Here is a 111,473-nt window from a genome sequence, read left to right on the forward strand (position 1 = left end):
GGGCGGGTGGTCTACGTCGGCAGCTTTTCAAAGCTGCTGTCGCCCACCCTGCGGCTGGGCTACGTGGTGCTGCCCGCCGCACTGGTCGACCACGCCGCAAAGATCCGTGCGCAGCATCCGGGGTCGGCGTCGCTGGTCGCCCAGCCCGCGCTGGCGCGGTTCATGGAGACGGGCGATTTCGCGATCCACCTTCGGCGGATGCGGCGGCTTTACGGGCAGCGGCAACGCCACCTTCTGCAGCTGTTGCGCAGCCGTCTGGACGGTTGGCTGGTGCCGCAGGACGCGGGCTCGGGCATGCATCTCGTCTGCCGGCCCGGGGAAAGGCTGGACGGCCGCAGCGACCGCGACATCGCCGCGGCGGCGCAGGAGGCCGGTATCGACTGCCGGGCGCTGTCCTCCTATCCGCTGGCGCCTGAGGGCCTGAACGGCCTGGTATTGGGCTTTTCCGCCTTCGACGAGGCGCAGCTGACACGCGGAGTGGAGATCCTGACCCAAGTCCTCACCGAAGGCTGAGGCGCATCTGCCGAAGCCTGCCGTCGCAGGCCTTTGCCTGTCGCAGGCTCTGGCCCCGGCGCGGGGCTGACCGCCGCGCCCGCAGCGCCCGACGGCCCGGGCGGCGTTGTCGTCGACTGCGCGGTCCGGTCGCTGAACGCCGCGACCTCGCCCCGTGGGGGCGCGCGGTGGGCTCAGGAGCGCGGGTCCAGAAGCGCCCGACCTTCGGCAGGCGGGGCTCAGTCCCCGGGCTCATCCGCGCGGCTGGGGGGGACGGGCATGCCCATGTCCTCAAGCTCGGCGGCGAGGCGTTCGAAGCGGCGCAGGTATCGCGTCCGCCCGGTGCGCTGCGCGATGTTGCGCACGACCAGCGCCTCGAGCCAGGGGCGGTCGTCCTCGATCAGGCGGGCGACGATGCGGCGCAAGTAGGCGGAATCGTCGCGCCGCGTCCGCAGCGCGGTATAGAAGCCGGGACCATCCAGATCACCCGTCATCGCCGCCGCGACGATATCGTCAAGCTTGCCCATCTCGGTCAGCCGATCCTCCAGCCGCGGTCCCATCCGGCGGCAGCGCAGCTCCAGCGTCGTGGGGCCGGAGAGAAGCGCGGCGTGGCGCGCGTCCTCTTCCTGCAGCGGATCGAAGGCCACATAGACCTGTTCGGACGCGGCAAGATTGCCGGGCGAAGGCAGGTAGCGGGACGCGAAATCGATATCCTCGGCCGAGCGGAACCGCGTGTCCCAGGACGCCATGCGGGGGTCGAGCGTGGCCTGGGGCGCCAGCGCCAGCACCCGGCTCATCGGCGCGGTCAGGGCGTAGGACAGCGCGGCGTGCCCGCCCGACCCCGCGCCGTAGAACAGCACGTCGTCGAACTGGTCCAGCAGCGTGCCGTCCACCAAGGCGTCGAAGAAGGTCACGATCTCGGGCGCGCGAAACCAGGTGTTGCCCTGGCTGGTCAGCGACAGCACCGACCAGTCGTGGTCGTGGGCAAGTGGGTCGAGCCGGGCGCGCCGGTCCTTCAGCGGGGCGTCGCGGTCGTAGACCACGTCGAACGACACCAGAAGCTGCGGCCCGCGCCGCTCGAACCGGACGAAATGCGCGGGATTGAGGCCGTAGGCAAAGTCGTGCAGATCCGCGGCGTCGACTTCGTCATCGTCGTCCTCATCGTCGAACTCGTCATCAAAGGAGTTGTCGAGAATCGTCATCTGCCGAAATCGCCCCGGATCAACCTTGTATTCGTGACTGAATAGTTGCCGAACCGGTCGGCGGTATGCCTAGAATAGGCCATTTTTGGACATTCTCCAAAGCGCGGGACGCAAACGGGGCGGATGCGCGCCTAGATCCAGTCAAGATTGACCCGGGGCGGGGGGTACTTTTCGCCAAGTGCCGCGCGCAGGGCGCGAAACCGCGGGCGCAGGGCCTTGAACTTGTTCTCGTGGGTTTCGGCGACAAGGCAATCGACATGGTCGAAGAGGTCACGGTCGTCCATGGTTTCCAGGATCTCCAGCTCGGCGCCCTCGATATCCATCTTGACGAAGCGAACGCGGCCGTAGCGGGCGCAGGCATCTGCCAGGATCTGCGTGAAATCCAGCAGCGGCACGTCGATGCCGCCGTCGTCATCCATCGACCGCCCCCCCTGCAGGATCGTGGACTTGACCGATGCGCCCTCGGGGTTGGCGTCGAAATTATCCGCGCGCTTGAGACTGACGCTGCCCGCACGCGCGCCCACCGCGGCGTTGAAAAGCGTCACGTTGGCCCGGTCGCCGAAGCGGTCGCTCAGGCGCGCAAAACTCCACGGATCGGGCTCGAAAGCCCAGACATCGGCACCGGTATCGGCCAGGACATGGGTGATTTCGCCCATGTTCGCGCCCAGGTCCAGCGCGAGGTCGCCGGGACGCAGCATCGCCAAGATCCCGTCGAGGAACCCCTCGGCGCGGGCCTTGCGCAGGTTGCGTTCGTGCCGCTTGATCAGCTTTTGCGCCTGGGCTTCGGTTTGGGCGCTTGCCGGGGCGGTATCGTCCGTGTCGGGCATGTCGGGGCCTTAATGTTGGACGTGAAGCCATCCGGACCCGCGGCCGGGACGGCATGAAGGACCCGGGCCGCCGGCCTAGGAGGCGGCGGTGCCCGCGGTCTCGGTTGTGTTCTCGGCGGTGTCTTCGGCGGCATCCTCGGTCAGGCGCCGGACGTAGCTGACGCCGGTATGGGTTTTCAGGTAGGTCTTGGCGGGCTTGTGCAGCCCGGTTTCACGCAGGATGCCGCGGCTGCGGTAGTGCACGGTGTAGATTTCGCGATCCTCGGGCAGCGGTTCGCCGCGCAGGCGGCCGCCGAGGATATAGTGCTGCTCTTCCGGCAGTTCGTTCCAGGCAAGCCCGGCGCGGCGGATGGCGGCGGGCAGGGTCATCTGGTCCAGATAGGGGCGGCGGTTCTCCAGCGTCTCGATCCGGTCGACGATCCGTGCGGTGTCGTACCAGACGTCGGGGAACCGCGACGTCCCGTCCTGCCGCGATCCGGTCTCGGGAAACACCACCAGGCCGGATGAGAAATAGGGCACGACGGGGTCTGCCGAGCGGCGCATCAGGTGGATGCGCTCTTCCGGTACGGGCATGTCGAGCGCGCCGTAGATCTCGTCCCAGATCTCCTGCCCGGCCCAGACCATCGAGGCCGCCACCGAGCACGAGACATGGCCGTCGCGGCAGAGCGCCGCGGTCGAGTTCGGCCGCAGGAACAGCACGTCGCTGTCCACGAAGGCCGAGAATTCGCTGTCGCGCGGCTGCAGTGCGGCAATGATCTTGTTGCCGTGGGGGTAGGGGCTGTCCCACATCCCCTCGGTCCGCATCGGGCGCAGCTCGCCCCCCATCATCTCGTGCGCCTTGAAGACCGCCGGGTGCAGGTCGTCCCAGCGGTGCTCGGGGCAATAGCCCACGGCGCCCACCTCTGGCCCGAACTGTTCGCGGATCGAGGCCAGCAGCGTGCAGGCCATGATCTGATAATCCTCGGGCTCGGCGATGTAGAAAAACGTCAGACGGGGGGCCATGCGCCTACTCCAGCGCCTGCGCCGGATCGATCCCCACCTGCCGGCACATCCGCCAGGCGTAGGAGTTCTCCAGCGGCGGGTTCTTGCGCCACCACGGTTTCGTGCCGTTGGTATAGAGGTGGACTGACAGCGTCTTGTCGGTGAACCAGCCCTCGACCCGGCCATGCGGATCGTAGAAGATGTCGTTCAGCTGGAACGGCACGGGGTAAAGCACCTCGGGCGCCATCGCGCGGTCGTAGTCGCCCGTCTGCTGGGTGAAGTAGGTGAAGGCCTGCGGGCCGAAGGACGTCCTCTCGGCCTTGTAGATCTTCACCGGGTGCGGCAGGTCGGGCTCTTTCTTGTGTAGCCTGTCCATCTTCTTGCGCTGGTTCTTGTTCCACCAGGCCGGGTAGTCGGGCAGGTTGTCGTAGTAGTCCAGCAGCCGGTCCATCAGCTCGCCCTTCTGGGGGATCTTCACGACACCGCAGTTCAGCGCGCCGCGAAATCCGTGGCCGGCATAGATATGATCGCCCTCGTCGGGGAAGGGGCGGTGACAGAAGGCATCGCAGTCGATCCAGATCGCGTCGGTCTTCTGGATCATCTTGTAGCGGAAGACGTTCGACAGGAAGCTGGCCGAGGTCTCTTCGACGATGTCGAGCGGGATCTCCATGATCTCGGACGCGGGACGGACGGTCACGCCCTCGGGCACGTTCGATACCTCGTGGGTGCAGTAAAGCGTCGTGGGGTGCCCTTGCTGCACGTGGCTGACCAGACAGATCTGGTTGAGGTATTGTAGTCTGTCGCCGATCCACAGGGATGCGACCGGGCGCCGTTCCGGGGGTGTCATGCTGTGCCTCATGTCTCGTCGCGGGCCCGGGGATCGGACGGCCGCGCGTTTGGTGCCACTATGTCCCGAATGCCCCCGTCGCGTCCAGTTTCGCGAGGGGGCGGGCGGGACAGTTGTCTGTCCGCATGGGCTGCGGTTATGGTTGCCGAAAATGGAAAAACCACGGCGGCCCGCCGATATTTCGCGGGCAGCGAGGGCCTGATTTGGACAGCAGCACGACGACATCCCCCGAAGCCCAGGACGGACAGGACGGGCAGGCGGCCCGGGAACCGCGGCTTCCCAGGCGGCATGTCAGCCCGCATGGCAAGGTCACCGCCGTGTCGATGATGAAGGACGAAGGCCCCTACGTCCTGGAATGGGTGGCCCATCACATGGCGGTGGGGTTCACCGACCTCGTGGTCTTCACCAACGACTGTACCGACGGCACCGACCTGATGCTGATGCGGCTGGAGGAACTCGGGCTTGCCCGGCACCGCGTCAACACCATCCCCGACGGGATCAAGCCGCAGCCCTCGGCGCTGAAACACGCGCAGGTCGACCCCGAGGTCGGGGACAGCGACTGGCTTCTGGTCTTCGACGCCGACGAGTTTCTCTGCATCCGCCACGGCGACGGCACGCTCGACGACCTGATCGGCGCGATCGAGGCCGAGGGCGGCAACGGCATGGTCATCACCTGGCGGATCTTCGGGTCGGGCGGGGTGCGCGACTGGTCGCGGGACTTCGTGACCGAGCAGTACCTGATGGCCGCGCCGCCGATGTGGAACAAGGGCTGGGGCGTCAAGACGCTGTTCCGCTTCGATCCAGAGGTCTGGAAACTTGGGATCCACCGTCCCAGCATGAAGAACAAGGTGCTCGACACCGATTTCCCGCACGGGGTCAAATGGCTGAATGGGTCTGGCCGGCCGATGGAGGACTATTTCAAGTTCCGCGGCTGGCGGTCGATCGTGCGGACCGTGGGCTATGACTGGGCGCAGATGAACCATTACGCGGTCAAGTCCGCCGACGCCTACGCGATGCGCAAGTTCCGCGGCAACGTGAACAACAAGAAGGACAAGTACAACGCCGACTACTGGGCGCTGCAGGACCGCAACGAGGTGCGCGACGACACGATGCTGCGCTATTCCGCCCGCAGGCGGGAGATTTTCGAGGGGCTTCTGACCGACCCCGAGCTGAACCGCCTGCACCACGCGGCGCTGGCCCGGGCCGAGGCGCGTCTGGCCGAGGTCAAGGCAACGCCCGACTATGCCGCCTTTCTCGCAGGGCTCGAAGAGGCCAGCGCGGTGCCGATCACCCAGGTCTCGGCCAAGCCGCCCAAGGAACGCGACCCCGAGAAGATCGCCGCCAAGATGTCGGATGTCGAGAAACGGGTCGAGACGAAGCGCGCCGAGGAAAAGCGCAAGCCGCCCGAGGCGCGCGAGGTGCAGCCCCTCGACAGCTACGTGCAGGGCCCCGTCGACATGTCGGCCGAGCCGCCGATGGAATGGGCGCAGAACCATACCGTGCGGCTGCCCGCCGATCCGCGCGTCTTCACGCCGCCCGCGCTGTTGTCGATCATCGAGGGCAAGTTCGAGCGCAACCTTGCCCGCAACCTGCCCAAGCTGATCACCGAGTTCGGCACCTATGTCGAGCTTGGCGCGGGCTCGGGCTTTCTGGCCGCGCACCTGGCGCAGGACCGGCCCGACCTGCGCATCCACGTGCAGCAGTCCGATCCGGGCGGACGGCTCTTCATCGACCGGCTCTTCGCCGCCAACGGGCTGGAGCAGGGCGAACGGCTGGTGCTGTCGGATGCTCCCGCCGCCGAGGATCCGCAGGCGCTGGGCGCCTTGCTCGCCACCGCCGCACCGGCCTGCCTGGTACTGGGCGACGATGCCCTGTCGCCTGATACGCTGGCGCAGGCGCTCAAGACCTCGGGCCGCGACGCGCCGCCGCTTCTGGCGCTGACGGGGCGGCTCTGGGCCGCGCGGGCAGCGCAGCTTCCCGCCTTCGAACGGGTGTTGAAGGCCGCGGGCTATGTCGCCCGGCTGCCGCTCGATCCGCTCGTGGTCGCGGCCTATCGCACCGCCGCCGCGGACATGCCCGAATGACCTCCGCTCCCGTGTCCGGTGAGGGCAGCGCGGGCGGCGCGGATGCGGGCGATCCCGGCGGCGCCAGTCTCGCCGCGATCTTCGTGGTCGAGGGCGACAAGCTCGCCGCGCAATCGATGCTGTTCGTCAGCGCCTTTCGCCGCCATGCCGGGGCGGAGATCCGGCTGATCGCCTACCTGCCCCGCGCGGCGGGGGCGCCGCCGCCCGAGCTGCCTGACGACCTGCTTGGTCTTTACGCCGACCTGGGCGTCGAGACGCGCGAGCTTCCCCAGCCCGACGGGTTCTGGGACAAGCCCTATCCGCACGGCAACAAGATCTTCGCCGCCGCCGCCCCGCGCGAGGTCGAGGCGACGTTCTTTTTCGACACCGACACGATTCTCTGTCGCGATCCCGGCCTGCCGGGGCTGATGAAACCCGGCAAGATCAGCGCGGTGCCCGAGGGCGTGCCAAGCTGGGGCCATGACAGCGACCGCTGGCCGCGCGCCTACGACCATTTCGGCCTGCCGGTGCCCGACACGCGGGTGACGCTGACACGCGGCAGGCGTATCGACTACGTGCCCTATTTCAACGCGGGGTTCCTGGGCTTCTGGGACGGGGCCGTGGCGGGCCCCCGGCTGGCCGACATCTGGCGCGACACCGCGCAGGAGATCGACCGCAACCTGCGGATCGGGCAGAAGCGTCCGTGGCTCGACCAGATCGCGCTTCCCATTGCCTGCGAACGCGCGGGCATCGGCTATAACGTGCTGCGGCAGAACTACAATTACTCGGTCTCGGACAGGCCGGTGAAGGACCGTGGCGACCGCACCATCGTGATGCATTACCACGAGTTGAAGCACGGCGCGCCTTGGCCCGAGTTCCGGCAGGCGCAGCGGCATCTGGACGCGCAGCTCCCTCCCTCGGCCCGGACGCGGCTGGCGCAGAGGTTCGGTGAATACTGGTGCGGCACGCCGGCATGACGGCGCCGCGCATCCTTGTGATCTCGGCGATGCGGGACGAGGGGCCGCACCTGCTGGAATGGATCGCCCATCACCGCGCATTGGGCGTGAGCGATTTCCTGATCTTTTCCAACGGGTGCGACGACGGCACCGATGTCCTTCTCGATCACCTGCACGCGGCGGGGATCGTCACCCATGTCCGCAACGAGGTTGCGCCCGGCAAGACGCCCCAGTGGAGCGCGCTGAAGACCGCCGCCCGCCATCCCCTGACACAGGCAGCGGACTGGATCGCGGTGCTGGATTGCGACGAGTTCGTGCACCTGAAGCCCCCGCTGTCGGGGCTGCCGGACCTGATCGCAGCGGTCGGCGAGGCGGACGCGATCGCCCTGCGCTGGCGGCTCTTCGGGCATGACGGACATGCCCGCCGCCCGCAGGCCCCGACGCTTCGGGCCTATACGCGGGCGATCGTGCCGGACGCGCTCTATCCCGCGCTTTCGGGGTTCTTCAAGACGCTCTACCGCGTCGCGGGGCCGTTCCAGAAGCCCGGCGTCCACCGTCCCCGGCAAAAGCCGCAGGCCCGGCCGCGCTTTGTCGACGGCAGCGGGCGGGCGCTGCCCGACGACTTTGTCGCCGACCCGGGGCGCATCCTTCTGTGGGACGAAGGGCAGGGCGCGGATCTGGCGGCGCTCAACCATTACTCGGTCCGCTCGGCCGAGGATTTCCTGATCAAGGCGCGGCGCGGCCTGCCCAACCGTACGGCCAAGCCGATCGACCTGACCTACTGGGTCGAGCGCAATTTCAACATGGTCGAGGAAACCGGCATCCAGCGCCACTGGCCCGCGACCGGGGCCGAACTTGCGCGCCTGCGCGCGCTGCCGGGGGTCGCCGTGGCCGAGACGTCTTCGCGCGCGTGGCAGGCGGCGTGCTTCGACGATCTGCTGCGCGATCCGGCGATGGCCAAGCTTTACGGGCGGCTGCTTCTGGCCGCCGGCAGCACCGCCCCGGGGGCGGAGGCCGCGCGCGCGCTGGTCGCGCTCTACCGCCGCGCCGCGGGGACGGGCTAGGCGGGGACGGGGCCAGCGGCACGGGTCGGCCAAGCCCCGCCACTCTTGCGGAGCCGTGGGGAACCGGCTGCGCCCGACCGTCGTTCTTTCTGCCAACCACCCGTATGATGCGAGGCATATCGAGATGACGAGTTTCCGCACCACCACCGCGCTGCTGGCCAGTCTGGCGCTTGCGCTGCCGACCACCGCGCCGCTGAGCGCACAGGAAGCAGGCGACGAGGATCCGCGCTGCGAAACGCTGCGCGCGCAGGCCGCGAACGGCGAAGCAGGCGCGGCGCTCGAGCAGGCCATCGCGGATATTTGCGGTGACACCGAGGGTGAAGCCGCCGCGGAGGGCGAAGCCGCCCCGGCCACCACCACCGAGGATGCCGACGTGTCGGAAACCGAGGCTGGCGCAGCTGGCGGAGCCGACGCAGACACCCAGCAGGCCTCGCCCGCCGAAGAGGCGATCGCCGAGGACGCCGCCCCCGCAGAGGGCGCCGAGCCCGCACCGTCGGTCGAGCCCGCCGACCCCGCGGCGACGGACACCGGGTCGCAGACGGAAACTGAGGCTGACCCCGACGGCAAGCCAGGCACAACCTCGGGCGTGGCCGAGGATCAGGACGGCGCCGATATGTCCGAGGACATGCCCGGCGAGGCCGTTGAACCGATTACCGGCGATGACGCGGATAACGAGGTCGAGGCGACAACGACGGCTGACGTGGACGCCTCCACCGACGCGAGCGATGCCGAGGTCGACGCCACCACGGAGACCGGGATCGATACCCCGGCGCCCGAAGAGCAGGTGGAGGATCCGGCGGATCCCGCCACGCCGAACGCGACTGACCCGGCGACCGACACAACCATGACCGACACCGAAGCCTCGGGCGATACCGAGGTCGACACCGAAGTCGAGACGACCTCGGAACAGCCCGAGGCGACCGATCAGGTGCAGGAGCTTGAGCGTGCGCTGGGCGAGGCGGCTGACGATGCCGGAACCGCGGCCGAATCCGCTGCGGGCGCCGCTGCCGGCGCGATCCTCGGCACCGAGGATGGCGACGACACGGACGGGACTGAGCAAGCCACCGAAGACCAGCCCGCGGCCCCCGCCGCTGCGGCCGCCGATGATGCCGAGGCGACCGAGGTCGAAACCGAGGTCGTGACCGAAGAGAACTCGCGGTCGAGCGACGAGGACTTCGACACCGAATTCTCGTCCGAGGAAAGCCCCGAGGCCACTGCCGAGGCCGAGGCGCGCGCCGAGAATGACGACGACGACGAAGGCGGGCTTTCGACGCTTGAAAAGGCGCTGATCGCCGGCGCTGGCGTGGTCGCCGTTGGGTCGCTTCTGCGCGGCAACCGCGAAGTCGTGACGAAATCGGACGACCGTGTGGTCGTGCAGCGTCAGGACGGTACCTACGAGGTCATCAAGGACGACAACGCGCTGCTTCGTCAGCCCGGGAACGAGGTGCAGACCGAAACCTTCGACGACGGCTCGACCCGCACCACGGTCCTGCGTCCCGACGGCTCGCGCATCGTCACCATCCGCGACGCCGAGCTTCGCGTCGTCCGCCGTGTCCGCGTGACCCCCGAGGGCGAGCAATACACGCTGATCGACGATACCGAGACCTTCGAACCGGTCGACGTGTCCACGCTGCAGCCCGCCCAGCAGCAGGCGACGACGCTCAACACCCAGGATGCGACCGAGGAATCGCTGCGTCAGGCGCTGCAGGGGCAGGCGGACTACGGCCGCAGCTTCTCGCTCAGCCAGGTGCGCAACATCTCCGAGGTGCGGTCGCTGGTCCCGGCCATCGATCTCAACAACATCACGTTCGAAACCGGCTCGGCCGCGATTCAGCCCGACCAAGCACGTGACCTGACGCAGCTTGGCCGCACCCTGACCGACCTGATCGACGAGAACCCCAGCGAGGTGTTCCTGATCGAAGGCCATACCGATGCCGTGGGGGGCGCAAGCTACAACCTTGCCCTGTCCGACCGGCGTGCGGAATCGGTGGCGCTGGCGCTCAGCGAATATTTCGACGTGCCGACCGAGAACCTCGTCGTGCAGGGCTATGGCGAGCAGTATCTGAAGGTGCAGACCGAAGCTGCCGAGCGGGAGAACCGCCGCGCCACGGTGCGCCGGATCACGCCGCTGCTGCGGACCGCCGCCTCGCAGAACTGATCTGTCCGGCTCCGGGCCCGCGAAGGCCCGTAGAGTCCGATGATGCAGACCGCGAAACGCCCCGCCCTGACGGCGGGGCGTTTCCATGTGGGGCCGGGACGACGGGTGGCTCGCATCGGGCTATGGACAGCCCGCGCCGCCTGCCGCAGCATTCGTGCCCGAAGCTCCCGATGCGCCCGAAAAGCCCGATGGAAGGAAGGCCGAGAATGACTGCCGCACATGACGCCATCCCCGAAACCGCGCGCGACTGGCATGCCGCCGGGCAGGGCGCGGCGCTCGCGACCGTGGTCGAAACCTGGGGCTCGGCGCCGCGCCCGGTGGGCAGCCAACTTGCCATTTCCGGCGAGGGTGAGATCGCGGGATCGGTTTCGGGCGGCTGTGTCGAAGGCGCGGTGGTGGTCGAGGCGCTTGAGGCGATCGCCGACGGTGCGCCGCGACTGCTCGACTTCGGCGTCTCGGACGACGAGGCCTTTGCCGTGGGCCTTGCCTGCGGCGGGCGCATTAGGGTCCTGGTCGAACCCGTGGGTGCCGCGCTGTCGCCCGACGTGCTGGAGCGCATCGTCGCGGCGCGGGCCGCGCGGCAGCCGCTGGCCTATGTCGTCGATACCGACAGCTTTGCCCGCCGCACAGAGGTGCCCGCCGTCTTTCCCGACAGGTTCCGCATGGATCGTTCGGGGTTCGAGGAGGATGGCCGCACCTTCGTCGCCATCCACAACCCGCCGCTGCGGCTGGCGGTGGTGGGCGCCGTACATATCGCGCAGGCGCTGCTTCCGATGGCCGAGCTTGCGGGCTACGACGTCACGCTGATCGACCCGCGCGGCGCCTTTGCGTCGGAAAGCCGCTTTCCCGGCCGGGCCGTGCTGGACGACTGGCCGGACGAGGCTTTGGCCGCTCACGGGCTGGACGCGCGCACCGCCGTCGTGACGCTGACCCACGATCCCAAGCTTGACGATCCCGCGATCATGGCCGCGCTGAGGTCCGAGGTCTTCTACCTCGGTTGTCTCGGGTCCACGCGGACCCATGCCAAGCGCGTCGCGCGGCTGGAGGAGGCAGGCTTCCCGGCCGAGCGCATCGCGCGCATCCACGCGCCGGTGGGGCTGGATATCGGCGCGCGGTCCCCGGCCGAAATCGCGGTGTCGATCATGGCCGAACTGACCCAGCGGCTACGCCGGGGATGAGGTTCGGACCGTTCCCGCTGGAGGACGCGCCCGGCGCGATCCTCGCCCATTCGCAGGCCGTTCCAGGCGGCCGGCTGCGCAAGGGCCGTGTGCTGGACCGCGACGATATCGCGGCGCTGCGGGCTGCGGGCCTCGCGCAGGTCATCGCCGCAAGGCTGGACCCCGGCGAGGTGGGCGAGGACGCCGCTGCCGCCCGGCTGGCCGCCGCGCTGGTCCCAGATCCCGCCACCGCTGGCCTGCGCGTGACCGACGCCACGACGGGGCGCGTGAACCTCTACGCCACGGGTCCGGGTGTCCTGCGGCTGGACGCAGGGGCGGTCAACGCGCTGAATCGCATCGATCCCATGCTGACCGTGGCGACGCTGCCGCCCTTTGCCCGGGTCGCCGCCGGCACCATGGTCGCGACGATCAAGGTGATCTCTTACGGCGTGGATGGGGACGCACTGCAGCGGGCCGAGGCGGCGGGTCAGGGAGCGGGCCAAGGAGTGGGCCAGGGGGCGATGGCCATCGCGCCGGTACGCCTGCGCAGCGCGGGGCTGATCCTGACCGAGATGCCGGGGCAGGGTCCGTCGCCGCAGAAGGGCGAGACGGCGATCGCGCTGCGGCTGGACGCCCTGGGAATGGAGCTGACCGAAACCCGGGTGGTGGCGCATGACGCGGAGGCGATCCGTCAGGCCCTGCGGGATCTGCCGGGCGAGCTGGTGCTGATCCTGACCGCCTCGGCCACGTCGGACGTGCATGACGTGGCGCCCGCCGCGGTGGTGGGCGCGGGCGGGCGGCTGACACGCTACGGCATGCCGGTCGATCCCGGCAACCTGTTGTTTCTGGCCGAGCTGGACGACCGTCCGGTCATCGGTCTGCCGGGCTGTGCGCGCTCGCCCGCGCTGAACGGCGCGGACTGGGTGCTTGAGCGCATCGCCTGTGGCATCCCGGTCGACGACGACGCCATCGCCGCGATGGGCGTGGGCGGCCTGCTGAAGGAAAGCCCCGCCCGCCCGCACCCCCGAGAGGGCTAGAGCGCGCGGTCGGAGATTGTCCTCGGGCCGACGCAAGCTCGCACTTATGCGCCGGACGGTCGTGTGGCACGTCGCCGAGCGGATGCTTCGACCGAGGTGCGGCGCACCCGGGGCGCCATGATAGAAGTGCCCGGCGGTAATGCCCTTTCGTGACGCAGGCCCTTGCGCACTAAGGAGCCATTCGCCCGACAATCGTACAAGCACGACCCGCACAAACGAAAAGACCTGCCGCGGGGCGGCAGGTCCGGTCGTCTGCGGTTCTGCAGGGCGCGATGGGCGATCCCCGCGGTCCCGATATCGGCCCCGTCAGCGTGTGGGGCCGATCATCATCACCATCTGGCGGCCTTCCATCTTCGGCATGTTCTCGACCTTGCCGATCTCCTTCACGTCGTCCGCCACGCGTTCCAGCAGTTCGCGACCGAGGTTCTGGTGCGCCATCTCGCGGCCACGGAAGCGCAGGGTCACCTTAACCTTGTCCCCTTTTTCAAGGAACTTGACCACGTTGCGCATTTTGACGTCGTAGTCGTGGGTGTCGGTGTTGGGCCGGAACTTGACTTCCTTGACCTCGATGATCTTCTGCTTCTTCCGCGCTTCGCTTTCCCGCTTCTGCGTTTCGTACTTGAACTTGCCGAAGTCCATGATCTTGCAAACCGGGGGCGACGCGTTGGGCGAGATCTCGACCAGGTCGAGCCCGACCTGCTGGGCGAGGTCCAGTGCACGCTGCGGCGTGACGACGCCGACGTTTTCGCCCTCGGGGCCGATCAGACGAATTTCTGTTGCCCGGATGCGATCGTTGACGCGAGGTCCGGTGTCGCGCACCGGCGGGGCGTTGTGGGGTCTGCGAGCGATGGGTGTATTCCTTTTCTAGCAACCTTGTGACCAGTAAAATAGCTTTCGCACCGCCCCGGTTCAACTGGCATTCGCCAGAACCGGGGCGGTTTGCGGGAAAATCCGCCTGCGGGCCCCGGTTTAGCCCACGAAAGCCTTTTCGACGACGTATTCCTTGGGATCGCTGTTGGCGCCTTCGCGCAGGCCGAAATCTTCCAGCAGGCCCTTGATCTCGACATTGAAATCGAGCGAGCCGCAGACCATGGCACGGTCGGTTTCGGGGGCGATACGGTCGATCCCGAGGTCGGCGAACACGGTGCCGTCCTTCAGCAGGCCGGTAATCCGGCCCATCTTGGGGCTCTGTTCGCGCGTCGTGGTGGGATAGTAGACGAGCTTGTCCAGCCCGTCGCCGATCAGTTCGCGCAGCATCTCGTCCGAGCGGACCTCCTCGACAAGCTGTCGGCCGTATTCCAGGTCGGCCACCTCGCGGCAGGTGTGGGTCAGGATGACCTGGTCGTAGTCCTCGAAGGTTTGCGGATCGCGGATCAGCGACGCGAAGGGCGCAAGCCCCGTGCCGGTCGAGAAGAACCACAGCCGCTTGCCGGGCAGAAGCGCGTCATGCACCAGCGTGCCCACCGGCTTGGGCCGCAGGATGATCTGGTCGCCCGGCTGGATGTGCTGCAGGCGCGAGGTCAGCGGCCCGTCCTGCACCTTGATCGAGTAGAACTCGAGCTCTTCGTCCCAGGACGGCGAGGCGATGGAATAGGCCCGCAGCAGCGGTTTCTGCCGCCCGGTCGCCGGGTCGGGGTCGCCCATCAGGCCGATCATCACGAATTCGCCGGAGCGGAAGCGCAGGCTGGCGGGGCGTGTGACCTTGAAGGAAAACAGCCGGTCGGTCCAGTGCCGGACCTCGGTCACGGTCTGGGCGTCGGGCAGGGTCTTCTGGGCGGGGGCTTTGGTGTCGAGCTGGGGCATGGCGGTCTGCTGGTTCATGGCGCATCTCGGACCGCGGCGGCCGGTCCGTCCTCTTCAATCCTATCGGTATGACGTGTTCTGTGCCCTGCGGCGCGCAGCCGCAAGGGCTCAGGCGCGCAGGCGGGCCTGATAGTTATGAGACCTCCAGTCGGCGCGGCGCAGCCACTGGTCCTGCGGCTGCCGGGCGGCAAGGTCGTCCGCGATCTCGATCTCGTCGAACCCTGCGCGCCGCGCCATGGCATACTGATCGGCGATCACGTGCCCCCGGGCGCGCAGGCGGCCCGCGAAGCCCATCAGCCGCAAGCGCCGCGCGATGGTGAAGCCGCGACCGTCGGCAGAGCTGGGGAAATCGACGCGGATCATCCCGATCGCGTCCAGCCTGTCGGCCAGCGCCGCGGGATCGGTGTCCGAGGGCAGGTCGAGCGCCAGGTCGGGCGCCGGATCGGGCCGGCCTTCCGAGGCGCCCAGCGTCTCGAGGTCGGTGAACCCGCCCTCCCAGGTTTCGGGGCCGAAGCCCGTGTCGGTGACGATGACGCTCATTTCCGCGTCCTCCTTTGGGTGTCGGGGCAGGGCCGGCCTGCCGTCATGTCGGGGGCACTTGCGTGCGTCGGTACGTTCGGGCGGCGGGCGAGCAGGGGTTCAGGCCGCCGATCCGCGCACCATGCGGCCGTTGACGAAGTGGATGCCGCATTCTTCCTTTTCGCTGTCGCGCCAGCGGCCGGCCCGCTCATCCTCGCCCGCCGCCACGCGGCTGGTGCAGGGGGCGCAGCCGATAGAGGGGTAGCCCTTCGCGACCAGCGGATGCCGGGGCAGGCGGTTGTTCACCATGTACTCCTGCACGTCCTCCTTGGCCCAGTGCGCCAGCGGATTGACCTTGAGCCGCCCGTCGGTGCCCGCCTCGAAGAAGTCGAGCGTCGCGCGGGTGGCGCCCTGGAACCGCTTGCGGCCGGTAATCCAGCCGTCAAAGCCCGACAGCGCGCGCTCCAGCGGCACGGTCTTGCGCAGGGTGCAGCAGGCGTCCGGCAGCGTCTGGTGCAGCGTATTGTCGGGGTCCTGCGCGGCCAGCTCGGCCGGGTCGGGGCGGATGACGCGCAGGTCGGTCAGGCGCAGCTTTTCGGCGACTTCTGCCTGGTACTTCAACGTTTCCTCGAACAGCATCTGCGTGTCGAGGAAGATCACCGGCACCGTGCGGTCGACGACCGACAGCATGTGCAACAGCACGACCGATTCCGCCCCGAAGGACGACACCAGCGCGATGTCGCCCGCCTGCGGGTCGGCCAGCGCATGGCCAAGCACCGCCGTTGCGCCGTGATGGGCGTAGCGGCGGTTGAGGTCGGCGGCACGCTCGTCGAGCGTGCCCAGTGCTGGATCAAGCGGCATTGGCCTTCTCCTGCGCCTCGGGGTAGAGCGCCGCCTTGAAGGGCGCCATGCCGAGCCGCTTGTAGGTCTGCAGGAAGGGCTCGTCCGCGCCCTCGCGATGCTCCAGATAGGCGCCGACGATGCGTTCGACGGCCGGAACGATGTCGTCCGCCGAGAAACCCGGGCCGGTGCGCGTGCCGATGGCCGCGTCCTCGGTCCCGTCGCCGCCCAGCGTGATCTGGTAGTTCTCGACGCCCGCGCGATCGAGGCCAAGGATGCCGATATGGCCCACGTGGTGGTGCCCGCAGGCATTGATGCAGCCCGAGATCTTGATCTTCAGCTGGCCGATGTCGTGCTCCAGCTTCAGCTCGTCGAAGCGCGTCGCGATCTCCTGCGCGATGGGGATCGACCGGGCGGTCGCCAGGGCGCAGTAATCCATCCCGGGGCAGGCGATGATGTCCGAGATCAGGCCGATATTCGCGGTGGCGAGCCCGGCCTCCTTCAACCCGGCATGGACCGCCGGCAGGTCGGCGCGGGCGACATGCGGCAGGATCACGTTCTGCTCGTGGCTGATGCGCAGCTCGCCATAGGCATAGCGTTCGGCGAGGTCGGCCATCGCGCGCATCTGCGCGGCGGTGGCGTCGCCGGGCGTCGCACCATGCGCCTTGAGCGAGATCGACACGATGGCATGGTCGTCCCGCTTGTGATTGGCGAGGTTCGTGTCGGCCCAGGCGCGGAACACCGGGTCGTCCGCCCGCGCGGCGACAAAGGGCGCCTCGTCCGCGTCGCGGAAGACGGGCGGCGCAAAGGCGTCCTGGATCTCGGCAAAGATCTGGCGGTCGCCGCCGCCGAAGGTCGGGCGCAGCAGGGCAAAGCGATCTTCGATCATCGCGCGGATCTCGTCGATGCCGGTCTCGTGCACGGTGATCTTGATGCGCGCCTTGTACTTGTTGTCGCGCCGGCCAAGCAGGTTGTAGACGCTGACGATCGCCTCGCAATAGGGCAGCAGGTCGGCCTCGGGCAGGAAGTCGCGGACCACCTTGCCGATCATCGGGGTCCGGCCAAGGCCACCGCCGATCAGGATACGGTAGCCGCGCTCGCCCTTGTCGTTCTCAACGATCTGGATGCCGATGTCATGGGCACGGATCACCGCGCGGTCATGTTCGGCGCCGGTGACGGCGATCTTGAACTTGCGGGGCAGGAACTGAAACTCGGGGTGGTCGGTCGACCATTGCCGCAGCAGTTCGGCCACCGGGCGGGGATCGGCGATCTCGTCCTTCGCGGCACCGGCAAAGTGGTCGGCGGTCACGTTGCGGATCGTGTTGCCCGAGGTCTGGATGCAGTGCATCTCGACATCCGCCAGCGCGCCCAGCATCGCGGGCACGTCGGTCAGCTGCGGCCAGTTGAACTGGATGTTCTGGCGCGTGGTGAAATGGCCATAGCCCTTGTCCCAGCGTTCGGCGATCATCGCCAGCTGGCGCATCTGGTCCGGGTTCAGCGTGCCGTAGGGAATCGCCACCCGCAGCATGTAGGCGTGCAGTTGCAGGTAGAGCCCGTTCATCAGGCGCAGCGGCTTGAATTCGTCCTCGGTCAGGGAGCCGTCGATGCGACGCTCGACCTGCTCGGTGAACTGGGCGACGCGTTCGCGCACGAAGGCTTCGTCGAAGTCGTTGTACTTATACATGGGCATCCTCCCCGGCCTGCTTGCCGAGCGGGTAGTTCGAAGGCCCGCGGGTGCGAAAGTCCTCGCGGAAATGGGTGGGTTCCGGACCGTCGGGACCGGCCTTGGCATCGGCGAGGTAGGCACCGACGACGCGCCCGGGCTGGCCCGTGGCCAGCGCCAGCCGCGCCTTGGCGTGTTCCTCGTCTTCCAGCAGCTCGGCCCGGGTCATGTCGCGGACCCAGCTGTCATCGGCGGCCAGCCAGACGGCGTCGCCTTCGAGCAGCGCGTTGGCCGTGACGACCTTCGGGGTGAAGCGGCGGCTCATCGGGCGGCCTCCATCAGATCTTGCGTGTGCAGGACCTCGGCTGCGGCGCGGGGGGCCAGGCCGAGGAAGGTGAGCGCCGGACCGGAAAGCGCCGCGCGGCTGAGCGCGGGTTCCAGGTCGGCCAGCGTGGTGGTCAGCACCCGCTGATCGGGGCGCGAGGCGTTTTCGACCACCGTGACGGGCGTTGACGCATCGGCGCCGTGCATCATCAGGCGGCCCTGCAGGAACCGCGCGGCGCGCTTGCCCATGTAGATCGCGGCGACGGCGCCGGGCGCGGCCAGCGCACGCCAGTCGTGGTCGGCAAATCCCGCGACGTCGTGGCCGGTCAGGAACCGCACCTCGGAGTTGCGGCCGCGCTTGGTCAGGCTTTGCCCGATGCCGGCGACGGCGGCCGAGGCGGCGGTGATGCCGGGCACGACCGTATACCCCACGCCCGCGGCTTCGCAGGCTTCGATCTCCTCGTCGAGGCGGCCAAAGACGGTGGGGTCGCCGGATTTCAGCCGCACCACCTGATGCCCCTCGCGGGCATGCTCCACGATCATCGCGTCGATGTCGCACTGCGCGACCGAGGGGCCGAAGCCCTCTTTCCCGGCGGCGACGAGCACCGCCTCGCGCCGGGCGAGTTCCAGGATCTCGGGCGTCACCAGCCGGTCGTGGATCACCACGTCGGCCTCGTGCAGCAGGCGCCGCGCCTTCATCGTCAGAAGCTCGGGGTCGCCGGGGCCTGCGCCGACGAAGGACACGTGGCCCGCCCGCGCCTCGGCCGCCAGGTGACGGTCGAGCAGGGTGTCGAGCGCGGCGCGCGCCGCCTCGGGCGTGTCGGGCCGGGGACCCGCACCGAAATAGTAATCGGACCAGAAATCGCGACGTGGGCGTCCGAAGGGCAGGCGGTCGGCCAGTGGGCGGAAGGCCTTGCCCACGCGCGCCAGCATCCCGAGGCTTGCGGGAAGCCGCTCTTCCAGATCACGCTTGATCGCGCGGGCCAGCACGGGGGCGGCGCCCTCGGTCCCGATCGCCACGGTCACCGGATCGCGGTCGACGATGGCGGGGGTGATGAACCGGCTGTCTTCGAGGTTGTCGACGATGTTGACCAGTGCGCCCTCGGCCTCGGCCAGCGCGGCGGTGCGGGCGTCTTCGCCCTCATCCTCGTCGGCGGCGTAGAACAGCACGGCATCGCCCACGTCGCCCGCCCGCAGGGCGCGGCGCGTCAGGTGCAGCCGGCCAGCCCCGGCCCATGCGACGATCTCCTCCGCCGGCTCGGTCGCGAAGACCTCGATCCGGGCTTCGGATTTCATCAGCAGGCGCAGTTTCGCCAGCGCGGCCTCGCCGCCGCCCGAAAGGACGATGCGACGGCCCTCGACGGCCAGAAAGATCGGAAAATGCTTCATGCGTCTCATTCCCGGTTGCTGGCCCTGATGTAGGACATTATTCCTGTTTTGCGCCAGTCAGGCGCGATGAAAAGGACATGCGTTCCAGTGCGCTTACTCAGGCGAACGATTGGACCGGTAATGCGGGAGTGGGGCGAATGACTGTCCGGGTGGACGAGACGGACCGGAAAATCCTCAAGGCGCTGCAGGAGGATGCAGCCCGGTCGCTGGACGAAATCGCGCGCGCGGTGGGCTCATCTAAGACGCCGGTGTGGAATCGCATCCGCAAGCTGCGCGAGGCGGGCGTGATCGGCCGCCAGACGGTCGAACTGGATGCCGAGGCGCTGGGGTTCGAGGCCTGCTTTTTCGTGCTGATCCGCACCAGCGAACATGATGCCGTCTGGCAGGGCCGGTTCCTCGAGGCTCTCCGCGCCCGGCCAGAGGTGCAGGAAGCGCACCGGCTGGCCGGAGATATCGACTACATCCTGAAGGTGCGCGTTCCCAACGCCCGCGCCTACGACGCCTTTTACCAGGCGCTCATCTCGGAGGTGAAGATCCACAACGTCACCGCGCTTCTGTCGATGGAAGAGCTGAAGTCGACGAAGATGCTGCCCCTGTGACCCCGCCCGCCCCGGCGCGGGGCGGTCTGCGCAGGCGCCGGGACATCCGCGCGCGGACCCGCATCCCCGTGGCGACGGACGCCCCGATCCCCGTCAGGGCCGCCGGGCAGGTGCACATCGCGCCCGTTGGGCCAGGCAAGTGGCCGTGCTTTTTATAAGGGAGTGGCAAGGTGGTAGCCCGCGGGGGCTCCGACCTTTCCGAGGCATTTCTCCTCGTCCGTTGCGGTGGCCAAGCGCCTGGCGAGGGGAAGAGCGGCGGGCTGGAGCGGCCAGAGCCCAACTGCGCCGTGTCGGCCGAGGACGAGGGCGAAACTGCGCGGACATGTCCGGCGTCGAGCGTCCAGCGAGGGTCGCGTATCCCTGGGATCTCCGCCTCGATGTCCTCAATGGGAAAGAGCCGCGGTTTGGGCGCACGCCCCACAGGCGCTGGAGGACGCCGTCGGCCAGAGCGCGCCGGCTGCGAGGATCGACCGGAAGCGGATTGGCGAGCGCATGACCGTGGCCGATAGCCCGGAGAAACTTCGGGCGGATTTGTCAGCCGTATGTCACGGAAACCAACCCGGAACCTGCTTTTCCCGAAGGGATACGAGTCTGCCGGCTTCGTGACCGGCAGCCGTTCCTATCGGCCAGGCAACGCGGCGTGGCGGCTTCCTCCGAAGGTCCGCTCTCCCCCATGGAAGGTCCTGCGGCAATCGTGACAACGGCCTCGGTCGCCCGCCCGTTCCGGTCAGTCGGGGTCTATATTCTGCAGCATGCGCTTCAGGATCGAGAGGAACACCCTCAGCTCGTCAGGTGGAATCTCCGACGTCAAAATGCCTTCGTGTCCGAGTGCGATATCGAGGATGCGACGATGCAGCTCCTGACCTTCTTCCGACAGCCACCAACGCCGCTTGCGCGGGTCGCCCCGCTCGGCCTCGAACCGTAACAGCCCCCGTCCTTCCAGCGTCGAGAGCGCCCGGCTGGCCGCAGACTTGTCCATGCGGATCACGCGGCAGATGCCATTCTGCGTGATGCCGGGCTCGATGTTGACCATCGAGAGAACCCGCCACTCGGTGATCCCCAGCCCGAAATGATGCCGGTAGTCCGCCGATGTGCGTCGCTGCCAGGCGTTGCTGAGCGCATTGAGGAGGAACGGCACGTAACCGTTGAGGTCGAGAACCTCCTCTCCCTCCCGCGACCGGGTCGGCGCTGGACGCTTTGATGGCGCGAGGTTCCTGGCCATCTTGGCCATGTCGTATTGCTCCGTCGATCACAGGGCGAGAAGGTCGTAACCTACGCTGGCCAGCCGGTCGCGGACAAGCCCGGCGCCCGGATCGGTCAGGGCCGCAGCCATCAGCCGCCGGGATTTCATGTGGGTTTTTGCATCATTGACCGTTTCGACGGCGCTCAGAACCTCGCCGTCGAACCGCAGGATCGCGCCATTCTCTGTCCGGACGCTGTCGTCCTGTGGTCGCCCAAACCCGGTGATCTGAAGTTTCCAGTCGGCTTGGTCCGACCAGAACCAGGGCACGGCCGCGTAGGGGTCCTCTGTCCCATGGACCAGCCGGCGTGCGACGGCGCGGGCATGGTCCGTCGCGGCCTGCACGCTTTCCAGCCGCACCATGCGCCCGGTGCGCGGGTCGGGAAAGGCGGCGCAATCCCCCAGTGCGGAGATCGCGGGATCCGCGGTCAGGAGCGTCGCGTCCACGACGATCCCGTTGTCACAGGCGAGCCCAGCCTCCCGCGCCAGATCGTCGTTGGGACGGACACCGGCGGCCAGAAGCACGAGGTCCGCAGGCATCTCCGTGCCGTCATCGAAGGCGATGCCGCCTGATGAGACCGAGGTAACCGTCCGGCCCAACGCCAGCTCGGTGCCGATCTCGCAGTGCTTGTCGGCGAAGCGCGCCGACATCTCGGGCGACACCACGCGCGCCATCAGCCGGTCGGACGCCTCGGCCACGATGACGCGTCGGCCGAGCCCCCGCGCAACGGCCGCGAACTCGAGCCCGATGAAGCCGCCGCCGATCACCGCGCAGCGTTCCGCATCCTCCATCGCGACCCGAAGCCGCTGTGCGTCCACGAGCGTCCGCAGGTCGAGCGCCCGATCGAGCCCCTCGATGGTCGGGCGCAGGTTCGACGTTCCAGTGGCCAGGATCAGGTGATCATAGGGGATTTCCGACCCGCCGGCCTGCACGCGCTGCGCGTCGCGGTCGATCGACGTGACCCGGGTCCCCGGTCGAAGCGTCACGTCGTTCTTCTCGAAGAAGGCGGCGGGCCGCAGGTTCAGCGCCTCGGCGTCGCCCGACTTGAGATAGGCCTTCGACAGGGGCGGGCGCTGGTAGGGCAGGCCCTCCTCTGCGCCGATCAGGAGGATCTCGCCCTCGAACTTCTCCTGCCGCAGGCTGGCGGCGGCCTGGAACCCGCCCTGTCCGGCCCCGACAATGACGACGCGGGCGGGCGGGGGTCCCCATGCCATCAGACCTGCTCCTCTGGCAGGCGCACGCGGAGCCCGTCGAGCTCAGGCGTCAGCTTGATCTGGCAGGAGAGGCGCGAGAACTCGTCGACGGGGCTGGCGGCGCTTTCCAGCATGTCCTCCTCGCCGTCCTTCCTGGCGCCGGTCCGGTCCGTCCAGTCGGGATCCACATGGCAATGGCAGGTGGCGCACATCATCGAGCCGCCGCACTCTGCGACGATGCCGTCCACGCCCTGTGCCAGGGCTGTCGACATGACGCTGTCGCCCTCGCGACCCTCGACCGTCTCCTCAGAGCCGTCGGGATGGATGTAAGTAACCTTGATCACTGGTCGTCTTCCTCGATTGCTATTTCGCGATCAGCCGCAGCGGCAGCCGGTCGAGCGCGTGGACGGCATTGTTGGGTCGCCAGATCGCGTCGCCGGCGGGCTCGATCCGGTCGACCCGCTCGATCATGGCGCCGAGGAGCGCCTCGAGCTCGGCGCGCGCGATGTTCTGGCCGACGCAGCCGTGGATGCCCGCCCCGAAGGCCAGATGCCCCATCGGTTTGCGGTCGATCCGGAAGGCCTCCGGGTCGTCCCACTTGTCGGGGTCCATATTGGCCGAGCCGAGGGCGCAGAGCACCTTGGCCCCTTCCTCGATGGGGTGGCCGGCCACCTCGGTGTCGCGGTCCGCGGTGCGGCAGAATGTATGGACCGGGGAGGTCAGGCGCAGGACCTCTTCGAAGGCGGGCCGGATGAGCTTCGGGTCGGCCTTCAGCGCCTCCCACTGGTCGGGGTTCCGCGAGAAGCACCAGAGCGCGTTGCCGATCCCGGTGACGGTGGTGTCGACCCCGGCCGACAGGAACGAGCGCACCAGCATGGCCGCTTCGCCCGCCTCGATCTCACCCTCATCGGCCGCGGCGTAGATCATGCCGCCAAGGCCGTCTTCGGTCAGCCTGTCCCGGGCGCAGGCCGCGTTGATCCAGGCCGCGACCTCGGGCGCGCGTTCCATCGCCGCCCGCCGGATAGCGTTGTCCGGCCCGAGCGCGTTGAAGACGATGGCCCCGTAGTCGACCAGGTGCCGCTTGTGCACGTCGGTCATGCCGACGGCGCGGGGAAAGACGGAGACGGGGAAGGCCTCGGCCACGTCGGACACGCCCTCGACCTCACCCCGCTCCAGAAGCGCGTCGACCAGTGTATCCGCCGCCGCGCGGAACTGCTCGCCCAGCCCCTTGGCGACCTTGGGCGACAGCGCGCGCGACATCACCTTGCGGGTCCTGGTGTGGGCGGGCGGATCGACCTCGAGGATGATCGAAGGCGGCCGCCACGGATCGCCCAGCTTGAAGTCGTTCAGCCCGACGCCGCGCGACGACACGAAGACCTCGTGGTCCGAAAAGGTCGTCTTCGTCACCTCGTAGCGGCCGACCGCGAAGGCGCTCCATTTCGGGATGTAGACGATCTCGCCCCGCTCGCGCAGCTCGGCCCACCACGGATAGGGATCGGCCAGCACCGCGGGGTCGTAGGGGTCAGTGTCCCAGACCGGAATGCTCTGGTCCGGGGTGACGGGACGGTGTCCTTCGATAAGGGTCATCACGCATCTCCTTTCGGGGTTTGGCCGACGCCGACATGGCGGTGCAGAAGGTCGGGCCGGTCGGCCAGTTCGGCGGCAGGTCCGCTGTGGACGATGGCGCCGTTCGACATCAAAATCGCCCGGTCCGCGAACGCGAGCGCCGCGCGGGCATGCTGCTCGACAAGGACGACGGACCGGGTTCCGTCCTTCGCCAGGTCCTCGAAGCTTTGCATCAGCATCGCGCAGATCACCGGGGCGAGGCCTTCGAGCGGTTCATCGAGCAGAATCACGTCGGGCCGCGTCATCAGCGTGCGGGCGATGGCCAGCATCTGCTGTTCGCCACCAGACAGCTGGACGCCACCGTTGCGCCGCCGCTCCTTCAGGCGCGGGAAGAGGGCGTATGCCTCCTCGAGCGTGGCATCGCCGCGCTGCGCGGCGATCAGGTTCTCCTCGACGCTGAGCGATGGAAAGATGTCGCGCGTCTGCGGCACCAGGCCGAGACCGAGCGCGTTTCGCCGGAAGGGCGCCAGGCGGGCGATGCCTCGCCCGCGCAACTCGATTTTCCCCGCGTGGAGCGTCGAGAGCCCCATGATCGTCGCCAGCAATGTCGTCTTGCCCGCGCCGTTGCGCCCGATCACGGCAAGCCGTTCGCCGCGGCCGAGATCGAGGTCGATGTCGCGCAGGACATGCGTGGGACCATACCCCGCCGTGACACCCCTGAGGCTCAGAACCGGATCAGCCATCCTCGCCTCCCAGGTACAGCCGGCGCACCTCGGGGTCCGCCGCGATCGTGTCGGGCGTGCCTTCGGTCAGGATGCGCCCGTTCACCAGAACGACGATCGAGGCCGCGACCCGGAACACGAGTTCCATGTCGTGCTCGATGATCAGCACGGCCAAGTCGCCCGGTAGGGCTTCGATCGCGTCGGTGATCAGGTGGGTCTCCGACGACGGGACGCCGGCGGCGGGCTCATCGAGGATCAGCACCCGCGGTCTCAGCGCCAGCGTCAGCGCCATCTCCACAAGCCGTTGCTGGCCGTAGGCCAGATCCGACACCGGGCGGTCGGCGAGCGGCTCGAGGTCGAACTGACGGATAAGAGCGTCCACCTCTGCCTCGACCTCCGGGTCGCCCTGGGCGGGGCGGAACATGCGCATGCAGCGTCCCTCCCGCTCGAGCACCGGAAGGCGCAGGTTCTCACGCACCGTGAGGCGGGTGAACAGGTTGGTGATCTGGAATGTCTTGGCGATCCCAAGGCTGACGCGCTGCCGCTCGCTCAGGCGGCCGATGTCGCGGCCGTCGAAACGGATCGTCCCGGCGCTCGGGCGCAGGATGCCGGTGACGAGGTTCGCGAAAGTGCTTTTTCCCGCCCCGTTCGGCCCGATCAGCGCCGTGCGCGCGCCGGGGGCGAGATCGAGATCGATGCCCTCGGCGACGACGAGGCCGCCGAACCGCTTCGATAGTCCACGCACTTCAAGTCCGGTCGGCATCGCGACCTCCCTTGTCCACGATCAGGCCGGTCAGCGCACGGGGCAGGGCGATCAGGCCCGCCGGCAGGAAGAACACCACCGCCAGCACCAGCGCGCCGATGACGAAGAGCCAGTTGAACGGATCATTGGCTGCGGCGATGTGCTCGACCGTCATGAAGAGCGTCGTCCCGATCACCGCCCCGGTCAGCCGCCCGGTACCGCCTAGGATCAGCATGATCACCGCCTCGGCCGACAGCGCGAAGGCGAAGACCTCGAGGCTGACGAGCTGGGTGATCTGTGCCGCGAGAGCTCCGGCGATCCCGGCGACGGCGCCGCCGATGACGTAGGCGGTGATCTGACGCCAGTAGACCGAGGCGCCGATGGCCGTCATCCGTGCCGGGCTTTCGTGGATGCCCCGAAGCGACAGGCCGAAGGGCGAGCGGACTATGACAGCGAGCAGCACGAAGACTGCGACCGCGACAGCGAGCGCATACCAGTAGCCCGTCCGCCCGATGAAATCGAACTCGAAGAGACCGAGGACGGGATCGACGCGGATGCCGCGCAACCCGTCCGCGCCGCCGGTCAGCCCGCGCGCACGGTTGGCCAGCTCGTGCAGGATCGCGGCCACGGCGATCGTCAGCATGATCAGGGTCAGCCCGCGCGCCCGCATCACGACGAGACCCGAGAGTGCGGCGATCGCCGCGCCGGCGAGGGCGCCCACCGCGAGGCCCGCAAGCGGGTCGCCCCAGACGTGGATCGAGAAGAGCCCCGCGGCGTAGGCGCCGCTGCCGTACATCGCTGCCTGCCCGAGCGTGGGGATGCCGGCGTAGCCGAGCACGAGGTCGATCGACAGCACGAAGACGATCATGATGACGATCCGCGTCAGGAAGGCGAGATCGTAGGGAAAGACGAAGAAGGCCGCGACGGCCGCCAGAAGGCAGGCGAGGGGAAGGATCAGGTTGCGCATCTCAGACCCTCCCCATCAGGCCCTGCGGCCGAGCCGCGAGAAGCGCGATGACGATGCCGTAGAAGGCGAGGGTGGCGAGGTCGGGGACGAGGTAGCGGGCCGCCGTTTCGATCACGCCAAGCCCGAGGGCGGCCGCGAAGGAGCCGGCTATCGAGCCCATGCCGCCTACCGCGACGACGATCAGGAACAGCACCATGTACCGAAGGGGGTAGTAGGCGTCGATCGGCAGAAGCTCGGCCCCGAAGATGCCACCGAGTGCCGCCAACGCGGCACCGAGAGCGAAGGTCACCATGTAGATCAGGCCGGTGTCGATCCCGTGCGCCGACGCGGTCGCGCGGTTGTCGACGGCCGCCCGCAGACGGATGCCGAAGCGCGTGCGCTCGAGCAGGAGCCAGAGCCCGGCGATCACCGCGAGCCCGAGGGCGATGACCGCCAGCCGGTGCGCGGGCAGGGTGCGGAAGCCGAGATCGACCGGCGCGCGGAGCGCGGGCGGCAGGTCGATCGCCAGAAGCGTCGAGCCCTGCCAGAGGTTGACGCTCGCGATCATGAGGAAGGTCAGTCCGATGGTCGCCAGCACCTGCTGCAATTCCCCGAACCCGTAGATCCGGCGATAGAGCACACGCTCGAGCGGCAGCGCGATGGCGACGGTCCCGGCGATGGCGAGGGTCGCCGCGATCCAGAACGGCAGGCCGACCTCGCGGCCCAGCCAGTGGGCGAGCGCGCCGCCGATCAGGGCGAACCCTCCGTGGGCGAGGTTGATGACGCGCATCAGGCCCATGGTCACCGACAGGCCGACGGCGATCATGAAGAGGATCATGCCGTAGGCAACGCCGTCGACGGCGATGTTCAGAAAAAGATCCATGTCCGCTCCGGATTGGCGGGTGGTCGAGCCGGCGGGCGGCCGGCCCGACAGGGGGTCAGCGGTCCCAGCCCAGGTCGCCGACGGTGGCGATCATGCCCTTCTCGGCGTTCTCGAGCATGCCGGTCTCGGCGTTGCGCTCGACCTCGCGGATATAGACGTTCTGCACGACCGTCCGTGTCTCCGGGTCCATCGTCAGCGGCCCGCGCGGGCTTTCCCATTCCAGCCCCAGCGCGGATTCGACCGCCGCCGGCCCGTCGCTGCCCGCAGCTTCGACCATGTGATAGATCAGGTGCACGCCGTCATAGGCGCCCACCATGGCCCAGTTGGCCACCGCGTCGGGGTGATCCTCGCGCAGCGCCGCCAGGAATTCGCGGTTGGCATCGGTATCGTGCGCCTCGGAATAGTGATAGGCCGTGGTCAGCCCGATCGCCTGATCGCCCAGGGCCTGGAGGTTCGACTCCTCGGTCTCGGCGGTGCCGAGAAAGCGGATGCCGGCGTCGCGCAGGCCGTTCTCGTTATAGGTCTTGGTATAGGTGAAGGTCGGGGGACCGCCCGGCAGGAAGGCGAAGACGGCATCAGGCGCGGCGTCGCGCACGCTTTGCAGAAACGGCGTGAAATCGGTCGTCGACAGCGGCATGCGGATGCTGTCCATCACCTCGCCGCCCTTCTCCTCAAAAGCCGCGCGAAAGGCGTTCTCGGCGTCGATACCGGGGCCGTAATCGGCGACCGTGGTGATCGCGGTGCGGATGCCCTGATCATAGGCCCAGTCGGCCAGCGGCTCGGACACCTGCCAAAGCGTGTAGCTGGTGCGCAGGAAGAACTCGCTCTCGCGGTTGATGGACGAGGTCGCGGCGTTGAAGATCACTGTCGGCGTCTGCGACTGTTCGATCAAGGGGGCGACGGCCAGCGCGTTCGGCGTGAAGGTGAAGCCGGCCAGGTAGTCGACCTTTTCACGGATCAGAAGCTCCTGCGCCAAGGCCCGCGCCTGGTCCGGGTTCGGCCCGCCGACATCCTTGAAGACGAACTCGATCTCGTGCTCGCCCACGCTGGTGCCGTGCTGAGCCTGGTAGGTCTCGATAGCTTGCTGGTACTGCGTTCCATAAAGCGCGAACGGCCCCGAGAAGGGCGCGATCACGCCCACACGGATCGTGTCGGCATGCGCCGTCGAGAACGCAAGTGCAGAGACCGCAGCGCCGAGCGCCAGGGTGCCTTTGATCTTCATGTGATCCTCCCTTGGAAGACGACCCCTCCCCGGGTCGCCAGTTGAATCATCAACTCATGGCAGTATTCGCATCAAGACTTGATATGTCAACTCATCTTCCTCCATTCTGGTTGGTGGGCACGCAGCCCCGGTTTTCGGGGCGGTGCCGGAGGAGGAGATCATGTCGGATATCCACGAAGGACGATGCCTTTGCGGCGAGCTCAGCTACAGCGTCACCGGTGAACCCGCGCGGGTGATCGTGTGCCACTGCCGCTTCTGCCAACGTGCGACGGGGTCGACCGGAATGGTCGACGCGATCTTCCCTGAGGCGACTTTCGTTCAGCGGACCGGCACGCCGCTCGTACACCGGCACCTGTCCCAGGGCAGTGGCAAAGAGGTGCGGGTCCACTTCTGCGGCAGGTGCGGCGGGCGCACGCATTTGACCTTTGACGCCATTCCGGGCGTCGTCGGCATCTATGCCGGCACGTTCGACGACCCACACTGGTTCGACCGCTCCGGGGCGCCGCACATCTTCGCGGACGAGGCCCCGCCTGGAACGTTTTTTCCTGCGGATACTGATATCTTCCCGAAGGGTCTTCGAGAGAGCGATGGAAGTCCGGCAACCGCACAGCGCTATGCGGCCCCGGTCCGGTCGTGACGACGTAGCAGGCGTGCAAGGAGCATTGGTCAACGTCCCGATTTCTCAACAGCGCGCGTGCCTTAGGTCTGCCAAGGCTCGGCATGATCCGCGTCGGGAAGCCGGTCCTTCAGGTTCACCCCCTCGTCGAAAAGCACGACGAGATGGCGTGCGGAGCTGCCGCGAAAAGTGTCCGGTCCTCGCGCTGCCCTAAGCTGACGCGCAGCCCGACTGGGTACGGGGCAGGGGCATGGCGCTCGGCATCGTCGTAAAGCTCCTCCTCGACCTGGAGGACAATCCCGGCGCGGCGGCGCGACTCAGCCGGATGCGGCAGGGGGTCCTGATCGGCACGCGCTACACCGCGCGCCTCTCGCTCGCCGAGATCCGCCTCGCGATCCTCGTCCGGCGGGGCCGATCGGGCGACCCGAGGATGCCCTTCAAGTCGGAGATGATTGACACCTTATCAGAGTGGTGCGTCACGACTCCTTGACGGCAATCTCCTCTCGTGTCGTGCCCCGCCAGGCGACCTCGAAGCCGATATCTTCGCATCCACCGCCAGCGACGCGACCCGCGTCTTTCAGTTCGATCAGGCGATCGACCGCAAGCCATCCCATCCTGTACCGGTCGATGCTAACGGTGCTGATTGGTGGGTTCATTTCCTGGAGAAGATCCATGCCGTTGAACCCGCAGATCCCGAAGGTGTCCGGCACCCTGATACCGCGGCGCTGGCATTCGAGCGCGGCGCCGAGCGCGATGTCGTCGTTGTTGGTGAAGACCGCGTCGGTCTCAGGGTGACGCGCGAGGAGGTCCGTCAGGAGGTCCGCTCCAATCCGCGCCGATGAAGGCTGGAGCGAGGTCGAAACGCGGTCGGCCTCCCCGACGTCTGCCACGGCGCGGCGATATCCTTCCATGCGCTTCTGCGAGCGTCTGTCCATTCGGGCGCCGAGAAATCCGACATGTCGATACCCTTGCCGATGCAGTCCCGAGACGGCTTCAGTCGCAGCCCGTTCGTGGTTGAGCCCGACCGCGAGGTCGATGACGTCGATGTCGATGTCCATGATCTGGACGACCCGGCACGCGGCCTCGCGCAGAAGATCGGCCGACGCCATCGTCTGCTCGCCCCCCGCCACGATAAGCCCCGTCGGGTTCTGCTGAAGAAAGACCCTGATCAGCTTTTCTTCCTCAAAAGGGCTGTAGCGATGGTTGCCGATCTGAAGGGTATGCGGCGTCCCGCTCACCCGGTCGAAGGCGCCATTGACCACGTCGAGATAGACGTTGTTGCTGAGCGACGGCAGCAAAAGACCGATGACGTCCGTGCGACGGGAGGCGAGGGCGGAGGCCGCGAGGTTCGGCACGTAGCCAAGACGCGTCACGGCCGTCATGACGCGTTCGCGAACGTCGTCGGACACGAGATCGGGGTGCCTGAAACAACGCGATACCGTGATCGCGCTAACACCCGATTCGCGCGCAACATCCTTGAGAGTTGGCGCTTTTGAATTTTTCTTTCCAGATTTATCATTGTCTTGTCTTCGCATCCTGCAACAATATCCATCTCTGGTTGTAAATGACAGCGCAATCATACACGCTGGGACGAAATCGAGTTTGAAATCAGCTTTCGCTCGAACGTCGAAACGATCTCGGGAGACGAGGCTCTGCAACAGCATAATGCGATCCTCGTCATGGGGCCGAGCGGTGCCGGAAAGAGCACGTTCGCTTCGGGTCTGGCGGTGGCGCTTGGCGCCCTCTTCATCGAGGGCGACGATCACCATCCTCCGGCAAATCGCGCTTCCATGGTCGCAGGGCGCCCTCTTGATGACGAGATGCGCAAGCCCTGGCTCGCGGCACTGGGCGCGGAAGTTCGATCGGCCCGGAGGGACAGGGACGTGGTGTTCGCCTGTTCCGCTCTGAAGCGGGCCTACCGTCGGATTTTGCATGATGCGGCGGGCCCGTTCGAGACCGTCTTCCTGACGTGTCCGACGACCGTGATCGCGGAGCGGATGACGAGGCGAGAGCACTTCATGCCGCCCGGCCTGCTTGAAAGCCAGATCGCGGCGCTCGAGCCGCCGACAGCGGACGAGGGGGCCCTGACGTTCGACGTCTCAGGCCCCAGGGAGGAAATCCTTTCGCGGATCGTCGCGGAGGTAGGGCAGCGCCTCGACGCAGGCTGCCTTCAGAAAACCCGGACGTCCTGACGACGTACCGGGGCCAAGCCAAGTTCCAGGGAGGAACACATGAAGACGACATCCATCGCCCTTACGGGTGCTATCCTCGTTGCCGCCGGCGCTGCCGGTGCGCAGGACTACACCGCGCGGCTTTCGCTCGACGTGCCTGAGGACAATCCGAAATACGCAGCCGCCGAGATCTTCGCCGACGCGGTCTCCGAAAAGACCGACGGCGCGGTCGAGATCCAGCTCTTCGCCAACTCGCTCCTCGGCGGCGAGGTGGAATCGGCCGAAGGCATCCGTCTCGGTTCGATCCAGGCCGGCATCATCACCTCGTCGGTGCTTGCCCAGTGGGTCCCCGAGGTTCAGGTCCTCGATCTGCCGTTCATCTTCAACAGCGACGAACACGCCATCGCGATGAACGAGCCGCTGACCGAAGCGCTTCAGGACGACTTCGCCGAAGCGGGCTTTCACCTTCTCGGCTTCACACCGAACGGTGCCCGCGCCGTGATCAGCAAGGAAGAAGTGCGCGTGCCCGCCGACGTCGAGGGCAAGAAGATGCGCGTCATCCAGAACGACCTGCACGTCGATCTCTGGGAGACGGCAGGCGCCAGCCCGACGCCGATCCCGCACCCCGAGATCTACAACTCGATGCAGACCGGCGTCGTTGACCTCTTCGACAACACCGCGTCGAACTACTACTCCGAGAGCTGGTACGAGGTCGCGCCCTACTACACCGAGCTGAACCACATCTACGCCATCGGCAGCTGGGTGTTCTCGGAAAGCTGGTGGCAGAACCTGCCGGAAGAGCACCGCGCGGCCATCGAGGAAGCGGCCGCCGAGGCGCAGTCGCAGCAGCCCGAGCTTCAGGCCAAGCAGGACGAGGAATCGCTCGCCCGGACCGAGGAAGCCGGCTCGACCATCATCACCGACGTGGACCGCGAGGCCTGGATCGAGGTGATGCAGCCGGTGCGTGACGAGTACGCCGAAAGCATCCCCGGCGCCGAAGAGCTGCTCGGCATCATCGCCGACGCCGACCCGGACGCCTGAGGCACGGGACGGCACGCGGACCGGGGGCGCACGCCCCCGGTCTTCGTCATGCGACAAGGGGGGAGGAGCGAGATGGCAGAGGAAAGCGGACAGGGGGAATTCCCCGAATCCGGGGGCGAGGCGCATGTCGATCCGCGCACCGGGCCGGCCTGGCTGGCCGCCCTCGGACGGCTGCACTTCGGTCTCGACTGGATCACGTCGACGGCCGTTTTCGTTATCCTTTGTGTCATGTCGCTGGTCGTCCTGACCGGGGTGATCACGCGCTATGTCTTCAACGACGCGCTGTCGTGGAGCGAGGAGTTCGCGCTCTGGTCCTTCACCTGGATCATCTTCCTCGGCGCCGCGGTCGGGATCGGACGGATCGGCCACGTCTCGATGTCGCTGCTCGCCGAGATGACGGAGGGAAGGACGCGCCATGCGCTCGACCTCCTGCGCGACGCGGCGATCTTTCTCAGCCTGATCGCCTTCGCGACGAAGGGCATGGTTCTCGTCGAAACCGTGGGCGGCACCAGTCCCAGCCTGCATTGGCCCAACCCGTTGCGATACTCCGTGATCCCGGCCTCCGGCGTGATCGGGGCGCTGCTGCTTCTGACGAACGACACGGAAGATGTCCGCGTCTTCATGCGCCGCATGGCTGCGCTGATCCTGGCGGGCATCACCTATGTCATCCTTGAAGCGGTCGCACCGCTGCCGGTGATCTCGGGGTGGTCGCAGAGCTCGGTCATGCTCGGGGCCTTCTTCGTGCTCATGCTGATCGGCACGCCGATCTCGTTCTGCCTGATCGGCAGCGTCCTTTTCACGACATGGACCGGCGGCCTTCTTCCCGCCCAGGCCGTGCTGCAGAATGCCGTGGCGGGGGCGGGCAAGTTCATCCTGCTTGCGATCCCCTTCTTCCTCTCGGCGGGATACCTTCTGAACCTCGGTGGGCTCTCGACGCGACTGATCGACTTTGCTGGCAGCCTCGTCGGGCACTTCCGGGGCGGGCTCGCGCACGTCAACGTTCTCAACAGTCTCATGCTGGGTGGTGTCTCGGGCTCGACCAGCGCCGACGCGGCGACGACGACGAAGATCATCGTGCCCGAGATGGTCAAACGCGGCTACTCGCCCGCCTTCTCTTGCGCGATCACCGCGGCCTCGGCTCTCCTGCCGAACGTGGTGCCCCCGGCGATCGCGATGCTGGTCTTCGCCTCCGTGGTCGACGTTTCGATCGCGCGGCTCTTTATCGGCGGCGTGGTGCCGGGACTTCTGCTCGCAGCCGCGCTTATGATCACCTCGTACATCATCGCTCGCGTGCGGGGGTATGAGGCCGCATCCAAGCGGGCCCCGGCATCGAAGATCTGGTCGAGCTTCCTCAGGGCGTTCCCGGTTCTGCTCGTCGTGGTGGTTGTCCTCGGCGGCATCCGCTTCGGTGTGACGACCGCGACGGAGGCGGGCGTGATGACGCTCTTCTACGTCTTCCTCCTCGGGAAATTCGTTTTCCGGGAATACTCGTGGAAGAGCTTCTTTCACAACTTCCGGGAATGCGGCGTGGAGGGAGCGACCGTGACCTTTCTGATCGCGGCCTCGGCCCCCTTCGCGTGGGTGCTTATCGCCGACCGGGTGCCGCAGGACCTCGTCGCGTGGCTGAGCGAGGGCGTCGAAGGGCGGATGGTGATCTTCCTTCTGATGACTGCTTTCCTCCTCGTCATCGGCATGTTCCTCGATCTCACGCCCGCAATGCTGATCACCGCGCCGCTCTTCATGCCGGTACTGTCGAGCTTCGGGGTCGACCCCGTCCAGGCCGGGATCGTGATGATCATCGCGCTGCAGCTCGGCGGGGTGACGCCGCCCGTCGGCATCCTCGTCTTCGTCTCTGCCCAGGTCGCCAGGGTCGAACCCGGGCCGATCTTCCGGGCGGCGATCCCGTTTATCATCGCCACCCTCGTGGTGATCCTGCTTCTGGAAGCGTTCCCGGTCCTGACGACGGGCCTCTGGGACCTCCTCGGCTGATCCCGCGATCCATCTGAAAGGACCCATCCACATGTCACCTCTCTTCGACCTCGCCGGCAAGCGCGCCCTCGTCACCGGATCGAGCCAGGGGATCGGCCTCGCGCTCGCCCGCGGCCTCGCCGAGCACGGCGCGCGCGTGATCCTGAACGGACGCACCGAGAGCAAGCTCGAGGCCGCCGCCGGTGATCTCCGGCGAGACGGCCTCGAGGTCGAGACCGCGTCGTTCGACGTGACCGACCCCGAGGCGGTCCGCGCAGCGGTGGCCGGGCTGGAGGAGGCCGGTCCAATCGACATCCTCGTCAACAACGCCGGCATGCAGTTCCGCACGCCGCTCGAGGACTTTCCCGACGAGGAGTGGTCGCGCCTGATGCGGACGAACGTCGACAGCCTGTTCTATGTCGGCAAGGCCGTGGCGAAGGGCATGATCGCACGGGGCACGGGCCGGATCGTCAACATTGCCTCGGTCCAGGCCGAACTCGCGCGTCCGGGCATCGCGCCCTACACCACGACCAAGGGCGCCGTGCGCAACCTCACGCGCGGCATGTCGACGGACTGGGCGCAGCACGGCCTCAGGGTCAACGCGCTTGCGCCGGGTTACTTCAAGACGCCCCTGAACCAGGCGCTCGTCGACGATCCGTCCTTCACGGATTGGCTCGAAAAGCGCACGCCGGCCGGGCGGTGGGGTAATGTTGAGGAGCTCGTGGGCGCGGCCGTCTTCCTGTCGAGCGAGGCCGCGTCCTTCGTGACGGGTCAGACGATCTTCGTCGACGGCGGCATGACCACCAGCATCTGAGAGGCGACGGCCTGCCGGTGCGCAACGGGCCTCGTCGGACGCTTTCGAAATCGTGCCTCGAAGCTCGTCGGTATCAGACCGGCAGTGCCGCGGGGTGGGCAGGACCGAGCGCCTGGCCTTTCAGCCACGTCTGGGAACTCGATGCCGCCTTGCAGGTGGGGGAGGGCTTCGGCCGTTAGACCGGGCTGCCCTCGCCCTCTCCGCCCACCGGACGAGATCCTTCCGCAGACCCGAAGTCCCTCGGCATCGGTCTGCGTATCCATTCCATCCAAGCCGTTCGGATCGAAACGTCAGCCGCGCGAGATCACTGCCGTCCTCGATTTCACCCCCTGGACGCATTCCGCCCTGACGCTTTCTTGTTCAGCTCGAAGGGCGAGCCGTTCGCGTCGAAGAACAGCCTCGGGTACAGGATCGCGAAATGGTGCGTCCAGGCGGGCCTGTCGAAACAGGTGGAGGTCGTCAGCAAGAAGACGGGAACCACGACGAAAAAGCGACGCTTCACGCGGTCGCAGGGTGGCGTGCGGAAGGCCACGGCGCACGAGCGTGCGGAGGCAGGGGCGAACGTCTACGGGATCGCGGCCCGGCTGTCGCACTCCGACTTCAAGTCGTCGGCGCCGTATGTCCGCTATATCGACCGCAAGTGCCTGGCGAAGGTCAGCCTTGACCGTGTCGAGGAGGCCAAGCTGGTGCAAGCTGTCCCAAAGAACCCGGAAAGTCGGGCGCCCGTAGTTCGGAAGCAAGGGTATTCGGGGAAAAGTGGTAGCCCGTAGGGGAATCGAACCCCTCTTTCCAGGTTGAAAACCTGGCGTCCTAACCGATAGACGAACGGGCCAGCCTTGGTGCGTGTCAGTGTCACGCTGCTTGCGTGGGGGCGTATCTAGAAAAACCATCAGGCGGGCGCAAGCGCTATTTTCACGTTTTTTCGTCCCGGGCCGGGTGCCCCGACGTCGCCGGGCCACTGCCGTGCCACGACCGCCATCCCGCAGCCACCATCCTGCAGCCACCGTCCCGCTGCCACCATTCCGCTGCCACCGTCCCTTGGCCCCCGCCCCGAAACCTCCGTCCCGTCCCGGCGTCCGCCCCCTGCGCAGACCCCCGCCGAATACCGGCCCTTCGCCATTTCTGCGCAAAGGGGGCTTTCCCCCCGCGGCGCGTCGGTGTTCAAAAGCCCCATGACACCACCCTCTCGCACCGACTGGCGGCTCGTGATCCTGCTGTGGCTTGCCGGACTTCTGGCCGCCGGGCAATTCGGCAAGGTCTCCCTGACGCTGACCGAACTGGGTGCACTTTATCCCGCGGCCGGGCTGGCGCTGCCATTCGCCGTCTCGGTGGTCGGGCTGGTGGGCATCGTGCTGGGCGCGGTCTCGGGCGGGCTGGTGGCGCGCGCGGGGCTGCGGCGGTCGGTGCTGGCGGCGCTGGTCGCAGGCGGGCTGCTGTCGCTGATCCAGGCCGCGGGGCTGCCGCTGTGGCTCCTGCTTCTGACCCGCGCGGCCGAGGGGATGTCGCACCTGGCGCTTGTCGTCGCGGCGCCGTCGCTGATGATTGAGGCGTCGCGCCCGCGCGATCACCCGGTCGTCATGGGGCTTTGGGGCACGTTCTTCGGGGTGGCCTTTGCGCTGATCACCGTGATCCTGCCGCCGCTTCTAGCGCGGGGCGGCCTGCCGCTGGTCTTTGCCGTGCACGGGGGCGCGATGCTGGCGGCGGCCGTGCTGCTGCTGCCGGTCCTGCCGGCACGGCGGGTGCGCGAGACGGGCGAATTCGAACTGGGGCGGGAACTGCGCGAGATCTATGCCGACCCGCGCGCGATGGCGCCGGGCCTGATCTTCCTCTGGCACACGCTGACCTACGTGGCGCTGCTGACATTCCTTCCCGACCGGCTGGGGGTGGCGGGGCTGGCCGTGGCGCTGCCTCTGGTGGCCCTCGCGGCGACGATGGGGGCCGGGGTCGCGGCAAAGCGGATAGCGCCGCTGTGGCTGGCGGTCGCGGGCTTTGCCGCGACGCTGGGGCTGGCGGCGGCAATGCTGGTGCTGCCCGACCTGCGCGGGCCTCTTGCCCCGGCGTTGTTCGTCGCCATCGGCGTGGTGCCGGGGGCGAGCTTTGCCGCGATCCCGTGGTTCAACACCGATCTGTCCGGGCGGGCCCGGGCCAATGGCGCGCTGGCGCAGATGGGCAATGTCGGCACCTTCTGCGGCACGCCGCTGTTCGCGCTGGCGCTGTCGGCGGGCGGGACGGCAGGTCTCTTTGCGCTGACGGGTCTTCTGGCCGCCGGCGGTCTGGCCATTGTGGCCGCTTTGCGCCTGCGACTCGGACGAATTCGCGCGCCACTTTAACTCGTTCGCCAAACGTTCCAATTTTGGGTTGGAGACTCGGCGCAAGGCGCCTATCTCTTGTCCGGTTCCGAAGAGGTGGGCGATGGCCGAGCTGAAGCATATCGAGGTTCGCGGCGCGCGCGAACATAATCTGAAGTCGATCGACGTGGATATTCCGCGCGACCAGCTGGTGGTGATCACCGGCCTGTCGGGCTCGGGCAAATCCAGTCTCGCCTTCGACACGATCTACGCCGAGGGCCAGCGCCGCTATGTCGAGTCGCTGTCTGCCTACGCGCGGCAATTCCTCGACATGATGGAGAAGCCCGACGTCGATCACATCAGCGGCCTGTCGCCCGCGATCTCGATCGAGCAGAAGACCACCAGCAAGAACCCCCGGTCCACCGTCGGCACGGTGACCGAGATCTACGACTACATGCGGCTTCTCTTCGCGCGGGTCGGCACCCCCTACAGCCCCGCCACCGGCCTGCCGATCGAGGCGCAGCAGGTGCAGGACATGGTCGACCGGGTCATGGGGCTGGAAGAGGGCACGCGCGGCTACCTGCTGGCGCCGATCATCCGCGACCGGAAGGGCGAGTACCGCAAGGAATTCCTCGAACTGCGCAAGCAGGGCTTCCAGCGCGTCAAGGTCGACGGGCAGTTCTACGAGCTGGACGAGCCGCCGACACTGGACAAGAAGTTCCGCCACGACATCGACGTCGTCGTCGACCGCATCGTCGTGCGCGAGGGGCTCGAGACGCGGCTGGCCGACAGCTTCCGCACCGCGCTGGACCTTGCCGACGGGATCGCCGTGCTGGAGACCGCGCCGAAGGAAGGCGAGGGCGAGCGCATCACCTTCTCCGAGAACTTCGCCTGTCCCGTCTCGGGCTTCACCATCCCCGAGATCGAGCCGCGGCTGTTTTCGTTCAACGCGCCCTTCGGTGCCTGCCCCGCCTGCGACGGTCTGGGGGTCGAGCTCTTTTTCGACGAACGCCTCGTCGTGCCGGACCAGAACCTCAAGGTCGGCGACGGCGCGATCGCGCCGTGGCGGAAAGGCAAGTCGCCCTATTTCACCCAGACCATCCAGGCGATGGCCAAGCACTACGGGTTCAAGACCTCGACCGTCTGGAAAGATCTGCCCGAAGAGGTGCAGCGCGTCTTCCTGCGCGGGTCGGACAAGACCGAGATCAAGTTCCGCTATGACGAGGGCGGCCGCGTCTACGAGGTGTCGCGTCCCTTCGAAGGCGTGATCCCCAACATGGAGCGGCGCTACCGCGAAACCGACAGTGCCTGGGTGCGCGAGGAATTCGAGCGCTACCAGAACAACCGGCCCTGCGGCGTCTGCCACGGCTACCGGCTGAAGCCCGAGGCGCTGGCGGTCAAGATCGCCGGCCTGCACATCGGGCAGGTTGTCGAGAAATCGATCAAGGAAGCCTATGACTGGTGCGAAAGCGTCCCGGCCGAGCTGAGCAAGCAGAAGAACGAAATCGCCCGCGCCATCCTCAAGGAGATCCGCGAGCGTCTGGGTTTCCTCAACAACGTCGGGCTGGAGTATCTGACCCTGTCGCGCAATTCGGGCACGCTGTCGGGCGGCGAAAGCCAGCGGATCCGGCTGGCCAGCCAGATCGGATCGGGCCTGACGGGCGTGCTCTACGTGCTGGACGAACCCTCGATCGGGCTGCACCAGCGCGACAACGACAGGCTTTTGACCACGCTGAAGAACCTGCGCGACCAGGGCAACACCGTCATCGTTGTGGAACACGACGAAGAGGCGATCCGCGAGGCCGATTACGTCTTCGACATCGGGCCCGGGGCGGGCGTGCATGGCGGGCAGGTCGTGGCGCATGGCACGCCGGGCGAAATCGCATCGAACCCCGACTCGGTCACAGGCGACTACCTGTCGGGCAAGCGCGAGATTGCGGTGCCGACCGACCGGCGCAAGGGCAACAAGAAGGCGATCACCGTCGTCGGCGCCACCGGCAACAACCTGCAGAATGTCACGGCCGAGTTTCCGTTGGGCAAGTTCGTCTGCGTCGCGGGCGTGTCGGGCGGGGGCAAGTCGACGCTGACGATCGAGACGTTGTTCAAGACGGCCTCGATGCGGCTGAACGGTGCGCGGCAGACGCCCGCGCCCTGCGAGACGATCAAGGGGCTCGAACATCTCGACAAGGTCATCGACATCGACCAGCGGCCCATCGGCCGCACGCCGCGGTCGAACCCCGCGACCTATACCGGCGCCTTCACCCCGATCCGCGACTGGTTCGCGGGCCTGCCCGAGGCCAAGGCGCGCGGCTACAAGCCCGGGCGCTTCAGCTTCAACGTCAAGGGCGGCCGCTGCGAGGCCTGCCAGGGCGATGGCGTCATCAAGATCGAGATGCACTTCCTACCGGATGTCTACGTGACCTGCGAGACCTGCGGCGGCGCGCGCTATAACCGAGAGACGCTGGAAATTCAGTTCAAGGGCAAGAGCATAGCCGACGTTCTTGATATGACGGTTGAAGACGCGCAAGAGTTCTTCAAGGCCGTGCCCAGCATCCGCGAGAAGATGGACGCGCTGTGTCACGTGGGGCTGGGCTACATCAAGGTGGGCCAGCAGGCGACGACGCTGTCAGGCGGCGAGGCGCAGCGCGTCAAGCTGTCGAAAGAGCTGGCGCGTCGGTCCACGGGCCGCACCCTCTATATCCTCGACGAGCCGACGACAGGCCTGCATTTCGAGGATGTCAAAAAGCTTCTCGAGGTGCTGCACGAGCTGGTCGAGCAGGGCAACACCGTGGTGGTGATCGAACACAATCTCGACGTCATCAAGACCGCGGACTGGATCATCGACATCGGTCCCGAGGGCGGAGATGGCGGCGGCACCGTGGTCGCCACCGGCACGCCCGAGGACGTGGCCGAGGTCGAGGCCAGCCATACCGGCCGCTATCTGGGACCGATGCTGAAGCCCCGCAAGGTCGCGGCGGAATAGGCCTAGCGCGGCCGGCGTTCGAGGATCTCCATCGTGCGCCGGTCGACCCGAAGGTAATCGTAGCCCACGCTGTACCACAGCCAGTCCGCCGTGGCGGGCGGCAGACCGTGGTAGGCCGTGTTCAGCACGACGTTGAACTCTCCCCGCGGCAGCGTGCCGCCGACGTCGTGTTCTACCACCCGCTCGGGCGCCTTCAGCCACTTTCCCGCGCCGCCGCCCAGCCCAGTGCCATCTCCGACGCTGGCGCATTTCGCTCCGGTCGAGGCTGTCGCGCAGGCGCCCGCGGGGTTGGCGAGGGCCATCGCCACAAGGACGAGGGCAGGGCGCAGGATCATGTTGCAGCCTTAAGCATCGGATGATCGGCCCCTAGTCGATGATGATCGAGATAAGGGCGATCAACTCGATCAGTTCCCGAGTTTCGGGATCGATCCGCGCGGCGGTGTCGCCGATCCGCAGGTATCTGTCCGACCCGACAAGCGGCGGCAGGTCGAAGGCGGCGGGCCGGTCGATCACGCGATACTCATCGCTCCAGTCCCGGTTCAATCGGTCGCCGATGCGATAGATGTGCCCGTCCGGCGCGGTGATTTCGGTGAGCTGCCGCGTGCGCGTCGTCCCGTCGGCATAGACCTCAGGGTCTGTCGTGGGCCGAGCGGGCTGCGGGGCGGTGGTGATGACCCGCAAACCGGCGTCGTCAGAACCGCCGCCCCGTGCCTGTCCGGGCGGCACGCAGGCCGGGGATTTCCCGGCCAGGCCGGGCGGACATGCGGCGGCAGAGGTGGTGCTGTGCACCTTGCCGCCACCACGACCGCCCCCGCCGCCCGCGACTGCCGCCGCGCTGACACACAGGGCAAACCCGAGGGTCCCGACCATCGCCGCTTGTCGCATCACTCGTCACATCCGTTCCGGTTTCCGTTACGATAGGGCGAACGCGGACCGGATGCGACGGGTTTCCTGCGGGCCTGTCTTACTCGGCAGGTTCCAGGATACGCTGCAGTTCGGGCATCACCTCGGGCATGGTGGTCTGCACGTAGTTCATGATCTGGGGCTGCTGGCGGGCCATGATCTCGGGCATCTTGCGCATCACGCTGCGGCCTTCGTCGGTGGCGTAGAAATCGCGCAGGGCCACGATTTCCTCGTAGCTCAGCAGGTCGGCCATGACCTCGTCCTGCTCTTCCATGATGTCGCGCAGGCCGGGCATCATCTTTTCGCTGTAAAGCGCCTTGACCTCTTCGCGCTGTTCGTCGGTGACCTCGCCGCCACCCGCTTCGACCTGGGCGAAGATCGGCTCGTACATCTGCGCCAGCAGCGCGTCGAGATCCATGTCCTCGAGCGTCAGCTCGACATAGTCCGACGCGACCTCCAGCCGCTCTTCGCGGGTCTCGGCGAAGGCGGGAAGGGCAAGGGCGGCGATAAGGGGCAGGGCGATAACGGGGCTACGCATGGGTGTCTCTCCTTGGGACAGGGTGGGTCAGGCGTCGAGGTCGAGCCAGAGCGGAACGTGGTCCGAGGGCTTGTCGCGCCCCCGCACCTGCGCCTCGATCCAGCAGTCGTTCATGAGGTCCGCGGCCTGCGGGGTCAGCAGGGCGTGGTCGATGCGGATGCCGTCGTTACGGTTCCATGCGCCGGCCTGGTAATCCCAGAAGGTATAGTGCCCCGGGCCTTGGGCGCGGGCGCGGAACGCCTCGGTCAACCCGAGGTTCAGCAGGCGGCGAAAGGCATCGCGGCTTTGCGGCAGGGCCAGCGCGTCGGTGCGCCACGCGTCGGGGCGGGCGGCATCCTCGTCCTGCGGGATGACGTTGTAGTCGCCCGCCATGATCGTGGGCTCTTCGCTGGCCAGCAGGTCGCGCGCGCGCGCTTCGAGCCGGGCCATCCAGCCCAGCTTGTAATCGTATTTCGGCCCCGGCGCGGGGTTGCCGTTGGGCAGGTAGAGACAGCACAGGCGCAGGCTGCGGGTGCCGGTCACGGTCGCCTCGATCCAGCGGGCCTGATCGTCGTCGTCGTCACCGGGCAGGCCGCGCGTCACATCCTCGAGCGGGAGTTTCGACAGGATCGCGACGCCGTTGAACCCCTTCTGCCCGTGGGTCGCGACCTCGTAGCCGAGATCCTCGAACACGTCGCGGGGGAAGCCTTCGTCGACCGACTTGATCTCTTGCAGAAGCGCCACGTCGGGGGCGCTTTCGCCCAGCCAGTCGGTCAGGGCGGGGATCCGCGCCTTGACGCCGTTGATGTTGAAGGTGGCGATCTTCATGAAACTCCTCCGGCTGTGATCCGCTTCTGGCCCAAGCGGCAGGGCGGCACAAGGCCCGCGCGCGCCGGAGGGGCGCGGCTTACCGCCGAGTGTCCGGGGGGGACCCGGGATCACGCCCGGCGCCGGTGCGCGGGGCGGAACGACGTCTGGACGGGCCCCGGCTGGATGGCCAAAGCCGCGATCCGGGGCGGTCACCGATCCCGGAGGCCAGAGGGCGTCCCCCCGGTGGACCGTCCCGATGGTGGCGGCGTCGGGCCCGCGCCGCGGTCGCCCGCGCCGTCCCTGCGGCCTAGCGCAGACCGTTGCGGGCGATTTCGCCGGCCAGTTGCGACACCGCGGCGGCGCGGGCCGCGGCGATGGCGCGGGCGTCTGGGTCGGCCACCAGCGGCACGGTGATGTCGAAGAACCCCGACCGGTCGCGGCCCAGCCCGGCCTCGGCGGCGACGACGTATTGGCCCGAGATGTGGAAGCTGCCGGTGGTGCGGGCGACCATTTCCTCGACATTCACCTCGAGCCGCGCGTCGGCGAGCTGTTCATAGGGCCAGGGGCCGGGCGCGATGCGGGCGCCGGTGATCTCGGACAGGTTGCGCACCAGCGTGAGCGTCACCGCGCGCGACGGCTCGTCCGCCCAGAGGAGGTCGTTCGAGGCGGTCAGCGCACCGGTGGCGTCCTGGATGTAGATCTCCTCGACCGCGGCATAGGTCGGCAGCGTGACCTCGGCCACCTCGACCGTCGCGTGCGGGATGCGCACGCGATCGGTGTTGGCCACGGGGGCCGAGGGGTAGCGGACGATGTCGCCCGAGCAGGCGGCGAGGGGCAGCGCGGCGAGCGCGAGGAGGGTGAGGCGGCGAAGCGGCATGTCAGCGTCCCAGAATGATCGAGTTCGGTCTGCGCTCGATGGCGCGGGCGAGAGAGGTCACCGCCTCGGCAGCGCGCTGCACGTCGTTCAGCGCGGCCCGGATCTGGCGGTTGGTTTCAGAGGTTTCGGAATAGCCGCCGAGCGTCGTGCCGGCCTGTGCGAGAAGCGTGTTGATCTGCGAGATCAGCCCGGGAACCGAGGCGGCGCCGTCCTCGATGGCGCGGGCCGCGGCCTCGGCCGAGGTGAGAGCCGAGTTCACGTTGTTGATCGCCCCGCCGTCACGCAGTTCGGTCAGCGTCGCCTCGACCTCGCTCAGCACGCCGTTCAGACGTTCGGGCAGGCGGCCGGTTTCCTCGGAGCCGGCCAGTTCGTTGAACTTGTCGATCAGGTCGGTGGTCCGCGCCACGAGATCCGTCAGCGGCAGATTGCGCGCCTCGGCGGCGACGCCCTGAAGCTCGGCGATCAGGTCCGGCACGCCGGCTGTGGCGCCCGAGATGTCGCGCGCCGTGGCCTCGGCCGCCTCCAGCGTTTCGGTCAGGCGCGTGGCGAGGCCGGCGGCCTGCACCTCGGCCACGACGCCGCGCAGGTCGCCCACCGTGCCCTGAAGCTCGGCCAGAAGCGCCGAGACATCGCCCGGGATCGCCTGAAGCTCGTCCGAGGCCACGAAATCCGTGGTTTGGTTCAGCAGCCGCCGCAGGTCGGCCAGCGCGGCATTAAGCTCGGTCGGCAGGGCGCGCGTCGCTTCCGACCCGAGCACGCTGTCGGCGGTCGCCAGAAGCGCGCTGGCCCGGTTCGTCAGCTCTTCGAGAGGCAGCTCGTTGGCCGAAGCGGCGACCGATTCCAGCTCGGCCACCAGCGCCGGCACGCCCTCGATCGAGGTCGAGACGTCCTCGGCCGCCAGGTCCACCGCGTCGATCGCGGTCAGCAGCCGCTCGACGCCCTGCGCCTCGTTGACCTGCGCCACGGTGCTGCGCAGTTCGGCGACGGTGCCCTGCAATTCGTCCAGAAGCGCGGTGACCGCGCCGGGCACCTCCTGCACCTGCGGCGAGGTGACGAGGCCGCGCGTGTCGTTCACCAGCCCGCGCAGATCCGCCAGCGCGGCCGAAACGTCGGCGGGCAGGGCCTGCGTCCCCTCGGAGGCCACGAAGCCCTCGACGGTGTTGAGCGCCATGGTGGCGCGGGTGATCAGCGCCTCGAGCGGGAGGGCCCGCGCATCGGCGGCGAGGCCCTCGAACTCGGTCAGCAGCGACGGCACGCCCTCGGTCGTCTCGGCCAGCGTCTCTTCGGCCCGTTCGACCGCGGCGACGATACGTTCGACGGCCTGCGCCTCGTTCACCTGGGCGATGGTGGCGCGCAGGTCGACCACGGTGGCCTGCAGTTCGGCCACGAGGCCCGAGACGTCGCCCGGCAGGTTCTGCACCTCGTCCGATGCCACGACGCCACGCATGTCGCCCAGAAGCGCCCGCAGGTCGCCCGGGGTCGCCTGGATGTCGTCGTTGCCGACAAGTGCCGTCGCCGTGTCGAGGAAGGTGACCGCGCTGTCCAGCAGCTCTTCGACGGGCAGCGCGTTGATACGGTCGAAGACGCCTTCGGCGGTGGCCGATACGTCACGGATGTCGCCGGGCGCGGTGGGAAGCTGCGGATAGGGATCGGCGTCGAGATCCAGCTGCGCCGGGGTGGCGTCGTCGACCTCGGCCAGTTCGACCTTGAGGCCGCCGGTCAGTATGCTGGCATTGGCCAGCCGAGCCCGCAGCCCGTTCTGCACCCGGTCGGCGAGGTAGTCGAGCGCATCGCGCGTCGAGGGACGGTCGCCCAGGCCCAGCCGCCCGATCTGGATGTCGAGCACGGCCTGAAGCCGCGCCCGCCGGTCGCCGAAGCGGTCGGCGTCGATGTATCCGCCGACATTGGCGACCCGGCCCACCCGGATGCCGCCCAGTTCGACATTGGCGCCCGAACTCAGGCCCGCGACGTTTTCGTCGAACACCACCGACAGCGACACGGTGCGCCCGTCGGGATTGTCGAAGACGCTGTTCCGCGCGGTGGGTTCGTCGGGATAGACGAAGAACGTCAGCCCGTCGCGCACCGGATCGCCGCCCGACACCAGCGTGTCGAAGGTGATCCCGCCCGCGACGAGGCTGGCGATCGAGTTGAAGTCGATCTCGGCCCCGTTGGGGCCCAGCGAAAAGCGGAAGCCCGAGGTGTCCCAGAACCGCGTCGCGGTGGTGACCAGCCGGTCATGCGGGGCAAAGATGATCGCGTCGGAAAAGACCGCGCTGCCGTCCTGCGTGATCTGGGCGGGACCGATGCGGCCGACCTCGATACCCTTGAACAGGATCGGCGTGTTCTCGGTGAACCCGTCCTCGCGGTTCGACCGCAGCGTCAGGCGCAGGCCATCGCGTCCCAGCTCGCCCAGCGGCGCCGAGGCCAGGCCGTCCTGGTCGCGTTCCAGTCCGTTGGGGTCGCCATCCCATTGCCCTTGGATGAAGACGCCCGACAGCACGGTGTCGAGCCCCGTGACCCCCCGCGTCGTGACCTCGGGCCGGACGACCCAGAACTGTGCGCTTTCGTCGACGTAAGGGGCGACGTCGGGTTCCAGCCGGACCGACACCACGACGTGGTCGAGGCTTTCGGAAAAGCCGACCTCTTCGACCAGGCCCACCGCCACATCGCGGAACCGCAGCTCGGTCTCGCCCGCCGAGACGCCCGAGGCGTTGTCGAAGGAGATGTGGATCAGCGGCCCGCGCTCGGCCAGCGAGCGGTAGCCGACCCAGAGCGCGGTGCCGAGCGCGACGACAGGCACCAGCCACACCACCGAGGCGCCGCGCAGGAACGGCTTGCGACGGGGTTTCATGTCGGGTGTCGGGGGGGTGTCGGTCAACCGGCGGGTCCTTGGACTGGGGCGTTGGCAGAGGTGACGCGCGGCGGCTGATCCTCGTTCACGCCCGGTTCGGGCGCGTCGAGATCCCAGATCAGCCGCGGGTCGAAGGCCTGTGCGGACAGCATTGTGAAGATCACCGACAGGGCAAAGGCGATGGCCGCCGGACCGGGGGTGATCGAGGCGACCGAGTGCAGTTGCACCAGCGCGGTCAGAATAGCCACGACGAAGACGTCGATCATCGACCAGCGGCCGATATATTCGACCAGTTCATAAAGCACGTGGCGACGCCCGGGGCCGATCCGGGTCTGCCGTCCGACGCCCAGCGCCAGCAGCGCGATGGCCCCGAACTTGGCCAGCGGGATCAGGACCGAGGCGATCAGGATGATGATGGCGATGAAGACCGACCCGTGATGCGCCAGTTCAAGCGCACCGGCGATGATCGTGGCATCGGTGACGTCGAACAGCATCCGGGTCTTCAGCATCGGGTAGAGGTTGGCGGGGATGTAGCAGATGAAGCCCGCGATCCACCACGCCCAGACCTGGCTGAGCGATCCGGGCTTGCGCGAATGCAGGTGGCTTCCGCAGCGGCCGCACCTTTCCGTCCCCGCTGGCCAGACCTTGGCGCAGCGGCGGCAGGCGAGCAGTCCCGAGGACCGCGCGGTCACGACTTTCGGCTGTCCTCCAGCGCTTTCCATATCGACCATCTACACATCATACCGTCCTGCACCAGAATAATGCCGACGAGCACCAGAAACATCCAGAACGCGGGGCCGAAATCAATCCGTGCCAAATCCGCCACTTTCACCAGCGCGACCGCGCAGCCGATCACGAAGATTTCGGCCATCGACCACGGTCGCAGGCTTTCGGCCAGCCGGAACGCCCCGGTCGCGCCGCGGGCCGGCGGCTTCTGCCGGACGAGCGGGATCATCACGTAGAGGATCAGCAGGAGCCGCACCAGCGGCACGATCACGATCATCGCGGTGACGGCCAGCGACAGCAGCAGAAGCGGCCCGCCGGTAAAGGCCAGCGCTGTCTCGAAGATCGTGGCCGAATTCGACATCCCCGCGACGTTGATCTGCAAAAACGGCGCCAGGCTGGCCCCGATCAGCAGGATCACCGCGGCCGAGGACAGGGCGATGACCCGAAGCCCGGCATTCCGGCGCGGTGAGATCAGCACGGTATGGCAGCGCGTACACACCGCGCGCGTATGTGCATCGGGTTCGGCCACGGTATAAAGCGCATCGCAGTTCGGACAGGCGATGAGGGTGTCGAGATCGGTCATCGGGGGGGTCCCGCTGCAGTTCGGGCAAGCCACGCGACTGTGACGTTTTTTCGGGAAGAGGCAACCCCGCCCACGATCACATGCGCGGGGGCGGACGCGGTCAGGTGCAAGCCCAAGGCCGCCCTTTCGGTGCCTCTCCGTTCCCCTTGCGTCAGATCCGCGGGCGGGGGGCAAGGCGGCGCGCTCTGTCGCCCGGCGCACTATACCCCAGGTGAGGGGCCGGCACGCTTGCTGTCAGGGACACCCCCGAACACAGGACAAACCGGAAGGTTCGGAGCGGCCCGTGTCTTCGCGGACTGCGCCCCTGTTTGGCGACCCCGGCATGGCCCCCAAGGGCGTGGGCCGATGGGGCAGGGTGCGGGCCGGGCAGGATGCCGGCCCGCACCGGCGGTCCTAGCTGCGCACGCCGGCGAAGCGGGCCTGCCAGTCCTCGCGCTCCTCGTCGGTGATCTTGCGGAACAGCATCTCGGGCACCTCGAAGGCGTGGCCGGCGGGCAGGGTCTGCAGCGCGCCCGCGATGTCGTCGGGCCAGTCCGTGGCCTCGGTCTTCATCGCCGCCAGCATCGTCGCGCTGGCTTCGGGGATGAAGGGTGCCGACAGGATCGCGTAAAGCCGCACGAGGTTCAGCGACAGCCGTACGGTCACCGCGGCGCGCGCCGGATCCTCCTTGAACGCGGCCCAGGGCGCGGCGGATTGCAGGTACTCGTTCCCCGCGACCCAGATCGCCCGCAGCTCGGCCGCGGCCTTGCGCACCTCGATCGCCTCCATGTGGTCCTGGTAGCGGGCGATGCGCGCGGTCAGGTCGTCGATCAGCGCGGTCTCCATCGGGCCGAGCTCGCCGCCCGCCGGGACCTCTTCGCCGAATTTCGACCGGCAGAACTTGGTCACCCGGCTGACGAAGTTGCCCAGCACGTCGGCCAGGTCCTTGTTCACCGACATCTGGAAGTTTTCCCAGGTGAACTCGGCATCCCCCGACTCGGGCGCGTGGGACAGAAGCCACCAGCGCCAGTAATCCGCGGGCAGGATTTCCAGCGCCTGGTCCATGAAGACCCCGCGCCCCTGGCTGGTCGAGAACTGGCCGCCCTGATAGTTCAGGTAGTTGAACGACTTGATGTAGTCGACCAGCTTCCAGTCCTCGCCCGATCCCATGATCGTGGCCGGGAAGGACAGCGTATGGAACGGCACGTTGTCCTTGCCCATGAACTGCACGTAGCGCACGTCGTCGGCGCCTCGGTCCGTCCGCCACCAGCGTTCCCACGCGCTGTCGTCGAGGCCCTGCTCGTCGGCCCATTCGCGCGCCGCGGCGATGTATTCGATGGGCGCATCGAACCAGACGTAGAAGACCTTGCCCTCCATCCCCGGCCAATCGGCGTCGCCCTTCTTGACCGGCACGCCCCAGTGCAGGTCGCGGGTGATCCCGCGGTCCTGCAGCCCGTCGCCGTCGTTCAGCCACTTCTTGGCGATCGAGGTCGTCAGGATCGGCCAGTCGGTCTTGCTGTCGATCCAGGCCTCCAGCTTGCCGCGCATCTGGCTTTGCTTGAGGTAGAGGTGCTTGGTCTCGCGCACCTCAAGGTCGGTCGAGCCCGAGATCGCCGAGCGCGGGTCGATCAGGTCGGTGGGGTCCAGCTGCTTGGTGCAGTTCTCGCACTGGTCGCCGCGCGCCTTTTCGTAGCCGCAGTTGGGGCAGGTGCCCTCGATATACCGATCGGGCAGGAACCGGCCGTCGGCGTGGGAATAGACCTGCTTTTCGCTGACCTCGCCGATCAGCCCGGCATCGGCCAGCCGCCCCGCGAAATGCTGGGTCAGCACGTGGTTCTGCGGGCTCGAGGAGCGGCCGAACTTGTCGAAGGACAGCGCGAAGCCGTCCGAAAGCTCCTTTTGCACGCCGTGCATGCGGGCGCAGTAGACGTCCACCGGCTCGCCCGTCTTGGCGGCGGCCAGCTCGGCCGGGGTGCCGTGTTCGTCGGTGGCGCAGAGGAACATCACCTCGTGCCCGCGGCCGCGCATGTAACGGGCGTAAAGGTCGGCGGGCAGCTGACTGCCCACCAAGTTGCCCAGATGCTTGATACCGTTGATGTATGGAATCGCCGAGGTGATCAGCACCCGTGCCATGTGTCAGCCCTTCTTGTCGTCATGTCCCCGCCATCTAGCGGCGATCCGGGGCTTTTGCCAGCCTCGGACCGCGCCTGCCGGGACTGCGGGCCTACTGGGCCGTGTAGCCGCCGTCGACAAGGTGGTAGCTGCCGGTGATGAAGCCCGCGGCGTCCGACAGAAGGAAGCAGGTCAGGGCCGAGACCTCCTCGGACGTGCCAAGCCGTCCGACGGGGTGCTGGCCCGCCAGCGCGTCGTATTGTTCGCGGGGCAGGTTCGCCAGAAGCGGGGTCTCGATAAAGCCCGGGCCCACGGCGTTGATGCGGATGCCCTTCTGCGCGTATTCGATCGCGGCGCTTTTCGTCAGGCCGACCAGCGCATGCTTGGCCGCGACATAGGCCGAGGACTGCGCGATGCCGACGCTGCCCAGGATCGAGGCCATGTTGACGATGGCCCCGCCGCCCGCGGCTTCGATCTTCGGGATCGCGAAGCGCATGCCGTAGAAGACGCCGTTGAGGTTGACGTCGATCACCGATTTCCAGCCGTCCAGCGGGTAGTCGCCCACCGGCGCCTGCGGCCCGCCGATGCCCGCGTTGTTGACGAGGTAATGCAGCGCGCCGGTTTCCGACACGGCGGTGTCGCACAGCGCCTCGACCGCCTGCGCGTCGCCCATGTCGGCCTCGGCCGCGATGCCGCCGATTTCGTCCGCGATCTTCTGCGCGGCGTCCAGCTTGATGTCCGCGACCACCACGCGGGCGCCGCCGGCCGCAAGCTCGCGCGCGACGGCGGCCCCGATGCCCGAGGCGGCGCCGGTGACGATGGCGGTCTTGCCTGCGAATCTGTCGGTCATGTCGATCTCCCTTTCTCGTGTGGGGGCAAGGGTAGGGCCTACGCGTGACGACGCCATGATCCGTGTCAAACCGTCGCGATGGGCAGGGGACATGCCGGGCCGCAGGGCGCTACAGGCAATGCGAGGTGACGGCCACCGGCAGGAGGGTCCAGATGCTGGCGACCAGCGCCGTCGCGGCCAGGATCAGCGTGGCCTTGCGGATCACCGGATCGTCGCCGCCCCGGTGTGGCCTTCGCAGGGCGGCAAGCAGGGCGCCCTGTGCCGCGACGGCCGCCAGCGCGGCGACGATCAGCAGCGCCCGCCCCGTCCCGGGCGCGACCAGCGCCCCCCAGCGCGACGAACACAGCAGTCCGTGCAGCCCGTAGACCGCGCAGAACCCCGCCAGCCACAGGGTGATCGGCCCCGACAGACGAAGGATCGCGGTCATGGCGCGCCCCCGACCGAAAGGCTGCCCAGCACCCCGGGCAGCCCCGCGGCAAGCCCCGAGACCACGGTGACGAGCGTGCCGTAATCGACCCACAGCCGCACGATCCGCGCCTCGCCCCCCGCAAGGGCCGAGACGAAGCCCGCGCGGCGCCGGGCGGCCAGGAACAGCGTCATCAACAGCGCCACCGCCAGATGCAAAAGGCCATAGCCCATCAGAACCCAGAGCGTGGCGTCGTAGGCGTGCCGGGTCGGGTCCGGCGCCAGGCGCAGCACGCCCGCCGCGGCGATGCCCAGCGCCAGCAGGCCCAGCACGCTCGCCCCCACGCCCGCGGGTACGTTCAGCCGCTGCCCGAGCGGGGCGAAAATCGCGCCCGCCGCCGCCAGCGCGGCCAGCCAGATCCCCGGCTCGGCATAGGCGGGGGGCGGCCAGTTCGGCGCGATGGTCCAGAGGAAGGCATAGCCGAAGAGCAGCGACCCGTAGAAGGTCCCGTCGGCGACCAGCAGGAACAGCGACCCCCACCATCCCGGCGGATCGGCCACCTCGGACGCGGTCGGCAGCGAAACGCCCCGGCCCACGGGCAGCGCGCCCTCGGGCCTCCGCGTGCCCAACGTCCAGGCCCAGCGCAGCGCACAGGCGACGACGCCCGCGGCGGCCAGCGGCACCAGCCAGTAGATCTTGGTCAGCAGGCCGAGGAAGAACAGCCCCGTGATCGCGGCCATCCCCATCGGAAAGGCGGTGTTCGCGGGAAACACCACGATATAGCGGGGCGCCCCGGTCGCGGGCTCGACCGTCAGCGTCTCGCGCCTTTGCCGGGCCGGGTCGCCCAGGTACCCCTCGCCCCGGGCGAGCGCGGCTGGCAGGCTAGGGTCGTCCCACAGCGGCTCGCGCGAGGTGACGTGCGGCAGGCTGGCGAAGTTGTAGGCGGCGGCCGGGGTCGGCATCGCCCAGTCCAGCGTGCCCGCCCGCCACGGGTTGCGCGACCCGCGCACCGCGATCACGGCGTTCAGGATCACGTCGATCAGCACCAGCGCGAAGCCGATCGCCATAACGAAGCTCATCACCGAGGCGATGATGTTGATGACCTCCCAGCCCTGTCCGGCCTCGAAGGTGTCGATCCGCCGCCGCATCCCCAGAAGCCCGGCGACATGCAGCAGAAGGAAGGTGCCGTGAAACCCGGTGAAGATCAGCCAGAAGGCCGTCGTGCCCAGCTTGAAGTAGGGTTTGCGGCCGATGAAATGCGGCATCCAGTAGTAAAGCGCCGCGAGCATCGGGAAGACGAAGCCGCCGACCAGCACGTAATGCAGGTGCGCCACGATGAAGTAGGTATCATGTGCCTGCCAGTCGAAGGGCACGACGGCGACCATCACCCCCGTCAGCCCGCCGATCACGAAGGTGGCGAAGAAGGCGAGGATCCAGAGCATCGGCAGGTGCAGCCTCGGACGTCCGCGCCAGAGCGTGCCGATCCAGGCGAAGATCTGCACCGCCGTGGGCACCGCCACCAGCGTCGAGGCGGCCGAGAAGAACGCCAGTCCCATGTGCGGGATGCCGGTGGTGAACATGTGGTGCACCCACAGCCCGAAGCTCAGCACGCCCAGGCTGACCGACGCCGCGACGATCCAGCCGTAGCCCATCAGCCGGGTCCGCGCCATCACCGGCAGGATGGTCGAGATCGCGCCCGCCGCGGGCAGGAAGATGATGTAGACCTCGGGGTGGCCGAACAGCCAGAAAAGGTGCTGCCAGAGCAGCGCGTCGCCCCCCTGCGCCACCTGGAAGAAGGGCATGCCGAAGGCGCGCTCCAGCTCCAGCAGGACCGAGCCCAGGATCAGCGGCGGAAATCCCGTCAGGATCATCACCGCGGTGACCAGCACGTACCACGCGAAGATCGGCATGTTCGACAGCGTCATCCCCGGCGCGCGGTAGCGCAGCACGGTGACGGTCAGCTCGACCGCCGCCGAGATCGCCGAGATCTCGACGAAGGTGATGCCGATCAGCCAGAAGTCCGAGTTGATGCCCGGCGCGCCCAGCGTCGAGGAGAGCGGCGGATACATGAACCAGCCGCTGTCGGGCGCGATGCCCGCCAGCAGCGAGAAGATCATCATCGCTCCGCCGAAGACGTAGCACCAGAAGCCGTAGGCGGTGAGCCGCGGAAAGGCGAGGTCCCGGGTGCCCAGCATCTTGGGCAGAAGATAGATCGCCAGCCCCTCGAAAAGAGGGATGGCGAAAAGGAACATCATCAGCACGCCGTGCATGGTGAAGAGCTGGTTGTAGACGTCCGGCCCCACGAAGGCCGAGCGCGGGCTTGCCAGCTGCGCCCGGATCAGCATGGCGAGGATGCCGCCGGTGACGAAGAAGAACACCGCGACGGTCAGGAACATCCGGCCGAGGTCGGTATGGCTGACCGTGGTGCACCAGCCGCGCCAGCCGGGGTCGGAGGCCCAGACGCGGGTCAGCGCGCGGTGGCGGCGCAATGCGGTCACGGGCGGTCTCCTTGACGGGGGCTGTCCTGCGGCCCGGTCGCGGGGGCGGTGGCGGCGGCGCTGCCGGGGGCGCTGGCAGGGGCGGCGGGGGCAGGCACGGCCGCGGCATCCCCCGTGGTGCCGCGGGGGCTGGTTCCGGCACTGTTGCCGGGCGCGGCCCCGGCGGCCGATGGGCTAGAGCGCGCTCCCTCGGGGGTGGCCGTTTCGTTGGCCTCGGTCGGGGAGGGGGCCTTTGCCGTGGTCTGCGCCCCGCTCCCACCGCCCGCCTCCGTCCCGGTACCCACCTCCGCGTCGCGGCGGTCAGTCTTGGCGGTGTCCGCAGCGACGCCCTCGGTGATGTCGCCGCGCAAGAAGGCTTGCCAATCGGCGGGGCCATGGGCGATCACGGTGAAATCGTGGCCCAGATAGCCGGGGCCGTTGTATTCCGCGCCCAGCCCGGCATAGCGTCCGGGGGCATCGGCCTCGATCCGCAGGACGTTGGTATGGCCCGGCACGGCGTCGAGCTTGCCTGCGAGACGCGGCACCCAGAAGCTGTGCACCACGTCGACGGTCGTGATCCGCACGTCGACCGGCGTGGCGGCGGGGATGTGCAGCACGTCGCGCGTTTCGATCCCCGGGGCATCGGCATAACCGAACCGCCAGTCCCACTGCCGCCCCTCGGCGCTCACGGTCACGGTATCGGGCCCGGCCCGCGGCATCAGGCGTTCGCCGACGACCAGCCCGTAGGCGAGAAGGGCGGCCAGCACCGCCAGCGGAAAGGCCAGCCCCAGCCCGATGACGAACCGCCCCTCGGGGGTCTCACGCCGCGCCGCGTCTCGGGCGATGCCAGACCCTGCGTTCGGCGCCCCGTCAGACAGCCCGTCTGACACCCCGTGCGGCGCTGTCCCGGTGCCCACGTCGCGGGCCCCGTCCGGGGTGGTGTCGGGCGGTGTGTCGGGCGGGCGGCGCCAGGCCAGCGCGATCAGGCCCATCACGAAGACGAAGATCAGGCTGGACCCCGCCAGCATCACCCACCACAACCGGGATATCACCTCGGCCGCCGGGCCTGCGGGATGCAGCGCCGACAGCGCGTCTTCGCAACCCGACAGCAGACCGAGCGTTGGGACGGCGGCAAGCGGACGCAGGAAGGACCCCCGATGACAGATCCGATGGTGCAAAAGCCCGAGGAACCCCTTGTCGATCCGATCGCCGAGCATCCGGGCTATGACAGCACCGAGACGCTTGTCGGCATATGGGGCCACCCCTTCCACGCCATGAGCGTCGCCTTCCCGGTGGCGCTGACCTTCTGCGCCTTCGGGGCGGACATGCTGTACTGGTTGTCGGGCGAGCTGTTCTGGGCGCGGGCCGGGGTGTGGGCCGCGGGCACCGCGTTCCTCTTCGGCCTGACCGCCGGGGTCACCGGCACGGCCGAGCTGCTTCTGGTGCCCGGCATCCGCATCCGCGCCCCGGCCTGGACGCATTTCGTGCTGGCGGTGCTGCTGCTGTCGCTGCTGGGCGCCAACTGGGGCTACCGGCTGCAGGGCTACGAATCCGCGGTGCTGCCCTACGGGCTGCTCCTGTCGGCGTTCAACGTGCTGATCGTGATGATCACGGGATGGCATGGCGGCAAGCTCGTCTTCGATTATCGGCTGGGCACGTCGAAGGGCAAGCTGTAGCCCCGCGGTTCGCTCAGCCAGCCGGGCACCGGGATCTCGGTCAGATCGGGCTTGGCCAGCACCATCACCAGGATGCCCAGCACCGGCACCAAAAGCGCCGTCAGGGTAATCCGCGGGTCCGGGGCGCGATGCGTGCCCTCGGTCTCGGCAACCGCGACGATGGCGTAGCCGACCCAGACATGGACAGCGACCAGCAGCGCGACGAAGACGAGCTTTGCGAACATCCACGTCACGAAGACCTCGCGCAGGAACATGAGGCCCGTGCCGCTGGCGATGGCCAGCACCGCGCAGGGCGTGACGACGTAGGTATAGGTGTAATGCGTGGCGCGGCGGATGCGGGTGTAATCGCCCTGGCCGATCGCTGGCGCATGATGGGCCAGCATCAGCGGCAGCGCGAACAGCCCGCCGCACCACAGAAGCAGCATCACCACGTGCAGCGCCTTCACGTGCGGGACCAGGTCGAAGAGCCACGCCATCATGCGGCCCGCGGCGCGGTCGCGTCCCAGCTGCGGCGCGCGGCCAGCGCGATGATCGCCAGATAGGGCAGGGCGGCGGGCACCCACATGATCAGCCCGCCCAGCTGCTGGTCGCCCAGGGGCGTCAGGCCCCAGGCCAGCGGCGCGACCTCGTGCGCGGAATAGAGGGCGCGCGGCGTAAAGGTCAGGATCGCGCCCAGGAACCCCATCTGCATGAGACCGGCCAGCGCCCAGAGCACCGCCTCGGGCAGGCGCTGCGAACCGCGCACGGCGTGCCAGAACCACGTGGCCGACCCCAGAAGCGTCAGCTGCATCGCCCAGTAGACGGCGATGTCGGACAGCGCGAGGTCATAGGCCGCCGGCAGGTGCCAGCCCCAGAGCAGCGCGGTCGAGATCACGAAGGGCAGCGCCGCGCCGCCCCGTGGCCTGTGCCCCCCTCGGGCCAATCCGGTGCGGATCTGGTCCCCGGACTGGCGTTCTCCCTGTGTCACGCGCGGCTGCATCCCCGCCATCGCCGCCGCCAGAAGCGGCGCGGCCACGGCCACCAGCAGGACGTGATGCACCACGCGGGCCGAAAACAGCGCCGCAGACAGCGCGCAAAGCGGCGAGACGAAGGCGAGGGTCAGCACGCCCACGGCGCCCAGGCCCGCGGGCGATCGGCGCAGCACCAGAGCCATCAGCGCCAGCGCGGCCAGAAGCGGCGGGTCGAGGTTCCACGCGCCCCACAACCCGCCCGGCGCGGGGGCGGGGCCGCAATAGGTGCCCTGCAAGATCCAGCCCGTCATCGCCGCCTCATTCCGCCTGCCGGACCGCACGGCGCGGTCCTGATGGGTGCGGGGCCGGTCGCCCGCCGCCCGCTCTCCGTCATGGATCTAGGGGCCCGGGTCAACTGCGCAAGCCGAAAGGGGGCAAGCGGCGGCGCCGCCGGGGCGAAGAGGGCCCATGCCGCCCGCGCGCGCCGCCCGGCAGCGCGGGGTGCCCGCCCTGGACGGCGCCTCATTCCACCGCCTGCAGATCGATGGGGCGCCCTTCGATGATCGCCTCCATCGCGAAGAACCCGGTTACCGCGGCCAGGTCGAAATCGGTGATCAGGCGCTGGTAGAACCGGTCGTAGTGGCCCACCCCCCGTGTGACGACCCGGGCCAGATAATCCCAGTCGCCGCCGATGCGGTAGAAGTCGCGCACCTCGGGCAGCGCCTCGACATGGGCACGGAACGCATCGGCCCAGTCCTTCGAGTGATGCCGGGTCCGGATCATCACGAAGACGGTCAGGTCGTATCCCAGTGCGGCAAGGTCGATCTGCGCCTGCGTGCCACGGATCAGCCCCGCGCCGTTCAGCCGTTTCAGCCGCCGCCAGCAGGCGTTCTGCGACAGGCCCGCCCTCTCGGCCAGCTCGCGCTGCGGCAGAGACCCATCCTGTTGCAGCAGGCTGAGCAGTTTCAGATCAATCCTGTCGACTTGCGCCATTTATCCGATCACCTGACCCAATTTTGGGCCAATCTTGCACAACTCCTGTGATGCTTCAACGCGGCAGAGGGGGTAATCTTCCGGCCATTCCTCACCCGTCATCCCCCGGATCGCCAGCATGACCGACCCCCTGCCCATCCCCGCCACCTCGGCCCTGTCCCGGTTCCGCGACGCGCTTGCCGCGGCGGGCGGCGCCACGGCGCTGGCGCAGGGGCTGATCGGCAAGGACGTGCTGGTCGATGGTCCCTTCGGCCCCCGACGCCTGGTCTATGCCGACTACGTCGCCTCGGGGCGGGCGCTGCGACAGGTCGAGGGCTTCGTGATGGACGAGGTGCTGCCCTACTACGCCAACAGCCATACCGAGGCGTCCTATTGCGGTGCGCGGATGACGACGCTGCGGCGCGAGGCGCGCGCCGTCGTGGCGGCGGGCTGCGGCGCTGGGCCCGAGCACGCGGTGATCTTCGCGGGGTCGGGCGCCACGGCGGGGATCAACCGGCTGGTCGCGCTTTTCGGTCTGCGCGACGCGGTCGCGGCAGGACAGCGGGTGCGGGTGCTGATCGGCCCCTACGAGCACCACTCGAACATCCTGCCCTGGCGCGAAAGCGGGGCCGAGGTGCTGGAGGTGCCCGAGGGCGCCGATGGCGGCGCCTGTCCCGCCGCGCTGGCGCGGATGCTGGACGAGGCCGCACAATGCGACCACGTGATCTTCAGCTTCTCGGCGATGTCGAACGTCACGGGCATCACCTGCGACGTGGCGGGGCTGGCGGGCATGGCAAAGGCCGCCGGGGCGATGGTGGTCTGCGATTATGCCGGCGGCGCGCCCTACCTGCCGGTCGCAATCACGCCCACGCCGGACGCGGCGCTGGATGCGCTGGTGCTGTCGCCGCACAAGTTCTTGGGCGGGCCCGGCGCATCGGGCATCCTGGTCGTGCGCCGCGATGCGGTCCGGGGTGCGCGCCCGACCTGGCCGGGCGGCGGCACCGTGCGCTTTGTCTCGCCCGAGGGGCAGGATTACAGCCCGGCGCTGGAAGCGCGCGAAGAGGCGGGGACCCCGAATGTCATCGGCGACATCCGCGCGGCGCTGGCGTTCCTGGTCAAGGAGGCGATCGGGCCCGGGCTGATGGCCGACCGCAACGCCGCGCTGGCCTCCCGCGCGCTGGCGGCGTGGCGCGACCACCCGCGGATCGAGCTTCTGGGCCATCCCACCGCGCCGCGGGTCCCGGTCTTTTCCTTCCGCATCCGCGACGGGCAGGGCGGGGTCGTGCATCAACAGCTGATCACCCGGATGCTGAGCGATTGCCACGGCATCCAGGCCCGTGGCGGCTGCGCCTGCGCGGGGCCCTACGTGCACCGCCTTCTGGGCATAGACCCCGAGACATCGGACCGGATGCGCGCCGCGATCCTTGCCGGGCAGGAGGTTGAGAAACCCGGCTTTACCCGGCTGAACCTTTCGGTGCTGATGAGCGACGAGACGGTCGCCTTCATCCTAGACGCCGTTGTCCGGCTGGCGGAGAAGGCCGCGGACCTCGCTCCCCGCTACGACGTGGATGCCGGGCGCGCGATCTTCTCGCCCCGCGCCGCCTGAGCCTGCCGCCTGAGCCAGCCCTCCGGCCCGCCTGTGCGGGCGAGGGGGCCGCGGTCCCGCGCGTCTTGCCCGAGCCGTCTCTCCACCCGGGGCGCTGCGCAGGGGGGGCGCCTGGCGCGTGTTGATCCTGCGCGGTCCGTCTACGGCCCGAAGTTCGGACCGGCGCGTATCACGCAATGCCGACCCCTACCTGCCCTAGCCGACCTAATCGCGCTGACCTAATCGCCCGACCGGCCCTAGCCGACCTACCCGGTCCGACCTACACGCCCGGGCCGACCCGCCCGGGCCGACCCGCCCGAGCCGACCGGCCAGCGTGTTCCCACGTTTTGTCCGTTCTCCGTCCCCCCTCCGTCGGCGTGACGCCAAGATCGACCCCGGATCCGGCTCCGGCGCCGTGCCGCAGGGTGGCGCGCGCCCCGGCCTCCGCTGACCCGCGTCGGACGGCGCTCGCGATGCCGTGCGGCGTCACCCCGTCACGCTTGCGTCGGGCGGGGGTGCGTGACAGGACCGCTGTCGACACTCCCTAGCGCGGTGGCGGGGCCGGGCGTCGGACAGGGCCTGCGTCCGGCGCGCCGGGACGCACCGACAGGGTTTGTATCCCCCGCCGCGCCGTGCTTCGATGGGACCAGACGTTCCTGCCCGCCGCACCGCCGTCGCGGGCGCCACCAAGTTCAACCGGGATAGACCCATGACATCCAAGTTTTCCCCCCTCCGCCCGGCGTGGTCGGCGCTGACCACCACCTCCGCAATCATCACCCCCGCGATCGTCACCACGGCGATCGCCGTCTCCACCCTCGCCGCCCCCTCGGGTGCGCTGGCGCAAGAGGCCGATCCGCAGGCGGTCATCACCATCGGGTCGCTCTACGAGCCGCAGAACCTCGACAACACCGCGGGCGCGGGGCAGGGCATCAACGAGGCGTTCAACGGCAACGTCTACGAAGGCCTTTTCGTGCTGACCGACGAGGGTGACGTCGAACCCCGGCTGGTCGAGGACTACGAGATCTCGGAGGACGGGCTGACCTATACCTTCACCCTGAAGGACGGCGTCACCTTCCACTCGGGCGACCCCCTGACCGCGGCCGACGTCAAATCCTCGATCGAGCGGGTGACGGCGGAGGCTTCGGCCAGTTCGCGTAAGCGCACGCTGGCGACGATCGAAAGCGTCGAGACGCCCGACGACCGCACCGTGGTGGTGACGCTGTCCGAGCCGTCGATTTCGCTGCCCTACAACCTCAGCTACGTCTGGATCGTCAACGACGCGGCCAGCGACATCAGCAATTCCGAGGACGGCACTGGCCCCTACGAGCTGCAGGAATGGCGCCGCGGCTCGGCCCTGTCGATGGTCCCGTTCGAGGAGTACTGGGGCGAGGCGCCCGACAACGGCGGCGTGATGTTCCGCTACTTCACCGACGCCACCGCCCAGAACAACGCGCTGCTGACGGGCGGCGTGGACATCATCACCTCGATCCAGAGCCCGGACGCCCTGTCGCAGTTCACCGACAATCCCGATTTCACGGTGTCCGAGGGGGCCTCGACCACCAAGGAGCTGATGGCCTTTAACGACCGGGTCGAACCCTTCGACGATCCGCAGGTGCGTGCGGCGCTGGCCCGCGCGGTCGACAACGGCCGCCTTCTGAACGCGATCTGGGGCGACTATGGTACGCTGATCGGTTCCTTCGTGCCGCCGACCGACCCGTGGTATGTGGACCTGACCCACGTCAACGCCTACGACCCCGACAGCGCGCGCGAGATGCTGGCCGAGGCAGGCTATCCCGACGGGTTCTCCTTCACGCTGGACACGCCCGACTACGACCCGCACCCGATCGTGGCGCAGTTCCTGCAAAACGAGCTGTCGAAGGTCGGCGTGGACGTGCAGATCAACATCATCACCGCCAACGAGTGGTACACCAAGATCTACCAGCAGCACGATTTCCAGGCCACGCTGCAGGAGCACGTGAACCACCGCGACATCGTGTTCTACGGCAACCCGGACTTCTACTGGGGCTACGACAACCCCGAGGTCACGCAGCTGATCGCCGACTCCGAGCGCGCCGAAAGCACCGAGCAGCAGACCGAGATGCTGACCGAAGCCAACCGCATTATCGCCGAGGACGCGGCCAGCATGTGGCTGTACCTCTACCCGCAGATCGTGGTGTCGGCGGCGAACGTCACGGGCTATCCAGTGAACGGGCTCAATTCGCAGTTCTTCGTGGCCGACATCGAAAAGACGCAGTGATCTGAACGACATGGATCGCGGGACGGGCGCCTGCGACCGGACCGGGGCCGCGCCCTTGGCAGCGGCCCCGGTCTTCTGGACAACGGGACATCTCATGCTGGGTTACGTGGCCAGACGGCTGGCGATCTTGCTGCTGTCACTCTTCATCGCGGCGGTGGTGCTGTTCGTGCTGCTGCGGCTTCTGCCCGGCGATCCCGCCGGGGCGCTGGTCGGCGTCGGTGCGACGCCCGAACAGATCGAGGCCGCGCGCGCCCAGATCGGGTCGGACCAGCCGCTGGGCGTGCAGTTCCTGGCCTACCTGGGCGATCTTGCGCGCTTCGACCTGGGCCGGTCCTTCGTATCGCGCGCGCCCGTGATCGAAGAGATCGCGGCCCGACTCAGCGTCACCGTCCCGCTGACGCTGGCGGCCTTCGTGCTGGCACTGGTGCTGGCCGTGCCACTGGGCACCTTCGCCGCCTTGCGCGCGCGCCGCTGGTCGGGGTTGCTCCTGTCGGTCGTGGCGCAGGTCGGCATCGCGGTGCCGGTCTTCTGGCTGGGCATCCTGCTGGTCTACCAGTTCGCGCTGACCTGGCGCTGGCTGCCCTCGGGTGGGTTTCCCCTGCGCGGGTACGAGGATCCGTGGCGCGCGGTTCAGGCGATGGTGCTGCCGGTGCTGACCATCGCGCTGGTGATGGCGGCATCGCTGATGCGCTACGTGCGCGCCTCGATGCTGGAGGTGCTGGGCAGCGACTACCTGCGCACCGCCCGCGCGCTGGGCGAAAGCCATACCGGCGCGCTGATGCGCCATGGCCTGCGCAATGCCGCCGTGCCGGTGGTATCGGTGCTGGCGATCGAGCTGTCGACCGCGTTCCTGGGGGCTGTGGTGATCGAACAGGTGTTTTCGCTGCCCGGCATGGGGTCGATGCTGCTTCTGGGAATCCAGCAACGCGATTATCCCAATATCCAGGGCGTGCTGCTGGTCACCACCCTGCTGGTGCTTCTGACCGGGTTCCTGGCCGACATCCTGCAACGCGCGCTCGATCCGCGCCTGCGGCAGGAGGGCGGGCAATGACCGACCGGCCCGACGCCCCCCGGCCTGACGCTCCCTGGCCCGACGCCCACCGGAATGACCCGCGCGCCGAGGCGCACGACGGACCGCACGTGTCCGCCCCCGCGGAGGGACCGCGTTCCGCCGAACCAACCGAGACATCCGAGATCCCGGCCGCCCCGCCGTCGCCGCGGCGTCGAAGCAGGCCCGCCGCCGTCCACTGGCTGGGATATGCGCTTGTCGCGGTGATCCTTCTCACCGGCCTTCTGTCGCTGGTCTGGACGCCCTACGCGCTGTCGGACATGGCCGGCAGCCGGCTTGAGCCGCCCAGCCTGCGCCACTGGGCGGGCACCGACCAGCTGGGGCGGGATCTTTTCACCCAGCTAATGATCGGCGCCCGCATCGCGCTGATCGTGGGGACCGGCGCCGTGGCGATCGGGGCCGCGATCGGCATCGTCGCCGGCGTGCTGGCGGCCTTCGCGACGCGGTTCCTCGACGATGCGCTGGCGGCGGTGTTCGACATCCTCATCGCCTTTCCGACACTGCTGATCGCGATGCTCGTCGTGGCAGCGCGGGAAAGCGCGTCCCTCGGGACCGCGATCCTCGCCCTCGGGATCGGGCTGTCGCCCATCGTCGGGCGGGTCACGAGGATCCTGACAAAGCGGGTGCTGGCCAAGGACTACATCACCGCCGCGCGGATCTCGGGCACCGGCTGGCCGATGGTGGTGGCGGACCACGTCCTGCCCAACATCGCGCCCTTTCTCGGTGTGAACCTGGCGCTGCAGTTCGGGCTGGCGGTGATGGCCGAGGCGTCGCTCAGCTATCTGGGGCTGGGGGCGCCGCCGCCCAACGCCTCCTGGGGCCGGATGCTGCAGGAGGCGCAGGGCACCGTCTACTCGGCCCCCTGGGCCGCGGTGCTGCCCGGGCTTGCGCTCTTCGCGCTGGTGATCGGGGTGAACCTGACGGCCGACGGCCTGCGCGACCGTTTCGACCCCGCGGGGAGGGAAGGCTGATGCTGCTCGACATCGCCGACCTGACGCTCGGCACCCGGGACACGACGCTGGTGCAGGGTCTGTCCTTTTCCATCGCGCCCGGCGAACGCTTCGGCCTGATCGGCGAAAGCGGGTCGGGCAAGTCGCTGACCGCGCTGGCCGCGACCGGCCTTCTGCCGCCCGCGATCCGCGCCACCGGCACCATCACCCTGGGCGGCGAGCCTGTGCTGGGCGCGTCCGAGCGGCGGCTGTCGCGGCTGCGCGGCGCCGCGGTCGCGACGGTGTTCCAGGAGCCTCTGACCGCGCTCGATCCGCTGATGCCGCTGGGCCGCCAGATCGCGCTGCCGGTCCGCCGCAGGCTGGCGCGCGAGGGAGGCGACACCTCGCGCCCGGCCGTGGCGCGCGAGGTGCGCGCGCTGGTCGAGCAGGTGCGCCTGCCCGACCCCGACCGCCTGATCCGCGCCTTCCCGCACGAGGTCTCGGGCGGGCAGCGCCAGCGCGTGGCGATCGCCATGGCGCTGGCCTGCAAGCCGCGCCTGCTGATCGCGGACGAACCGACCACCGCGCTCGACGTGACGACGCAGGCCGAGATCGTGGCGCTGCTGACCGGCCTCGTCCGCGACGAGGGGATCGCGCTGTTGTTCATCAGCCACGACCTTGCCGTGGTCGGGCAGGTGGCCGAGCGGGTTCTGGTGATGCGCGCGGGCCGCGCCGTCGAAACCGGCCCCGCGGCCCGGGTTCTGACGGCACCCGAAGAGGGCTATACCCGGTCGCTCGTCGCCGCCGCGCGCCGCTTCGATACCGCGCTGGAGGGTGGGGCATGACGTTGCTTTCGGTCGAAAACGTGGGCTTTGCCTATGGCGCCGGGCGGCACGTGCTCGACGATGTCTCCTTCACCGTTCCGCGCGGCGCGAACGTGGGTCTGGTGGGGGAAAGCGGCTCGGGCAAGTCGACGCTTCTGCGCCTGCTTCTGGGGCTCGACCGGCCGCAGCAGGGGCGGATCCTCTTCGACGGGCAGCCGCTTGAGACGCGGCGCGCCACCTACATGCGCGACTATCGCAGGCGGGTGCAGGCGGTGTTCCAGGATCCCTATTCCTCGCTCGACCCCGCCCACCGCGTCCAGCGCATCGTGACCGAGCCCTTGCGGTCTCTGCGCCTTCCCGGCGATCACGCGGCGATGGCGCGGCAGGCCATGACCGACGTGGGGATGGACCCCGCGGCCCTGTCACGCTTTCCGCACCAGTTCTCGGGCGGGCAGCGGCAGCGCATCGCCATCGCCCGCGCCATCGTCGCCCGGCCCGAACTGGTGCTGGCGGACGAGGCGGTGAGCGCGCTCGACCTGTCGACCCGGGTGCGCATCGTCGATCTGTTCCGCCAGATCTCGACCCGGATGACGATGGTCTTCGTCTCGCACGACATGGGCGTGGTCGCGGCGCTCTGCGACCGGCTCGTGGTGCTGGACCGCGGGCGCATCGTCGAGGCGGGGCCGACAAGCCGGATCCTGCGCGACCCGCAAGAGCCCTATACCCGAAGCCTGCTGGCCAGCATCCCGCGGATGCCGGCGGCGTCCCAACCCGAAGGCCAGAGCACATGACCGCATCCCCCGATTTCACCGCCGCACACGCCGACTGGGTGCAGTCGCGGATGGCCAAGCTGAAGGCCGCCGACGGCTGGCTGAACATCGTCGGCCGCTGGTGGCTGACCCCCGGCGCGCCCGTGACGCTGGGCCGCGGCGCGGGCCACGACGTGACGCTCGACGCCGGGCCCGAGGACCTGGGCCGGCTGACGCTCAACCCCGACGACACCGCCAGTTTCGAACCCGCCGCGGGCGGCGCGCCGGTGGCGCTGGACCTCAAGGCCGGGCAGTCGCGCTGGCATGCCGACCGGTTCCTGCTCGAGATCACGTCGATCAACGACCTGCGGTCGCTGCGCATCCGCGATACCGAATCGGACGCGGCGGCCGGGCTGGCCGCGATCCCGCGCTTTCCGCTCGACCCTGCCCTGCGGATCCGCGCGCGGTGGGAGGCTTTGCCGCAGCCGATCAGCCTGACGCTCGACACGATCGTCGGGATTCCGACCCAGGTGCCGGTCACCCATGTCGCGCATCTGCAATTGGGAGGTCACGACATGTCGCTGCTGCCCACCTACGGCAGCGCCGACCGTCCGCAATTCGTGCTGCGCGACCTGACCTCGCTTGACGACACCTACGCCAAGGCGCGGTTCGTCTTCGGCGAAGAGGTGACCGCCGACAGCGTGGTGATCGACTTCAACCGGGCGATCAACCCGCCCTGCGCCTTCACGCCCTATGCCATCTGCCCCCTGCCGCCGCGCGAGAACCTGTTTCCCGTCCGGATCGAGGCCGGCGAGCGCAGGGTCGCCTAGGCGCGGGTCACGCCGGCACCCGGCCGGCACGCCCCGGCTGGGGCGCCCGGCGGCATCGCCATGGCTGAGGGGCAGGAAGCTGCGTGCAGACCGGCCCGCTTGGCTTGCGCAGGGCAGACGGGCCCGGCGACGGGGTCGGGCGCATAGCCTTGCCCCACCGCCTTGCCCCGCGACCGCTGCGTGACGGAAGGAGCGGCGCCCGAATGCCCGGGCCCCGCCCTCAGGCGCTGCGAAACTGCTTCGACAGTTTCAGCCCCTGGCCCTGGTAGTTCGAGCTGAGGCCCGCGCCGTATAGCGTCCGGGGCGGTTCGGCCATGCGTTCGTAAAGCAGCCGCCCCACGACCTGTCCATGCTCCAGCGCAAAGGGTGCCTCGTGGCAGCGGACCTCGAGCACGCCGCGCGATCCCGCGCCGCCCGCGTCGGCCCAGCCGAAGCCCGGGTCGAAGAACCCCGCGTAATGCACCCGGAATTCGCCCGCGACCGCGAGATAGGGCGCCATTTCGGCGGCATGGTCAGGCGGGATCGACACCGATTCGCGGCTGACGAGGATGTAGAACGCCCCGGGGTCGAGGATGATCCGTCCCGAGGTGGTGCGGATCTCGTCCCAGAAATCGCCCGGGTCGTAGGCGCCGATGCGGTCGAGGTCGATGAGCCCGGTATGCGGCTTGGCGCGGTAGCCCACCAGGTCGCCCGACCCGGGCGCCAGGTCGACGGAAAAGCCCAGGCCCCCCTCGATCACCGTCGCCATGTCGACAAGCGGGGTGGTCGCATGCAGCGCGGTCAGCGCCGCGTCGTCCAGCCGCGCGTCGCCTCGGCTGAAGCGGATCTGGTTCAACCGCATGCCCGGTCGCACCAGAACCGAGAAGGAGCGTGGACAGATCTCGGCGAAAAGCGGACCCCGATAGCCGTCGGCAACGCGGTCGAACTCGGTCCCGCCATCGGTGACGCAGCGGGTCAGAAGGTCCAGCCGCCCGGTCGAGCTTTTGGCGTTGGTGACCGCGCGGATGCCGGGGGGAAGGTGCAGACCCTCCTGCAGCTCGGCCACGTAGACACAGCCCTTCTCAAGCACCGCGCCGCCCTCGGGGTCGGCAGACAGGTCGATGGGATGCATGGCGAAATCGTCGAGCCGGTCCATGACCCGCGCGCCGGATCCAGCAAGGAACGACGCGCGCACCCGCCAGATGCGCGTGCCCAGCCGCAGGTCGAGAGAGGCGGGCTGGATCTGCACCGGCACCACGGGGGCCTGTGCACGGACGGCGCCGTCCCGGATAAGCTCGGAAATGGCTTGCGCGGGCAGAACGCCGGTCATGCCGCGACCGCGTGGTGCCACCGCAGGCCGCGGGGCTGCGCCCCCGCAGGGGCGGTGTGGTCGGTAGCGATGTGATAAATGGTCGGGCTAGCAGGACTCGAACCTGCGACCTTCCGTCCCCCAGACGGACGCGCTACCAGGCTGCGCCATAGCCCGACTGCCGGTGCTTTTACCCGATGCGCGGGCAGAGGCAAGGGGCGAATTCCGATGAAATCGCAGACCGCCCCGACGTTAGCTGCGGAAGACGCCATTTACCGGCCGTCCAACGCATCCGGGCGGCTGGCCATGGACTCGCGCAGCGCCCTCAGGCGGCGATAGAGCGGGATGACCTGCGCCGCGTCTTCCAGCACCGCGCTGCGCGGAAGCTGCCGCAGGCGCGCGGCCGACGGCGCCGGCAGGCCGAGATCGGCGTCGTCCGTCGGATCGGGCGCAAGCTCGGGGAGCGTGATCGCCGTTCCGGGCCGGTCGCCGGCGGCGGCCTGCTGCCCGTGCCGGGGGGCGTCCCGATCCGTGCCGTCCGAAACGGCGGGTTCCGCCGCGGGCCCGGGGTCGGGCGCGGGGTCGAGCGCGTCATCGGGCAGGTCCTCGGCGTGCAGATCCTCGGGCGTGGGCGATGTGGCGGCGGGATGGCCCGCCGCGTCCGCGACCGCGTCCTGCGCCATCTCGTCGGGCAGGATGGCGTCGGGAAGGGTGGCGTCGGGCTGGGCAGCGTCGTGCAGGGCGACGTCCGCCGCAGGCTCTTCGGTCTCGGCACCGTCCTGCGCGTCCTCGTCCTGCGCGGGGGCGGGCGTCTCGGTCGGGGCCGCTGGCGAGTGCCGGGCGCTGTCCGGGGAACCGGCGCCGTCCGCCGCCCACATGTCGGGGGTCTCGGTGTCGGGCGTTTCCTCGTCCGCGTCGTCTTCGAGAAGCGAATCCTCGTCCTCGGCGGCCCTGCGGCGCGGGGTCGAGGGCAGGGGCTCGGGGAAGGGCAGCAGCGTGGCGGTTGCCGGTGCCGCGCCCTCGGCGGCCAGTCGGGCAGCCTCGGCATCAGTGTCGATATAGGGCGCCTCTTCCCCGTCGTCGGCCACCCCGACGTCAGAGTAGGACCAGCGACCGGCGCTGGCCTGGCCGTCGCGTGCGGCGGCGGGGGTGAGGGTGTCCTCGGGCGCGGTGATGCGGCCCGCCTGTCTGCCCGTGCCCGAGGATGTGCCCGAGCCAGTGCCCGCCTGGGATCCGCTGCGTGCCTGCGGATCAAGCGGCGGCGACAGCGAGATCACGTGCCGCACGCCCTGTTCGCGCAGGATCTTCTGCACGCCGCGGATCGTCATCCCGTCATCGTGCAACAGCCGCTTGATCCCGCCCAGAAGCTCCATGTCGGCGGGGCGGTAATAGCGCCGCCCGCCGGCTCGCTTGACCGGTTTGACCTGGGTGAACCGGCTTTCCCAGAACCGCAGCACATGGGTAGGCACGTCCAGCCACTCGGCCACTTCGCTGATCGTGCGGAAGGCGTCGGGAGATTTTTCCATGGGTCTCAGGACTTGTTGCCGGACGCAACGCGGTCCTTCATCAGGTGGGAGGGGCGGAAGGTTAGGACCCGCCGCGGGTGGATCGGCACCTCTTCGCCGGTCTTGGGATTGCGCCCCATCCGCGCGGCCTTGGCCCGCACGCTGAACGTGCCGAAGGACGAGATTTTCACCTGCTCGCCCTCGACCAGCGCATCCGACATGTAGGCCAGCACGGATTCGACAAGCTGCGCCGATTCGTTCCGGCTTAGCCCGACCTCGCGAAACACTGCTTCGCTGAGATCCATTCTTGTCAGCGTCTTTTCACCCATCCGGTAAACCCCCCAAAGGTTTGACGAAGAATGAGGGCGCCGCAACCTCTAGTCAATATCAATGGCTTGCCGGATTGTCTTTCGGGGGCGGATTACCTGCCTCCCGCGTGGTCACCAGCGCAGAACGACCGACCCCCAGGCCAGCCCGCCGCCGATCGCCTCGGTCACCACAAGGTCGCCGGGCTTGATCTGCCCGCGGGACTTGCCCACCGACAGGGCAAGGGGAATCGACGCGGCCGAGGTGTTGCCGTGGTCCTGCACGGTCACGACGACCTTTTCCATCGGCAGGCCCATGCGCTGCGCGGTGGCCTTGATGATCCGCAGGTTGGCCTGATGCGGCACGATCCAGTCGACGTCCTCGGGCCCCAGGCCCGCGCGATCCAGCGCGCGGTGCGCGGTCTGGGCCAGCTTTTCGACGGCGTGGCGGAACACCTCCTTGCCCTGCATCCGCAGATGCCCGGTGGAGTTCGTCGACACGCCGCCGTCGACATAGAGGATCTCGCGGTGGCGCCCGTCGGAATTGAGGTCGGCAGCCAGGATGCCGCGGTCCTCGGTCGTGCCGGCGCCCTCGGCCGCCTCGAGCACCAGCGCCCCGGCGCCGTCGCCGAACAGCACGCAGGTCGAGCGGTCGGACCAGTCCATGATGCGCGAAAACGTCTCGGACCCGATCACGAGGATGCGGTCGGCCTGTCCCGACAGGATCATCGCCTGCGCGTTGGTCAGTGCATAGACGAAGCCCGCGCAGACGGCCTGCACGTCGTAGGCAAAGCCGTGCTGCATCCCCAGCGCCTCCTGCACCATGGTGGCGGCGGCGGGGAAGGTCAGGTCGGGGGTCGAGGTGGCCAGGATGATCGCGTCGATGTCGTCGGGGTTCAGGCCCGCGTCGTCCAGCGCCGCGCGGGCGGCGCGGGTGCCCAGATCCGAGGTCGTCTGACCCTCGGCCGCGAAGTGGCGGCGTTCGATCCCGGTGCGGGCCCGGATCCATTCGTCCGAAGTGTCGAGCGTCGCTTCGAAGTCCGAGTTCGGGACCACACGCTCGGGAAGGTAATGTCCGATTCCACGGACCACGGCACGGCGGATCACGATGCAGCCTCGCCCTTTTCGTCTGCGGCCGCGCCTGCGGACGGCAATCCGACCGTCGCCACGCGTTCGGCCAGTTTCTCGTTAAAGCCCGTCTGCGCCAGCCGGAACGCCAGCTTGATCGCCGCCGAGACGCCGGTCGCATCCGCCGAACCGTGGCTTTTGACCACCGTGCCGTTCAGCCCCAGGAACACCCCGCCGTTGACGCGCCGCGGGTCGATGCGCTTTTGCAGGCGTTTCAGAGAGGTCAGCGCGAGCAGCGCCGCCATCCGCGACAGCGGCGAAAAGCGGAACGCCTCGCCCAGCAGATCACGGATCAGCGACGCGGTGCCTTCGCCGGTCTTCAGCGCGACATTGCCGGTAAAGCCGTCGGTCACGATCACGTCGGCGCGGTCCGAGGGGATATCGCCGCCCTCGACGAATCCCACGAAGTCGTAGCGCCCCGTGGTCGCCGCCTGGCCGATCATCTCATGCGCGAGCTTCAGTTCCGCGCGGCCCTTGTGCTCTTCGGTGCCGACGTTCAGCAGGCCCACCCGCGGGGTGTCGAGCCCGAGGCCCGAGCGCGCATAGGCCGCGCCCATCAGCGCATATTGCCGCAGATCGTCCTGGTCGGCGCGGATATCGGCGCCGACGTCGAGGACCACGTTGAAACCTTGCGGATTGCGCGAGGGCCAGAGGCAGGCGATGGCGGGGCGGTTGACGCCTTCGAGCTTGCGCAGGCGCATCATCGACAGCGCCATCAGCGCGCCGGTATTGCCGCAGGACACGGCAACGGCGGCCTCGCCGTTGCGGACCGCCTCGATCGTCGACCACATCGACGTGTCGCGCCCGTGGCGGACGACGTGACTGGGCTTGTCGCCCATCTGCACGATGCCGCTGACGTCGCGGATCTCGCAGCGGTCGCCCAGCTTGCGCTTGTCGACCAGCGGCCCAAGCTCGGACCTGGGGCCGTGCAGGATGAAGCCGATGTCGGGGTTCTTGCGGGCCGAATCCGCAATGCCGCCGACAACCGCGGAGGGTCCGCGGTCGCCGCCCATCGCGTCGACCGAAATTACGATCCGGCCGGGGACGCCTGTCGCCGGGCCCGATCCGGAGGATGCCGGAGCGGGTCGGACCGGGGGGCCGGACGTCACCGTCGCGGGCTCCGTTTCGGGGCCCGTCCGGTGCGTGACCCGGCCGTCGGATGCATCCTCGGAATCAGCCATCGCGCGGGATGTTGAGCCGCGGCTCAGGCCGCGTCTTCGTCGAGATCGATCTCGTCGGCCTGCGCCACGACCTCACGCTCGGCATAGTGGCCGCAGGAGGGGCACACGTGGTGCGGGCGCTTCAGCTCGCCGCAGTTGGGGCATTCCGCGGGGTTCGCGGCGGTCAGCGAGTCGTGCGCACGGCGCATGCCGCGGCGGGATTTCGTGACTTTATTCTGAGGGACAGCCATGTCTCAACCTCAATTGTTCAAGGGGCGCATGGCCCAAGTGTCTGGTCAATCGTGTCGGGTCTGCGGCGCTTTACGCCGAAGCGGCGCGCCGTTCAAGCCCGCGTCGGGTGACCCGTCGGGCGAGCGGCGCAAAATACTCAGAATCGTCCGTCGTGCAAGGGCAAAGCTGCGGCGGGTCCGCGGGAGACCCCGGGACCCGCGGTCACACCACCCTGTCCCTTTCGTCTTGCCCCCCGTCTCACCCCGGCGCCCGGCGGGTCACTCCTCGTCCTTCATCCGGTCGCGCAGAGCCTGCAGGCCCGCGAAGGGGCGCACCTCGGCGTCGGTCACGGGATCGGTGCCCGGCGGGGCGGCCTGCGCCACGTCGAAATCGGCGTCCGGCGCGCGGGGGAAGGCGGGCAGGGCCAGCGACAGCGCCTCGACCGTGACGCGACCCAGGTCCGCCGTCGCCGCCAGGGGTTCCAGCGTGTCGTCCTCGGGCATCTCGACCTCGGCGCCGGCGCCGAGGTCGACGCGGGGCATATCCTCGACCCAGCGGCGGGTCACGGGTTCGTCGATTCGCGTCGTGACGGGGGCGAGGGTGACCGAGCATGGCTGCACCACCGTCGCGCCCAGCCGCCCCTCGAACCGCCAGTCGGCCCGGCCCTCGGGCATCAGCCGCCCTTCGAGCCGCAGCTTGCGCAGGCCCAGCAGGTCAAGCTCTTCGGCGATGGCGGCCCGGATCTCGGGGCCGGGTTCGATCAGGATGTCGCGCTCCTGCCGCTGACCGGCGCCGGTCAGGCGGACGGGATCGCGGAAGCTGTCGCTGGGCATGGGCGTCTCCGGCGTTTTCTGCATTCTTGAACCGTCACCCGTCCTTCTGTATCCCCCGGGGCAGAGATGCAAAAGCCGGGTCGAGGGGCAGACATGGGGCAGTGGTGGACAGGTGCAAGGCGCATGGCGCTGGTTGTCGCGCTTTCGGCGGCTGCCGCGTGCACGCCAGTGTTCCGCAATCACGGCTACGTGCCGACCGAGCAGGACCTGTCGCAGATCGAGGTCGGGCGCTCGACCCGCGAGACGGTCGCCGACACGGTGGGCCGGCCCGGATCGGTCGGCGTGCTGGATGCGGGCGGCTGGTACTACGTGCAAAGCCGCTTCCGGCACTATGGCTACCGCGCCCCGCAGGAGATCGACCGCGAAATCGTGGCGATTTCGTTCAACGACGCGGGCGTGGTCGAGAATGTCGAGCGCTTCGGGCTTGAGGATGGCCGCGTGGTGGCCCTGTCGCGTCGCGTGACCGACAGCAACATCAAGGGCATCACCTTCCTGCGTCAGCTCTTCGGCAACCTCGGGCGTATCTCGGCGGCGGACCTCGAGAACTGATCGCGGCAAGGACGCCGATCCCGCGGTAACGATTCCGATGTGAAACCGCCCTCCACGTCATGCGGGGGGAGGCGGGGCCCGGCTGCGGGCTACGGAATGGGCAGCCGGGGTCATCAAGTCGGGGGGGGGCGATCTGCGGTTCGCAGGCGCGGTCCAGTCACCGCCCGCGCCACAGGTGTAGGGAAGAGATCATTCGCCGCGCAGGCGGCGCGCGACCCCGTGGGGGGGCGGGCGGCACGGCGCTGCCACGCCGCCGCCCGGCCGTCCGGCGATCAGGCCGCCGAGCCGTCGAGCCCGTCCTGGCCTTCGCCCTCGCTCTCCGACTGGAAATCCAGCGCGACGCCGTTCAGGCAGTAGCGCAGGCCGGTGGGTTCGGGCCCGTCGGGAAAGACGTGGCCCAGGTGCGCGTCGCAGCGTTTGCAGTGCACCTCGGTGCGGCGCATGAACCAGCTGCGATCTTCGGTTTCGCCCACGAGGTCGGGGTTGGCCGGCTGCCAGAAGGATGGCCACCCCGTGCCGCTGTCGAACTTGTGCGCCGAATCGAACAGGGCCGCGCCGCAGCAGGTGCAGCGGAAAAGGCCCGGCTCCTTCGGGAAGTCATCATGGGTAAAGGCGCGTTCGGTGCCGTGCTTGCGCGTCACCTTGTAGGCGAGACTGGAGAGCTCGCTTTGCCATTCGGCGTCGGACTTGACGACCTTGTCCATATCGGGGCCTCCTTGCGGGGTAGTTGTTGCGGGGCGCGCTGATGCGAATTCCATCCCTATCTAGGCGCTCGGACCGCAACGCCAAGCCCGCCGCCGGCGCGCGCGGCCGCCGATGCCCGGCCTGAGCCGCGGCCGCTACGTCGCCCGGCAGGTCCGCGGCGCCCTGGTCCCGGCGTGGCCCGCTGTGGGCGCGGGGGACGCGGGGGGCGGGCCCCGAATGGCCGTTCTGGACACCGCCACCGCCGGCACTGCGGGCGGCGAGCCGATCCCCGGGGCAGACGCTGGCGCGGACAGGGGGGCAGAGCCTGAAGCAGGCCCGGTCCCCGACGACGTCGCAGTCACGGGGGCCGACATCGCCGCGGCCCAGCGGCTGCGTCATCTGGTCTTTGTCGAGCGTGGCGGCGCCGTGGCCCGGGACGACGGGCGCGAGCGCGACGCCTTCGACGCGCGGTGCCTGCATGTCCTGATCGAGGACCGTGCCTCGGGCGCGCTGGTATGCTGTTTCCGCCTGCTGCCGCTGGCCCGTGGCGGGGAGATCGGGCGCAGCTACGCGGCGCAGTTCTACGACCTGTCGGGCCTTGCCGCCTTTGGCGGGCCGATGGTCGAGATGGGGCGCTTCTGCCTTCATCCCGACTGGCACGACCCCGATATCCTGCGCGTCGCCTGGGCCGAGGTGACGCGGATCGTCGATGCCATGGGGGTCGAGATGCTGTTCGGCTGCTCGTCGTTCCGGGGCACAGATGCCGCCGCCTATGCGGATGCGTTCGAGATGCTGCGCCGCCGGCACCTGGCGCCGGACCCCTGGCGACCCCGGGTCAAGGCACCGCAGATCATCCACTTTGCCCCCGGCGGGCGGCCCGCGCCCGACGGCCCCAAGCCCGACGGCCCCACGCCCGACCGCCCCGCGCCCGACCGCCATGCGCCTGACCGCCGCCGCGCGCTCTTGTCGATGCCGCCGCTGCTTAGGACCTACCTGGCGATGGGGGGCTGGGTGTCGGATCATGCCGTGGTCGACACCCGGATGAACACCCTGCACGTCTTCACCGGGGTCGAGATTTCCGCCATCCCGCCCGCCCGTGCCCGGGCGCTGCGCGCGGTGGCAGGCTGAGACGGTCCCCCCGGTCGCCGTCCCTTGCTGGTGCGGCAGGGCGTTCTGGTGCGCGGCGGGCGCGGTAAGGGGCAGGCGCGCAATCTCGGGATCGGCCCGGGGCTCGTGACGCGTCTGCGAGCCACCCCATGGGGGGGCGCCCGTGCTGCTGGGACGGCAGACACGGGGCGCGCTCTCCCACGCTCTCCCGCGCGCGTTCCCCCGCGTCTCCGCCTTCGCTGTGACCATCCGGCCCCCACCTCCGGCACTCAGGACCGACCGCAGGGCCACCCATCTCGGCGCGTCGGCGGAGCAAGGGGCATTGACGTTGCGCGGGGGGCGGCATAGCTCGCGCCCATGGCACGCGCACCCCTCCTTCAGCTCTCCGACATCTCGCTCACCTTCGGCGGGGATCCCGTCTTCGACGGCCTCGATGCCGTCGTGCAAGAGGGGGACAGGATGGCGCTGGTCGGCCGCAACGGCTCGGGCAAGTCCACCCTGATGAAGGTGATGGCCGGTCTGGTCGAACCGGACCGCGGCGCGCGCTCTGTCCCCAGCGGCGTGCGCGCGGGCTACATGGAGCAAGAGCCCGAGATGGCGGGCTTTGCCACGCTGGGCGACTTCGCGACCTCGGGCCTTGATATCGGCGAGGAATACCGCGTCGAGATGGCCGCCGAGGGGCTGGCCTTCGATCCCGCCCGCGCGGTCGAAACCGCCTCGGGCGGCGAGCGGCGGCGCGCGGCGCTGGCCAAGCTGCTGGCCGAGGCGCCGGAGCTCATGCTGCTGGACGAGCCGACCAACCACCTCGACATCCGGGCCATCGCCTGGCTGGAGGATCAGCTGAAATCCAGCCGCGCCGCCTTTGTCGTGATCTCGCACGACCGCGCGTTCCTGCGGGCGCTGACCCGCGGCACGCTGTGGATCGACCGGGGTGCGGTGCGACGTCAGGAGGCCGGGTTCGACGCCTTCGAGGACTGGCGCGACAAGGTCTGGGAAGAAGAGGACGTGGCGCGCCACAAGCTTGACCGCAAGATCAAGGCCGAGGCCCGCTGGGCCGTCGAGGGCATCAGTGCCCGGCGCAAGCGCAACCAGGGCCGGGTGCGCGCGCTGGCCGACCTGCGGGCCGAACGCTCGTCGATGATCCGCCGCGCGGGCACCGCCGACATGGCGCTGGAGGCCGGCCCCAAGAGCGGCAAGAAGGTGATCGAGGCGCGCGGCATCGCCAAGAGCTTCGGCGACCGCGAGATCCTGGCGCCCTTCGACCTGCGCGTGGCGCGTGGCGACCGGGTGGCCTTTGTCGGCCCCAACGGCGCGGGCAAGACCACGCTTCTCAAGATGCTGACGGGCGAAATCGCGCCCGACGCGGGCGAGGTGTCGCTGGGCACCAACCTCGACATCGCCGTCTTCGACCAGAACCGCGCGGCGCTGGACCCGGACATGAGCCTTTGGGAAAGCCTGACCGGCGATGTTGATATGCGCGTCTCGGGCCAGGCCGACCAGGTGATGGTGCGCGGCCAGCCGCGCCACGTGGTCGGATACCTCAAGGATTTCCTGTTCACCGACGCGCAGGCGCGGGCGCCGGTCCGGTCGCTGTCGGGCGGCGAAAAGGCGCGGCTGCTGCTGGCCAAGATCATGGCCCGCGAATCGAACCTCCTCGTGCTCGACGAACCGACCAACGATCTCGACCTCGAAACGCTCGACCTGCTGCAGGATCTGCTGGGCGAGTACGACGGTACCGTGCTGCTGGTCAGCCACGACCGCGATTTCCTCGACCGGGTCGCGACGCTGACCGTGGCGATGGAGGGGGACGGCAAGGCGACCGTCTATGCCGGCGGCTGGACCGATTACCAAAGCCAGCGCCCCGAGGATGCGCCGGAGGTCGCGCCGGCCGGGCAGGTCAGCGCCGGGGGCAAGGGTGGTGGCTCGCAGTCTGAGCCAGCCGCAGCCGCGCCGGCGGCCAAGCCGAAGATGAGCTTTACCGAGCAGCACCGCCTGAAGGCCCTGCCGGACGAGATCGCGCGGATCGAATCCGAGATCGGCAAGCTCGAAACGCTTCTGGCCGATCCCGAGCTCTTTACCCGCGAGCCCGTGAAGTTCCGCAAGGCGACCGAGGCCCTGACCGCCCGGCAGGAGGCGCTGGCCTCGGCCGAGGAGGAATGGCTGACGCTGGAGGAAAAGGCCGGCGGCTAGGCACCGGATGCTGACCCCGGCGCCTTCGGCATGAGAGGGCGCGGGGGCTGCGCGGCACGGACGACGCTGCACGGGCGACGCCCTAGAATGACGGCGCGACGCGGGCAGGGCACATGGGCCGTGCCGGCAAAGGGTGGTACGTGACCCCGATCCCGCGGCCCGTTTCGGGGTTCGGAGGGCGGTAACCGCGACGACGGCGGCCAAAGGGAGCGGAGGCATGGAAATGGACAGCGACGTGCAGATCGCCAGGCTTGTGGCCGCGGATCTGGCCCTGTTCCAGGCGATCCGCCTGGAATCACTGCGGCGCGCGCCCGCGGACTTCGCCAATACCGAGGCCGACTGGACCGCGCTGTCCCGCGACGACTGGCTGGCCCGGCTGAAAACGCCGGTCTTCGCCGCGCTGCGGGGCGGGGATCCGGTGGGCGTCATGGGGCTCTTGCCGCAAACGGGCGAGAAGCGGGCCCATCGCGCCAAGCTCGTCATGGTCTACCTGCGCGACACCGAGCGGGGGCGCGGCTTGGCCGATGCGCTGCTGGCCAGGGTCATGGAGTTCGCTGCCGATACCGGCATTCGCCAGCTCGAACTGTCGGTCAATGCCACCAACGCGCGCGCCGTCCGGTTCTACGAACGGCACGGCTTTGCCACGGTGGGCCGCATTCCCCGGGCGCTGATCGATGCGGGGCGCGATGTCGACGAGCTGATCATGATCCGGGCCGCGCCCTAGCCGGGCGTCGAGCCCGGCGCCGCAGAGCTTCGGCGCCGATCCGCGCCACAGTCCCTCGCCGCAGTCCCATGCCTCTGGCATATGCCCCTATCCGCCGATCCTGTCAGGCAGCCGGAAAGCAGGCAGAGGGGGCGAACCGCCCTCCTGCGCTCCATCCGGCCTCTCGCAACCGGGGGCGGCTTTGGGCCTGCAAGCCGGGCTGCTGCCGGGCGCTCAGGACACCAGCAGGCGGCGGCAGTCGACGCCATAGACGGGCCTGTAGGTCTCGAACCCCAGCGCGGCGTAGTAGGCGATGCCCTCCGCGTTGGTCGCGGCGATGAAGGCTTCGATCGCGGGCACGCCCGCGGTCCGGGCGGCCTCCAGCGTCGCAGCGAAAAGGCGGCGGCCCACGCCGCGGCGGGCGCTTGTGGGGCGGATATGCGTGCCGATGATCCCCCAGCCCGACGGAGTGCCGTAGGGATTGCCCTCGGACGCGCGTCTCAGCGACTGAAACCCCATGACCTCGCCGGCCTCGTCGATGGCGAGCGAACAGCGAATCTCGTCGGGATGCGTGATGTAGTTCGCCCGCGCGAAGTCGGGATCGCTGGCTTTCTGTCGCTTCCCGGCAGCGACAAGGTCGCGCAGCACAAGGCTTACGGCATCGGCATCGTCCGACGTGGCGGGGCGTATCAGCATGTCCGGGCTCCGGGGTGTGGTGCGGATCCCGGGCGATATCGCATGGCGCGGGCCATCCCGGCAACCGGGGCCAGCCGGGTGCGTCCCACGTGGGGGCGCGGGGCGCGCCGGTCAGTGGACCCCGACCGCAAGGGCACCTGTCGGATACATCTGGCAGGGGCGTTTCGGGGCCGTCAAAGGCGGCCGGTGGCCGACATCATCACCGCGATGGGCCGGGTCGGCGCGACCTCGGCCAGCACCAGCACCAGGCTCGCCGTCATCGGCACCGCCAGGAACGCGCCGGGCAAGCCCCAGAGCGCGCTCCACACCGCGAGGGACAGAAGCACGACGAAGGGGCTGAGGTTGAACGCCCGTCCCATCATTCGCGGTTCGAGATAGGCGCCCACCACGATCTGCGCCGCGCTGAGCGCCACCAGCACCAGCACCGCCATGCCCAGCGATCCGAACTGCGCCAGCGCCAGAAGGACCGGCGCCACCACGCCAGCCAGCGACCCAAGATAGGGGATGTAGTTGAAGAACCCGATCAGCACCGCCCAGAACAGCGCGAACTCGATCCCGATAAGCAGCATCAGCGCATAGGACGCGACGGCGAGGATCACGTTCACGGTCGTCTTGACGAAGAGATAGCCGCCGATCCGGTCGTTGATCCGCATCAGCAGCGACAGCGCGCGGCGGCCATTCTCCTCGCCCCCGGCGGCAATGACCAGCTTGCGCGCCAGCATGCCCCGCTCGGCCATGAAGAACGAGGCGTAGAGCACCACGAGGAACAGGGTCGAGCCCACGCCCTGCAGCGACAGCAGCGCGGGCGCGATCAGCGCGCGGGTGTCGACCTGGTCGAAGGTCGCGCGGCGCAGCGTCTCCCACGTCGGTTCGTTCTCGATCCCCAGCATCGCGGCCACGCGGTTCACGATCAGGTCGAGGTTCGATTCGTAGCGGGGCAGGGCGGCGGCCACCTGTCCGAGGTTGGTCAGCACCAGCACGAACAGAAGTACCACCGCGACGGTAAAGCCCAGCAGGACGAGCGCCCGCCGCCCCCAGGCCGGCAGGTAGCCCAGAAGCGGCACGCGCCGCATCGTTTCGGCCGCCGAGGACAGCACGTAGACCGAGATCAGCGCGGCCAGCACGGGAATCAGGATCGGCCGCCCGATCCAGAGCAGCCAGCCCAGCATCAGGATCAGGGCGATCCCGTAGGTAAGGCGACGGATACGCAAGGAGGCTCCTTTCCCATGGGCGGCGCCCGCGCGGGGCCGATGCGACAGTCTTGCCCCACTCCCGCGGCGCCGCCAATGGGGTCCGGTGCCGCGCCCGGGGGGTGCCTTTGGGGGGCAAGCGGGGGGCCCTGTAGGGCGCCGGGACGGGTCGTCCGGCTCCGCGGGTGGCCGCGGGCCCGGCGCCGCCTCGGGGGCGCTATTCCGGGGGCGCTACTCCGGTGCCTCGGCGTAGATGCCGTTGTAGAACAGAAGTGGCGTGCCCTCGCGCCAGCTGGCCGAGACGACCCGGCCCACGACGATGGCGTGGTCGCCACCCTCGTGCACCGCGTGGGCAGTGCAGTCGAATCGCGCGAGGCAATCCAGAAGCGGCGTGCCGCCGGCACCCTCCCCGACGTCGAAGCCGTCGAAGGTCCGGCCGTCGCGGGCGAAGTTGGCGCAAAGATCGTACTGGTCCGCCGCCATGACGTGGATCGCGAAATGCCGTGCCTCGACGAAGGAGGTGAAGCGCTTCGACGATCGCGCGGGCGACCACAGCACCAGCGGCGGGTCGATCGACAGGCTGGCGAAGCTGTTGGCCGTGATGCCCAAGGGGCCGGTCGCGTCGCGGGTCGTGATCACCGTCACCCCGGTCGCGAAGCGACCTAGCGCCGCGCGGAAATCGCGGGCGGTGTCGGGGCCGGGCGTGATGCTTTTGTCCATGCGCTCTCTGTTCTCTGCCATCAGGGCACCTCGTTTCCGAGGGCTCGGGTATAGAGGTCGAACCACGTCTGGCGGTCGATCTCCACCGAAAACGCGGCGGCCATCTCGGCGATCCGCTCGGGGCGTGTGCTGCCGATCACCGGCAATATGCCCGCCGGGTGCGCCAGAAGCCAGCCAAGCGCCACCGCCGCGGGCGTGACGCCGCGGTGCCGCGCCAGGGTGTCCAGGGCCGCGCGCAGCCGCGGCGGCGCCGTTTCCCCCAGAAGCGCCCCGCCGCCCAGCGGGGACCACGCCATCGGCAGAAGTCGCCGTTCGTGCAGAAAGGCTAGGTCGCCGTTGGTCAGCGCCCCCGGCGTGGCAAGGCCAAGCTCGATCTGGTTGGCGCAAAGCGGCACCTGCATCCGCGATTGCAGCAGCGTCAGGTCGTGCGGCCGGAAATTCGACACGCCGACCGCCGCGACCTTGCCCTGCGCCACCAGCCGGTCCAGCGCGGCGCCCGTCGCGTCGGGGTCGAGGAAGGGATCGGGCCGGTGGATCAGCAGAAGGTCGATCCGCTCGATCCCCATCAGCCGCAGCGATGCCTCGACGCTGCGCGCGATGTGGTCGGGCGAGGTGTCGTAGTGCTTCAGCCGCGCGGCGGCATGGCGGCCCATCGGCGCGACGATGCCGCACTTGGTGACGATCTCGACCCGGTCGCGAAGCTCCGGCGCCTGCGCGAGGGCCGCGCCCAGCAGCTCTTCGCTGCGATAGCCGCCATAGATATCGGCCTGGTCCAGCGTGGTGATCCCGTGATCGAGACAGGTCCCGATCCGCTTCAGGATGGCCCCGGGCGACGTGTCGCAGGCCTCCGCAAGCCCCGCCATGCCGCAGGCAATACGGCTGAAGCTGAGCCCGGGGGCGACGGATCTGCGGGTGTGGGACATGCAAAACGGGCTTTCTGTCGAACGTTGTCGCGGCGGCGCGGGCGGGCCCGGCCGCGGCCCAGCCTGCCACAGACCGCCACGCCCGAACAGGCCACCCGCGTGCGGGGGGCGGCGCCGGGGGGCGAGGGGAGCGGCCCGGCTGGCTTCGGTCGGCTTCCGTCGGCGGGATGCGGCGGGGACCTGCCGCATCACGGCCCGTGCGTGCCGCGACAGGGCGGACACAAGGCGCGGGGATCGCCTCACGTCACTGGCGCGGCCCCGCGACGCGGCACGGCTGGTCGGGCCGGACGACCGCCCTAGATGACGCCACATGCGCATGATCACATCCCTCCTCGCCGCCGCCGTCCTGGGGCTTTTCGCTTGGATCAGACTCGCCCCCAGCGACCCGCAGGACTGGCACACCGATCCCGCCGACGCCGTTAGCCCCGACGGCAACGGCTGGCTGCTGCGGGCCGAGGGCGGCAACGCCCCGCCGCCGCGTTTCGCGGTGACGCCCGAGGTGCTGCTGAAAGAGGCCGACCGCGTCGCCCGTGGCACGCCACGCACGCGGGTGCTGGCCGGCGGCGTCGGATCGGGACGGATCACCTATGTCACCCGGTCGCTGCTGATGGGTTATCCCGACTATACCACCATCACCGCCCGCGCCGCGCCCGAGGGCGCGTGGCTGCTGGTTCATGCCCGCCAGAGGTTCGGGCAGAAGGACATGGGGGTGAACCGCGCCCGGGTCGAGAATTGGGTGGGGCGGCTGTCGTCTCGCCTGCCGCGCCTGGGCGACTGACGCCCGCGCGGGCGGGGTGCTGCCGGGCCACTGCGACAGGCCTTGGTCGCGCGTCGGCCCCGGCTCCGGCGGCGCTTCCCCAAGGTGCCCTGGCCTAGGGAGCGGCAATCCCGCCCTGCAAAGTACGAGGACCGGATGGACCCGACCCCGCAACAAGACCCCGCAGCGCCGCAGGCGCCGGACCGGCCAGCGCCGCCGCGCGTCTCGGAACGTTTCGTCATCACCGGCGCCGTCGAGGCCGCGGATTTCCCGGGCTGGATCGGGGCCCACGGGCGCAAGCTGGGGCTGGAGCTGGGCCCGATGGAGCGGCAGGGCGCCGCGCTGGCCTTTCGCGCCGCGGGCGCGCCCGAGATGCTCGACGCGCTGGAGATGGGATGCAGCCTCGGGCCGCGCTCGGTGACGGTGCAGCGCGTCGACCGACAGGCCCTGAGCAACGAGGGCCCTGCCGTTGGTTTCAACAGTGCCCGGTAAACGTGCAATCCGACTAATAAGTGATCAAAGTATCGCGTTTCGGAGGGCGCGCCACGGGGCTGTCCGGCGCCTGTTTGACCGGCCTGCGCGCCACCCCTAGGGCTTGCGGCTAACGGTTCCCGGCCTGCGGGGACGCCTGCCCGGAGGTCCGCCAGCCATGCCCGATCCGATCCTTTGGCATCCTGCTGCGCTGTCCCGCGATCTGCCGGCGGCGACGGTGATGCCAACGGCCTGCGGGGATGTCGAGGTCGCGCTGTGGCGCAGCGCAGGGGGGCGGGTCTCGGCGTGGTACGACCGTTGCCCGCACCGCGGCATGCGTCTGTCGCACGGCTTCGTCCGGGGCGAGATGCTCAGCTGCATCTACCACGGCTGGCGCTTCGATACCGAAGCCGTCTGCCGCAAGATCCCGGCCCATCCCGACCTGACGCCGCCCGAAACCATCACCGTACCGCGGTTTCGCGCCGCCGAACGCCACGGCGTGATCTGGATCGCCCCGCGAAGCGATGCAGCAGGTCAGGGGCAGGAGGCCGGCCAAGGCCAGGGACGTGGGCAGGGCCGGGGGACGCTGGACGACGGCGATCCGGCGCCGGACGCCTTGCCGCCACTGCCGGGGGACCTCGGGCCGCTGCGCAGCCTGCAGGTCGCGCGCGACGGGGCCGCGGTCGCCGATGCCCTGGGCGGCTGGCACGCCCGGGTGGCGGGGGGCGTTCACGTGCTGGTGCAGGCCCTTCCCGGGGGGCACGCGGCGCTGCATAGTCTGATCGACCCCGAAGGCGACGCGATCGCCGCCAGCCGCCGGCTGGAGGCGCTGCGCCGCGATCTGGAAAGCGAGGCTGCCGCATGACCGACCCCAAGACCGACCCCATGAAGGATCAATGGCTTCCCGTCTCGATGTCGGCCGACCTGGGTCCCGCGCGCCGCGACACCGTGGTGATGGGCGTCCCGGTGACGATCTGGCGTGCCTCCGACGGCACCGCCCGGGCCGAGGCCGAGGGGCGGACGCTCGCGGTCACCGAGGATTACGACCACCTGTGGATCTGCCTCGGTACCCCGGCGCTGCCGCTCTTCGACATTCCCGAGGCGCGCCAGCCCGGGCGCCGCTTCGTGCCCTGCGGCCGGGTGCGGGTGGCCTGCTCGCCGCTGCGCGCGATCGAGAACTTTCTCGACATCGCGCATTTCCCCTTCGTCCATACCGATATCCTGGGGGCCGAGCCGCAGACCGAGGTGACGCGCTACAAGGTCGACCTGCGCGAGAACGACACCGAGGTCTGGGCGACGAAGGTCGAATTCTACCAGCCGCAGGCCTCGAAATCGGCCACCGGCGGGGTGCTGACCGAGTATTCCTACCGCGTGCCCGCGCCCACCGTGTCGGTGCTCTACAAGACCTGTCCGCCGCGGCCGGGCGAACGGGACGTGATCGCGATCTTCGTGCAGCCCGTGTCGGAAACGGTCTGCGACGTCTGGCCGTGGATGGCGCTGTTCGACGATGAAAGCGCGCAGGCCGACCTGGTGGGCTTTCAGCAGATGATCTTCGTGCAGGACCGCTCGATCCTGGAAAACCAGGTACCGGCGCTCCTGCCGCTGGACCCGGGCCGGGAGATCCCGACACGCGCCGACCTGACCTCGGTCGCCTATCGCCGCTATCTCAAGGCGCACGGCTTCACCTATGGCGCGGAACTGGTGCCGGCATGATCCTGCACGACTGGATCCTGTCGCCCAACTGCTACAAGGTGCGGCTGCTGGCGGCGCTGACCGGCCAGCCGCTGACGCTGCGCGCGGTGAACGTGCATCCCGGCCGCGACCACCTGTCCGACAGCTACCTTGCGCTGAACCCCGCAGGCACCTTGCCGATCCTCGAGGACGGCGATCTGGTGCTGGGCGACAGTGCTGCGATCCTGACGCTGCTGGGCGCGCGGGCCGGGGCGGGCTGGTCCGGGCAGACGCCCGAGGACACGGCGCGCATCGCGGGCTGGCTGGCCTTTGCGCAGGACCTGTCGGGCAGCGCCGGTCAGGCCCGGGCCATCGACATGATCGGCGCGCCGGGGTCGCTGCCCGAGGCACAGGCGCGGGGCCGCGCGCATCTGCGGCGGCTTGAACAGGCGCTGGCCGAGCGCGCGCTTGCGGGCGGTACCTTCCTTGTCGGCGAAACGCCCAGCATCGCCGACATCGCCTGTTTCCCGCACGTGATGCTGGCGCCCGACGGCGGCCTGTCGCTGGCGCCCTATCCGGCGATCCGGCTCTGGTCGCGGGCCGTGCGCGCGCTGCCGGGGTTCATCGAGATGCCCGGGATCCACCGCCTGCACGAGCTGTCCCCCGAGCCCGAGATGGAGACCGAACTGAGATGAGCGTGCTGTTCCGCGGCTGCGACGCCGTCGTCACCAGCGCCGACGCGCCCGTCCTGCGCGACGTCGACCTGCTGACCGAGGGCAACCGCATCGCGGCCATCGGGGCGGACCTTGCCGCGCCCGAGGGCGCCCGGGTGATCGAGGCCGCGGGCCTCGTGCTTTACCCCGGGCTGATCAACACGCACGACCACTTCTTCCAGAGCTTCGTGCGCAACCGGGCCGAGCTTGACTGGACGCGGCTCAGCCTGATCGAGTGGCTCGACACGATCTACCCGATCTTCGCGCGGCTGGATGAGGATTGTTTCTACCATTCCTCGGTGGTGACGATGGCCGAGCTGATCAAGCACGGCTGCACCACCTCCTTCGACCACCAGTATGCCTTTCCCGACCACGCGGGCCCGCGGCTGGTCGACCGGCAGATCGAGGCGGCGGGCCTTCTGGGCATGCGTTTCGTCGCGGGGCGGGGCGGCAACACCCTGCCCAAGTCGCAGGGCAGCACCATCCCGGACGCGCTGTGCGAAACCACCGACGGCTTCATCGCCGACTGCGCGCGGCTGATCGACACCTATCATCAGCCCGATCCCTTCGCGATGGTGCAGGTGGCCGTCGCGCCCTGCCAGCCGGTCAACTGCTGGCGCGAGACGTTCGAACAGTCCGTGGCGCTGGCCCGGTCGACCGGCGTGCGCCTGCACACCCACGCGGGCGAGGGCGAAAGCCCGGTGATCGCGGCGCGCCACGGGATGCGCACGATCGATTACCTCGAAGAGATCGGCTTTGCCGGTGAGGACACGTGGCTCGCGCATTGCTGGGAGCTGACGCGCGGCGAGCTGGGGCAGCTGGCCGCCAGCGGCACCGGCGTCGCGCACTGCCCCGAGCCCGTCTACCTGGTCGGGGCCGAGGTCACCGACATCCCCGCGATGGAGGCCCTGGGCCTGCGGATCGGGCTGGGCGCGGACGGCGCGGCCTCGAACGACAACTCGAACCTGATGCACTGCCTGCATTCGGGCTACATGCTACAATGCCTCGTCGCGCGGGACCGCGCCGACCCGGTGCCGCGGCCCGCCGCCTTCCTGCGCTACGCCACCGAAGGCGGCGCCGATCTTCTGGGCCGGCCCGAGCTGGGGCGACTGGCGCCGGGGCAGGCCGCCGACCTTTTCGCCGTCGACATGCGGGGGCTCGACTTCGTCGGCACCCGCCACGACCCGGTGTCGCTGCCCGCCAAGGTGGGGCTGGGCGCGCCGGTCGACCTGACCATGATCGACGGCCGCGTCGTCTGGGCAAACGGGGAGTTCCCCGGCCTCGACGAACGCGATCTGGCCCACGCGGCCGAGACCGCCATGACCCGCGCCCTGGGCGCCTGACCGACAGGAGACGACCCCATGACCCATACCAGACGCGCCTTTCTGGGCACCGCCTCGGCGGCGGGCCTTGCCGCCGCACTGCCGCTGCGCGCCTCGGCGCAGGATGCGCTGCAAATTGCGCTGATGGTGCCGTCGCCCGCCGCCGATGTCGGCTGGTCGCGCACCCTGCTCGACGGGACCGAGGCCGCGGCCGGGGCCGTGGGGGGCGAGGTGACGTTCCTCGAAAGCATCTCGGAAGGGCCCGACGCCGACCGCATCATGCAACGCGCCGTGTCGAACGGCGCCCGCTTCGTGATCCTGGGCTCCTTCGGCTACATGAACGGCGGCCTGCAACTGGCGCGCCGCTTCCCCGACGTGTCGATCCTGCACGCCTCGGGCTACCAGACCGCGCCCAACTTCTCGCCCTTCGCGGCAAAGTACTACCAGGGCACCTACCTGATGGGCATGGCCGCCGCGGCGCTGTCGACCTCGGGCAAGATCGGCTCGGTATCGGCCTTCGCGATCCCCGAGCTCATCACCTCGATCAACGCCTTCGTGCTGGGCGCGCAGGCGGTGAACCCCGAAATCGAATGCTCGGTCGTCTGGGTGAACTCGTGGTTCGACCCCGCGTCCGAGCGTGAAGCCGCGCAGGCGTTGATCAGCCAGGGCTGTGACGTGCTGTTCTCGAACGCGCAGGACACGCCGTCGGTGATCTCGGTCGCAGAAGAGGCGGGCGTCTATGCCTTCAACCTGAACTCGCCGATGAAATCCTACGCGCCCGAAAAATACCTCGGTGTCGTGGGCACCGACTGGGCGCCGTTCTTCACCGCGCAGGCGCAGGCCCATGTCGACGGCAGCTTCGAGGGGGCGAACCACTACCTCGGGATGGAGGACGAGGTCGTCTACGTCTCGGACTGGACACCCGACATTCCCGCCGACATCAAGACCCGCATCGACCAGACGCAGGCCGAGATCGTCAGCGGCGCGTTCAACCCGATGACCGGACCGCTGACCGACCAGTCGGGCACAGTTCGGGTCGAGGACGGCGTGACGATGACGCGGGACGAGATCCAGGCGATGGACTGGCACGTCGCGGGCGTCACCACACCGCTGCCGAACTGAGCGCGTGACGCCGGGCGCGACATCGGGTCCGGCCTCCGGACAGCCGGAGGCCGGACATCCCGAGCCCCCCCGGCAGGGGTCACAGCCTGAACCGGGCTGCGACGTTCCCCTGCTGCGTCTGCGCGGGGTCAGCAAAAGCTATGGGGCGGTGCAGGCCAACCGCGGCGTCGACCTGACGGTGATGCCCGGGTCGATCCACGCCATCCTGGGCGAGAACGGCGCCGGCAAGTCGACCCTGATGAAGATGATCTACGGGGTCGAGGCGCCGGACGCGGGCCAGATCGAATGGAACGGCGCGCCTGTCGCGCTGACCTCTCCGTCCGAGGCCGGGCGTCTGGGCATCGGCATGGTGTTCCAGCACTTTTCCCTGTTCGACACCCTGACCGTGCTGGAAAACGTGGCGCTGGTGGTCCCCGGCTCTCCGCGCAGGCTCGCCGCCCGGATCGCGACCCTGGGGCGGGACTACGGGTTGCAGGTGGACGCCACGGAATACGTGGGCGCGCTGTCTGTCGGCGAACGCCAGCGGGTCGAGATCCTGCGCTGCCTGATGCAGGATCCCAGGCTCCTGATCCTCGACGAACCCACCGCCGTCCTGCCGCCGCAGATGGTGACGCGGCTGTTTTCGACTCTGCGCGTGCTGCGCGACCGGGGGGTGTCGATCCTCTTCATCTCGCACAAGCTGGACGAGATCCGCGAGCTTTGCGATGCCGCCACCGTGCTGCGCGACGGGCAGGTGACCGGCCATGCCGACCCGCGCGACACCGACACCCGCAGCCTGACGCGGATGATGATCGGGCGCGACCTGCCGCCCGCGTTGCCTGCCGAACCGGGCGGGGCCGAGGGCGCGGTGCAGCTGCAGCTGTCGCAGCTCGACTGGACCAACCCCGACCCCTATGCGCCCGACCTGCGCGGGATCGACCTGAAGCTGCGCGGGCACGAGATCGTGGGGATCGCCGGGATTTCCGGCAATGGCCAGTCCGAGCTTTGCGCGCTGATCTCGGGCGAAACCCGGCTGCCCACCCGCGCGGCGGGCGCCATCGCGCTGCGCGGCCAGTCGGTGGGCGCCATGGGCGCGGCGGGCCGCCGGGCGCTGGGGCTGGCCTACGTGCCCGAGGAACGCCTGGGCCACGGCGCGGTCCCCGAGATGACCCTGTGGCAGAACGCGCTGCTGACCGCGCAGTCCCGCGGCCTGACGCGCCGCGGCATGGTCGACCGTCGCGCCGCGCTGCGCTTTGCGCAGGACTGCATCGCGGGCTTCGACGTGCGCACCGCGGGGCCCGAGGCCGAGGCTGGATCGCTGTCCGGCGGCAACCTGCAGAAATTCGTGGTGGGGCGCGAGATCATGCTGGCGCCCTCGGTCCTGCTGGTCGAGCAGCCGACCTGGGGCGTCGACGTCGCCGCCGCAGCCGAGATCCGCCGCCGTCTGATCGAGATGCGCAACGCGGGCTGCGCGATCCTCGTGATCTCGGAAGAGCTCGACGAGCTGTTCGAGATCTGCGACCGGCTGCATGTCCTGCACGACGGGCGTCTGTCGCCATCGCTCGTGACTGCGCGGACCACGCCCGAAGAGGTCGGCGAATGGATGATCGGTGCCGGACGGCCCGACGCCGCACCGGCGGGGAAGGGCGGCGGGACGGGCCCGGCCCGGCCCGGGTCCTCGGGCACCAACGCGGATCGCCCCGATACCGCGCGTCCAGATTCTGCACGTCCCGCCCCCTCGCACCCCGACCGCTCAGATCCCGCCGCCGAAGGCCCCGGGGCGGGTGCTGCATCCGAAGGATCCGACCATGCGGTTTGAGCTGATCCGACGCGACCGCGCGTCGCTGGAGATGGCGCTGATGGCGCCGGTGCTTGCCCTGCTTGCAGCCGGTCTGGTGTCTTGGGCGCTTTTCGCGGCGATGGGCGTACCCGCGGGCCGCGCCCTCTGGACCATCGCGGCGACGCCATTTTCCACCTGGTACGACTTTTCCGAGGTGCTGGTGAAGACCGCGCCGCTGTTGCTGATCGCGCAGGGGCTGGCCATCGGCTTTCGCGCGCGGGTCTTCAACATCGGCGCCGAGGGGCAGCTGCTGATCGGCGCGATCTGCGCCTCGGCAATCCCGGTGCTGCTGCCCTCGGCCGGCTCGCCGCTGCTGTGGGTCGCGATGATGGCGCTGGGCATGGTCGGCGGCGCCGCCTGGGCGGCGATCGCGGCGTTCTGGCGCACGCGGCTCAACGCCAACGAGATCCTCGTGACGCTGATGCTGTCGCTTATCGCCGCGCAGATCCTGACCTATTTGCTGCTGGGCCCGTGGAAGGACCCGATGGGAATGAATTTCCCGCAGACCCGCATGTTCCAGCCCGGCGCGCTGCTGCCCGGCCTCCTGCCGGGAACGCGGGTCAACCTGTCACTGCTCTTCGGGGTCGCGGCGACGATCGCCGCCTATGTCTTCATGCAGCGCAGCGTGACGGGCTTTCGCCTGATCGTCACTGGCACCGCGCCGCGGGCGGCGGGCTATGCCGGGGTTTCCGCCGCGCGGGGCGTCTGGCTGTCGTTGCTGATCTCGGGCGCCGCCGCGGGTCTGGCCGGGGCGGCCGAGGTCGCGGGCCCGCTGGGACAACTGCAACGCTCGATCTCGCAGGGCTACGGCTTCGCCGCGATCATCGTGGCCTACCTGGGCGGGCTGCACCCGGTGGGGATCGCCGTGTCGTCGCTGGTGATGTCGGCGATCTACATCGGCGGCGACAACGCCATGGTCTTTGCCGACCTGCCGCAATCGGCGGTGCTGGTGGTGCAGGGGCTCTTGCTGACCTTTTACCTGATCGCGGCGACCTTCGTCCGCTACCGCATCGCCTGGACCGGGACCGCCCGCGCATGAGCCCCCTGGAATTCATCCTCGCCGGAACGCTGGCCGCGGCGACGCCGCTGATGCTGGCCGCGCTGGGCGAACTGGTGGTCGAACGCTCGGGCGTGCTGAACCTCGGGGTCGAGGGGATGATGGCGCTGGGCGCGGCGGTGGCCTTCATCGTGGCCTACCAGACGGGCGGCCACGGCCTGGCCTTCGTGGCGGGTGCCGGGGCGGGGATGGCCGCGGCGCTGGTCTTTGCCGTGCCGGTGCTGGGCTTCCGCGCGAACCAGGTGGCGGCGGGGCTTGCGCTGGGGATCCTCGCGGGCGGGCTGTCGGCGATGGTGGGGCGCCCTTACGAAAGCCTCACCATCCGCAGCCTGCCCAAACTCGACATTCCCGTCCTGTCGGACCTGCCATATGTCGGCGGCGTGCTGACGCAGGACATCGCGGTCTGGGCGACGCTGGCGATGGCCGTCGCCATGGCGTGGGTGTTCCGGTCCACGCGGCTGGGCTGGCGCATCCGCGCGGTGGGCGAGAACCCCCATGCCGCCCGCGCCATCGGCACCCCGGTGCTGCGGCTGCGGCTGGCCTGCATCGCCTTCGGCGGGGCGCTGGCGGGGATGGGCGGGGCCTATGCCGCGACCGTCTACACCCCGCTCTGGGCCGACGGGATGATAGCGGGACGCGGCTGGATCGCCGTCGCGCTGGTTGTCTTCGGGACGTGGCGCACGGGCCGCGTGGCGCTGGGCGCGATCCTTTTCGGCGCGCTCTCGATCGGCGAGCTGGTGGTGCAGGCCACGGGCGTGCGCATCCCCTCGCAGGCGCTGGCAGCATTGCCTTACGTCGCCACGATCATCGTGCTGGCGGTGATCTCGTCGAACAGGATGCTGACGCGGCGCCACTCGGTCGCCTCGCTGGGCGAGCCCTTCGATCCCTGACCCCCTTCGCCGCGGCCCCCGCGCCGCGGCGTCCGGCGTGCGGGGGTCTTGACCCGGACCCCAAGCTCGGGGACAGAACGTGGCATGGTACCCCTCGACAGTCTGTCCCGCATCACCGAACGCTTTGAATACGTGCAGGCGCGCATGTCCGTGCCCGGCGCCGACGTGGCCGCGCTTGGCCGCGAATACGCCGAGCTGCGCCCGGTGGTCGAGGAGATCGAGGGCTATCGCAGCCTGCTTGCCGATATCGAGGGCGCCGAGGCGATGCTGGACGACCCCGAGATGCACGACCTGGCCGAGGAAGAGATCGCCGCCGCCCGCGCCCGCCTGCCGGGGGTCGAGGACCGTCTGCGCCGGGCGCTTCTGCCCAAGGACGCCGCCGACGCGCGGCCCGCGATCCTGGAGATCCGCCCCGGCACCGGCGGAGAGGAGGCGGCGCTGTTCGCGGCGGACCTGCAGCGGATGTACCAGCGCCACGCCGAGGCGATGGGCTGGCGATTCGAGATCATCGAGATGCAGGAGACCGAGCTTGGCGGCCTGCGCGAACTGGTCGCCAACGTGCAGGGCGAAGGCGTCTTCGCCCGGCTGAAATACGAATCCGGCGTGCACCGGGTCCAACGGGTGCCCGCGACCGAATCGGGCGGGCGCATCCATACCTCGGCGGCGACGGTCGCGGTCCTGCCCGAGGCGCAGGAGGTCGACCTGCAGATCGACCCCGGCGACCTGCGCATCGACACGATGCGGGCCAGCGGGGCCGGGGGGCAGCACGTCAACACCACCGACAGCGCCGTGCGCATCACCCACGTGCCCACCGGCATCGTCGTCACCAGTTCGGAGAAGTCCCAGCACCGCAACCGCGAGATCGCGATGCAGGTGCTGCGGGCCCGGCTCTTCGACGCCGAGCGGCGGCGCGCCGCCGACGAACGCTCGGCCGCGCGCAAAAGCCAGGTGGGTTCGGGCGACCGATCGGAACGCATCCGCACCTACAACTTTCCGCAGGGGCGGATGACCGATCACCGCATCAACCTGACGCTCTACAAGCTCGATGCGATCCTCGCCGGCGACCTCTCCGAGGTGCTGGACGCGCTGGTCGAACATGACCAGGCCGCCCGTCTGGCCGAGATCGAGGGATGACCGCCCAACGCCTGGGCGAGCTGCTGCGCGCGGGCGCGGCGCGGCTGGAGCACGCGGGTGTGCCCGGCGCCGCGCGTGACGCGCGGGCGCTTCTGGCGCATAGCCTTGGCCTGGCCCCGGATCGGTTGTCGCTGATGCACGCCGACCCGGTGCCCGAGGACGCCGCCCGGCGGTTCGATGCTGCCCTGGCGGCGCGTGTGGCCGGGCGCCCGGTGTCGCGCATCCTCGGGCGGCGGGCGTTCTGGCGGCACGAGTTCCGCGTTACCGACGCCGTGCTCGACCCGCGCCCCGAGACCGAGACGCTGGTGGCTCGCGCGCTCGACGCGCCGGTGGAGCGGGTGCTCGACCTCGGGACAGGGTCGGGCTGCATTCTTCTGTCGGTTCTGGCCGACAGGCCTCAGGCCACCGGGCTTGGCACCGACCTGTCCGACGCCGCCCTGTCCGTCGCGCGCGACAACGCAAAGCGGCTGGGGCTGGACACCCGGGCGTCATTCCTGTGCGCCGACTGGTTCGCGGGCGTCACCGGGCGGTTCGACACGATCCTTTCGAACCCGCCCTACATCGCCGCGCAGGAGATGCCGGGCCTCGCCCCCGAGGTGCGCGACCACGATCCCCGCGGCGCGCTGACCCCGGGCGGCGACGGGCTGGAGCCCTATCGCCTGATCGCGGCGGGGGCGTCGGCGCACCTGTCCCCCGGCGGGCGCCTGCTGGTCGAGATCGGCGCCACGCAGGGCGCGGAGGTGGCCGCGATCTTCGGTGCGGCCGGGTTGCTTCAGGTGACGGTGTATCCCGATCTGGACGGCCGCGACCGTGTCGTGGCGGCGCGCTGCGACGTCCGCGCCGACTCTCGCCCTGACGCAGAATGACCGGTCCGACCGGTCCTGCGGGCGGAAATGACGCCGGGATCGGCAGAAAATGCCGGCTTTTCGACGGCTTTTTCAGTTTGCCCTTGTCAACTCGGCCCCTGCGTGTTTTGTCGGTAGCTGAGCGGCGGGATGCGCTACCCGCGTCCCCGCTCGCATGATAGCCCAGAATGTCGCGACCGACCGGTAGGCACCTATTTGGTGCGCACAGCAGGGCAAACCGGATCGGCACTGCCAGAACAAGGCTGGAATCCAAAGTAATATGAGATCGTCTAAGTCACGTTCGCGGTCGAAGTCGAACCGCAACCGTCCCTCGGGCAACATTGTAAACCGGGTTTTCGACAGCTCGGGGCCCGAGGGCAAGGTGCGCGGCACGCCGCAACAGATTATCGAGAAGTATAATCAGCTCGCCCGCGACGCCCAGTTGTCGAACGACAGGGTGGCGGCCGAGAACTTCCAACAGCATGCCGAGCACTACCTGCGAATGCTGAGCGAGGCGCAGCGCGAACAGGAGCAGCGCCGCGAACAGCATGACAACCGGCAGGGCAATGCCTCCGGCAACGGCCAGCAGGGTCAGGGCAACGACCGCAATGCCGATCGCCAGTCGGGCAACGACGGGCGCGGCAATGACGGGCGCCAGAACGATGGCCGCCAGAACGAGGGGCGCAACGACGGTCGCGAGGTCGAGGCCCGGTCCGACAGTCGCGATGGCGACCAGAGGTCCGAGGGCGATCGCGCCGCCCCGTCGCATGACGGTGGTCAGAAGGACGGCGGCCAGAAAGACGGCGGCCAGAAGGATGGTGGCCGGGCCGATACCCGCGGCGACGATGCGCCGCAGAAGCCCGCTCGCCGGTCGCGCAGCCGCAAATCCGCGCCGCAGGAGTCCGCTGAGACCCCGCGCGACGACGTGATCGATGTCGAGGGCGGCAGTGGCACTGACAGCGGCCTGGTCGAGACGCCCGAAAGCAAGGCTGAAAAGCCGCGCCGCGCCCCGCGCGCCCGCAAGCCCAAGGCGACCCCGCCTGAGGGCGGAGACAAGGGCAGCCCGGAGGGCAGCCCCGCGGATGAGGGCGGCGCCGGCGGGCCCGGCGAAGGATCGGCGGAAGCAGCCGAGTGATTTCGAAAGGCAGCCGGTCTTATGATCGGCTGCCTTTTTCTTGCGATCCGCAGGGTGTCGTCCGCGGTGCCATCGCCTGGGTCACTACGCCGAGCCCGCGACCGCGACCGGCCTTTTGCAATTTCAGAAAGACTGCGGTGCCGTGACCGGGGCGATGCCGATGCCGGCAGGCCGGAGCGGGGCGTAGGCTGCGCCTGTCCCGCCCGCAATCCGCCAAGAGCATTGGCCAAGGGGGTACGGAGGCCGGATATCGGGTTGGGGCCCGCGCCGATCAAGCCGCCCCGAAGCCGTCGGTCCGTGTGCCGGCCCGGCACCCGCTTGCGATACCGACGCGTCGGACGACTCGCCCGGATCCGGCTGCGGTCAAATCCCCTCGGCCGCGACGGCGCGGGCGAGGGCGCAGAATTGCTCCAGCGTCACCTCTTCGGCGCGCTGCGTCGGTTTGATGCCCGCCGACTCAAGGCACGCCTCCAGCCGGGGACCGAGCGGTTTCAACGCGGCGCGCAGCATCTTGCGGCGCTGGTTGAAGGCCATCGCGACAACACGGCTCAGCACCGCGCCGTCGGCGGGATAGCGCGGCGTGTCCCGGCGGGTCAGGTGCACCACGGACGAGCGGACCTTGGGCGGCGGGGTGAAGGCCTCGGGCGGAAGCTCCATCACGATGCGGGGATCGGCGCGCCACTGCGACAGGATGGCGAGACGTCCGTAGGCCTTCGACCCCGGCTCGGCCACGATGCGCTGCGCGACCTCGCGCTGGAACATCAGCGTCAGGCTGTCCCAGAAGGGCGGCCAGTGGCCGGGATCCAGCCAACGGGTCAGAAGCTCGGTCCCCACGTTGTAGGGCAGGTTCGCCACGACGCGGATCGGTGGGGCGAGATGCGCGGTGACGTCGAGCGCGAGCGCATCCGCATTGATGACCTCGAGCCGACCGGGATAGGCCGCGGCGATCTCGGACAGGGGCGCCATGCAGCGGGCGTCCTTTTCCACCGCCAGCACCCGGCGCGCGCCTTCGGCCAGCAGGCCGCGGGTCAGGCCGCCGGGGCCGGGCCCGACCTCGAGCACGTCCGAGCCGGTGAGGTCGCCCGCCCGCCGCGCGATCTTGGCGGTCAGGTTGAGGTCGAGGAGGAAGTTCTGCCCCAGCGCCTTTCGGGCCGAAAGACCGTGCGTGGCGATCACCTCGCGCAGTGGCGGCAGGTCGTCGATGGCACTCATGCGACGCGCGGCCGGGGCCGTCGGGCCCCTGCGGCGCCCGGCACGGCGCCGGCGCGGGGCAGGGCCTTCCGGCAGCCCGGCGCGGCTGCGGTAGAGGCAAAGGCAGAGGCGGGGCCCTGGCGTGTCACGCCGGTCCCCGGGCCGCGGCCATGCGGTCGGCCATCCGCAGTGCCGCGATCAGCGAGGCGGGGTCGGCCCGGCCCTGGCCCGCGATGTCGAAGGCGGTGCCGTGATCGGGCGAGGTGCGGATGAAGGGCAGGCCCAGCGTCACGTTGACCCCGCCCGCGAAATCCAGCGTCTTGATCGGGATCAGCGCCTGATCGTGGTACATCGCCACCGCCGCGTCATAGCCGCGTCGGGCGGCGGCGTGGAACATCGTGTCGGCGGACATCGGGCCCATCAGTGCCAGCCCCTCGGCCCGCAAAGCCGCGATCACGGGGGCGATCGTCTCGATCTCTTCGCGGCCCATCACGCCGCCTTCGCCCGCGTGCGGGTTCAGGCCGGCGACCGCGATGCGCGGGCTTTCGATCCCGAAATCGCGGATCAGCGCGGCGTGGGTGATCCGCAGCGTGTCGAACAGAAGCTGACGGGTGAGCGCCGCGGGAACCTCGGACAGGCCGATATGGATGGTGGCGGGCACCACCTTGAGCAGGTCCGAGGCCAGCATCATCACCACCCGGTCGACGCCCGCCAGCGCGGCGAGGTATTCGGTATGGCCGGGATGCGGAAAGGCGGCGCCGTCCTTCAGCGCCTTCTTGTGGATCGGCGCGGTGGTCAGCGCCGACGCCTCGCCCCGGCGCACCAGCTGCACGCCGCGGGCGATGACATCGATCACCGATTGCGCATTGGCCGGATCGGGCGCGCCGGCGGGGGCGGGCGCGGGAAACGCGTGCGGCAGCACCGGCAGGCCCGAGGTCGCGGCGCGCAGCGCCTCGTCGGGCCGGGCGATCTGCGACACCGGCGTGCCGGGGGGCAGGTGGGCGGGGTCGCCGATCCAGAAGAACGGCAGCCGCGCGCCGAGCTCGGCCCAGGCCTTGGCGGCGATCTCGGGCCCGATGCCCGAGGGGTCGCCGCAGGTCAGGGCGATGGGGGCGGCGGGCATCAGTAGTACCTGATGTAGGCGTTGGCACGCAGCTCGGCGACCAGCGCCTCGGCCATGCCCTGCAGCTGCGACGACACCAGTTGCGATCGCACCGCGTCGCGGGTCACGTTTTCGCCCTGCGGAAAGATCCTGCCGCACAGCATCGTCAGCCGCAGCGCCCCGTCTGGTCCGACGCTCAACGTGGTTTCATTGGGGTCGAGCCGGGCAAGCTGCAGCTTCACGTCGTCGGGGATCTGGGCGAAGGGCGTGGGCGGATCGGCGCGTTGCAGCCGCTGCGGCGGCAGGCCTTCGGCGACGCCGTAAAGATCGCCGCAGGTGTCGACCCGCGCGGCCAGCCGGCGCCCCTCGGCCAGCGCCTCGGGGCCCTGTCCCGCGGCGACGGTGAAGACGGCGTAGTCCACGGCCTTGGGCGTCGGCGCCGCCTGGCCCGTGTCGTCGATGTCGCGCAGCTGGAACAGCGCCAGCGCGTTGGGCAGCGGAAACGGCCCGGCGACCGTGCCTTCGGTGCTCTGCAGCAGGGCCTGCGCGATCGGGGGCGGCAGGTTCGACAGCTCGAGCCAGTCGATCTGCCCGCCCTTCTCGCGCGAGGGCGAGGCTGAGTAGCGCCGCGCGGCGTCCGAGAACGCCGCCTGGCTGTCGAGCGTGACGATCTCGCCCACCAGCTGTTCGGACCGAGCGGCATTGCGCGCGTTGTTGGCCGGCAGGATGATCTCCGAGACCAGAACCCGCACGCCCGCGGCGGGGTCGCGCGCCAGCCGGGTCAGTGCCTTGTCGACGTCGCTGTCGCTGATGTCGGCGCGGGGGCGGAAGCGTTCGCGCACGTATTCGCGCCACAAAAGGCCCGCGGTGACGAAATCGCGCAGCGATTCCCGCTCGACCCCGGCCTGCGCTAGCGCGGCGAGGAAGTCTTCGCGGCCGAGGTTGGCGCGCTGCGCGAACTCCTCCTCGCCGGCAAGGATCTGCTCTTCGGTGACGGTGATGCCCACGCGCTCGGCCTCGCGGGTCTGCAGGCGTTCGTCGATCAGCGCCTCAAGCGCGCCCTCTTGCGGGTCGCCGGGATTGCGGAAGAGTTTCAGCATCTTCGCGCGCTGGTCCAGTTCCCAGCGGGTGATGACGCGGTCGTCGACCTCGGCCACCGGGGCGAACATGCCCTGCGCCTGCGCCGGTGTGGCGATGCCCAGGGGCCCCGCGCCGAAGGGCACGCCCGACAGGGCCGCCGCGACCGCCGCGGCCCCGATGATCCGTCCGAAGTTCCGCCCGACGTCCCGCTTGCCGCTTTCCCGCTTCATCCCGAAGCCTCCCTTCGTCTTCAATTCCTGCAGACCGCCCGGTCGGCCGACGTGCCGCCGCCCGACCCGAAGCCTGCCAGAGACACCTGGACCCCGAAGCTGGTCGCGGGTGTCACGCTTGTCGAGGACGTGTAGCGCCGCGATGCCGAAAGGTCGAGCGTGATGCATTCGTTGCGATATTGCAGGCCGACGCCCGCGCGCTGCGCCCGTTCCGAGGCGACATCGAACCGGCCCTCGATGCTGCCGGTCCATGTCCGGGTCAGGCGGTAGCCCGCGTCGAAGGCCAGTTCGTGCGTGGCGTCGGGGCGGTTTTCCTCGGGCACGCCGTCCAGCCAGATGTAGCTGGCCGCAAGGTCGGTGCGGCCGCGGTCGAGATCCAGCCGCAGCTCGTTCTTCGACATCGACAGGTCGTCGTCGAAGACGGCGCGGTCGATCATCGACAGCCCATCCGACAGCCGCGCGTGGCCGGCCACCAGCCAGTCCGACAGACGGCCGTCCAGCCCGGTGCCCATCGGATAGAGGTCGCTGTCCTCGGCCCGGATCACCCGCCCCGCCGTCACCCCGAGGCTGAGGCCGCCGGGCGTTTCGGCCAGGTAGCTGGCGCCGAGCGACAGGCGCAGCCCATCCTCGACCGCGTCTTCGCCGGGAAAGCGCGACAGCGAGAACAGGTTGCCCTCGTCCAGTTCGACGAGCGTCGAATCCTCGTTCGGAACGGGGCCGCCGCGCGGGTCCGACCAGGCCAGGTGCGCCACCGGTTCGATCAGGTGGAACGTGCCGCCCGGTCCGGTTCGGGTGAAGGGCCAGCGCAGCTCGACCGCCGCCTCGGGGGTGATGCGGCTGACCTCGTCGTCGAAGGTGCTGTCGTTGTCGATGGTGTAGGCGCGTCCGTCCAGCCCCAGCGTTGCGGCGCCGACGATGCCGCCGGGCAGCATCCGGTCGCCGCGCCACCCCAGGCTCAGGCCCGCCATCGCCAGGTCGCGTCCGGCGCCGTCAGCGTCGGACCTGCGGTCCAGCACGGCGGCATCGGCGCCGAAGCTCAGCGTGCCGCCGCCCAGTCGCAGCCGTTGCTCCAGTCGCGCGGTGCCGTAAAGCCGGGGCAGTTCGCCGGCGATCGGGCGTTCGCTGTCGCGCAGCGTCTCGAACCCGCTCAGCCGTGCGTCGAAGAGGCTCAGCCGGTCGACCCGGGTCAGGCGCGCCGAGGTCTCCAGCCGGTCCTCGTTGGAATAGTCGTAATCGGTCAGGTAGCCCGTGTCCGACACCTCCTGCACCGCGAGGTCCAGCCGGAAGCTGCGCGGCAGCAGGAACGCGGCCTCGCCGAAAAGGTAGTAGCGCGTGGCGTCGTCGGTTAGGTCGTCGCGGCTGACCGCGCCTTCGAAGGCGATCCGGCCGCGGCGCAGCTCTTGCCGGTAGCCCAGTTCGAGCGTGGTGGTGTTTTCGCTGACATAGGGCGCCAGCGTCAGGTCCGCATGCGATCCCAGCGGCAGGAAATAGGGCACCCGCACGCCGAAGCCCAGCCGGCTTGAGCTGCGCACCGTCGGCACCAGCACGCCCCGCGCGCGGTCGAGCGTGGGATCGGGCAGGCGGAGCCGGGGAATGTAGAACACCGGCACGCCCAGGAGACGGAAGGTGGCGTTGTCGAAATAGAGCTGCTGTTCCAGGTCGTCGTGCACGATGCGGCTGGCGCGGATCTCCCACGTGGGGACCGGGTTGGCGGCGCAGACCTGGCAGGACGAGGCGACGGCCTTGGTCAGCAGCGTGTAGCGGCCCGAGACGCGGTTGATCTGGTTCGCGGCCAGCTGCAGCTGCCGGTCCAGCACCAGCCGCGCGCTGACCAGGATGCCGTCTTCCAGATCGGCGTCGAGCGCGCCTTGCGAGGCCAGCACCACCGCGTCGCCGTCGCCCTCGACCAGGGTCAGGGGACCCTCCAGCGTCAGCCGGTCGGCGCTGCGGTCGTAGACGAGCCGGCTGGCGGTCAGGCGCGTCGTGCCCTCCATCACCTCGACCCGGCCCTCGGCGATCAGCCGGTCGTCGCCGGTGATGTAAAGCCGGTCCGACACCAGCGTCGCGGTCTGCGCCGCCGCGGCGGCGGGCAGCAGAAGCGCGAAGATCAGCGCCAGCGCGCGCATCAGCCGTCCTCCCAGTGCAACAGCAGTCCAAGCGGCAGCAGGATCGCCGCCACGGGCGGTCCCCAGGCCGCCAGCGCGATGGGAATCTGCCCCGTCTCGCCAAGTATCTGCGCCAGGTCGCGAATGAAATAGAGCGCAAAGCCCAGACCCAGCGCGAAGAGCACCATGAGCCCGGTGCGCCCCATCCGGGTGTGCCGCATGGTAAAGCCCGCGCCGACCAAGACCATCGCCACCAGCAGGACCGGCAGCGCCAGCTCCATCTGCAGCCAGACGCGGTGGCGGCGGGCCGAGAACCCGGCCTCCTCCAGCCGCGAGATGAAGGCGGGCAGGTCCCAGACGGGGATCGCCTGCGGCGCGCCGAAACTGTCTAGGATCTGGTCGCGGCTGAGCGTGGCGGGAAGCGTCATCTGGTCCTGTCTTTCGGCCGCGGCCTCGGGGTTTTCGGCGTCGAGCCGCCACAGCTTCACGTCCCGCAGGTGCCATTCCCCGGGGGTCAGTTCGGCCCGGGCGGCTTCGATCCGGAAGGTCGGCATGCCCGCGGTATCAAACCCCAGGAAGGTGGCGCCGTAAAGTTCGGTGCCGTCCAGGTTGGCACGTGGCGCCTCGATCACCGTCTGCCCCTCGGGGCCGCCCTGGCGCAGCCACAGGCCTTCGCCGCTGAGCGACAGGATCGACGAGAAGGCCGAAGCATAGCGGCTGGCCAGCACGTCGTAGCGGGCCGAGCTGGCGGCGACGATGGGGTTCAGCACGCCCACCGCCGTCACCCCGATCACCAGTGCCACGGTCACCGGCCCGGCAAGGCTGCGCAGCGCCGACCGCCCGGCAGCGCGGGTGACCACCAGCTCCGAGGTGCGCGCGAGCGACAGGAACAGCCACAGCGTGGCAAGGATCATCACCAGCGGCAGGATGCGATACAGGCTGTCGGGGATGTGCAGCAGCGTCAGCCCGACCTTCTGCCGAAAGCTGACGGTGGCGCTGTCGAAGCGGCGGATCTGCTCGACAAGGTCGATCAGCGCCAGAAGCGCGGCGAAAGCGGCGAAGACGCCCAGAAAGGCCCCCAGGAACCGCCGGGCAAAGTAGAGATGCAGCGTCATGCCGGGCCTCCTGCCGCCTGATCGCGGGGGCGGGCGGCCGCCGCGTCCGCGCGGGCGGGGCCGCGGTGTGACGCTCCGTCCCGCGCGGGCTCAGCCGCTCCGGTGACGCCGGTTCCCGGGACGTGGCCGGCTCGGGCATTGGATGGGTCATCGGGCCCGTCGTCGGCTCCGTCGTCGCGTCCGCCATTGGGCCCGTCGTCTTGTCCGCTGGCGGGCGGCTGCTTCGGCGCGCGCCCCGGGCGCCCGGCGCGCCACAGAAGGCCGCAGGCCAGCGCCAGCGCGACCAGCGCCGGGATATAGCGCAGACCCCAGAGATCGGGCCCGCGTTCGGCCATGTCGGCGGCGGCGGCGTCGAGCGCCTCCATCGCGACGACAGCCCCGATCGCCGCCAGGATCTGGCGCCACATGCCGAAGCGGGAAAAGCCGGCCGACATCAGGATCGCAAAGCCCAGAAGCGGGGCCGACAGCGCCTTGATCGCCTGGGTGAAGCGGGAATGCACCTCGCTCAGCACCTCGGGCACGGGCGTGTCGGTGCGCCGGGCGACGGCCTCGGTGCGCGACAGCAGTTCCCAGGTCGACAGGTCCTCTGGCTCGACATCGCGGTCGCCGCCGGCCTGCATCAGCCCCGTCATGTCGTAGGTGAAGGACTGGAACGCGGTGGTGGCCAGCCTCTGCCCCTCGGGGGCGAGGCTCTGGATCAGGCCGTCGCGCATGACCAGGGTCGGCGCCCCGTCCGAGCGCAGCAGCAGCGCCGAGGCGGCGGTATAGTCCACCCGGTTCTGCGGGTCGCGCCGGTCGGACAGGAAGATGTCGCGCATCTCGCCCTCGGGCGTGATTTCGCGGATGTAGAAGGTCAGCCCCTCGGCCGGGTGCAGGAATTCGCCGTCCTTGAGCAGCCGCGCGGTCAGGTTCTGCGCCACCTCCGAGGTGCGCACCGCCAGCTGCGACAGGCTGGCGGGCACCAGCAGGTTCGTCAGCGCCAGTACCAGAAGCATCGCGATCAGGCCGAAGGTGGCGACCGGACGCGCCAGCCGCGCGGGCGAGGCGCCCTGCGCCTGCATCGCCACCAGTTCGCTTTCCGCCGCGAGCCGGTTGGTCACGTAGACCGCCGCGGCAAAGGCCGAGACCGGCAGGACCAGCCGGATCACGTTGGGCAGCGCCAAGAGCGAGAATTCAAGGAAGACGCCCGCCGACTGGCCGTTGGCGATCAGCATGTCGAACAGGCCCACGGCCCGGTTGATCCAGTAGACCAACACCAGCACCAGCGAGAAAAAGCCGAAGAGCCACAGGAATTGTGACAAAAGATAACGGTCGATACGCGTCACGAGACCCCCGTCGCCCGATCCCCTGACGGGCCGTCCGCGGCGACCCTAGCGGATCGTCCGGGCGGGGAAAACTCCCTTCTGGCCAACCGCGCGGGCCGGGGCTAGGGTCGGCCCGAATTTGCAATAACCCGGCAGGACATCGCCCATGACCACGCCCGCATCCGTCAGCTTTCGCCCCTTCGACCCCGCCGAACTGGCGCAGATCGAAGGCCGGATCGTCGTCTTTGCCGACGCCGACGGCACGCTCGACCCCGCCGCGCGGCGGATCGACCGCCTGACCCGCGGCGCGGTGAAGCGCGCGGTCGAGGGCGAGGCGTTCGAGGACGCAACGCCCGGCACCTCGGTCGATCTGGCCTTTCCCGCGGGGCTGGCGGCAGAGGCGGTGCAGGTGATCTGTCTGCCGCGCCGTCCCACCGCCGCCGAGGCGCGCAAGGCCGGTGTCGCCGTTGGCCGGTCGGCCGGCAGTGCCGCGGTCACGCTTCTGGCCAATGCGCGCCGCTTCGCCGATGAACTGGCGCTGGGGGCCGTCCTGCGCGGCTATACCTACCGCGCGCAGCGCACCGGCGCCGCCGCGGACAAGACCGCGGGCCCGGTCGCCGTCCTGGTGTCGAAGCCCGGCGACTACGAGGATGCCGCCGACCGCATCGCCGCGCTGGCCCAGGGCGTGTTCTTCACCCGCGACCTGACCGCCGCGCCCTCGAACGTGCTGACCACCACCGAATTCGCCCGCCAGCTGGAAGGCCTGCGCGATCTGGGCGTCGAGGTCGAGGTGCTGGAAGAGGCCGAGCTGGAAGAGCTCGGGATGCGCACGCTTCTGGCCGTGGGGCAGGGCAGCGAAAGCCCGTCGAAGGTGGTGGTGATGCAGTGGAAGGGCGCCGGCGGCGACCCCCTCGCGCTCGTGGGCAAGGGCGTCGTCTTCGACGCCGGCGGCATCTCGCTCAAGCCCGCCGCTGGCATGGAGGACATGACCATGGACATGGGCGGCGCCGGCGTGGTGTCGGGCGTGATGAAGACGCTCGCCCTGCGCAAGGCCAAGGCGCATGTCGTGGGGCTGGTCGGCCTGGTCGAGAACATGCCCGACGGTCGCGCCACCCGCCCCGGCGACGTCGTCCGCTCGATGAAGGGCGACACGGTCGAGGTCATCAATACCGATGCCGAGGGCCGCATGGTCCTGGCCGACGTGCTGTGGTACGCGCAGGAGCGGTTCAAGCCGCAGGGCGTGGTCGATCTGGCCACCCTGACGGGCGCCATCATGATCGGCCTCGGGCACGAGAACGCGGGCGTCTTTTCCAACAACGACCCGCTGTGCGATGCCTTCCTCAAGGCCGCGAAGGCCGAGGGTGAGGGCGCGTGGCGGATGCCGCTGGGCGAGGCCTACGCCAAGCAGCTGAAATCTGACGTCGCGGACGTGAAGAACGTGGGCGGCCGCCCCGGCGGCGCGATCACCGCGGCCGAGTTCCTGCGCCGCTTCGTCAAGGACGACACGCCGTGGATCCACCTCGACATCGCGGGCGTGGCCAAGACCGGCGGCGACAGCGCGCATGCCGGCAAGGGCGTGTCGGGATGGGGCGTGCTGTCGCTCGACCGGCTGGTGCGCGACCGCTTCGAAGGCGAATAGGGCCCGGGCCGTGGGCGCCGCCTATTTCTACCACCTGACGCGCCGCCCGCTCGAGGCGACGCTGCCGGTCTTGCTTGACCGGTCGCTGGGGCAGGGCTGGCGCGTCGCGGTGCGCGGCACCGATGCCGACCGCCTGGCCTGGCTGGACGAAAAGCTGTGGCTGGATGGCGAGGGGTTTCTGCCGCACGGACTGGCGGGCGGGCCGCATGACGCCGACCAGCCGGTCCTGCTGACCGTCGCGCCCGAGATGTCCAACGGGGCCGTCTGCCTGATGGCGATCGACGGCGCCGCCGTGACACCCGACGAGGTCACCCGGCTCGACCGTGTCTGCGTGCTGTTCGACGGCGCCGACGAGACCGCGCTGGCCAAGGCCCGCGGCCAGTGGCGCGACCTGACCCGCGCCGGCTGCTCGGCGCAGTACTGGAGCGAGGAGTCCGGCCGCTGGGAGAAGAAGGCGGAAAGCTGACCCGTCCGCCCCGGCCCGCCCGGACGGTCCCCCGTTGCACCGCGCTCGGGACGGTGCCGCCCCGCCCGTGATGGTGCTGCCGCGCCGCAAGAACGTCACGCTCGCACATGTACTTCCGGAAGATGTCGACTTTCGCGCCGAGGCTTGCCTGGTGACGCTTACCCGCCGACGCTACACGATGACCGGTTATTCGGTGGCGGGCTTACGGTGATGGGCTTACGGTGACAGCTTACCCGGTGACGGGCGTACAGTGGCGGGCGCAGGGTGACGGGGGCGCGCGGCGCCGCCCATGGGGGCCGCGGCGACCCCAAGGGGCGCCAGCCGGGGGGTGCCGGGACGGCGCGGACTGCGAAAAGCCGCGAGTCTCCCCGTCGGCTCACCTTGTTACCTTCCGCCGTCACCTCGCGGTGGCGCCCCGGGGCGCAGGCGGCGGGCTCGGGACCCGCGGGCTCAGGTTCCGCGGGCCCGGGGGGCGCGCCAGCCGAAGCGGACGCTGATCACCCGGATCGCGAAGACGGCCGCGACGGCGGTTCCGGCCACCGCGCTGTCGCTCAGACCCGCCTGCGCGCCGACGACCACGATGGCGGCGCCGATCATCGCGGCGAGGGCATAGATCTCTTCGCGCAGGACGCGGGGCGGCTCGGCCACCAGCAGGTCGCGCACCGCGCCGCCCCCCACGGCGGTCAGCACGCCCAGCAGGATCGCCGGAAGCGGGTCGAGCTCAAGCGCCAGCGCCTTGCGGCAGCCGCTGACCGCGAAGAACCCCAGCCCCAGCGCGTCGAGCATCATGACGGGCTTGCTGAGCCGTTCCACCAGTCGGTGCCCGAAGAACGCGGTGCCTGCGGCGGCAAGCGCGGTCAGCAGGTAGCGCGGCTCTGCCAGTGCGGTGGGCGGCGTGGCCCCCAGCAGCATGTCGCGGATCATGCCGCCCGCGAGGCCCGCCGCCACCGACAGCACCGCGATCCCGAAGATGTCGAGCCCGCGCCGCACCGCCAGGAGCGCGCCGCTGATACCGAAGACATATGTCCCCAGAAGGTCGAGCCAGACGCCGAGGGGCAAGATGTCCATTCCGTCACCACCATCGATAGGGCCCGTGGGCCGATGTTGCAGTCCCGCGCCGAGAGACCTTCGCGCGCCGACCCATGCCATGACCCGCGTCGTGCCCGACATCCCTGCGCAGGCCGCAGAGGGGGCCGCAGAGGGGGCCGCAGAGGGGGCCGCATTCGTTTTTCCAAGCTGCCCGCGCCTGTCGTCATCGGCCTGCGCCGCAGCCCCGGGCCCGAACAGCCCTTATAACGCCGCCACCCCGGACCGTGGCTTGCAGCCGGGCGCGACCCGGGCAGGGCCGTCCCATACGTCCGGCGCCCTTTTGGACCGCAAACGTCATCTCCTGCAACTCCCGGGTGGCGGCGCCGGGCACCGCAGTCCCCGCTTGCGCCAGCCAAGCTGTGCGCGCCGGCTGCCGAAGCGGTGGCGCCGACCACGCGCCGGGCCGAGCAGGTGTGCCAGAACGTCGCAGGAGCGCCCTGTTTTCAACGGCTTGACCCAAATCAAGGTGGGCGCCGCGCCGCGGGCGCAAGGGGGGTGCGAGATTATCGCAAAGGACAGAATCATGAAACTTCGGGCCCTCCTTCTTTCCGCCTCCGCCGGGCTGGCCCTCGCCGGTATGGGCGCCGCGACGGCCGCCTCGGCCCAGCAGGCCGGTGATTTCACCTTCGGCGTCGGGCTGGGCCTCGTGACGCCGAAAGACGACAACGGCACGCTGTCCGCCGGCGACCTGACGCTGGGCGACGACACGCAGATCACGCTGACGCTGGAATACCTTCTGACCGACAACCTCGGGCTCGAACTGCTGGCGGCGACGCCCTTCACCCACGACATCAAGCTTAACGGTGCCAAGGTCGGCGAGGTCGAGCACCTGCCGCCGACGGTGACGCTGAACTACTACTTCCGCAACGACAGCAAGTTCACGCCCTTCGTCGGTGCCGGGGTGAACTTCACCACCGCGCTGGATGTCGATTCGCCGCTGGGCGATCTGGACCTGCAGGACAGCTGGGGGCTGGCCGCGCATCTGGGGCTCGACTACGCGCTGTCCGAGAACAACGCGCTGCGCACCGACCTGCGCTGGATGGACATCGACATGGATACGTCGCTGAACGGCGCCGGGCTGGGCACGGCCGAGGTCGATCCGCTGGTGCTGGGCGTGTCCTTCGTCCACCGGTTCTGAGACGCGCCCGGACGGCTGGGAGGGCGTCCGGGCAGCAAGACCCGGCAGGCAAGTCCGGGCAGGCAGGCAGGGCCGGGCATACCGGACCGGGCAGGCAGGGAGGACGGGCGCGCCCATCATGGCGCGCCCGTTTTCCTGTCGGGCCGCGGGGTAGGGGCCTTTGCGAAGGACCGCGCCGCGATGCCCCCCCCGCACTCTGGCCCGTATGCCCGCCCCCCCGGGAATGCATGCGGCGGACAAAGCCGCCCATGCCGGCACGCGGGCGCTTCCCCCCCGGGCGAGGCTCTGCTAAGCGCGCGCCATGCTACGCATCGACGACATCAGCTACGCCATCGCGGGCCGCCCCTTGTTCGAGGGCGCCTCGGCGATCATTCCCGAAGGCCACAAGGTCGGCCTCGTCGGCCGCAACGGCACGGGCAAGACCACGCTCTTTCGCCTGATCCGCGGCGAGCTTGCGCTGGAAGGGGGCGAGATCGCGGTGCCCGAGCGCTACCGCATCGGCGGGGTCAGCCAGGAAGTCCCGGGCTCGGAGGTGTCGCTGATCGACACCGTGCTGGCCGCCGACACCGAACGCGCCGCGCTGCTGGCCGAGGCCGAGACCGTCACCGACGCCGCCCGCATCGCCGAGGTGCAGACGCGGCTGGCCGATATCGACGCCTGGTCGGCCGAGGCGCGCGCGGCGGCGATCCTCAAGGGCCTGGGCTTCGACGACGCACAGCAGCGCATGCCGTGTTCGGCCTTCTCGGGCGGCTGGCGGATGCGCGTGGCGTTGGCGGCGGTGCTGTTTTCCGAACCCGACCTTCTGCTGCTGGACGAACCGACCAACTATCTCGACCTCGAAGGCGCGCTGTGGCTGGAAAGCTACCTGACGCGCTATCCCCATACCGTGCTGGTCATCAGCCACGACCGCGGGCTTCTGAACCGCTCGGTCGGGCATATCCTGCATCTCGAGGATCGGAAGCTTTCGCTCTATACCGGCGGGTACGACAATTTCGCCCGCACCCGCGCCGAACGCATCGCGGTGCAGCAGGCGGCGGCGCGCAAGCAGGACGCGCGGCGGGCGCATCTGCAAAGCTTCGTCGACCGCTTCCGTGCCAAGGCCTCGAAGGCCAAGCAGGCGCAGAGCCGGCTGAAGATGATCGAGCGGATGGAGACGATCCAGTCCCCGCAGGAGGCCGCGCTGCGCGCCTTCACCTTCCCCGAGCCCGAAGAGCTGTCGCCGCCCATCGTCACGATGGAGGGGGCGAGCGTGGGTTACGACGGCAAGGCCGTGCTGTCGCGGCTGGACCTGCGCATCGACCAGGACGACCGCATCGCGCTGCTGGGCCGCAACGGCGAGGGCAAGTCGACGCTGTCGAAACTACTGGCAGGCAAGCTGCCGGCGCTTGCGGGCAACGTGACCTCGGCCTCGAAGCTGCGGATCGGTTATTTCGCGCAGCACCAGCTGGACGAACTGCGCGCCGAGGAGACACCGGTCGAGCACCTGCGGCGGATGCGGCCGGGGGAATCGCCCGCCCAGTGGCGGTCGCGCCTGGCGGGCTTCGGTCTGGGCGCGGCGCAGGCGGAAACGCTGGTGGGCAAGCTGTCGGGCGGCCAGAAGGCGCGGCTGACGCTGCTGCTGGCGACGCTCGACGCGCCGCACCTGCTGATCCTCGACGAGCCGACCAACCACCTCGACATCGAAAGCCGCGAAGCGCTGGTCGAAGCGCTGACCGCCTATTCGGGGGCGGTGATCCTTGTCAGCCACGACATGCACCTGCTCAGCCTCGCCGCCGACCGGCTGTGGCTGGTCAAGGACGGGCGGGTTGCGCCCTTTGACGAGGATCTCGAGGCCTATCGCCGCCTGCTTCTGGCGGACGACGCGCCGCAGAAGCCCAAGGCCGAGGCGCCCAAACCCAAGCCCAGGCGCGCCAGCCGCGACGAGGTGCTGGCGATGCGCTCGGATGTGCGCAAGGCCGAGGGCCGGGTCGAGAAGCTGAACGAGATGCGCGACAAGCTGGCCAAGAAGCTGGCCGACCCCGACCTTTACGAGCCCGGCAAGGCGGGCGAGGCCGAGGTCTGGCAGAAGAAATACGCCGAGGTCATGGAGGCGCTCGGCCGGGCCGAGGCGCTGTGGATGGCCGCGCTGGAAAAGCTCGAGACCGCCGAGGCCTGAGGGCCGGGGTCTGAGGGCCGGGGACCGGGGAGAAGGCTTGGGCCCGCGGGCCGGGGATCAAAGGCCGGGGGCCAAAGGTTCAGGCCTAAAGGTCGGCGCCGGAAGGCTGCGGTCTGAAGGTTGAGGTCCGAAAGTTACGGTCCGGGGACGTGGGTCGAGGTGCATGGCCGCGCCCTCCCGTTACGCCGGATGGTCCCGGGGCTGTGGCGTGCGGGTCTTGTGCCGGGGCCCTGGGGGCGGGCCGGGGCGGCGGCATGAAAGGCCGGGGCTGTCGCCTCTGCCCTGGCCGCGATGGTCGGGCCCTCGCGGCCCGAGGGCAGGGCGGCAGTGCCGGGCCGGCAGCACCGTCCCCAAGCCGCAGGCCGGCCCGCCCGGCGTCCCGCGGGCTGGCCACGCAAGCCCGGGCGCGGTTGTTCGGGTCCGGCGGCGTGAGCTCGGAAGTGTCGGGCGCGGAAAACGGTGTTCGCGGAACGGACACCCCGTATCGAGGCCCCCGCCGCAGGGGGCGATCCTGGCGGCCCGCGACGGGGCCGTGTGAAGGGGTTGAGGCATGGACTGGAATTTCCTGATTACCGCGTTCGTCACCCTTATGGTGATCGTCGATCCCATCGGCCTGACGCCGCTTTTCGTGGCGCTGACGCAGGGCATGCCGCGGGCGCAGCGCCGCGCGGTCGGGGCCCGGGCCTGTGCGCTGGGGGCGGCGCTTCTGATGCTGTTCGGGATGTTCGGCGAGGCGGTGCTGGGGTTCGTCGGCATCACCATGCCGGCCTTCCGCATCGCGGGCGGCATTCTTCTGTTCCTGACCGCGCTCGACATGCTGTTCGAGCGCCGGGCCGAACGGCGGCAGGGCAATGCCGACAAGAACGAAGACGACCCTTCGGTCTTTCCCCTGGCCACGCCGCTGCTGGCCGGGCCGGGCGCCATCGCCACGATGATCCTTCTGACCGGGCAGGCGGGCGGCGACGTCACCATGGTCATCGCTGTGCACGTGGTGATGGCGCTGGTCGTGGCGATCACCTTCGCGCTGTTCCTGGCAGCGGGCCCGCTTGAACACATGCTGGGCGATGTCGGCGTCAACGTCGTGACCCGCCTGCTGGGCATGTTGCTTGCCGCGCTGTCGGTTCAGTTCGTGCTGGACGGGCTGAAATCCTTCGGTCTTGTCGGGGGCTAGGCGACCCCCGCGAGGCACGTCCCGGGTCGTGGCGGGCAGCCGCGCCGCCGCCCGCCGGGCCCCTTGACGGCACGCTATGGCAAGGGCGAGAGGCCCTGCGACGCAATGCCCTTTGCGAAACCGTCTCCGCCCCCTATCTTCGACGCATGACCGGTGACGATTATGGCCGCATCGCGTACCTTGTCCTGCTGTTGCTTGTTCTCGGCGGATACTTCGTCGTGGCCAGCCGCGACCGGATGGGCAAGACGCTGCAACAGGCGGCGATCTGGGGGCTGATCTTCGTGGGCGTCGTGGCGGTGGCGGGGCTCTGGTCCGACATCCGCGATACCGTCGCCCCGCGGCAGTCCTACGTGGGCGAGGCCGGGCGCATCGTCGAGGTGCCGCGCGCCCCCGACGGGCACTACTACCTGACGCTGGGGATCAATGATGCCGCGGTCGACTTCGTCATCGACACCGGCGCCAGCGACATGGTCCTGACCCGCCGTGATGCCGAGCGGGCGGGGATCGATCCGGACGAGCTTGCCTACCTGGGCCGGGCCCAGACGGCCAACGGCGTCGTGCCCATCGCGCAGGTCATGCTGGACCGCGTGACGCTGGGGCCCTTGTCGGACGCCAACGTCACCGCCTCGGTCAACGGGGGCGAGATGGGCATGTCGCTTCTGGGGATGAGTTACCTTCAACGCTTCGGCCGGATCGAGATCGCGGAGAACCGGCTGGTGCTGGAACGCTAGGCGCTGTCCCTGTCGCGCGCCCCCATGGGCACCCGCCACCCGCGCCCGGGCACTCGACAGGCGCGATCCTGCGGCGCGGATGTCGAGTGCGCCTTTTCAAGTCACGGTCTCCATGCTAGCAGGGCGCCGATTTCCGGGGCAGCGCTGGGCTGCCCCTGCACATATATGAGGCACGCCAATGGCCACCGAACGCACCCTGTCGATCATCAAGCCCGACGCCACCCGCCGCAACCTGACCGGCAAGATCAACGCCAAGTTCGAAGATGCGGGCCTGCGCATCGTTGCGCAGAAGCGCATCCAGCTGACCAAGGCTCAGGCTGGCGAGTTCTACAAGGTTCATGCCGAGCGTCCGTTCTACGACGAGCTGTGCGAATTCATGGCCTCGGCCCCGGTCGTCGTGCAGGTGCTGGAAGGCGAAGGCGCCATCGCGAAGAACCGCGAAGTCATGGGCGCGACCAACCCCGCCGATGCGGCCGAGGGCACGGTCCGCGCCGATTTCGCTGAATCGGTCGGCGAGAACTCGGTCCACGGCTCGGACGCGCCCGACACCGCCGCCGACGAAATCTCGTTCTTCTTCTCGGGTCTCGAACTGGTCGGCTAAGCCCGACGCGACATCCCGCGAACCTCAAAGGGCGCCCCGTGGCGCCCTTTTTGCTGTCGGTGGGCTGTTGCGGGCCAGTGGGGCGCTGCCCATCCGTTATCGCGGCCGATCGCCACGACCGGTCACCCTGCATGTCGCGCAGGGCGCGTCGTGAACGCGCTACTGCCGTTATGAAAGGTGTTGCCCGGCCTGGGTCTACAGCGCGCCGGTCCGCTCGAAATGGCGGCGCAGCAGGCGCACGTTGCGGCGGTTCGCCTTCAGCCCGATGTCGAGAAGGTCGCCGATCAGCGGCACCGTGCCGACCACGGCATCGACCCCTGCATTCGCCGCCATCCGCGCCAGAACCGGCCGCGGCGCCCCCATCTGCATCGCCCGATATATGATATAGCCCGCGGGGCCGAAGGCCGCGGCGTCGCCGATCCCGGGCAGGAGCCCCAGAATGCCGTCCCAGCCGATGCGCGTGCCAATGAGCGGCAGGCGAAAGGCCGCGTCCATCCGTTCGGCCAGCCGTTCCAGCGCAGCCATCTCGGCCTCGAGCGTCTCGGGGCTGCGCTCGCCTTCGGTGCGGGGCCCTGCGGTGCGGGGGTCGGAAGAGGCGGGGGACACCATGCGCTCAGCGTTTCGCGATGATGTAGACGGCATGGACGAGCCCGGGAACGAAGAAGCAAAGCGTCAGAATGAGGTTCAGCCAGAACTGCTTGCCCAGCCCTTCCTGCAGGAAAACTCCGAGCGGCGGCACGAAGACGGCGATGATGATGCGGATAAGATCCATTGACGGGCTCCAGACATGCGGTGCCGGGTCAATGTGCGCCGGGGCCCGTAGGTTCCGCGATGGTGCCGTACGGGCGCGGTTTCAGGGGCGTGGGCCGCCAAGGGACGCGGGCTGCTGCGTCCGGTCTGCGGGGCCATTCCGGGTGGCCCTGGTGAAGGGCTGGCCGGGGCGACGGGGCGCCAAGGGG

107 protein-coding genes and 2 tRNA genes (1 of these 109 running past the window's edge) are annotated in these 111,473 nt (G+C 69.4%); 49 read left to right on the forward strand and 60 right to left on the reverse strand.

Translation table 11 applies throughout. The annotated features are described in order from the left end of the window. Positions 1–513, forward strand: the final stretch of a protein-coding gene (gene pdxR / locus EKE94_RS08135) for a MocR-like pyridoxine biosynthesis transcription factor PdxR (protein ID WP_127906085.1). Its footprint begins 1,008 nt before the window's first position; only the last 513 of its 1,521 coding nucleotides appear in the window; its start codon lies off the left edge, out of view; its stop codon occupies positions 511–513. 218 nt (positions 514–731) lie between these two features. Here pdxR and EKE94_RS08140 read toward each other — a convergent pair whose 3' ends face one another. The 4 genes from EKE94_RS08140 to EKE94_RS08155 all read right to left on the reverse strand — a co-directional run bounded on the left by EKE94_RS08140 (position 732) and on the right by EKE94_RS08155 (position 4,349). Continuing rightward, positions 732–1,694, reverse strand: coding sequence for a phosphoadenosine phosphosulfate reductase (locus EKE94_RS08140; RefSeq protein ID WP_127906086.1), 963 nt, complete (start codon positions 1,692–1,694; stop codon positions 732–734). Between the two features lie 131 nt (positions 1,695–1,825). Then, on the reverse strand, positions 1,826–2,521 hold the full coding sequence (locus EKE94_RS08145) for an FkbM family methyltransferase (RefSeq protein ID WP_127906087.1): 696 nt from the start codon (positions 2,519–2,521) through the stop codon (positions 1,826–1,828). Between the two features lie 75 nt (positions 2,522–2,596). Beyond that, positions 2,597–3,523, reverse strand: coding sequence for a hypothetical protein (locus EKE94_RS08150; RefSeq protein ID WP_235855936.1), 927 nt, complete (start codon positions 3,521–3,523; stop codon positions 2,597–2,599). A gap of 4 nt (positions 3,524–3,527) precedes the next feature. After that, entirely contained in the window at positions 3,528–4,349 is an 822-nt protein-coding gene (locus EKE94_RS08155) for a hypothetical protein (RefSeq protein ID WP_127906088.1), read from the reverse strand. Positions 4,350–4,552: 203 nt separating this feature from the next. On the opposite strand from EKE94_RS08155, the gene EKE94_RS08160 reads away from it, so the two are divergent. The 6 genes from EKE94_RS08160 (at position 4,553) to EKE94_RS08185 (ending at position 12,784) form a co-directional block, all read left to right on the forward strand. Then, a complete protein-coding gene (locus EKE94_RS08160; RefSeq protein ID WP_235855937.1) occupies positions 4,553–6,433 on the forward strand; it encodes a glycosyltransferase family 2 protein in 1,881 nt (626 codons plus the stop codon). Continuing rightward, complete coding sequence (locus EKE94_RS08165) at positions 6,430–7,389, forward strand: hypothetical protein (protein ID WP_127906089.1); 960 nt, start codon at positions 6,430–6,432, stop codon at positions 7,387–7,389. Before EKE94_RS08160 ends, EKE94_RS08165 begins: the two co-directional genes overlap by 4 nt. Next, positions 7,386–8,432: a glycosyltransferase family 2 protein gene (locus tag EKE94_RS08170; protein ID WP_127906090.1), complete on the forward strand. Its 1,047-nt coding sequence runs from the start codon at positions 7,386–7,388 to the stop codon at positions 8,430–8,432. The genes EKE94_RS08165 and EKE94_RS08170 overlap by 4 nt, the downstream gene beginning before the upstream one ends. A gap of 124 nt (positions 8,433–8,556) precedes the next feature. Continuing rightward, positions 8,557–10,590, forward strand: coding sequence for an OmpA family protein (locus EKE94_RS08175; protein WP_127906091.1), 2,034 nt, complete (start codon positions 8,557–8,559; stop codon positions 10,588–10,590). A 206-nt stretch (positions 10,591–10,796) separates the two neighbouring features. Next, positions 10,797–11,768 (forward strand): XdhC family protein, encoded by a 972-nt coding sequence (locus EKE94_RS08180; RefSeq protein ID WP_127906092.1) that lies wholly within the window; start codon positions 10,797–10,799, stop codon positions 11,766–11,768. After that, positions 11,765–12,784 (forward strand): molybdopterin-binding protein, encoded by a 1,020-nt coding sequence (locus tag EKE94_RS08185; RefSeq protein WP_127906093.1) that lies wholly within the window; start codon positions 11,765–11,767, stop codon positions 12,782–12,784. Before EKE94_RS08180 ends, EKE94_RS08185 begins: the two co-directional genes overlap by 4 nt. 306 nt (positions 12,785–13,090) lie before the next feature. On the opposite strand, the gene infC is transcribed toward EKE94_RS08185, so the two are convergent. The 7 genes from infC to cysG all read right to left on the reverse strand — a co-directional run bounded on the left by infC (position 13,091) and on the right by cysG (position 19,322). Next, positions 13,091–13,603 carry a translation initiation factor IF-3 gene (infC, locus tag EKE94_RS08190; protein ID WP_328590473.1) on the reverse strand — a complete coding sequence of 171 codons (513 nt, stop codon included), beginning with the start codon at positions 13,601–13,603 and terminating at the stop codon, positions 13,091–13,093. Positions 13,604–13,753: 150 nt separating this feature from the next. After that, complete coding sequence (locus EKE94_RS08195; protein ID WP_127906095.1) at positions 13,754–14,605, reverse strand: ferredoxin--NADP reductase; 852 nt, start codon at positions 14,603–14,605, stop codon at positions 13,754–13,756. A gap of 90 nt (positions 14,606–14,695) precedes the next feature. Continuing rightward, positions 14,696–15,127, reverse strand: a complete 432-nt coding sequence (locus tag EKE94_RS08200; RefSeq protein WP_127906096.1) for a DUF934 domain-containing protein — start codon at positions 15,125–15,127, stop codon at positions 14,696–14,698. A 99-nt stretch (positions 15,128–15,226) separates the two neighbouring features. After that, entirely contained in the window at positions 15,227–15,967 is a 741-nt protein-coding gene (locus EKE94_RS08205; protein WP_127906097.1) for a phosphoadenylyl-sulfate reductase, read from the reverse strand. Continuing rightward, complete coding sequence (locus EKE94_RS08210) at positions 15,957–17,630, reverse strand: nitrite/sulfite reductase (protein ID WP_127906098.1); 1,674 nt, start codon at positions 17,628–17,630, stop codon at positions 15,957–15,959. Before EKE94_RS08210 ends, EKE94_RS08205 begins: the two co-directional genes overlap by 11 nt. After that, positions 17,623–17,934: a DUF2849 domain-containing protein gene (locus tag EKE94_RS08215; protein WP_127906099.1), complete on the reverse strand. Its 312-nt coding sequence runs from the start codon at positions 17,932–17,934 to the stop codon at positions 17,623–17,625. Before EKE94_RS08215 ends, EKE94_RS08210 begins: the two co-directional genes overlap by 8 nt. After that, complete coding sequence (cysG, locus tag EKE94_RS08220) at positions 17,931–19,322, reverse strand: siroheme synthase CysG (RefSeq protein WP_127906100.1); 1,392 nt, start codon at positions 19,320–19,322, stop codon at positions 17,931–17,933. The genes EKE94_RS08215 and cysG overlap by 4 nt, the downstream gene beginning before the upstream one ends. Before the next feature lie 137 nt (positions 19,323–19,459). On the opposite strand from cysG, the gene EKE94_RS08225 reads away from it, so the two are divergent. Next, positions 19,460–19,921, forward strand: coding sequence for an Lrp/AsnC family transcriptional regulator (locus EKE94_RS08225; RefSeq protein ID WP_127906101.1), 462 nt, complete (start codon positions 19,460–19,462; stop codon positions 19,919–19,921). A gap of 727 nt (positions 19,922–20,648) precedes the next feature. Here the strand turns inward: EKE94_RS08225 and EKE94_RS08230 are convergent. Genes EKE94_RS08230 through EKE94_RS08270 form a run of 9 tightly spaced genes read right to left on the reverse strand, consistent with a single transcriptional unit; the run spans position 20,649 to position 28,436 of the window. Beyond that, positions 20,649–21,152, reverse strand: a complete 504-nt coding sequence (locus tag EKE94_RS08230) for a MarR family winged helix-turn-helix transcriptional regulator (RefSeq protein ID WP_235855938.1) — start codon at positions 21,150–21,152, stop codon at positions 20,649–20,651. 18 nt (positions 21,153–21,170) lie between these two features. Continuing rightward, complete coding sequence (locus EKE94_RS08235; RefSeq protein ID WP_127906102.1) at positions 21,171–22,376, reverse strand: NAD(P)/FAD-dependent oxidoreductase; 1,206 nt, start codon at positions 22,374–22,376, stop codon at positions 21,171–21,173. Beyond that, positions 22,376–22,699: a 2Fe-2S iron-sulfur cluster-binding protein gene (locus EKE94_RS08240; protein WP_127906103.1), complete on the reverse strand. Its 324-nt coding sequence runs from the start codon at positions 22,697–22,699 to the stop codon at positions 22,376–22,378. The genes EKE94_RS08235 and EKE94_RS08240 overlap by 1 nt, the downstream gene beginning before the upstream one ends. 19 nt (positions 22,700–22,718) lie before the next feature. Next, complete coding sequence (locus tag EKE94_RS08245) at positions 22,719–23,942, reverse strand: cytochrome P450 (protein WP_127906104.1); 1,224 nt, start codon at positions 23,940–23,942, stop codon at positions 22,719–22,721. Beyond that, a complete protein-coding gene (locus EKE94_RS08250; protein ID WP_127906105.1) occupies positions 23,942–24,664 on the reverse strand; it encodes an ABC transporter ATP-binding protein in 723 nt (240 codons plus the stop codon). The genes EKE94_RS08245 and EKE94_RS08250 overlap by 1 nt, the downstream gene beginning before the upstream one ends. Then, a complete protein-coding gene (locus EKE94_RS08255) occupies positions 24,657–25,406 on the reverse strand; it encodes an ABC transporter ATP-binding protein (protein WP_127906106.1) in 750 nt (249 codons plus the stop codon). The genes EKE94_RS08250 and EKE94_RS08255 overlap by 8 nt, the downstream gene beginning before the upstream one ends. Next, positions 25,390–26,352 carry a branched-chain amino acid ABC transporter permease gene (locus tag EKE94_RS08260; RefSeq protein WP_127906107.1) on the reverse strand — a complete coding sequence of 321 codons (963 nt, stop codon included), beginning with the start codon at positions 26,350–26,352 and terminating at the stop codon, positions 25,390–25,392. Before EKE94_RS08260 ends, EKE94_RS08255 begins: the two co-directional genes overlap by 17 nt. Before the next feature lies 1 nt (position 26,353). After that, positions 26,354–27,214, reverse strand: a complete 861-nt coding sequence (locus EKE94_RS08265) for a branched-chain amino acid ABC transporter permease (RefSeq protein ID WP_127906108.1) — start codon at positions 27,212–27,214, stop codon at positions 26,354–26,356. Positions 27,215–27,269: 55 nt separating this feature from the next. Beyond that, positions 27,270–28,436 (reverse strand): ABC transporter substrate-binding protein, encoded by a 1,167-nt coding sequence (locus EKE94_RS08270; RefSeq protein WP_127906109.1) that lies wholly within the window; start codon positions 28,434–28,436, stop codon positions 27,270–27,272. A gap of 160 nt (positions 28,437–28,596) precedes the next feature. On the opposite strand from EKE94_RS08270, the gene EKE94_RS08275 reads away from it, so the two are divergent. Then, the gene (locus EKE94_RS08275) at positions 28,597–29,073 is read left to right on the forward strand and encodes a GFA family protein (RefSeq protein ID WP_127906110.1); all 477 of its coding nucleotides are present in this window, start codon (positions 28,597–28,599) and stop codon (positions 29,071–29,073) included. A 229-nt stretch (positions 29,074–29,302) separates the two neighbouring features. Next, entirely contained in the window at positions 29,303–29,542 is a 240-nt protein-coding gene (locus EKE94_RS08280; RefSeq protein WP_127906111.1) for a hypothetical protein, read from the forward strand. Here the strand turns inward: EKE94_RS08280 and EKE94_RS08285 are convergent. Continuing rightward, a complete protein-coding gene (locus EKE94_RS08285; protein ID WP_127906112.1) occupies positions 29,529–30,821 on the reverse strand; it encodes a LacI family DNA-binding transcriptional regulator in 1,293 nt (430 codons plus the stop codon). The genes EKE94_RS08280 and EKE94_RS08285 overlap by 14 nt on opposite strands. Here EKE94_RS08285 and EKE94_RS08290 point away from each other — a divergent pair. From EKE94_RS08290 to EKE94_RS08310, 5 genes are all read left to right on the forward strand, one after another. Beyond that, positions 30,732–31,244 carry a gluconokinase gene (locus EKE94_RS08290; RefSeq protein WP_127906113.1) on the forward strand — a complete coding sequence of 171 codons (513 nt, stop codon included), beginning with the start codon at positions 30,732–30,734 and terminating at the stop codon, positions 31,242–31,244. The two genes, EKE94_RS08285 and EKE94_RS08290, sit on opposite strands and share 90 nt — an antisense overlap. Positions 31,245–31,283: 39 nt before the next feature. Beyond that, positions 31,284–32,264, forward strand: a complete 981-nt coding sequence (locus EKE94_RS08295) for a TRAP transporter substrate-binding protein (protein WP_127906114.1) — start codon at positions 31,284–31,286, stop codon at positions 32,262–32,264. A gap of 72 nt (positions 32,265–32,336) precedes the next feature. Next, positions 32,337–34,253 (forward strand): TRAP transporter large permease, encoded by a 1,917-nt coding sequence (locus tag EKE94_RS08300; RefSeq protein ID WP_164870859.1) that lies wholly within the window; start codon positions 32,337–32,339, stop codon positions 34,251–34,253. Between the two features lie 31 nt (positions 34,254–34,284). Then, a complete protein-coding gene (locus tag EKE94_RS08305; RefSeq protein ID WP_127906116.1) occupies positions 34,285–35,046 on the forward strand; it encodes an SDR family oxidoreductase in 762 nt (253 codons plus the stop codon). Between the two features lie 356 nt (positions 35,047–35,402). Beyond that, positions 35,403–35,816 carry a hypothetical protein gene (locus EKE94_RS08310; RefSeq protein WP_127906117.1) on the forward strand — a complete coding sequence of 138 codons (414 nt, stop codon included), beginning with the start codon at positions 35,403–35,405 and terminating at the stop codon, positions 35,814–35,816. On the opposite strand, the gene EKE94_RS08315 is transcribed toward EKE94_RS08310, so the two are convergent. Further along, positions 35,804–35,878, reverse strand: a tRNA-Glu gene (locus EKE94_RS08315). The genes EKE94_RS08310 and EKE94_RS08315 overlap by 13 nt on opposite strands. A gap of 340 nt (positions 35,879–36,218) precedes the next feature. Between EKE94_RS08315 and EKE94_RS08320 the strand changes: the two genes are divergently transcribed. Both EKE94_RS08320 and uvrA read left to right on the forward strand, forming a co-directional pair. Beyond that, positions 36,219–37,376 (forward strand): MFS transporter, encoded by a 1,158-nt coding sequence (locus EKE94_RS08320; protein WP_127906118.1) that lies wholly within the window; start codon positions 36,219–36,221, stop codon positions 37,374–37,376. Between the two features lie 82 nt (positions 37,377–37,458). After that, entirely contained in the window at positions 37,459–40,317 is a 2,859-nt protein-coding gene (gene uvrA, locus EKE94_RS08325; protein WP_127906119.1) for an excinuclease ABC subunit UvrA, read from the forward strand. Positions 40,318–40,319: 2 nt separating this feature from the next. Here uvrA and EKE94_RS08330 read toward each other — a convergent pair whose 3' ends face one another. From EKE94_RS08330 to EKE94_RS19160, 13 genes are all read right to left on the reverse strand, one after another. Next, positions 40,320–40,652: a hypothetical protein gene (locus EKE94_RS08330; RefSeq protein ID WP_127906120.1), complete on the reverse strand. Its 333-nt coding sequence runs from the start codon at positions 40,650–40,652 to the stop codon at positions 40,320–40,322. A 31-nt stretch (positions 40,653–40,683) separates the two neighbouring features. Further along, a complete protein-coding gene (locus EKE94_RS08335) occupies positions 40,684–41,202 on the reverse strand; it encodes a hypothetical protein (RefSeq protein WP_164870860.1) in 519 nt (172 codons plus the stop codon). Between the two features lie 79 nt (positions 41,203–41,281). Further along, positions 41,282–41,758 (reverse strand): DUF2059 domain-containing protein, encoded by a 477-nt coding sequence (locus tag EKE94_RS08340; RefSeq protein WP_127906122.1) that lies wholly within the window; start codon positions 41,756–41,758, stop codon positions 41,282–41,284. 27 nt (positions 41,759–41,785) lie between these two features. Continuing rightward, on the reverse strand, positions 41,786–42,565 hold the full coding sequence (gene xth, locus EKE94_RS08345; protein WP_127906123.1) for an exodeoxyribonuclease III: 780 nt from the start codon (positions 42,563–42,565) through the stop codon (positions 41,786–41,788). 289 nt (positions 42,566–42,854) lie between these two features. Then, positions 42,855–43,424 (reverse strand): PqiC family protein, encoded by a 570-nt coding sequence (locus EKE94_RS08350; protein WP_127906124.1) that lies wholly within the window; start codon positions 43,422–43,424, stop codon positions 42,855–42,857. Position 43,425: 1 nt separating this feature from the next. Beyond that, entirely contained in the window at positions 43,426–46,302 is a 2,877-nt protein-coding gene (locus EKE94_RS08355) for an MlaD family protein (protein WP_127906125.1), read from the reverse strand. Beyond that, positions 46,299–46,997: a paraquat-inducible protein A gene (locus EKE94_RS08360; RefSeq protein WP_407940887.1), complete on the reverse strand. Its 699-nt coding sequence runs from the start codon at positions 46,995–46,997 to the stop codon at positions 46,299–46,301. Before EKE94_RS08360 ends, EKE94_RS08355 begins: the two co-directional genes overlap by 4 nt. Beyond that, the gene (locus EKE94_RS08365) at positions 46,964–47,584 is read right to left on the reverse strand and encodes a paraquat-inducible protein A (protein WP_127906127.1); all 621 of its coding nucleotides are present in this window, start codon (positions 47,582–47,584) and stop codon (positions 46,964–46,966) included. The genes EKE94_RS08360 and EKE94_RS08365 overlap by 34 nt, the downstream gene beginning before the upstream one ends. 393 nt (positions 47,585–47,977) lie before the next feature. Then, positions 47,978–49,696: a methionine--tRNA ligase gene (gene metG / locus EKE94_RS08370; protein ID WP_127906128.1), complete on the reverse strand. Its 1,719-nt coding sequence runs from the start codon at positions 49,694–49,696 to the stop codon at positions 47,978–47,980. A 91-nt stretch (positions 49,697–49,787) separates the two neighbouring features. After that, positions 49,788–50,525, reverse strand: coding sequence for an SDR family NAD(P)-dependent oxidoreductase (locus EKE94_RS08375; RefSeq protein ID WP_127906129.1), 738 nt, complete (start codon positions 50,523–50,525; stop codon positions 49,788–49,790). Positions 50,526–50,634: 109 nt separating this feature from the next. Beyond that, positions 50,635–50,952, reverse strand: a complete 318-nt coding sequence (locus EKE94_RS08380; protein WP_127906130.1) for a hypothetical protein — start codon at positions 50,950–50,952, stop codon at positions 50,635–50,637. Continuing rightward, positions 50,949–53,429, reverse strand: a complete 2,481-nt coding sequence (gene ctaD, locus EKE94_RS08385) for a cytochrome c oxidase subunit I (protein WP_127906131.1) — start codon at positions 53,427–53,429, stop codon at positions 50,949–50,951. The genes EKE94_RS08380 and ctaD overlap by 4 nt, the downstream gene beginning before the upstream one ends. Then, positions 53,426–54,460 (reverse strand): cytochrome c oxidase subunit II, encoded by a 1,035-nt coding sequence (locus EKE94_RS19160; RefSeq protein WP_328590474.1) that lies wholly within the window; start codon positions 54,458–54,460, stop codon positions 53,426–53,428. The genes ctaD and EKE94_RS19160 overlap by 4 nt, the downstream gene beginning before the upstream one ends. A gap of 105 nt (positions 54,461–54,565) precedes the next feature. On the opposite strand from EKE94_RS19160, the gene EKE94_RS08395 reads away from it, so the two are divergent. Then, the gene (locus EKE94_RS08395; RefSeq protein ID WP_127906132.1) at positions 54,566–55,084 is read left to right on the forward strand and encodes a DUF2231 domain-containing protein; all 519 of its coding nucleotides are present in this window, start codon (positions 54,566–54,568) and stop codon (positions 55,082–55,084) included. Here the strand turns inward: EKE94_RS08395 and EKE94_RS08400 are convergent. The 3 genes from EKE94_RS08400 to EKE94_RS08410 form a co-directional block, all read right to left on the reverse strand. Continuing rightward, positions 55,051–55,560, reverse strand: coding sequence for a CopD family protein (locus tag EKE94_RS08400; RefSeq protein WP_127906332.1), 510 nt, complete (start codon positions 55,558–55,560; stop codon positions 55,051–55,053). The genes EKE94_RS08395 and EKE94_RS08400 overlap by 34 nt on opposite strands. Next, complete coding sequence (locus EKE94_RS08405) at positions 55,560–56,345, reverse strand: cytochrome c oxidase assembly protein (RefSeq protein ID WP_127906133.1); 786 nt, start codon at positions 56,343–56,345, stop codon at positions 55,560–55,562. The genes EKE94_RS08400 and EKE94_RS08405 overlap by 1 nt, the downstream gene beginning before the upstream one ends. Positions 56,346–56,556: 211 nt before the next feature. After that, entirely contained in the window at positions 56,557–57,027 is a 471-nt protein-coding gene (locus EKE94_RS08410; protein ID WP_127906134.1) for an Lrp/AsnC family transcriptional regulator, read from the reverse strand. A 118-nt stretch (positions 57,028–57,145) separates the two neighbouring features. On the opposite strand from EKE94_RS08410, the gene EKE94_RS08415 reads away from it, so the two are divergent. The 7 genes from EKE94_RS08415 to EKE94_RS08445 all read left to right on the forward strand — a co-directional run bounded on the left by EKE94_RS08415 (position 57,146) and on the right by EKE94_RS08445 (position 65,249). After that, positions 57,146–58,612, forward strand: a complete 1,467-nt coding sequence (locus EKE94_RS08415) for an aminotransferase class V-fold PLP-dependent enzyme (RefSeq protein WP_127906135.1) — start codon at positions 57,146–57,148, stop codon at positions 58,610–58,612. A 688-nt stretch (positions 58,613–59,300) separates the two neighbouring features. Beyond that, complete coding sequence (locus EKE94_RS08420) at positions 59,301–60,848, forward strand: ABC transporter substrate-binding protein (RefSeq protein WP_127906136.1); 1,548 nt, start codon at positions 59,301–59,303, stop codon at positions 60,846–60,848. 94 nt (positions 60,849–60,942) lie between these two features. Beyond that, positions 60,943–61,899 carry an ABC transporter permease gene (locus tag EKE94_RS08425; RefSeq protein WP_127906137.1) on the forward strand — a complete coding sequence of 319 codons (957 nt, stop codon included), beginning with the start codon at positions 60,943–60,945 and terminating at the stop codon, positions 61,897–61,899. 221 nt (positions 61,900–62,120) lie between these two features. Then, a complete protein-coding gene (locus EKE94_RS08430; RefSeq protein ID WP_235855939.1) occupies positions 62,121–62,888 on the forward strand; it encodes an ABC transporter permease in 768 nt (255 codons plus the stop codon). Beyond that, positions 62,888–63,691, forward strand: coding sequence for an ATP-binding cassette domain-containing protein (locus EKE94_RS08435; RefSeq protein WP_127906138.1), 804 nt, complete (start codon positions 62,888–62,890; stop codon positions 63,689–63,691). The genes EKE94_RS08430 and EKE94_RS08435 overlap by 1 nt, the downstream gene beginning before the upstream one ends. Further along, a complete protein-coding gene (locus EKE94_RS08440) occupies positions 63,688–64,461 on the forward strand; it encodes an ABC transporter ATP-binding protein (RefSeq protein ID WP_127906139.1) in 774 nt (257 codons plus the stop codon). The genes EKE94_RS08435 and EKE94_RS08440 overlap by 4 nt, the downstream gene beginning before the upstream one ends. Further along, the gene (locus EKE94_RS08445; RefSeq protein ID WP_127906140.1) at positions 64,458–65,249 is read left to right on the forward strand and encodes a DUF1684 domain-containing protein; all 792 of its coding nucleotides are present in this window, start codon (positions 64,458–64,460) and stop codon (positions 65,247–65,249) included. Before EKE94_RS08440 ends, EKE94_RS08445 begins: the two co-directional genes overlap by 4 nt. A gap of 220 nt (positions 65,250–65,469) precedes the next feature. On the opposite strand, the gene EKE94_RS08450 is transcribed toward EKE94_RS08445, so the two are convergent. The 8 genes from EKE94_RS08450 to EKE94_RS08485 form a co-directional block, all read right to left on the reverse strand. Continuing rightward, positions 65,470–66,558, reverse strand: a complete 1,089-nt coding sequence (locus EKE94_RS08450) for a 2'-deoxycytidine 5'-triphosphate deaminase (protein ID WP_127906141.1) — start codon at positions 66,556–66,558, stop codon at positions 65,470–65,472. A 79-nt stretch (positions 66,559–66,637) separates the two neighbouring features. After that, positions 66,638–66,714, reverse strand: a tRNA-Pro gene (locus EKE94_RS08455). 95 nt (positions 66,715–66,809) lie between these two features. Continuing rightward, positions 66,810–68,063, reverse strand: coding sequence for a MerR family transcriptional regulator (locus EKE94_RS18870; protein WP_235855940.1), 1,254 nt, complete (start codon positions 68,061–68,063; stop codon positions 66,810–66,812). 5 nt (positions 68,064–68,068) lie between these two features. After that, positions 68,069–68,371, reverse strand: a complete 303-nt coding sequence (ihfA, locus tag EKE94_RS08465) for an integration host factor subunit alpha (protein WP_127906142.1) — start codon at positions 68,369–68,371, stop codon at positions 68,069–68,071. A 111-nt stretch (positions 68,372–68,482) separates the two neighbouring features. Then, positions 68,483–69,454: a beta-ketoacyl-ACP synthase III gene (locus EKE94_RS08470; RefSeq protein WP_127906143.1), complete on the reverse strand. Its 972-nt coding sequence runs from the start codon at positions 69,452–69,454 to the stop codon at positions 68,483–68,485. Beyond that, positions 69,451–70,584, reverse strand: coding sequence for a phosphate acyltransferase PlsX (gene plsX, locus EKE94_RS08475; RefSeq protein WP_407940881.1), 1,134 nt, complete (start codon positions 70,582–70,584; stop codon positions 69,451–69,453). Before plsX ends, EKE94_RS08470 begins: the two co-directional genes overlap by 4 nt. A 95-nt stretch (positions 70,585–70,679) precedes the next feature. Next, on the reverse strand, positions 70,680–70,886 hold the full coding sequence (rpmF, locus tag EKE94_RS08480; protein WP_127906145.1) for a 50S ribosomal protein L32: 207 nt from the start codon (positions 70,884–70,886) through the stop codon (positions 70,680–70,682). Positions 70,887–71,144: 258 nt separating this feature from the next. Further along, positions 71,145–71,699, reverse strand: a complete 555-nt coding sequence (locus EKE94_RS08485; protein WP_127906334.1) for a YceD family protein — start codon at positions 71,697–71,699, stop codon at positions 71,145–71,147. 123 nt (positions 71,700–71,822) lie between these two features. Here EKE94_RS08485 and EKE94_RS08490 point away from each other — a divergent pair, with 123 nt between their 5' ends. Beyond that, on the forward strand, positions 71,823–72,248 hold the full coding sequence (locus EKE94_RS08490) for an outer membrane protein assembly factor BamE (RefSeq protein ID WP_127906146.1): 426 nt from the start codon (positions 71,823–71,825) through the stop codon (positions 72,246–72,248). 272 nt (positions 72,249–72,520) lie between these two features. Here EKE94_RS08490 and msrB read toward each other — a convergent pair whose 3' ends face one another. Beyond that, positions 72,521–72,952 carry a peptide-methionine (R)-S-oxide reductase MsrB gene (gene msrB, locus EKE94_RS08495; protein ID WP_127906147.1) on the reverse strand — a complete coding sequence of 144 codons (432 nt, stop codon included), beginning with the start codon at positions 72,950–72,952 and terminating at the stop codon, positions 72,521–72,523. A gap of 217 nt (positions 72,953–73,169) precedes the next feature. Here msrB and EKE94_RS08500 point away from each other — a divergent pair, with 217 nt between their 5' ends. The 3 genes from EKE94_RS08500 to EKE94_RS08510 all read left to right on the forward strand — a co-directional run bounded on the left by EKE94_RS08500 (position 73,170) and on the right by EKE94_RS08510 (position 76,953). After that, positions 73,170–74,060, forward strand: coding sequence for a GNAT family N-acetyltransferase (locus tag EKE94_RS08500; protein WP_127906148.1), 891 nt, complete (start codon positions 73,170–73,172; stop codon positions 74,058–74,060). A 336-nt stretch (positions 74,061–74,396) separates the two neighbouring features. Next, positions 74,397–76,229 carry an ABC-F family ATP-binding cassette domain-containing protein gene (locus tag EKE94_RS08505; protein WP_127906149.1) on the forward strand — a complete coding sequence of 611 codons (1,833 nt, stop codon included), beginning with the start codon at positions 74,397–74,399 and terminating at the stop codon, positions 76,227–76,229. A gap of 217 nt (positions 76,230–76,446) precedes the next feature. Then, positions 76,447–76,953 (forward strand): GNAT family N-acetyltransferase, encoded by a 507-nt coding sequence (locus EKE94_RS08510; protein ID WP_235855942.1) that lies wholly within the window; start codon positions 76,447–76,449, stop codon positions 76,951–76,953. 213 nt (positions 76,954–77,166) lie between these two features. On the opposite strand, the gene EKE94_RS08515 is transcribed toward EKE94_RS08510, so the two are convergent. The 4 genes from EKE94_RS08515 to EKE94_RS08530 all read right to left on the reverse strand — a co-directional run bounded on the left by EKE94_RS08515 (position 77,167) and on the right by EKE94_RS08530 (position 80,461). After that, a complete protein-coding gene (locus EKE94_RS08515; protein WP_127906150.1) occupies positions 77,167–77,628 on the reverse strand; it encodes a GNAT family N-acetyltransferase in 462 nt (153 codons plus the stop codon). A gap of 173 nt (positions 77,629–77,801) precedes the next feature. Beyond that, on the reverse strand, positions 77,802–78,839 hold the full coding sequence (locus EKE94_RS08520) for an AI-2E family transporter (protein ID WP_127906151.1): 1,038 nt from the start codon (positions 78,837–78,839) through the stop codon (positions 77,802–77,804). A 210-nt stretch (positions 78,840–79,049) separates the two neighbouring features. After that, positions 79,050–79,538 (reverse strand): flavin reductase family protein, encoded by a 489-nt coding sequence (locus EKE94_RS08525; RefSeq protein ID WP_127906152.1) that lies wholly within the window; start codon positions 79,536–79,538, stop codon positions 79,050–79,052. A gap of 20 nt (positions 79,539–79,558) precedes the next feature. After that, on the reverse strand, positions 79,559–80,461 hold the full coding sequence (locus tag EKE94_RS08530) for an aldo/keto reductase (RefSeq protein WP_127906153.1): 903 nt from the start codon (positions 80,459–80,461) through the stop codon (positions 79,559–79,561). A gap of 310 nt (positions 80,462–80,771) precedes the next feature. Here EKE94_RS08530 and EKE94_RS08535 point away from each other — a divergent pair, with 310 nt between their 5' ends. From EKE94_RS08535 to EKE94_RS08595, 13 genes are all read left to right on the forward strand, one after another. Then, positions 80,772–81,239, forward strand: a complete 468-nt coding sequence (locus EKE94_RS08535) for a DUF1499 domain-containing protein (protein WP_127906154.1) — start codon at positions 80,772–80,774, stop codon at positions 81,237–81,239. Between the two features lie 135 nt (positions 81,240–81,374). Next, positions 81,375–81,710, forward strand: a complete 336-nt coding sequence (locus EKE94_RS08540; protein ID WP_127906155.1) for an acylphosphatase — start codon at positions 81,375–81,377, stop codon at positions 81,708–81,710. 157 nt (positions 81,711–81,867) lie between these two features. Continuing rightward, positions 81,868–82,554 carry a Rieske (2Fe-2S) protein gene (locus EKE94_RS08545; protein ID WP_127906156.1) on the forward strand — a complete coding sequence of 229 codons (687 nt, stop codon included), beginning with the start codon at positions 81,868–81,870 and terminating at the stop codon, positions 82,552–82,554. Then, positions 82,551–83,402 (forward strand): aromatic ring-hydroxylating oxygenase subunit alpha, encoded by an 852-nt coding sequence (locus tag EKE94_RS08550; RefSeq protein WP_206615033.1) that lies wholly within the window; start codon positions 82,551–82,553, stop codon positions 83,400–83,402. The genes EKE94_RS08545 and EKE94_RS08550 overlap by 4 nt, the downstream gene beginning before the upstream one ends. After that, complete coding sequence (locus EKE94_RS08555; RefSeq protein WP_127906157.1) at positions 83,399–84,055, forward strand: glutathione S-transferase family protein; 657 nt, start codon at positions 83,399–83,401, stop codon at positions 84,053–84,055. Before EKE94_RS08550 ends, EKE94_RS08555 begins: the two co-directional genes overlap by 4 nt. Continuing rightward, positions 84,052–85,416: an amidohydrolase gene (locus tag EKE94_RS08560; RefSeq protein WP_127906158.1), complete on the forward strand. Its 1,365-nt coding sequence runs from the start codon at positions 84,052–84,054 to the stop codon at positions 85,414–85,416. Before EKE94_RS08555 ends, EKE94_RS08560 begins: the two co-directional genes overlap by 4 nt. Before the next feature lie 18 nt (positions 85,417–85,434). Beyond that, a complete protein-coding gene (locus tag EKE94_RS08565) occupies positions 85,435–86,517 on the forward strand; it encodes a BMP family ABC transporter substrate-binding protein (protein WP_127906159.1) in 1,083 nt (360 codons plus the stop codon). A 148-nt stretch (positions 86,518–86,665) separates the two neighbouring features. Next, positions 86,666–88,315: an ABC transporter ATP-binding protein gene (locus tag EKE94_RS08570; RefSeq protein WP_235855944.1), complete on the forward strand. Its 1,650-nt coding sequence runs from the start codon at positions 86,666–86,668 to the stop codon at positions 88,313–88,315. Continuing rightward, positions 88,305–89,375: an ABC transporter permease gene (locus tag EKE94_RS08575; RefSeq protein WP_127906160.1), complete on the forward strand. Its 1,071-nt coding sequence runs from the start codon at positions 88,305–88,307 to the stop codon at positions 89,373–89,375. The genes EKE94_RS08570 and EKE94_RS08575 overlap by 11 nt, the downstream gene beginning before the upstream one ends. Then, complete coding sequence (locus tag EKE94_RS08580) at positions 89,372–90,283, forward strand: ABC transporter permease (RefSeq protein ID WP_127906161.1); 912 nt, start codon at positions 89,372–89,374, stop codon at positions 90,281–90,283. The genes EKE94_RS08575 and EKE94_RS08580 overlap by 4 nt, the downstream gene beginning before the upstream one ends. A gap of 84 nt (positions 90,284–90,367) precedes the next feature. Beyond that, the gene (gene prfA / locus EKE94_RS08585) at positions 90,368–91,417 is read left to right on the forward strand and encodes a peptide chain release factor 1 (RefSeq protein ID WP_127906162.1); all 1,050 of its coding nucleotides are present in this window, start codon (positions 90,368–90,370) and stop codon (positions 91,415–91,417) included. Then, positions 91,414–92,283 carry a peptide chain release factor N(5)-glutamine methyltransferase gene (gene prmC, locus EKE94_RS08590; protein ID WP_127906163.1) on the forward strand — a complete coding sequence of 290 codons (870 nt, stop codon included), beginning with the start codon at positions 91,414–91,416 and terminating at the stop codon, positions 92,281–92,283. Before prfA ends, prmC begins: the two co-directional genes overlap by 4 nt. Positions 92,284–92,542: 259 nt before the next feature. Beyond that, positions 92,543–93,397 (forward strand): DUF4167 domain-containing protein, encoded by an 855-nt coding sequence (locus EKE94_RS08595; RefSeq protein WP_127906164.1) that lies wholly within the window; start codon positions 92,543–92,545, stop codon positions 93,395–93,397. A 363-nt stretch (positions 93,398–93,760) separates the two neighbouring features. Here the strand turns inward: EKE94_RS08595 and rsmA are convergent, their stop codons facing one another. From rsmA to lptF, 6 genes are all read right to left on the reverse strand, one after another. After that, positions 93,761–94,609, reverse strand: coding sequence for a 16S rRNA (adenine(1518)-N(6)/adenine(1519)-N(6))-dimethyltransferase RsmA (gene rsmA, locus EKE94_RS08600; protein WP_127906165.1), 849 nt, complete (start codon positions 94,607–94,609; stop codon positions 93,761–93,763). 124 nt (positions 94,610–94,733) lie between these two features. Continuing rightward, positions 94,734–95,711: a 4-hydroxythreonine-4-phosphate dehydrogenase PdxA gene (pdxA, locus tag EKE94_RS08605; RefSeq protein WP_127906166.1), complete on the reverse strand. Its 978-nt coding sequence runs from the start codon at positions 95,709–95,711 to the stop codon at positions 94,734–94,736. Further along, entirely contained in the window at positions 95,711–97,000 is a 1,290-nt protein-coding gene (locus EKE94_RS08610) for a peptidylprolyl isomerase (RefSeq protein ID WP_164870863.1), read from the reverse strand. Before EKE94_RS08610 ends, pdxA begins: the two co-directional genes overlap by 1 nt. Before the next feature lie 20 nt (positions 97,001–97,020). Continuing rightward, a complete protein-coding gene (locus tag EKE94_RS08615) occupies positions 97,021–99,126 on the reverse strand; it encodes an LPS-assembly protein LptD (protein WP_127906168.1) in 2,106 nt (701 codons plus the stop codon). Continuing rightward, positions 99,126–100,220 carry an LPS export ABC transporter permease LptG gene (lptG, locus tag EKE94_RS08620; protein ID WP_127906169.1) on the reverse strand — a complete coding sequence of 365 codons (1,095 nt, stop codon included), beginning with the start codon at positions 100,218–100,220 and terminating at the stop codon, positions 99,126–99,128. The genes EKE94_RS08615 and lptG overlap by 1 nt, the downstream gene beginning before the upstream one ends. Further along, positions 100,217–101,545 (reverse strand): LPS export ABC transporter permease LptF, encoded by a 1,329-nt coding sequence (gene lptF, locus EKE94_RS08625; RefSeq protein WP_127906170.1) that lies wholly within the window; start codon positions 101,543–101,545, stop codon positions 100,217–100,219. The genes lptG and lptF overlap by 4 nt, the downstream gene beginning before the upstream one ends. A 145-nt stretch (positions 101,546–101,690) precedes the next feature. On the opposite strand from lptF, the gene EKE94_RS08630 reads away from it, so the two are divergent. Together EKE94_RS08630 and EKE94_RS08635 are read left to right on the forward strand one after the other, a co-directional pair. Further along, positions 101,691–103,163, forward strand: coding sequence for a leucyl aminopeptidase (locus EKE94_RS08630; RefSeq protein ID WP_127906171.1), 1,473 nt, complete (start codon positions 101,691–101,693; stop codon positions 103,161–103,163). A gap of 10 nt (positions 103,164–103,173) precedes the next feature. After that, on the forward strand, positions 103,174–103,629 hold the full coding sequence (locus EKE94_RS08635; protein WP_127906172.1) for a DNA polymerase III subunit chi: 456 nt from the start codon (positions 103,174–103,176) through the stop codon (positions 103,627–103,629). Positions 103,630–104,079: 450 nt separating this feature from the next. On the opposite strand, the gene EKE94_RS08640 is transcribed toward EKE94_RS08635, so the two are convergent. Next, positions 104,080–104,697 carry a trimeric intracellular cation channel family protein gene (locus EKE94_RS08640; protein WP_127906173.1) on the reverse strand — a complete coding sequence of 206 codons (618 nt, stop codon included), beginning with the start codon at positions 104,695–104,697 and terminating at the stop codon, positions 104,080–104,082. Positions 104,698–105,241: 544 nt separating this feature from the next. Between EKE94_RS08640 and EKE94_RS08645 the strand changes: the two genes are divergently transcribed. From EKE94_RS08645 to ndk, 5 genes are all read left to right on the forward strand, one after another. After that, positions 105,242–105,856 (forward strand): OmpW/AlkL family protein, encoded by a 615-nt coding sequence (locus EKE94_RS08645; RefSeq protein ID WP_127906174.1) that lies wholly within the window; start codon positions 105,242–105,244, stop codon positions 105,854–105,856. A gap of 301 nt (positions 105,857–106,157) precedes the next feature. Continuing rightward, on the forward strand, positions 106,158–108,011 hold the full coding sequence (locus tag EKE94_RS08650; protein ID WP_127906175.1) for an ABC-F family ATP-binding cassette domain-containing protein: 1,854 nt from the start codon (positions 106,158–106,160) through the stop codon (positions 108,009–108,011). A 550-nt stretch (positions 108,012–108,561) separates the two neighbouring features. Next, complete coding sequence (locus EKE94_RS08655) at positions 108,562–109,182, forward strand: MarC family protein (RefSeq protein WP_127906176.1); 621 nt, start codon at positions 108,562–108,564, stop codon at positions 109,180–109,182. 146 nt (positions 109,183–109,328) lie between these two features. After that, positions 109,329–109,913, forward strand: a complete 585-nt coding sequence (locus tag EKE94_RS08660; protein WP_127906177.1) for a retropepsin-like aspartic protease family protein — start codon at positions 109,329–109,331, stop codon at positions 109,911–109,913. A 178-nt stretch (positions 109,914–110,091) separates the two neighbouring features. Beyond that, a complete protein-coding gene (gene ndk, locus EKE94_RS08665) occupies positions 110,092–110,514 on the forward strand; it encodes a nucleoside-diphosphate kinase (RefSeq protein ID WP_127906178.1) in 423 nt (140 codons plus the stop codon). Positions 110,515–110,709: 195 nt separating this feature from the next. Here ndk and EKE94_RS08670 read toward each other — a convergent pair whose 3' ends face one another. Together EKE94_RS08670 and EKE94_RS08675 are read right to left on the reverse strand one after the other, a co-directional pair. Next, on the reverse strand, positions 110,710–111,123 hold the full coding sequence (locus EKE94_RS08670; RefSeq protein ID WP_235855945.1) for a DUF4112 domain-containing protein: 414 nt from the start codon (positions 111,121–111,123) through the stop codon (positions 110,710–110,712). A gap of 4 nt (positions 111,124–111,127) precedes the next feature. Further along, positions 111,128–111,286: a YqaE/Pmp3 family membrane protein gene (locus tag EKE94_RS08675; protein WP_127906179.1), complete on the reverse strand. Its 159-nt coding sequence runs from the start codon at positions 111,284–111,286 to the stop codon at positions 111,128–111,130. Between the last annotated feature and the right edge of the window lie 187 nt (positions 111,287–111,473).

Origin of the sequence: Mesobaculum littorinae, assembly GCF_004011175.1 — a bacterium.
GTDB classification, from domain to species: domain Bacteria; phylum Pseudomonadota; class Alphaproteobacteria; order Rhodobacterales; family Rhodobacteraceae; genus Tranquillimonas; species Tranquillimonas littorinae.

Coding starts and splice junctions, on each gene's coding strand:
- EKE94_RS08140 (WP_127906086.1), bottom strand. CDS start 1,694: ATGACGATTCTCGACAACTCCTTTGATGACGAGTTCGACGATGAGGAC.
- EKE94_RS08145 (WP_127906087.1), bottom strand. CDS start 2,521: ATGCCCGACACGGACGATACCGCCCCGGCAAGCGCCCAAACCGAAGCC.
- EKE94_RS08150 (WP_235855936.1), bottom strand. CDS start 3,523: ATGGCCCCCCGTCTGACGTTTTTCTACATCGCCGAGCCCGAGGATTAT.
- EKE94_RS08155 (WP_127906088.1), bottom strand. CDS start 4,349: ATGACACCCCCGGAACGGCGCCCGGTCGCATCCCTGTGGATCGGCGAC.
- EKE94_RS08165 (WP_127906089.1), top strand. CDS start 6,430: ATGACCTCCGCTCCCGTGTCCGGTGAGGGCAGCGCGGGCGGCGCGGAT.
- EKE94_RS08170 (WP_127906090.1), top strand. CDS start 7,386: ATGACGGCGCCGCGCATCCTTGTGATCTCGGCGATGCGGGACGAGGGG.
- EKE94_RS08175 (WP_127906091.1), top strand. CDS start 8,557: ATGACGAGTTTCCGCACCACCACCGCGCTGCTGGCCAGTCTGGCGCTT.
- EKE94_RS08180 (WP_127906092.1), top strand. CDS start 10,797: ATGACTGCCGCACATGACGCCATCCCCGAAACCGCGCGCGACTGGCAT.
- EKE94_RS08185 (WP_127906093.1), top strand. CDS start 11,765: ATGAGGTTCGGACCGTTCCCGCTGGAGGACGCGCCCGGCGCGATCCTC.
- EKE94_RS08195 (WP_127906095.1), bottom strand. CDS start 14,605: ATGAACCAGCAGACCGCCATGCCCCAGCTCGACACCAAAGCCCCCGCC.
- EKE94_RS08200 (WP_127906096.1), bottom strand. CDS start 15,127: ATGAGCGTCATCGTCACCGACACGGGCTTCGGCCCCGAAACCTGGGAG.
- EKE94_RS08205 (WP_127906097.1), bottom strand. CDS start 15,967: ATGCCGCTTGATCCAGCACTGGGCACGCTCGACGAGCGTGCCGCCGAC.
- EKE94_RS08210 (WP_127906098.1), bottom strand. CDS start 17,630: ATGTATAAGTACAACGACTTCGACGAAGCCTTCGTGCGCGAACGCGTC.
- EKE94_RS08215 (WP_127906099.1), bottom strand. CDS start 17,934: ATGAGCCGCCGCTTCACCCCGAAGGTCGTCACGGCCAACGCGCTGCTC.
- cysG (WP_127906100.1), bottom strand. CDS start 19,322: ATGAAGCATTTTCCGATCTTTCTGGCCGTCGAGGGCCGTCGCATCGTC.
- EKE94_RS08225 (WP_127906101.1), top strand. CDS start 19,460: ATGACTGTCCGGGTGGACGAGACGGACCGGAAAATCCTCAAGGCGCTG.
- EKE94_RS08230 (WP_235855938.1), bottom strand. CDS start 21,152: ATGGCCAAGATGGCCAGGAACCTCGCGCCATCAAAGCGTCCAGCGCCG.
- EKE94_RS08235 (WP_127906102.1), bottom strand. CDS start 22,376: ATGGCATGGGGACCCCCGCCCGCCCGCGTCGTCATTGTCGGGGCCGGA.
- EKE94_RS08245 (WP_127906104.1), bottom strand. CDS start 23,942: ATGACCCTTATCGAAGGACACCGTCCCGTCACCCCGGACCAGAGCATT.
- EKE94_RS08250 (WP_127906105.1), bottom strand. CDS start 24,664: ATGGCTGATCCGGTTCTGAGCCTCAGGGGTGTCACGGCGGGGTATGGT.
- EKE94_RS08255 (WP_127906106.1), bottom strand. CDS start 25,406: ATGCCGACCGGACTTGAAGTGCGTGGACTATCGAAGCGGTTCGGCGGC.
- EKE94_RS08260 (WP_127906107.1), bottom strand. CDS start 26,352: ATGCGCAACCTGATCCTTCCCCTCGCCTGCCTTCTGGCGGCCGTCGCG.
- EKE94_RS08265 (WP_127906108.1), bottom strand. CDS start 27,214: ATGGATCTTTTTCTGAACATCGCCGTCGACGGCGTTGCCTACGGCATG.
- EKE94_RS08270 (WP_127906109.1), bottom strand. CDS start 28,436: ATGAAGATCAAAGGCACCCTGGCGCTCGGCGCTGCGGTCTCTGCACTT.
- EKE94_RS08275 (WP_127906110.1), top strand. CDS start 28,597: ATGTCGGATATCCACGAAGGACGATGCCTTTGCGGCGAGCTCAGCTAC.
- EKE94_RS08280 (WP_127906111.1), top strand. CDS start 29,303: ATGGCGCTCGGCATCGTCGTAAAGCTCCTCCTCGACCTGGAGGACAAT.
- EKE94_RS08290 (WP_127906113.1), top strand. CDS start 30,732: ATGGGGCCGAGCGGTGCCGGAAAGAGCACGTTCGCTTCGGGTCTGGCG.
- EKE94_RS08285 (WP_127906112.1), bottom strand. CDS start 30,821: ATGGTGATCGTCGCCCTCGATGAAGAGGGCGCCAAGCGCCACCGCCAG.
- EKE94_RS08295 (WP_127906114.1), top strand. CDS start 31,284: ATGAAGACGACATCCATCGCCCTTACGGGTGCTATCCTCGTTGCCGCC.
- EKE94_RS08300 (WP_164870859.1), top strand. CDS start 32,337: ATGGCAGAGGAAAGCGGACAGGGGGAATTCCCCGAATCCGGGGGCGAG.
- EKE94_RS08305 (WP_127906116.1), top strand. CDS start 34,285: ATGTCACCTCTCTTCGACCTCGCCGGCAAGCGCGCCCTCGTCACCGGA.
- EKE94_RS08320 (WP_127906118.1), top strand. CDS start 36,219: ATGACACCACCCTCTCGCACCGACTGGCGGCTCGTGATCCTGCTGTGG.
- uvrA (WP_127906119.1), top strand. CDS start 37,459: ATGGCCGAGCTGAAGCATATCGAGGTTCGCGGCGCGCGCGAACATAAT.
- EKE94_RS08330 (WP_127906120.1), bottom strand. CDS start 40,652: ATGATCCTGCGCCCTGCCCTCGTCCTTGTGGCGATGGCCCTCGCCAAC.
- EKE94_RS08335 (WP_164870860.1), bottom strand. CDS start 41,202: ATGCGACAAGCGGCGATGGTCGGGACCCTCGGGTTTGCCCTGTGTGTC.
- EKE94_RS08340 (WP_127906122.1), bottom strand. CDS start 41,758: ATGCGTAGCCCCGTTATCGCCCTGCCCCTTATCGCCGCCCTTGCCCTT.
- xth (WP_127906123.1), bottom strand. CDS start 42,565: ATGAAGATCGCCACCTTCAACATCAACGGCGTCAAGGCGCGGATCCCC.
- EKE94_RS08350 (WP_127906124.1), bottom strand. CDS start 43,424: ATGCCGCTTCGCCGCCTCACCCTCCTCGCGCTCGCCGCGCTGCCCCTC.
- EKE94_RS08360 (WP_407940887.1), bottom strand. CDS start 46,997: ATGGAAAGCGCTGGAGGACAGCCGAAAGTCGTGACCGCGCGGTCCTCG.
- EKE94_RS08365 (WP_127906127.1), bottom strand. CDS start 47,584: ATGACCGATCTCGACACCCTCATCGCCTGTCCGAACTGCGATGCGCTT.
- metG (WP_127906128.1), bottom strand. CDS start 49,696: ATGGCACGGGTGCTGATCACCTCGGCGATTCCATACATCAACGGTATC.
- EKE94_RS08375 (WP_127906129.1), bottom strand. CDS start 50,525: ATGACCGACAGATTCGCAGGCAAGACCGCCATCGTCACCGGCGCCGCC.
- EKE94_RS08380 (WP_127906130.1), bottom strand. CDS start 50,952: ATGACCGCGATCCTTCGTCTGTCGGGGCCGATCACCCTGTGGCTGGCG.
- EKE94_RS08395 (WP_127906132.1), top strand. CDS start 54,566: ATGACAGATCCGATGGTGCAAAAGCCCGAGGAACCCCTTGTCGATCCG.
- EKE94_RS08400 (WP_127906332.1), bottom strand. CDS start 55,560: ATGGCGTGGCTCTTCGACCTGGTCCCGCACGTGAAGGCGCTGCACGTG.
- EKE94_RS08405 (WP_127906133.1), bottom strand. CDS start 56,345: ATGACGGGCTGGATCTTGCAGGGCACCTATTGCGGCCCCGCCCCCGCG.
- EKE94_RS08410 (WP_127906134.1), bottom strand. CDS start 57,027: ATGGCGCAAGTCGACAGGATTGATCTGAAACTGCTCAGCCTGCTGCAA.
- EKE94_RS08415 (WP_127906135.1), top strand. CDS start 57,146: ATGACCGACCCCCTGCCCATCCCCGCCACCTCGGCCCTGTCCCGGTTC.
- EKE94_RS08420 (WP_127906136.1), top strand. CDS start 59,301: ATGACATCCAAGTTTTCCCCCCTCCGCCCGGCGTGGTCGGCGCTGACC.
- EKE94_RS08425 (WP_127906137.1), top strand. CDS start 60,943: ATGCTGGGTTACGTGGCCAGACGGCTGGCGATCTTGCTGCTGTCACTC.
- EKE94_RS08435 (WP_127906138.1), top strand. CDS start 62,888: ATGCTGCTCGACATCGCCGACCTGACGCTCGGCACCCGGGACACGACG.
- EKE94_RS08440 (WP_127906139.1), top strand. CDS start 63,688: ATGACGTTGCTTTCGGTCGAAAACGTGGGCTTTGCCTATGGCGCCGGG.
- EKE94_RS08445 (WP_127906140.1), top strand. CDS start 64,458: ATGACCGCATCCCCCGATTTCACCGCCGCACACGCCGACTGGGTGCAG.
- EKE94_RS08450 (WP_127906141.1), bottom strand. CDS start 66,558: ATGACCGGCGTTCTGCCCGCGCAAGCCATTTCCGAGCTTATCCGGGAC.
- EKE94_RS18870 (WP_235855940.1), bottom strand. CDS start 68,063: ATGGAAAAATCTCCCGACGCCTTCCGCACGATCAGCGAAGTGGCCGAG.
- ihfA (WP_127906142.1), bottom strand. CDS start 68,371: ATGGGTGAAAAGACGCTGACAAGAATGGATCTCAGCGAAGCAGTGTTT.
- rpmF (WP_127906145.1), bottom strand. CDS start 70,886: ATGGCTGTCCCTCAGAATAAAGTCACGAAATCCCGCCGCGGCATGCGC.
- EKE94_RS08485 (WP_127906334.1), bottom strand. CDS start 71,699: ATGCCCAGCGACAGCTTCCGCGATCCCGTCCGCCTGACCGGCGCCGGT.
- EKE94_RS08490 (WP_127906146.1), top strand. CDS start 71,823: ATGGCGCTGGTTGTCGCGCTTTCGGCGGCTGCCGCGTGCACGCCAGTG.
- msrB (WP_127906147.1), bottom strand. CDS start 72,952: ATGGACAAGGTCGTCAAGTCCGACGCCGAATGGCAAAGCGAGCTCTCC.
- EKE94_RS08500 (WP_127906148.1), top strand. CDS start 73,170: ATGGCCGTTCTGGACACCGCCACCGCCGGCACTGCGGGCGGCGAGCCG.
- EKE94_RS08505 (WP_127906149.1), top strand. CDS start 74,397: ATGGCACGCGCACCCCTCCTTCAGCTCTCCGACATCTCGCTCACCTTC.
- EKE94_RS08510 (WP_235855942.1), top strand. CDS start 76,447: ATGGAAATGGACAGCGACGTGCAGATCGCCAGGCTTGTGGCCGCGGAT.
- EKE94_RS08515 (WP_127906150.1), bottom strand. CDS start 77,628: ATGCTGATACGCCCCGCCACGTCGGACGATGCCGATGCCGTAAGCCTT.
- EKE94_RS08525 (WP_127906152.1), bottom strand. CDS start 79,538: ATGGACAAAAGCATCACGCCCGGCCCCGACACCGCCCGCGATTTCCGC.
- EKE94_RS08530 (WP_127906153.1), bottom strand. CDS start 80,461: ATGTCCCACACCCGCAGATCCGTCGCCCCCGGGCTCAGCTTCAGCCGT.
- EKE94_RS08535 (WP_127906154.1), top strand. CDS start 80,772: ATGCGCATGATCACATCCCTCCTCGCCGCCGCCGTCCTGGGGCTTTTC.
- EKE94_RS08540 (WP_127906155.1), top strand. CDS start 81,375: ATGGACCCGACCCCGCAACAAGACCCCGCAGCGCCGCAGGCGCCGGAC.
- EKE94_RS08545 (WP_127906156.1), top strand. CDS start 81,868: ATGCCCGATCCGATCCTTTGGCATCCTGCTGCGCTGTCCCGCGATCTG.
- EKE94_RS08550 (WP_206615033.1), top strand. CDS start 82,551: ATGACCGACCCCAAGACCGACCCCATGAAGGATCAATGGCTTCCCGTC.
- EKE94_RS08555 (WP_127906157.1), top strand. CDS start 83,399: ATGATCCTGCACGACTGGATCCTGTCGCCCAACTGCTACAAGGTGCGG.
- EKE94_RS08560 (WP_127906158.1), top strand. CDS start 84,052: ATGAGCGTGCTGTTCCGCGGCTGCGACGCCGTCGTCACCAGCGCCGAC.
- EKE94_RS08565 (WP_127906159.1), top strand. CDS start 85,435: ATGACCCATACCAGACGCGCCTTTCTGGGCACCGCCTCGGCGGCGGGC.
- EKE94_RS08575 (WP_127906160.1), top strand. CDS start 88,305: ATGCGGTTTGAGCTGATCCGACGCGACCGCGCGTCGCTGGAGATGGCG.
- EKE94_RS08580 (WP_127906161.1), top strand. CDS start 89,372: ATGAGCCCCCTGGAATTCATCCTCGCCGGAACGCTGGCCGCGGCGACG.
- prfA (WP_127906162.1), top strand. CDS start 90,368: ATGGTACCCCTCGACAGTCTGTCCCGCATCACCGAACGCTTTGAATAC.
- prmC (WP_127906163.1), top strand. CDS start 91,414: ATGACCGCCCAACGCCTGGGCGAGCTGCTGCGCGCGGGCGCGGCGCGG.
- EKE94_RS08595 (WP_127906164.1), top strand. CDS start 92,543: ATGAGATCGTCTAAGTCACGTTCGCGGTCGAAGTCGAACCGCAACCGT.
- rsmA (WP_127906165.1), bottom strand. CDS start 94,609: ATGAGTGCCATCGACGACCTGCCGCCACTGCGCGAGGTGATCGCCACG.
- pdxA (WP_127906166.1), bottom strand. CDS start 95,711: ATGCCCGCCGCCCCCATCGCCCTGACCTGCGGCGACCCCTCGGGCATC.
- EKE94_RS08610 (WP_164870863.1), bottom strand. CDS start 97,000: ATGAAGCGGGAAAGCGGCAAGCGGGACGTCGGGCGGAACTTCGGACGG.
- EKE94_RS08615 (WP_127906168.1), bottom strand. CDS start 99,126: ATGCGCGCGCTGGCGCTGATCTTCGCGCTTCTGCTGCCCGCCGCCGCG.
- lptG (WP_127906169.1), bottom strand. CDS start 100,220: ATGACGCTGCATCTCTACTTTGCCCGGCGGTTCCTGGGGGCCTTTCTG.
- EKE94_RS08630 (WP_127906171.1), top strand. CDS start 101,691: ATGACCACGCCCGCATCCGTCAGCTTTCGCCCCTTCGACCCCGCCGAA.
- EKE94_RS08640 (WP_127906173.1), bottom strand. CDS start 104,697: ATGGACATCTTGCCCCTCGGCGTCTGGCTCGACCTTCTGGGGACATAT.
- EKE94_RS08645 (WP_127906174.1), top strand. CDS start 105,242: ATGAAACTTCGGGCCCTCCTTCTTTCCGCCTCCGCCGGGCTGGCCCTC.
- EKE94_RS08650 (WP_127906175.1), top strand. CDS start 106,158: ATGCTACGCATCGACGACATCAGCTACGCCATCGCGGGCCGCCCCTTG.
- EKE94_RS08655 (WP_127906176.1), top strand. CDS start 108,562: ATGGACTGGAATTTCCTGATTACCGCGTTCGTCACCCTTATGGTGATC.
- EKE94_RS08660 (WP_127906177.1), top strand. CDS start 109,329: ATGACCGGTGACGATTATGGCCGCATCGCGTACCTTGTCCTGCTGTTG.
- ndk (WP_127906178.1), top strand. CDS start 110,092: ATGGCCACCGAACGCACCCTGTCGATCATCAAGCCCGACGCCACCCGC.
- EKE94_RS08670 (WP_235855945.1), bottom strand. CDS start 111,123: ATGGTGTCCCCCGCCTCTTCCGACCCCCGCACCGCAGGGCCCCGCACC.
- EKE94_RS08675 (WP_127906179.1), bottom strand. CDS start 111,286: ATGGATCTTATCCGCATCATCATCGCCGTCTTCGTGCCGCCGCTCGGA.